Raw genomic sequence first — 114,983 nt, 5'->3', positions numbered from 1 at the left:
CGCCGACCGCCGAGGTGGCCGAGCTGCGTGCGCCGGGCGCGGGCCTGCCAACCCCGCCGCCGGTTCCTTCCAACACCGCCGGCAATCGTGCCGACGACATCGAATTCCGCATCGTCGGCCATGAAATGCAGTTCGTGGAGATCGAGCTCGACCCCGGCGAAAGTGCGGTGGCCGAGGCAGGCGCGTTGATGTTCAAGGACGCCACGGTGCAGATGGACACCGTGTTCGGCAGCGGCGCCGCCAGCAGCGGCGGCCTGATGGACAAGGTGATGGCGGCCGGCCGCCGTGTGCTGACCGGCGAGAGCCTGTTCGCCACCGTCTACACCCAGACCGGCCACGGCAAGGGCAAGGTCGCCTTCGCCGCGCCCTACCCCGGCACGGTGCTGGCGATGCGCCTGGACCAGCACGGTGGCCGCCTGATCTGCCAGAAGGACAGCTTCCTGGCCGGCGCACGTGGCGTGCAGATCGGCGTGCAGTTCCAGCGCAAGATCATGACCGGCCTGTTCGGCGGCGAGGGCTTCATCATGCAGAAACTGGAAGGCGACGGCTGGGTCTTCATCCATGCCGGCGGCTGCGTGATCGAGCGCGAGCTGGCCGCGGGTGAACGCCTGGACGTGGATACCGGCTGCGTGGTGGCCTACCACTCCAGCGTGGACATGGACGTGCGCCGGGTGGCCGGCATCAAGAGCATGCTGTTCGGCGGCGAAGGCGTGTTCCTGGCCACGCTGACCGGCCCGGGCAAGGTCTGGCTGCAGTCGCTGCCGTTCTCGCGCCTGGCCGGCCGCATGTGGATGGCCGCGCCGCAGGGCGGTGGCCAGAGCCGCGGCGAAGGCTCGGTGCTGGGCGGCCTGGGCCGGATGCTGGACGGCGACAACCGGTTCTGACCACCCCGGTAGTGCCGGCCGCTGGCCGGCAACCCCGTGGACCGTTGCCAGTTTCCCAATGGTTGCCGGCCAGCGGCCGGCACTACCTTCATGAATAGGGATCTCCCCCACCCTGCCCGCACCGCCATGGCTTCGGTATGCTGGCGCCCTTTCCTGAATCCGGCGCCGCGAGCGCACTGCCGATGAGCCTGTTCCGCCCCCGCATGCTGCTGTCCGTCGCCCTGATCGGCCTGCTGGCCGGCTGCGGTGGCGACCCGGTCCGTCCCACGCCGCCGCCGGCGCCGACCGTGGTGCCGCAGGCCAAGCCGATCAAGATCGGCATCGCTCTCGGTGGTGGCGCAGCCAAGGGCTTCGCGCACATCGGCGTGATCAAGATGCTGGAAGCCAACGGCTTCGAGCCGGCTGTGGTCTCCGGCACCAGCGCCGGCAGCGTGGTCGGTGCGCTGTATGCCAGCGGCATGGACGCCTTCCAGATGCAGAGCAAGGCGGTCGCGCTGGACGAAGCCAGCATCCGCGACGTACGCCTGTTCTCCGGTGGCCTGGTGCAGGGCCAGAAGCTGCAGGACTACGTCAACGAACAGGTCGCCAACCGTCCCGCCGAGCGCCTGAAGAAACCGTTCGCCGCCGTTGCCACCCAGCTGGAAACCGGCGAGCGCTCGATCTTCGTGCGCGGCAACGTCGGCCAGGCGGTGCGCGCTTCAAGCAGCATCCCCGGTGTGTTCGAGCCGGTGAAGATCGGCGGCCGCAACTACATCGACGGCGGCGTGGTCAGCCCGGTGCCGGTGGATGCCGCGCGCCAGCTCGGCGCCGACTTCGTGATCGCCGTGGACATCTCCAGCAAGGCCAGCGGCAAGGCACCGACGGACATGCTGGGCATCGTCAACCAGTCCATCTCGATCATGGGACAGCGCCTGGGCGAGCAGGAACTGGCGCGCGCCGACATCGTCATCCGCCCGAAGGTGCTGGACATCGGCGCTGCCGATTTCAGCCAGCGCGGCACCGCGATCCTGGAAGGCGAAAAGGCCGCGATGGCGGCCATGCCGCAGATCCGCGCGAAGATCCAGCAGCTGCAGCGCGCGCGCGCCGCCGCCGCAGCACCGGCGCCGGTGGCCGCACCGAAGTGCGAGGAAGCCTCGCGCCTGGGCAAGCTGATGGGCCGCAAGGACAAGTGCTGATCCGTTGATGCCAGGCCACCGGGCATGCCTGGTGGCCGCTCAGGGCTCCAGCTGCGACAACGGCAACGCCTGGAAGCCCTTCACCGTGCGCAGCACGAAGCTGGAATTGGCATCGGCCACGCCACCGGCGTTGAGCAGCCGGTCCAGCAGGAAGTGCGAGAAATGCTCCAGGTCGCGCACGTAGACGTGCAGCAGATAGTCCATGTCGCCGGTCAGCGCATGGCAGGCCACCACCTCATCCCAGCCCTGCACACTGTCCACGAAGTGGCCGATGGCGGCCTGGTCGTGTTTTTCCAGCTGCACGCGCACGAAGGCCTGCAGGCCAAGGCGCAGCTGGCGCGGTTCCAGCCGCGCGCCATAGCCGACGATCACGCCCTCGCTTTCCAGCCGCTGCAGGCGGCGCAGGCAGGCCGAGGGTGAGAGGTTCACCCGCGTCGCCAGCTCGGCGTTGGTGGCGCGCCCATCCCGCTGGATTTCAGCCAGCAGGCGTATATCCGTGCGATCGAACTGGACTTCTCCGGCCATTGTTGCCCCGCAACATGGTGAGTACGCAAGGATATTGCGCCAACAGGGCCAATCGACGCAACTTTTGCAACCCTGTTGCGCGCGCCCTGCCCTAGCATCGTGGGTATCCCGTCAAGGAGTGCCCCATGGACCTCGCCCAGCCCCGCCGCGTCGAACACCAGCAGACCGACAAGGGCTACGTGCCGGTGTATACCACCGCGCTCGTCGAGCAGCCGTGGGACACCTACAGCGCCGACGACCACGCCACCTGGAGCACGCTGTACCAGCGCCAGCGCGAGCTGCTGGTCGGCCGTGCCTGCCAGGAGTTCCTGGACGCGCAGGATGAGATGGGCATGAGCGCGCACATGATTCCGCGCTTCGACCAGCTCAACGAAGTGCTCGGCGCCGCTACCGGCTGGACCCTGGTCGGCGTCGAAGGCCTGCTGCCGGAACTGGATTTCTTCGACCACCTGGCCAACCGCCGTTTCCCGGTGACCTGGTGGATCCGTCGCCCGGACCAGATCGACTACATCGCCGAACCGGACCTGTTCCACGATCTGTTCGGCCACGTGCCGCTGCTGATGAACCCGGTGTTCGCCGACTACATGGAGGCGTACGGCCGTGGCGGCGTCAAAGCCCACGCGATCGGCCCGGATGCGCTGCAGAACCTGACCCGCCTGTACTGGTACACGGTGGAGTTCGGCCTGATCGATACGCCCGACGGCCTGCGCATCTACGGCGCCGGCATCGTGTCGTCGAAGGGCGAATCGCTGTACTCGCTGGAGTCGGCCGCGCCCAACCGCATCGGTTTCGACCTGCAGCGGATCATGCGCACCAAGTACCGCATCGACACCTTCCAGAAGACCTACTTCGTCATCGACAGCTTCGAACAGCTGATGCAGGCGACGTCACCGGACTTCACCCCGATCTATGCAGCACTGGCCGACCAGGCGCATCTGCCGGCCGGCGAGGTGCAGGGCGATGACCGCGTGTTCCAGAAGGGCACGGGTGAAGGCTGGGCCGACGGCGGCGACGTGTAAGCGCGTAACGCACACTGCCTCACAGTGGAAACGGCGCACCCTGGTGCGCCGTTTTCGTTGTTGCCTGCACCGTCCTGCCGCGACGACGCAGGCGAGGGCAGGGCACTCAGCCGTCCACGGCCCGGCAGGAACCGCGCACCATCAGCTGCGGATGCACGCTGGCCGCAGTCGGCGCCTCCGGTACGTCGGTCTGCACCAGCATCGCCGCCGCCATGCGGCCGATGTCGGAGACGTGGCGGCGCACCGACGTCAGCGGCGGCCACAGCCGCGATGCCAGCGGGCTGTCGTCGTAGCTGACGATCGACAACTGCTGCGGCACCGCGATGCCGGCACGCAATGCCACCTGGTACACACCAGCCGCCATCTCGTCGTTGCCGGCGAAGATCGCGCTGGGGCGCTGTCCGCCCATCAGCAGCCGTTCGGCGGCATGCACGCCCGACTCGAACGTATCGCCCGCTTCCAGCACGCGTTCACCCGGCAGGGTCAAGCCGACCTGCGCCAGTCGATCAAGGAAGCCATGGGTACGCTCGCGTGCGCTACGGCGATCCCCCGGACCCGCAATCACCGCGATATCGCGATGGCCCAGCGAGAGCAGGTAGCCCGCAGCCGCAGCGGCACCGTCGCGATCGTGGGTGACCACCGCCTGCACGTCTTCCTCCGATGCATGCGCGTTGATGCGGATGTAGCGGCAGTCGATCGCGTCCAGCATCTGCGCCAGCGCCACCGACTCGGAGGCGCGCGGGCCGAGGATCACGCCATGCAGTTTCTGCTGCTGCACGAAGCGGCGCACGCCGTCCGCACAGTCCGGATCCTGGCTGTTGCACGGGTGCACCACCAGCTCATAGCCGGTGCCGCGCAGCGCTTCCAGCGCGCCGTGCTGCAGGTCGACAATGCATTGGGCACCGGGGTCGTCGTACACCAGGCCGATCAGGAAGGAGCGGCGGAACGCGAGTCCGCGCGCCAGCGGGTCGGGCACGTAACCGACCTCGCGCATCAACGCCTCGACCTTGTCGCGGGTGTCTTTGCGCACCAGCGGCGAGTTGTTGATGATTCTTGAAACCGTTTTCTTGGAAACTCCCGACAGTCGTGCGATGTCGTTGATCGTGGCAGCCTTGCCCTTCGATGCCGGCAACGCGGCATCGCTAATATTTCGCACTGACATGTATAGAACCAGGTAAGTCGGAGAATTCTAGCCTTGCGCCCGTCGGGCGCGAAGTTGCGGAATGTCGCAGCGGATCTGAATCGTGTCGTGTTCGACACGTTTTGCTGCGCGAGGTTCCATTGTGATCGCTCTACTGCCTCTGCATCTGAACCGTTCTTCCGCGCGTGTTCACCCTGAATGCGGACGCGACGCGCGCGAACGCCAACATTCCCTTAACCATGCTCCGCTACAGTCAGGTGCATGGACCTGCAGACCTCTCCGTTTCCGCCGTTCCGTGGCCGCGACCGGTTGATCGCCGCGGTCGACGCGGCGATGACCTCCGGTGATGCCGGGCGCATCACCGCCGACCTGCAGCTGGCGCTGCAGGAAGCCATAACCGACAGCCGCATCGAATTGCCCGAATGCGTGCATCGGCCGGTCAGTGATCATTACGCGCGACGTCCGCTGTACCACAGCCGCGAACACGGCTACAGCGTGATTGCCATGAGCTGGGGCCCAGGGCAGGGCACGCCGCTGCACGACCACGATGCCATGTGGTGTGTGGAGGGAGTGTGGTTGGGCGAGCTGGAGATCACCCGTTACGAGCTGCTGGAGCGCGCCGGCGAGCGCTGGCGTTTCCACCGCCACGCCGCGCTGCGCGGGGGCTGCGGCAGTGCCGGCAGCCTGATCCCGCCGCACGAGTACCACACCCTGCGCAACGCCAGCGATGACGCGTTGGCGATCTCGGTGCACGTGTACGAGGCGCAGATGGAGCGCTCGGCGGTGTTCGACCCGCTCGGCGGCGACTGGTACCAGCGCCGCATCCAGGCACTGCAGGCCGACCCCGCCTGAGTCAGGCACGGGGCAGGGCGCTGCCAGCACCTTCGCGATCCACGTGGCATCATGCGCCGCTGCGCTGCCGGACCCGGCAGCGATCCGCGATGCCCGGTCGGGCAAGGAGCAAGACGATGTCCAGCGCTGATCCGCGCCTGCGCGCGCTGTTGAAGCTGGCACCGGTGATCCCGGTGTACACCCCCGAAGATGTGAATGAAGCGGTCGACGTCGCCCAGGCGCTGTTCCGTGGCGGCCTCCCGGTGATCGAGGTGACGCTGCGCACGCCGCAGGCGCTGGATGCGATCAAGGCGATGGTCGAGGCTGTGCCGGATGCGGTGATCGGTGCCGGCACCGTACTCAACGCCACGCAGATGCACGCAGCGAAGCAGGCCGGTGCGCGCTTCGCGGTGTCCCCGGGTGCAACACCGGCGCTGTATGCGGCCGCGCGTGATGCCGACCTGCCGTACCTGCCCGGTGCGGCCACCGCCTCGGACCTGATCCTGGGCCTGGAGCACGGCCACGACACCTTCAAGTTCTTCCCGGCGGTGCAGGCCGGCGGCGCTGCACTGCTGGCGGCCTGGCACGGCCCGTTCGCCGATGTGCGGTTCTGCCCGACCGGTGGCATCAGTGCGCAGACCGCGCCGCAGTTCCTGCACCTGCCCAACGTGCTGTGCGTGGGCGGTTCGTGGCTGACCACCCCGGCGCTGCTGCAGACCCGCGACTGGGACGCGATCGAACGCCTGGCCCGCGAGGCGTCGGTACTGGCCAGCTGAACCCGCTCCACGAATCGTCAAAGGTTTGATCGTGATCAAAGCGCCGGCCTCGTGCCGGCGTCATTCTGTGGGCAAGCGCACTACGGAGATCCGAACATGAATTCGACCATGAAGGCCGCTGTCGTGCGTGAGTTCGGCAAGCCACTGGTGATCGAGGAAGTCTCGGTACCGCGCCCGGGGGCGGGCGAGGTGCTGGTCAAGATCGAGGCCTGTGGCGTCTGCCACACCGACCTGCACGCCGCCGAGGGCGACTGGCCGGTGAAACCGAACCCGCCGTTCATCCCCGGCCACGAGGGCGTGGGGCACGTCGTGGCCGTGGGAGGCGGGGTAGGGCACGTCAAGGAAGGCGACAGGGTCGGCATCCCCTGGTTGTACTCGGCGTGTGGCCATTGCGAACACTGCCTGGGTGGCTGGGAAACGCTGTGCGAGACACAGCGCAACACCGGATACTCGGTCAACGGCGGCTTCGCCGAGTACGCACTGGCCGATGCCAACTATGTCGGCCTGCTTCCGAAGGACGTGGGCTTCGTCGAGATCGCGCCGGTGCTGTGCGCCGGCGTGACCGTCTACAAGGGCCTGAAGGTCACCGACACCAAACCCGGTGACTGGGTGGCGATTTCCGGCATCGGTGGCCTGGGCCACATGGCGGTGCAGTACGCCCGCGCGATGGGCCTGAACGTGGCTGCGGTGGATGTGGACGACAACAAGCTGGCATTGGCCCGGCAGCTTGGCGCGCAGATCACCGTGAACGCGCGTACCACCGATCCGGCCGCCTTCCTCAGGAAGGAAATCGGCGGCGCGCACGGTGCGCTGGTCACTGCGGTGTCGCCGAAGGCGTTCGAGCAGGCACTGGGCATGGTCCGCCGTGGCGGCACCGTCTCGCTCAACGGACTGCCGCCCGGTAACTTCCCGCTGGACATCTTCGGCATGGTGCTCAACGGCATCACCGTGCGTGGCTCGATCGTCGGCACCCGGCTGGACCTGCAGGAGTCGCTGCAGTTCGCGGCCGAAGGCAAGGTTGCGGCCACGGTCAGCACCGACCGCCTGGAAAACATCAACGACGTGTTCGCGCGCATGCATGCGGGCACCATCGAAGGCCGCGTGGTGCTCGACTTCGCCGCCTGACCGCCTGTGCATGGCCGCCGTCGCTCCGTCCCCCTCTCCCACGGACGCGGCGGCCATGCCGATCCATCGGTAGTGCCGGCCGCCGGCCCGCAACCCCAGGCACTTCGCGCCGCCGTACAATGCGCGCATGCCCGGCCTGCTCAAGACCCTGTTCCTGTCCATCGTCGCCCTGATCGGCGGCGTGCTGTCGCTTGCGCTGGTCAGCAGCGTCGCCAGCTGGCTGCCCCCGCTGCTGGGCCTGTCGCCGGACAACAACAGCGTGCAGCTGGGGTGGGATCTCACCTTCAGCGTGCTCGGTGGCATCGCGGGCATTTCCTTCGCCACCTATTACGCCCCCTGCTGGCCGCGTTCGCATGGCTTCTCGATCTGGTCGCTGATCGCGCTGGGCTGTGGCTACGCAATGTGGACGGCCGGTGCGGATTTCCCGTTCTGGTTCGTCATTTCGCTGCTGGCATCACTGCCGCTGCAACTGCTGGTCGGCTGGTGGTTCGGCCGTCGCGCCTCGCGCAGCGCAACACAGGCTTAATAATTCCTCCCTAGGCTCGGTGCCCGCCGACCGTCGGCAACGCGGCGCAGGGGTCTGTCCCATGGATATCGGGCAGGCGCGACGCACGTCACCACAGGGAACCGGGGAATCCATCCGATGCGTCACCAGATCCGGGAGGCTGCAGCTGCAGCCCCTCATGCGAAGCGTTTGTCCCGTGCCGTGCACGCCGTGCTGATCGGCGGCCTGGCCGTGTTGCCGGTCGATGCCATGGCCGAGGCCGAAGAGGCCGACGGCGATACCCGTGAGCAGCTGCAGCAGCTGGACACCGTCACCGTCAGTGGCAGCTACGCGAAGAGCCTGGAGCGTGCGGTCGATCTGAAGCGCGCCAACATCGGCTTCTCCGATTCGATCGTCGCCACCGACGTCGCCGATTTCCCCGAGCAGAACCTGGCCGAAGCGCTGCAGCGCATGCCCGGTGTCACCATCGAACGCAACAAGGGGCTGGGCAGCAAGGTCAGCGTGCGTGGCCTGCCCAGCGAATTCACCCTGGTCTCGATCAACAACCTGGCCACGGCCTCCGGCAGTGGCGGTCGCGACGTGCAGTTCGACATCTTCGCCGCCGACGTGGTGCAGACCGTCACGGTGCAGAAGTCGCCGACCGCTGCGGATGAAGAGGGTGGCATCGCCGGTTCGGTCTACATCGAAACCGCCAGGCCGTTCGACTACGCCGAGCCGAAGTTCAGCGCCTCGGCCGAGGCATCGCACAACTCGATCAACGGCAAGGTCGACCCGAAGATCTCGTTCCTGGCCAGCGACACCTGGGGCGACTGGGGCGGCCTGGTGTCGTTCTCCAAGGCCAAGCGCAGCAACCGCACCGATTCCAATTCCGGCATCAACTTCCGCCCGATGGGCCGCTTCCTCGAGGCGTCCGGTTCGCGTTCGTCGCAGGCCGCGGCCGTGCTGGCGCGCGATGCTGGCATCGTGGTGAAGAACCGCATGGACAAGGACGAAACCAGCCGCATCATCTTCCAGGACAAGGTCGGTGATCGCGTCTATCTCAACGACCAGGACCAGTGGGGTGCGACCGCATCGTTGCAGTTCAAGCCCAGCGAAACGTTCTCGCTGAGTTTCGACGCGATGCTCGGCGGCTACGACACCCATGAAGACGAATACGATGCGGCGGCCTACTCCGCCTCCAGCCGCAGCACGCTGGACCGCATCTACGACTACGACCGCACCACGCTGGGCGACCATGGCATCACCGTGCTCAGGGACGTGGCCTACACCGCCACCCAGCACGAGATCCTCAGCAAGGACCGCAACGCCAACACCGACTATCGCCAGTTCAGCAGCAAGCTGGACTGGAAGGTGGGCGGCTGGGACATCGATGCGCTGGTCGGCTACTCCGGTGCACGCAGGGATTCAGACTACGCCAACCTCAAGCACGTCGCCTATGCGCCATCGCGTACGCGCTGGACCAGCGACGGCGGTGAAACGGTGCCGAGCAGCACCGGCGGTTTCGACATGTACAACGCCGCGGACAAGTACCTGTTCGAAGCGTACGAAACCGAAGTGGAAAACGTGAAGGACGACAAGTACGCCGCGCAGCTCGACCTGCGCCGGCAGATGAACCTGGCGTTCTTCCCGGCATTGAGCGCGGTGCAGTTCGGTGCGCGCTACACCGACAAGACCAAGCAGCGCGAGTTCGGCAGCGGCAAGATCCAGGGCCCCTCGGCCGGCAGTGCTGCGTGGGTGAACAAGCGCACGCTGGCCGACAGCAACCCGGTGTGGATCAGCCAGCTGGCACCGGGCGGTGCCTATCGCCCAAGCGATCTGGACTGGCAGCAGATTTCCAACGCCTACGCACGCGCCACCTTCCGCTATCCCGGTTATGCGACACCGCTGGACCCCGGCCAGTATTACGAGGTGAAGGAGAGGACGCTGGCACTGTATGCGATGGCCGATTTCTACTTCGACATCGGCCACGTACCGGTGTACGCCAATCTCGGCCTGCGGTCGATCGATACCGACGTCGACTCCTCCGGTTTCCATCCGGTACAGAAGCCCGATGGCAGCAGCGGCTTCACCGCTACGCCGATCTCCAGCAGCGGCGACTACAGCAAGCTGCTGCCGAGCTTCAACATGACCGCCGAGATCGCCGACGGACTGGTGCTGCGCGGTGCGGCGTCGGAAACGCTGATGCGTCCGTCGCTGACCGACATCGCCTACCGGCGCACGGTCAGCTGGAGCAGCTTCCGCTTCATGGATGGCAACCCGGCGCTGAAGCCGACCACGGCGAAGCAGTGGGAAGTCGGCCTGGAGAAATACCTGCAGAACGGCGGCCTGCTGGCGGCGTCGTACTTCTCCAAGAAGATCGATGGCGTGGTGCGGCAGTCGCTGACCGGCATCGTGCCGAACGTCGAGAAGCTCAACGCCAACGGTTCACTGGATGGCTACTACGACTTCGAGGTGTACCAGCCGGTCAATGCCGATGGTTCGTACAAGGTCAGCGGCGTGGAACTGGTCGCGCAGCTGCCGCTGTCGATGCTGCACCCGGCGCTGGAAGGGTGGGGCATCAATGCCAACTACACGCAGCTGGACAACTCGCTGACCGGCGCATCGGATCTCTCGATCCCGACACCGCCGGAGGGGCTGGCCGAAAAAGCGTACAACTTCACCCTGTACTACGAGAACGACCGCTTCAGCGCGCGCGCCTCGTACAACTACAAGGACAAGTACGTCGAGTACATCCATCTCAACATGTACCCGGTCTACCGCGATGCCTACGGCCAGCTGGATGCATCACTCGGCTTCCGTCTGAACGACACCTGGAAGCTGAACCTGGAAGCGATCAACCTGCTGGATGAAAAAACCAGCGGTTATACGATCGACAAGGCGTTCCCGACCCAGTACGAATTCTCCGGGCGCCGCGTCACCTTCGGGATCCGCGCGGACTTCTGATCGATGTGGGGCGGCGCCTTCTGGCGCCGCCATCCGGTAGTGCCGGCCGCTGGCCGGCACCTATGGCACACCTGGCCCTTCGCGCAAGGCCACCGCGTTACTGCAGCAACGGCCTCACTGCCGCCGCCGGAATATGGTCCAGCGCGCGCCAGGCGTCTTCCACCACCGGCCGCGCCTGCGACCAGCCCAGCCGCGACTGCCCGCGCATCTGTTCCCAGTGCTCGGCCAGTTCCTCGCAGGTATCGGCGGCATCACCGCGCGGCCAATCGGCAGCGTGGGTGGTCAACGCGAAGGCATAGACCGGGCACAGGTCGCGCCAGTTGCGATGGCTTTGCCCGCGACGTTCCTCGTAGTCACTGAGCATGTATTGCAGGTAGTCCTGGGCCACCGCCTGCGGATCCTCATGGCGACGCGTGCGGCGCTGCGCGGTGCGCTGGCCGAGCGGATCGAGCAGGGCGTTGAACACGGACGGTGCGGGTCGTTCAAGACGGGGCATGGCCGGCTCCTGCAGCGGGGGCGGGTGGGCAGGAATACGCGCGGTACCGTTACCGGGGGGTGAGCGAGATGTTCATGACGCCAGGTTCGCGGTGGCTTTACCTGTGGCGCGGTGTAGTGGGAACCCCGAGCGCAGGTAGCCAGACCATGAGCCGAGAGACCTCCCGCGATCCGCTGCGCGCGAACCATCCGCCCATTCCCGGCGAGCAGCGCGGCAAGCACGATGCCGACAATGCCGACTACCGCGGCACCGGTGCGCCATTCTTCGATGCCGGGCACGCCGGAGAGCATCTGCCGGTGAAGCACGAGGCTGAACAGGCGGCCCAGGATCGCAAGGACGGTGGCGACCGCCATCGTGGCGGCCAGGAAAGCCCGCTCAAGCGGCGCGAACGCAAGCAGCGCGCCAGCGACAACCAGGACGAGGCGCTGGAGGAGACGTTCCCGGCCAGCGACCCGACCTCGCCCTTCGTGCCGGCCAAGGCACCCGATTGAAAGGTAATGCCGGCCGCTGGCCTGACGTCCTGCACGGCGCGATGCCGCCAGGGCCACCGAATTACGGGTAGTGCCGGCCGCTGGCCGGCAACTTCCTGACGTCCTGCACGGCGCGATGCCGGCCAGCGGCCGGCACTACCACTTCAGCGCCACGACCATTGCAGGCCGACGTTGGCCCGCCGTCCTGGCCCCGGCTCGTAGAAGCGCCCGTTGCCGTCATTGACGATCACCGAGCCGATATAGGCCTGGTCCAGCACGTTCTCCAGCCGGGCGAAGGCGCGCAGCTCGCCACCCGGCAGGGTCCAGCGACGCCCGGCTTCCAGATGCAGCAGGGCGAAGCCGGGCGCGCGTTCGGTCGCCACGTCGTTGACCACGGTATCGCTGCTGGCGGCGGCCTCCAGCGCCCACTGCCACTCGCCGGGTGACCATTGCAGCCGGGCGAAGGCCTGCTGGCGCGGTACCCCGGGAAGGCGGCTGCCTGCGGCAATCAGAGTGTTCGAGGTCAGGTACGGCGAACGCACCTGCGCCTGCAGCCAGGTCCACGCCAACTGCAGCTCCAGCTGCTCGGCCAGCGGCTGGCGATACTGCAGTTCAACCCCCTGGCGGCGGGTGCGGCCGATGTTGCGATAGGTGCTGCGACCTCCGATATTGCTGGCAACTGCCAGCTCGTCGTCGGTATCTGCGCGGAAAAGGCTGACATCAAGCTGGGTTCCATCCTGTGCGCGCCACTTGCTGCCGACCTCCAGGCTGCGGCTGCGCGCCGCCGCCAGATCCAGCGCCAAACCCGCCTGGCCATCGGCGCGATAGCCCAGCTCGTTGAAGGTGGGCGTCTCGAAGCCGCGGCCCACCGCGGCATGCAGGCGCCACTGCGGGCTGGCCTCGAGGCTGATCCCGGCCACCGGCGTGGTCGCCTGGTAGCGGCGCCGGCCACTGTCGTCGGGGTTGGCGCCAACGATGTAGCGGTCGTCGGACGCGAAGCGCACCGCGCTGTGGCGCACGCCCGCCAGCAACGACCAGCGCGGGCTCCACTGCCACCAGGCCTGGGCGAACTGGTCCACGTTCTGCACGGTGTCGATCTGGTCGCGGCGCAGGCGCCCGCGCACACCCAACGTACGGCCGATGAAGTTCTCGAAGCCGGTGCGGTGCTGGCGCTGCCGATCCGCGCTGAGCCCGGCCGCAACGTCCAGCGGCCGGCCGGCGAGGTCGCCGCGCCAGCCCCAGCGCGCGTCCAGCCCACCATAGCCGCCCTCCAGATCGATCACCCCGCCGGCATGCAGTGGGTTGGCCTGGGCAGCCGGCGGAATCGGCAGGTATTGGGTCACCGTGCGTTCGCCGGCATAGCCCATCAGCTGCCAGCGCTGCGCCCCGGTCTCCCGGGTCCAGCGCAGACCGGCCTGCTGCTGGCGCACCGATTTTCGGGTGTTGTACTGGTGCGCCACGGCGGTGGCCTGGCGCGGATCCGCCGCCACCTGGGCACGGCTCAGGCCCAGCGGGTCCTGCGCATCGGGGGCATCCAGCGAATTGAGCAGCAGCTCCAACCGCCCACCGCCCAGATCACCACCGATGCGCGCATTGAGCGATTCACGGCGCGCGCGGCTGTGGTCGCGCCAGCCATCGGTGCGGAAGTGGTTGGCGGCGATGTTGTAATCCAGAACACGGCCGGCACCCTTCAGTTGCGCGCCGACGCTGAGCGTGTTGTCGGCACCGGCATTGAGCCGCAGCCGCCACGGGTCGCCGGGCTGGCCCTGCGCGCTCCACACCTGCAGCACGCCGCCGGAGGAATTGCCGTACAGCGCCGAGAACGGCCCGCGCAGCACCTCGATGCGTTCGGCGCCCAACAGGCTGGCGTGCGACAGCTGGCCCTGGCCGTCGGGCATGGTCGCCGGTACCCCGTCGATCAATACCCGCACCCCGCGCACACCGAAGGTAGAGCGCGCACCAAAGCCACGGATCGACAGCTGGGTGTCCTGCGCGAAGTTCTGCCGGTCGCGGGCGACCAGGCCCGGGACCCCGGCCAACGCCTCGGACAGCTGCGCGCCGGCGCCAGCGCGGCCGGCGTCGATCCAGACCGTGTCCTGGCTGGCCGGCAGCGCGAACGGGTCGATGCCCGGCACCCGCGCGGCCTGCACCTGCACGCTGGGCAGGGCGGTCGGCGCGGGCTCGGCCATGGCCGCCCAGGGCGACAGCAGCAGGGCGGACAACGGCAGGCAACGGCGGCGTGCGGCAGGATTCATGATTCAGGTTGATGGATCGGGCGGCAACGCACGCCATGGTACGGGGCCGCGGATGACGATGGCGGCGGCCAGCCCCGGCAGGCTTTGTTACGATGGGCTGTTTCCGGCCGAAAAGCCGCAAGCCGCGTAGCGCACTTCCTCCCCCTTTCCGTCTACCGAACGAGTACCGCCGTGTCCTTCTTTGCAAACGTGGAACTGGTCCCAGGCGACCCGATCCTGGGCCTGACCGAGGCGTACAACGCCGACAGCCGCCCGACCAAGGTCAACCTGGGTGTGGGCATCTACTACGACGAGAGCGGCCGCATTCCGCTGCTGCGCGCCGTCAAGCACATCGAGCAGCAGCTTGCCGCTGAAGCCAAACCGCGCGGCTACCTGCCGATCGATGGCCTGCCGGCGTACACGCAGGCCACGCGTGAGCTGGTGTTCGGCAAGGACTCGCCGCTGCTGGCCGCCGGCCGCGTCACCACCGCACAGACCGTCGGTGGCAGCGGTGCGCTGCGTGTCGGCGCCGACGTGCTGAAGAAGCTGCTGCCGCACGCCACCGTTGCGCTGAGCAACCCGAGCTGGGAAAACCACCGCGCCGTGTTCAGCGCGGCCGGCTTCGAGGTGGTGGAGTATTCCTACTTCGACCCGACCACCCATGGCGTCAACTTCGATGCCCTGCTGGCCGACCTGGGCAAGCTGGACGCCGGCACCGTGGTGCTGCTGCATGCCTGCTGCCACAACCCCACCGGTGCCGACCTCACGGTCAGCCAGTGGAAGCAGGTCGCACAGCTGCTGAAGGACCGCCAGCTGTTCCCCTTCATCGACATGGCCTACCAGGGCTTCGACAAGGGCATCGAGCAGGACGGCGCCGCCGTGCGCATCATCGCCGAAGCCGGCATCGACAGCTTCATCGTCGCCAACTCGTACTCCAAGTCGTTCTCGCTGTATGGCGAACGTGTGGGTGCGCTGTCGATGGTGGCGCCGACCGCCGCTGACGCCAAGGCCGTGCAGTCGCAGGTCAAGCGCGTGATCCGCACCATCTACTCCAGCCCGTCCACCCACGGTGCTGCGCTGGTGGCCGGCGTGCTGACCAACCCGGAACTGCGCGCGATGTGGGAGCAGGAGCTGACCGAGATGCGCGAGCGCATCCACGCCCTGCGCCATGGCCTGGTCGAGAAGCTGGCCGCTGCAGGTGCACCGCAGTTCGGCTTCATCAACGAGCAGGCCGGCATGTTCTCCTACTCCGGCCTGAGCCGTGAGCAGGTCGAGCGCCTGCGCGACGAGTTCGGCATCTACGCCGTCGGCACCGGCCGCATCTGCGTGGCCGCGCTGAACCAGAACAACCTGGAATACGTCGCCAAGGCCGTGGCCACCGTCGCCAAGAGCTGAAGCAACGTTCCAGTAGCTTGAAGACAAAGGCGCCGAAAGGCGCCTTTGTTTTTTGCTTTTGCTCTTGCCTTTGCCATCCCCACCGCGCTCGCGGCGAACCCTGAAGCGCGTGGGAGGGGGAGGTGATGCAGGACCGTTGGCGCCATGGATGGCGCCATCGAGCTTACATGGACGTACTTGCAGCGTGTCCTGCATCGCCTCCCCCTTCCACGCGCCTCGACAAAAGGAAGGCGCCACGAGCGCAACGCATCTGGAAACGATTACGCCTTCCCGCGCTCACGCACGGCCCCGCCATACGGGCGACAATAGGCGTTTTCCCGCTGCCGAGACCTGCCCGCTCATGTCCCGTACTTCGTTGACCCGCTTCCTGATCCAGGAACAGCACGCCGGCCGCATCAATGCCGACCTGCGCCAGCTGATCGCGGTCGTCGCCCGCGCCTGCACCAGCATCTCCATCGCCGTCAGCAAGGGCGCCCTCGGTGGCGTGCTCGGCGACGCCGGTACCGGCAACGTGCAGGGTGAAGCGCAGAAGAAGCTGGACGTCATCAGCAACGAGATCCTGCTCGAGGCCAATGCCTGGGGTGGCCACCTCGCCGCCTGCGCCTCGGAGGAAATGGACCACAGCCAGCCGGTGCCGGACATCTATCCGCGCGGTGATTTCCTGCTGCTGTTCGATCCCCTCGATGGCAGCTCCAACATCGACGTCAACGTCTCCGTCGGCACCATCTTCTCGGTGCTGCGCTGCCCGACCAACGTCGAGCTGCCGGGCGATGACGCGTTCCTGCAGCCGGGCAGCAAGCAGATCGCCGCCGGCTACTGCATCTATGGGCCCAGCACCCAGCTGGTGCTGACCGTCGGCCATGGCACCCACGCCTTCACCCTCGACCGCGAGAAGGGCGAGTTCGTGCTGACCACCGAGAACATGCAGATTCCGGCGGCCACCCAGGAATTCGCCATCAACATGTCCAACCAGCGTCACTGGGAAGCGCCGATGCAGGCGTACGTCGGCGATCTGCTGGCAGGCAAGGAAGGCGCACGCGGCAAGAACTTCAACATGCGCTGGATCGCCAGCATGGTGGCCGACGTGCATCGCATCCTGACCCGCGGCGGCATCTTCATCTACCCGTGGGACAAGAAGGATCCGTCCAAGGCCGGCAAGCTGCGCCTGATGTACGAAGCCAATCCGATGGGCCTGCTGGTCGAACAGGCCGGCGGCGCTGCCTGGACCGGCCGCGAGCGCATCCTCGACATCCAGCCCGACCAGCTGCACCAGCGCGTGCCGGTGTTCCTCGGTTCGCGCGAGGAAGTGGCCGAGGCCGTGCGCTACCACCACGCGCACGACGACGCGCAGGGCTGAGGCAGTTCCTCCGACAGCGGTCGTGGCAGAACGATGACATGACCGTGGGGTGACACCGAGGGCGGCAAACGGCACCATCAAGCCGTTGCCGCCTAAGGAATGCACGCATGCACGAGCAGGGCCCGGTCGATTTCATCGAAGTCATCCACAACGCCGTCCCCAGCGAGGTCTGCGCCGCCATCGTTGAACGCCTGCGCGCCACGCGTGGCCTGCAGCCCGGTGCGGTGGGCAGTGGCGTGTTCCCGGAACTCAAGCACAGCAAGGATCTGCGCATCAGTGGCCTGGACGGCTGGCAGGATGTCGACCAGCAGCTGCAGATTGCGGTGTTCAACGGCCTGCTGACTTATCTACGCCGTTATCCACAGGCGTTGATCGCCCCGCTGATGTTGCAGATCCAGGACAGCAACGGCCAACCGCGACGCCTGTCTGCCGAGGACTTCCCCGACATGCCGCCGCAGCAGCTGGCCGACCTGGCCCGCACCTGCCTGCGTCCGGGTGCAATCAACCTGCAGTGGTATGCGGCAGGCGAGGGCGGCTACCCGTACTGGCACTGCGAGCTGTACCCGAAGGATGCCCAGGCCGAGACCCTGCACCGGCATGTGCTGTGGACGCTGTACCTCAACGACGACTTCGACGAGGGTGAAACCGAGTTCCTGTTCCAGGGGCGGAAGATCGCACCGCGTACCGGCAGTCTGTTGATTGCACCGACGGCGTTTACTCATACCCATCGTGGCAATCGGCCGCAGGGTGGGGATAAGTTCATCGCGACGAGCTGGATCCTGTTCCAGAGTGCGCAGAAGTTGTTTGGGGGGTGACGTCGAGCTGCACGTCGGGCTCGGATGTAGAGTCGAGCCATGCTCGACCGATGGACTCAGAACAACGAGCCCTGCGGCGAATCCTTCTTCGGCGGCAGCGGCTTCTGGAACCGGCTGCAATCCAGCTTCGGCCAGTGGCTGTTCTGTGCATTGAATCCCAACCGCTTGCGCGCCAGCTTGAAGCGGTTGTTCAACAGATCGGCATATACGCCCTGGCCGCGCATGCGGGTGCCGAACTGGCTGTCGTAGTCCTTGCCGCCGCGCAGCTGCTGGATGGTGCTCATCACATGCGCAGCGCGATCGGGATGGTGCGTATCCAGCCAGTCGCGGAACAGCGGTGCCACTTCCAGTGGCAGGCGCAGCAGCACGTAGCCTGCGGTGCTCGCACCTGCGTCGTGCGCAGCCTCCAGCACGGCTTCCAGCTCGCTGTCGTTGATCCACGGAATCACCGGCGCCACCATCACACCGACCGGAATGCCAGCGTCATGCAGGCGTTTCATCGCGCGCAGCCGTGCATGTGGCGCTGATGCGCGCGGCTCCAGCTTCGCGGAGAGATGCGGATCCAGCGAGGTCACCGAGAAGTGCACGCTGACCAGGTTCTCCGCGGCCAGCGGCGCGAGCAGATCGATGTCGCGCTCGACCAGTGCGTTCTTGGTGATCAGCGAGAACGGATGCTTGGTTTCCAGCATCACTTCGATCAGTTGGCGCGTCAGCTTGAACTTGCGTTCGATCGGCTGGTACGCATCGGTGTTGATGCCCAGCGCGATCGGCTGCGGCACGTAACCCGGCTTCGACAGTTCCTTGCGCAGCAGTTGCGGCGCATTGGTATTGGCGAACAGCTTGGTCTCGAAATCCAGGCCCGGCGACAGATTCAGATAGGCATGCGAGGGGCGCGCAAAGCAGTACGAGCAGCAGCACTATATGTGCGCGAGGAAAAGTGTTCAGCGCTGCGTCCATTACAGCTGGCCTCTCCACAGGCTAGCTTGGGAATGCCGCCCTCCTGTGTTCCAGCCCAAGGCAATGAAGGGTAGGTTAGCGAGGTATTGCTGCTACCTCAGCCTTGGAGTTCCACGATCAGGCCAATTTAGGATGAATTCCTCCTGCTCCGCAGTCTCCACCGCACCAGGCCGCACTGAGCGCACTTTAGCAATGGCGTCAAGACCGTCCGAAGCGCAGCCTGCTTCAATGAGAAGCATCGCTGCTACGGTGCCCGCCCGACCGAGGCCACCTTTGCAGTGCACCACGACCCTGCTTCCAGACAAGAGCTCGGCTGCGAACAGTGGCCCTAAGAATCGCCATGGCTCAAGCAGTCGCGCATCAGGAGCCGCACCATCCGTAATCGGCAGGCCATGCCACATCAAGCCGTGCGCCTTGGCGCATTCTGCCAAAGAAATGATTCTTAGCTCTTCGAACTCCCACGGCTCAATCAACGTGATCAGATGCTTTGCTCCCCACATAACTATGGACACTAGATCGGCGTCCAAGTCCCGAGCCCAAGCTCCCGTCATTGCGGCGTCCTGATGCTTTCCAGGTGCAAAGGTGACGCCGATCCCACCGCCGTTCATCCCGACAGGCAAGGTCGCGATCTGTAGTGGATGGGAGATACTTGTTCTAGTCACCTGCCCTCTCCTGAATCAATAGCCCTTAGGGGCGAGAAGCAAAAGCTGCGCCCTTTTGATCTGAATGTCCAACTGTGAGCCTAGCTGTGCGGCCAGTGCCTGATCGGACGCCAGTGGCAACGGCATAGCGCCCAACTCGAGCGAGCAAAGACCAAGCCGCGATCGGTCGTTGGAACGCTCATTCAATCTATCTTTCCAGAAGGCGGTGAGGCCGACTACGGCTCGTCTAGCGTGAGAGTTGAGAAGCGAATTGAGCTCGCAAGAACTAGGGCGTGCCACGGAGTGCATAGCAATCGCAATGAACGCTAAGATCGGAGCTACCGACGCAACGTCCGCCATGGTGATCGGATCTGGCCCAGAGCAGATCGACCGCTCAACGTTCTGCGGTACCAGGCGTGCGGGCACACAATGCGCGTAGAAGTGGCGCATGGTGCCCGCCCTTCGGGCTCCTGCCATCGCAGCGGGCGTAGCGTGGCAAGCTAGAACACCGAACTATTACCACGCCATTTCAGGCAATTTGCAACCCGCGGCGCCAAGGCCCTACGACTGCGCTTCACCCTCATCATCGCTCTGTTCATCAGTCTGCAGGCCCAGCAGGTCGATCATGAGGTCAACGAGATCACTATCTGCATCTACAAAATGCATATTCAGGATGGTTACGTAGAAGCTGCGGACGTCTGAGTCACTGATAATCCATCGGATTTGTTGATTATCTATTGCTGCATTGAACAACTCTTCCGCGTCCTGCACCGTGATCAGCGGAATCACCTTACTTAGCTTCGCAATCGCCTTGTGCGTTGCGAGGAAGCTATCGCTTTGAACAAGCTGCTGGATAGCCTGTGCCTTGGCCTCTTCAAGCTCAGGGTCCACAGCCGGAGCGTCATCCTCTTCAGAGGCTGCAGTCGGTGTCGGCGCAGCAACTTCTTCCGGAGCGGCTACCTCCTGGGCAGGCACTTCAACAGGTTGATCGACCAGCTTCTGGTAATAGCTCAGCAGTGCCTGAATGGTGGTGTAGACGTAAACGTTTCGGCCCGGGGCTTTTGCTTGCCATTCTTTCACCAAGAAGGGCATTGGACGATACGTCTTTCCAACGGCACCCAGCGGAGTCGTGAAGTCCATATCATTGGTAACGATGTGAAGATCTGCGTTGGGCACTGATGCTAGGAGCGTCTCCCAGTTGTATCTATCACCAATATTCCCTGGCTTCCCAGGTGGATTTCCTTTGTGCATTCTTGTGATAGCCCGGGACAGCGCGACTTCGCAGTCCTCGTGCCTCACTGCTGAGGAGAACAATGCCTGCACTCGATTGTCTATCTCTAGCTCCTCCAAAACCGCCAAGCCCAGAACATGGGCTGCCAACTTTTTGCGAGCGTTGGCTGCGGCCTCGAGTGCTTCCTTGTACTGCTTTGCAGTTTCCGTATCCCTCATATGATTTGGGATTCCAGGTGGGGGCTTGGCACCATTAAACTCTGTTACCGCGGTGTGGATCTTTGATTCGCGGTTCCGCCAAAATTCGTCTTCAACCTGCTTGGGAAGGTGGACGTTGATCTGCTCCGGGCTAAGGAGCTTTGTCAAAGCTTCAAGGTCCGATGACGTATCTTCCGTGAAGGAATAGAAATTCAGGAGCACATTCGTATCAATGAAAGCGTGGATCGCAGGCATCTTTATTCCTTTGCTTGAGTCCATTAAAACGCCAGCTTCTTCACTCAAGAAGGAGCAAGAGCCTAGCATCACTTGAGAAGCAGTGACCAAGCGCATGATCTAAGCACTGCTCACTACTTACAAGCCTGAGGGTCGCTAAGATGCCGATCAATTGCACAGCAGTAAGTGGCGCGTAATCAAGTACCTCATGCCCTATTCCCAGAAGCAGAGCCTCGGTTGGACAAGCTCTTCGGGACCATCTCAAAACATTTGACGCGGATAGCTACACTCCCGAGATCTATTGCCCAGGGCTACTGCGGATCCAACGTTCAGCGCCCTCAACCCTAAGTATGGGTAGCCCAGGATGGAACTGCGCTCCGAATGACAGTTCGTCAAGCACGCGACGAACGCATTTTCGAATCGACTGAGGCTACTGGAAGCCATCAACACAGAGTGGTCTGCTAGCGGTCTGTAGCAGGCAGTGACAGACGACTCTGCTGCACCGCACTGAGGAAAGTTCGGCGAATTTAACTAATTATTACTCTTATGCCTCCAGCGTATGGAATTCAGGGATGTACATCTCTAGAAGACGAAGGCGCTTCTTCGAGTTATTGTTCAAATAGGGCTGTGCTAAGACATGAGCCTTTTGGTCGACTAGGCAACTTGTCAAATAAGCCTTTAACCACTCGAACTTCTCGGTGTGTTCGTTCTTGTAGTAATTTTCCTTAAGCAGAGCAAGTGCTGCTTTGTAAGGTGTATGGCTAGTCGAAGTGGAAAGCAGTCGCCCGTAGTTCAAGTACAAGTAATCAACAACATGCCCATTGCATTGGGCCTGAGACAAGTGCGGCAATTCGTTGATGTTATTCTTGGCAAGTGCCGATGAGGTAGATCCGTAGTGCTTTGCCACTAAACTACGGTCTAGGATCACCCGCGGAAACTTTGCCAACATCTCTAATTGATAGGCGTTGATCAGCCCCCTGCCTACCACGATATTATTTCCCGGGTCGACAAACAGGTCTCCATGTGAGATCGCACCCCGAACTAAAATCCCCTTACTCAGGAGGCCAGCTTGAGTAAGGTTTATCATTTTGATCAATTCGCACAAGTCTTCGGCCGAATCGTCTGAATAGATGACGATCGAATCGCTAATCAGCAAGAATTCAAAATTCCTCTTTGCGACAGCCGCCTTGAAGTTCAATAGTAGAAAATTGTAATAAGCTTCTATAGGTGCAGACGATTTATTGTGGACGAGGTTCTTGAATCCAAGCACATCAATGAAGGCGACAAGACGTTCCCTATAAACAATATTCACCTACATTCCTTTGCGTCAAACGAGATTAACGGATAAAGGCCCCGCGCTGAAGGCCGCCCAATGATGGATTCGCGCCGCTCTGCGCCGCTCTTTGATCCTTCACACTTTATTCTAGGTCTGGCGAGTACGTCTAACAAGCGGCCGATCCTCGACCGTAGCGAGACGGTGCCGTAATGAGTCCCCTGCTGGGAAAGTTCATGCAAATATCCTCTTTGCGCTAATCCGAGGTAGCGTCGTCATCTCGACAGCGCCGACCATACAACCGATTCCGGCCATGTGCGGACCTCCGACGCCTACGATGCACAGCCCCTTTGTGCAGGGGCGGACAGGTGATTACCGGAGAAGTGAGCCTGGAACCGTTTTTTCGGTGCTACGTCGCTACAAGTGAGGGCAGTTCGCGAAACAGCTCGGTCGTGGCGCCACGTTCCACCAATGAGCCGATGACTGGCAGAAGTCTTTAAGGCTAGGATTACCTGGGGCGTAGTACAAGTTGGTGTCAGTCCGCGTCCTGCACGAACCGCTAACCAAGGCTCTTACAGGACGCCCATGCCTCGAATTCGCCATTTGGCTATCCGAAACTTTCGGTCCATCAAGGCACTCGACTGGGCGCCAGCTCCGGGCATCAACTGTTTGATCGGCCCTGGCGACAGTGGCAAGTCCACCATCCTCGATGCCATCGACCTGTGCATGGGTGCTCGACGAAGCATCTCCTTCGGCGACATGGACTTTTTTGGCCTCGATGTCTCAGAGCCAATTCGTATTGCCGTGACATTCGGGGAACTGCCAGCATCGCTGATGGACGTTGATGTCTATGGGGACTTCTTGCGAGGGTTCGATGCGGTATTTGACACCCTCGAAGACGAACCCGCCGCGGGCCTGGAGACGGTGCTTACCCTGCAGCTTCAAGTCGGGGCGGACCTTGAGCCCAGTTGGACGCTGGTTTCCGATAGGTCGCTTCAACAAGGCTTGGAACGAAGCCTGCCTTGGAAGGAACGAATCGCATTGGCCCCGGCACGTATAGGCAGCTTTGCAAGCTCCAACTTGTCTTGGAGCCGCGGATCGGTCCTCAACCGGCTAACCGACGAACGCGCAGAATTGGGAGCCCAGCTCGCTCTCGCAGCGCGTCAGGCACGCGCCAACTTTGGCGCTCAAGCGTCGCCCCACCTGAGTCAGACACTCGGAATCGTCCAGACAACGGCCCAGAGCCTTGGGGTTAACGTCGGGTCAATGCCGCAAGCCTTACTCGATTCGCACTCCGTCTCCATCGGCGAAGGCGCCATCGCGCTCCACAGCGAGGCAGGCATCCCCCTTCGGTCCCTTGGTACGGGGTCTTCTCGACTCTTGGTGACTGGACTTCAACGGGCCGCATCTGAGTCAGCGCCGATTGCCTTGGTGGATGAGGTGGAATATGGGTTGGAACCCCATCGGCTCATGCGGCTGCTGGATTCCTTGGGAGCCAAGGAGACGCCTCCGCCTCTCCAAGCGTTTATCACAACACACTCCCCTGTGGCACTTCGCGAGCTTTCAGGTGAGCAGCTACTTGTGGTTCGACCACGACCGGCTGGCCATGTCGTCATTTCCGCTGGCTCAACCGACGAGATTCAAAGCACGCTGCGCACTGACCCGGAAGCTTTCCTGGCGAAGTCTGTGATTGTGTGCGAGGGAGCAAGCGAGGTGGGATTTGTACGTGGCCTCGATCTATGGGGAGTGGCCAGCAAAGAACCATCTTTTTTGGCTTTAGGTGGTGCATACGTCAACGCAGGCGGAGGCACTCCTGATAACGCTTTTGCCCGTGCAACTGCGCTTATGAAGTTGGGTTACCGAGTCCTCGTCTTCATCGACGCTGACAAGCCCGCCGCGCCAGGTGTTGCAGAGGCATATCTCCAATCAGGTGGCAGCCTCGTGACTTGGCGGGCAGGAATGACGTTGGAGGACGAGCTGTTCCTCTGCCTTCCTGACACATCAATTGATGCCCTGCTCCTGAAGGCTAAAGAGCGTGTCGGTGAAGACCTTGTGAACCAGCAACTGGTTGCCAAATCCAACGGTCTAACAAGCTTGGCGTCCATCGAAGCATTGAGGCCGAAGTCGCCCTATCCGCTGGATATTCGCGTACTGCTTGGCGAGGTCTCGCGCACCAAAAAGAAGAGCTGGTTCAAGTCTCTTACGACTTACCAGTCAATCGTCCTGGATATTGTCTCTCGCGGCTACGCCAATGCGGACGCCAGCTTTAAGGCAGTAGTAGACCAACTCTGGGCCTTTACCCGTGCCGCCTGACATCGATCTTCTAGCCATCCAACGCGGATCTATTACCGCCCCAGCAGGGTGCGGCAAAACTCAGCTGATTGCCGACGCGCTGAAATCCCACTCTGGGGACAGGCCGGTCCTTGTTCTAACTCACACAAATGCTGGCGTCACCGCGTTGAGGACACGCTTGAAACGCGCGGGGGTTCCCAGCTCTGCCTATCGACTCTCGACGATTGATGGATTCGCCATGCGTCTCATCGCCAAGTTCCCGACGCGCAGTGGCCATCATCCCGAACTCTTGGAGCTCAACAACGCGAGTAGCGACTATCCCGCGATCCGTGAATCAGTCCGAAGACTCTTGGAGTCGGGGCATATCGCTCAACCCATCGCAGCCACCTACGCCCGGCTGTTGGTTGACGAGTATCAGGATTGCAGCACCGTCCAACACTCCATCGTGTCCGCCCTCGCTGCCCTTTTGCCCACCTGCGTCCTCGGAGACCCTCTACAGGCCATCTTCGGATTTGGCGGAAATCGGCTGGTTCACTGGGAACGGGACGTTCAATCATCCTTCCCAGCCGCGGGTAGCCTTCGAACCCCTTGGCGCTGGCAGATTGCAGGTAACGAAGAGTTGGGCCAGTGGCTGCTCGCCCAAAGGCATGCTCTTACGGCGAGCTTACCCATTGATCTGACCACGGCTCCGCCATCCGTTCGGTGGATCCAGCTGCTTGCCGGTTGTGAGGTGCAACAGAGGTTGACTGCGGCACGAACCAATGCGCCTGGCAGCCAAGGAACGGTTCTGGTCATTGGCGAGTCCATGAATGTCCAAGGGCGCCATCAGCTCACCAGCCAAACGCCTGGGGCAATGGCGGTAGAAGCCGTGGACATGCGAGACCTCGTCAACTTCGCGAGGCACTTCAATCTCCAGGCTCCTACTGCGCTGCAGGACTTGGCCACCTTTTCCGCTCTCATGATGACGGGCGTCGGCGCGCCAAATCTTGTGACGCGTGTCGGCACCATTCGTAGAGGGAGAGCCAAGACCCCTCCAACTCCTGTAGAAGCTGAGGCTGTCGCCTTTGAGTCCGAGCGGACCATGGCTCGCGCCCTGGGGCTGGTGGATGCTTTGGCCGAACAAACAGGCACTCGCGTCTATCGACCCGAAATTCTGCACTGCTTTAGGTCAGCCATGCGAAGCGTTATCAACGGAGAGCAAGATCTATTGGGAGCCGCGCTTCAAGCCCGCGAGCGAAATCGTCACCTCAGCCGCCCCATTGCGCGCAGAGCAGTCGGCAGCACTCTCCTTCTGAAAGGTCTCGAGGCAGACATTGCCGTGGTCCTTTATCCAGAGAGCATGAGCGCGAAAAACCTCTATGTAGCACTAACGCGTGGCGCGAAAGGGCTGGTGATCTGCTCCCGCACCTCTACGCTGACCCCAGCCCCATAGCCCGCTAACCCAACCCTGCTGCGCTCTATCAGGCACGATAGTTTGCGGCGCTTCGTCATTGCGATGGTGAATCGCCCAGGGTTCCGTAGACACCTCGCAGCTATGAACTGTAGCTTAGGCGGAGGTGGTTATCCGTATGCACTGCTCAGCATTGCACTGATGGCGTCGTGATCTGACGCGGAGGAGGCCCGGGGGGATCTATTTCTACGGCCCCAAGCTACGGAGAGTTGAGAGCCTCTCATTCAAATGCTCAGCGGCGACCTTCAGCCCTTTGTCGTCGTCCGAGTACGGCGATGCAAATAGCGGAATCTCAACCCAGAATTGCTCCTGCCCGGGATGAACGTAAGGGCCATAGTCGTCCAAGAGAAGTGCAGATCCAAGACGAGGACAGACGTATGACAAGTCCTTGGTCTTGCCCGACCATTGGACGTACGGGAGTTGAGAGAACCACTCTGGCGCACTGCCTTCGCGAACCAACAGCCCAGCAATACTGTGCGTAAGGGATTCCGGTACCGTCGTAAACATGACGAGCTCATCGAACTGAGAGCGTACGCTCTCTAGAAACTGAAAGAGTCCAGGCCTGGGAATCTGGCTTATGGCGTTGGAGATCAGCGTTCCTTCCAGGTCCAACGCCAAGATGGTCGGCCTCATGGGACTCTCTATAGTGATTGCGTATGCCTACATTGCCCTTTACAAGCATGCCTGTCCATTGCGTGAGCCTAGTGGTACGCCCAAGCCGTGAGCCTACTGGTACGCTATCTCCCTCGCACTTGAAACCAACTGTTCTGAGCGGTGAACACGTCTGCGGATCTGGCTCTTTGCCCCAGCCTTCAGTACAAAGCGATGCTCCGTACAGGAGGGGCCATAGTGACCAGCGAGGCGCTCTTGTTTCCAATGAAGATGCGAATTGGGATTGGAATTCAGTGCGCGAGGCAAGTTTCAGAATAGTTGAAGAATCCAGTGTTGCTTTATCCCCAGCATAAGCGCACATTCACCACTGCAAGAGCCTAGGCTACGTTCTCCTCCCGTACCTAATCGTACTAAGGCATAGGCTCCGGCATAGTCCACGGCCCTGGGGAGTTCACATGAAGAATGGTCTTTCCACCGAAGCACGAATCACGGCCGGTCTAGCGCGGCTAGTGCAGAAGAAGCCTGAACATCCAGCGAATATTGCCAAGCTATTGGCTGGGCAACGCCTTGTCTCCGTCAAGGGAGTTGAGAGGGAATCTGGGGTTAGCAGGTCCAATTTTGGCTCTTCCCACTCTCGCTACTCAGGTCAATGGAAGGCAATCAGGGAGGCATCGAAGGCCGAAGCCAATCGCGGCCTGGGCGCACAGCTTCTTGAAGAAAAGGCGGAGAGCCGTCGGCTGAGACGACTGCTCCATCTGACGCAAGTGCACAATGCGTCACTACAGCTTCGGCTTAGCAAGCTGAACGTTCGATCGGAAGAGGACGATACGGTTACGCCTTTCCGGATCAATCGTCGGAGTCGGAAGCGGTAGCCTTTCCCAGGTGCTTGAGTATCGATTGGCTCTGCGCAACCCGACGCTCCGCAATTGTCCACCCAGAGCTCGTACCGCCCAGTCGTTCCTCCTCAGCAACGATCGCCTGGTTCTCCTCTAGGCGACGTTGCCAGAACTCGCGGTGTTCGGGAAGGATCAAACAACAACGACACGAGGCGCACAGTGCCGGAGATCGAACTCCAAAGTCTGGTTGACGCCAACCTGTCAGCAAGTCCGCATGCGGATTGCAGGCAGACTCAGCCGGAAGGATGTTGATCAGGCAGCTAGCGTAGGTCCCCGTCCACATCTCAAATCCCGAAATTTTGACGAGCGCTAGTGCTTTGTCTATCGCGGTATCGCCATCCATGCTGTTGATCGAGCTTGCCAGCTCACTTGCATGCTTGGCGATTAGCTTCTTCGCAGGGCCAGCCGCCACAGAATGACCTGTCATTACCTCAAGGAAGAATTGCGCTGCCTCCAGCGTCCGTTCTCCCTGCAGGTCTTCAAGCAGTGTTGCATCGCTTCCAATGTAGCCCGTCTCGGTGATTCGCTCGCTCATATGGCGGTAGTGATCGCGAAGCGCGCCGAGCAGCGCAGGCTTTGTCCTGTAGATGTAGTGGGCAAAAGTTTTCCTCCAGCGAAGAGGCCGAATGCTCCTAGTTCTATGCCATGCATCCTGTGCGCTCAGCCCGTGCTCTGACACTAATAGCTCAGCTGCAAACTCTCTCTGCAATGCAGCGATGCGCATTGCCGTGAACCGACCCAGATGCTTCGCATGGGAAGGCAATGACTTGGCTTCGGAGAAGCTGAGCAGAAGGTCTTTGGTTCCTTCACCCTTGAGCAGTCTCCATGGCTCAAGCAAACGACACAACGCCTCAAGCGCCGCTATTGGTATGGGTTCATAGTCCGTACCGCAGGGCCTCAGACCTGCGGTCCAGGCGTGATCAGTCTTCTTCCCCTTTGCCGACACCCCATTGATCATGAAGATGTCCATCAGTCCGTCAGAAGACTGATGGATCGTAACGATGCCATCAAGCGGGTCGTTCACGTGACTGATCTTTAGGCCAATCAGCTCATGCGATCTCAGGCCAACGCACCCCTGGATGCAGATTGTGGCCGCGGCAACGGTGTTCATGACGAGCCGGCGCACGCTCTGCACTGTGCTAATTTCAACTACTGCTCCTTCCTCATCGACTCTTGTCCGTGGATGAAGCGGTGCATGCCATGGCAGGCCGGTATCGGGCACGATGGCCATTTTGTAGTCGCGAAGTTCCTCGCTGAGCTGCTGGAAGGCTTTCACCCTCGTTGGTCCTCTTTCAGGCATCTGGGACCTTCTCTGGAGGAAGTGGTTCTGGATCTTGATCACATCATCAAGACCATACCGAATCCATTCCCAAGCTCTGCTTAGCAAGGGAACGGCAACGTCATCTGGTATTGGTGCCAGCCCGCCCCCTTTCTTCAGACCCAGGTCAATCTCGACTACTCGATTGGCGGACTTCCCATCGAAGGGCGGCTCTGGCAGGCAATCGATTCCGGCTTCTTTGTACTTCGTCTTAAGCTCATAGATCTGCGCGAGCGGTCGCAGCAGCTTGTAGGCCGTGGCGTAGCTCCAGTCCCTGGGTCTCCCTTCATCGAAGCTACCTTCCAAGTACTGGTTTTCCAGGTGATCAATGAAGTCCCAGCTGTGGAGCGAGGTGAGGCTTATCAATGAGTCTATCTTTCGCCGGATCATGTAAACGGCAATCTCTCTGATGCTCATCATGGTCGCCGGAAGTGATCCAACGGAAAGCACATCATTGTCGAGAGCTGACCGCAGGTAGAAGGTCATCTGCTGATGAAGTGTTGCGTGCGCTTGATCGGTGAAGCGGCCACCTCCAGGCACCTCGAAGCTCCAGTCCAGGATGACCTTCTCGTTCTGCTGGCCCTCTATGTCTCTCGCGAAGGTCCAGTCGCCGGAGGCGACCTCATCATCAGGCTTTGTGGACTTCCGAATCGTTGCCATGATCAGACTCCAGTTTTGGCTAGCTAATCGCTGTCGCTACTCGAGAGCGGGCAGCGCACTCAGCGTCACAAGGACAGCCTGTTTTCGGTTCTCGGTTGAGTCGAGGTTGGGGATCCAGCGAGTGAGAAGGGCATCGTATGGGCATTGGAACTTGCACCTCCAGATCCCGAGCCCCAACCGTCCTCGGGCGCGTTCGTACTCTTCCTTGAGCTGAAGCGCTCTAGCAAACGCGTAAGCTTCATCGGTATCTGAGCCTGCCAGAGGACAGGATGGGCACATGCCATAGGCGGTGCATAGGCGTCCTTCGACCTGGCCACCAATAGGGCTGTGAAAGGCATCAAGGCAGGTGAATCCTGGTGTGGCTGCGGTGGAGTCTCTGTTACTTGGCTTTGAGCGCGTGTCAACCTTCCCTTGAGAGGTAATCCATCGCTGGTGCGTGGCTATTGCACCTGCCATGTTCTCTTTACTTCGCTGCAGCATGGCCACTGTTCTGTAGTGGTCCTGCCCGGTGTCTATGAGTCGGTGGCCCAGGAGGTTCTTAAGCAGGACCGCATCTCCGTTTGTAGCTTTGTCAATTAATTCTGCCATTCCCGTTCTGAGTGCTGATGCGCCGCAGTACGGACTTCCTTTGCTCTGGCAATACGCCATGATGTAGTTGGTGATCCGAGTTGGGATGTTGTCGAGCCGTCCTGCATAGGAGTCAATGCGAAGTCCTGATACTTCGTTGCGGCCACCTTCTGACACCGCGTGGAGGAACAGATCCCTACTTAGGGGCTCGGCAGCGTACTCGCGTAGAAGCATTGTCCATTCGAGCAGGAAGCTGATGATGTTGTTGACGGAGAGCGAGTTGTCACTGGTGTTTGCGGCCCACTGGATGATACTGCTAGTACCTGGCCGGCCCCTGGAACCTCCACGACGCTTCACTGACCGCAAGTGGATCCTTCTAGCTCCCAGCACCTCCACAAACTGGATACCGCCTAGTTCCAGACAGTTCAGTACCTGGCCATTCCACCCCGTATGCGAAAGGAGCAACAGATAGAGTGGCGTCAGCTCACCTCCGAGCGGGTAGGCGAGGCTCCGATAGGCTTGGTACGTCCTGTATTCTTTGCTCCAGCTGCCGGCATTTCTACCGAGATTGATTGGTGCGGGGAAGTTGCCTTTGTTGTCGAAGAGCACGCGAGCCACTTGCGCCTCAGGGCTATTGATCCGCACGTGCTTGCCAGCTTTCAGGTCTGATAGCGCTTTTCGCACAGTTGCCAGACTAGGCCAGACCTCCTTCATAAGTCGCACGCAGTCCTTAGCGGCGACTAGGAGTGTCTCGGTCATGCGATCCGCATCCAAAGTCTTTGACGGTGAGCTGCTTTTTGTTCTAGCAACCGCGTACCGCGGGACCTCAATGTGACTCCACCGGCTGTCGAGGCGAATGAGTTCCGGCACCAAGAGCACGATTGCCTTCAGGTAGTTGGTTCTGGTGCTCTGGCTTAGGATCTTGTTGGTTATGGGATCAGGCTTATCAAGATCTTGCTTAATTTGAGTGATGAAATTTGCTGGCACCTCATCGGGCGTGCTAAAGCGCGTTTCTTGCCCCCGAAAGTACTTTAGTGCCGCCTGCTTGAAGTTTCCCGCAGTAGAGTACCTGCCAGCCTGCTGCTTATCTGCTTGTGTGTTGGCAAATGCCGTTGCGAGAGAATCACACAGTGGGCCAATGGCTAGCCAACTTGAGAGATTGACCTTAGTCCTTGATCCGTCTCTGTTCTCGAAGTGAACTTCCAGCACTCCGGGTGCTCTTTTGAACCACCAGTTGTTCTTCTCACCCGGTACATCTGGTTGCTTTGCTGGTCGAATCCTCTTCTTGCGTCGGTCCATCATTGAGCCTCTCCCAAGTGGACTTAGGTGCCAGGATGTGCCTTAGGCTGACCGAGCTGCATGTGAGGCCTTTGCTCGTTGAGCATCCGGATGCGCTCGCGAATCTTGCTCTCGTATGTCACAGCACTATTCAGATAGATGTTTTCGGTGGTCTCTACCGAAGCATGTCCGAGGATGGAGGCAACGTACTTGCTCGGTTGCGTGTCGCCGCTGAGCCTTCGGCTGATGTACTTGATGATTGCGAACGTGTGCCGAAGCGCATGAACTGTGATTGCCTCTGCCACAGCCATCCTGTAGTAGGCATTGTTCTCAAGTTTTGCCAGCTTCATTAGGAGCCGTTCACGGCCTTGGGCAAAGTGACGATCGAATGTCTGCTCAGACACGCGGCTGCCGATGTAGCGTGCATTTCGGACCTGGTGCACGAACACGTAGCCATGATCAGGTTCGGACATCAACGCTTGCCTTTTGGCCATTGCAATCACTCGCGCTGTATTGACGTATAGGTTGATCGCGCCGAGCAGCCATACAGGAAACGGGACATTTCTCGCCTTGTTCCCCTTGCCCACTATCACCACCGGAAGCTCCGACACTGGGTCCAGCTGATCGAGCGGCATGGTCTCAACATCGGTGAGCTTCAGATTGCAGACTTCGGCGCGCCTGAGGCCCGTGTGTAGGCAGACCTCAGCCATGAGTCGGTCAGTGGTTGCGCCCTCGCAGAGCACGACTGTTTGATCAATGATCTCCTTCACAGGAGGCCCCAACTCCTCAAGCAAGAGGTCCAAGGTTTGAGGGTCAAGCGCAGTGATAAGCAGGTTGCTGCCTGATCCAGAGATATCTGCGTCAATGTCGAGATAGGTGACCTTTCCGCGTTTGGTGTCTCGCTCGGCGGTAGGGACCACGTTCTTCAGATATCCATGCCGTAGGCAGTAGAGGATGAACTTCGTGAGCGTCGACCAGCGTCGATTGACCGTGCTCGCGGCTAGGTTCTTGCCTGTTGCTGCAGACTTGGAGTGACAGAGGTCTGTGGCGTAGCCCCTCAAGTGTTCGGATGAAATATCGGCCACCTTGATGCCCGAGGCGTCCAGGTAGTGATGGAAGTCGGCCATGTCAGCTAGGATGGTTGGCGCGGTGTTCCTTCCCCCCTTCAGGCACGGCTTAGCCGCCCTGGTCAGGTAGGTGGCACACATGAAGTCGAACGCCGGCTCTATGACTTTCCCGTCAGTTCGGCTGGTCAAGAAGCAGAAGTAATTTGGTAAGGGAGTACCCCAGAGTCCCCCGTTTGAACCAGGACTCTTGCCCTCGTTGTTCCTGACCACCCTGATCTCGGCGTCGTACGTCTTCATGGGCGCGGAACCTACCACTCCGAATTCGGAATGCAAGCGCGTGAGCCTACTGGTACGCTATGGATGCGCATGAGTTACATTTGCGGTTATTTCGCTTCTATTTCATAGCGTTGCACCGTACCTAAGGGTACTGAGACTTCTACTAAGAGAGGCGCCTATTCATAATGAATAGCCTTAGAAGTGCGCAGCATCTGCCTCTGCGGGAAAGCTATTCGACGGGGATGAGGCGAGCTCAGATCAGCACATGGTTGTCGCTGTCTGCGTTCTGCTCACCGCCTCCAGGTCCTGCGCGGTAGGTCGATTGACACTAGGCTCTCGCAGCTCTGCGCCTAATAGGATGGATGCGCTTACAGAGGTTTGTGCCCCGGGGTCTTTAGCGGCTGAATCCCACGGCTCTCTCAATCTTGAGTAGACAGCACACGCAGCGGCGACCCAGAATTGCGTCCAGAATCGGCACCCAAGGATGAATGAGAATGGCCTTTGACGTTGGAAAGTGGCATGCGAGAGTCCTTTCCACACCGGCCGCGTACTCGAGGCTAGTTGACTTGGCAGAGCATCCGCCAGTGGCAGCCGAGTACAAACGATCTCTCTACGTACGGACGTTGGATGATAGCGGAGCGCTGGTTTCGCCTGGCGTCAGTCGTCTGGATGAACGTATTCGGGACTCTGTCTACAGTGACGCTCTATCAGCCATTGATCACTACGCGTCACTTATGGTCGTCACCGCGGCGACGTATGTCGAGAACATCGTCTTTGAGTTCCTTGTGGTGTACTTCACTGCCAGGCCGCAGTCGATTCATGCGCATCTGATGCCCAACTCATCAAAGCGAGAGGAAGCGTACGTGCCCCTGCGCGAAGTGTTGGCTGCGTCATCGTTGTCCGAGCTTCATGGCCACCTCGCCCGCCGAGCTTCACGCAATGCATCGGATGGTTCAATGGAGAGGGTTTTTGAACGCATCTACAAGCTCACAGGACATCGCGTCGCTGTCGACGTTACCGCTCCGATCGCGGAGATAGTTCGGCTCCGGAACTCCATCGTGCATGAGGGAAAGACGCTTACGAAGGTTGCCGCTGCCATCGACCGACGGTTCGAAAGCGTTTACTCGCTGCTGAGAGAGCTAGCAGGCATTTGTAAGGCGGAGGGACTACCTTACGTCGACGAAGGTGGCTTGGTTGATCCACTCCCCTTTGTTGAAGAGGAGTTGCCTGGTCCTGTGGAGTACTTGTAGAAGTTTTCCTCAGCCCGGCCTTCTGATGTTCGCATTCCTCTTGCAGGTGTCTTTTTTCTTACGGAGCTAGCGACCTGTCGCAGTCTCTACGTGTCGGATTGGAGAAGCTCAATGAACGATGCGAAGTATCCTTGGGCCGCAGCGTCGTTGTCAGACGTCAATGAGTTTGAGTTTGAGTTTGACCTAGCGGTTGCCGAGCTTGTAACTAGCGAGGCGTCTGCCCACCATCTCGGTGAGATGTTTATCGCCGCTAGCTCGAGCTCCGACGATACGAACTCATCTTCGCGTAGTCGCGTCCTGCAGATGCTTGCGTCGGCCTTGAAACTGCACCAAAGGCTGGATCTGCCGAAAGCCCCGTACACAGCGATGATGGACTTCGGCGATAGACGCACGGCTGTCGGCACCGATTGGAAGGGATGTAGCGCCGTACTAGAGGCTCTAGGGCGTCGCTCACCCAACCCAGTGATTTGTGCTCGGCTCTGCGATCTCGCCTGGTTTGTTGAGCGGGGTCGGGTTGATTCGGGTAGGGAGGCTGCGCTCGCGTACTGTCGGGTAGCGGAAGGACTGATGACTCAGCAGCTCAGGCACCGTGACCTTGATACAGGTCATATTCCTGTCAGAGTGATCGCCAATGCGTTGCGGCGGGGACTGCAGATCTGCGACATCATGCATCTTGATCGGGATGACCCAGATCTTAGGGTGCTGCGGCAGTTTTGCCTCTCAGCGGCCGACAGGTTCGAGGCTGAGGCCAGCAGCGAGGGGCTCCTGCTGATGATGACCCTAGCTCTGGACTTTGAGCTCGATGAGCCAGGCAACTGCGCGCCCCGGATGGAGGTCGCTGCCCACGGATTCTCCTCAGATGGAGGCCCACATGCCGTGTGCGATGCACTTGTTTCTGCTGGGCGCGCGTGGCGCCGCGCGCAGGACAATGCCAATTATGAGAGGTGCCTGGTTGAGGCTAGCAGCGTTATGGCGGAGCATGGCCGCTCGCTGGGCGGCACGCTAAGTGCATCTCACTTTGTGCAGCAGGCCATCGATCTTCTGCGAGGGCGGTCCTCAGCTGACGCCAAGGCTTCCAAGCGCGAACTTCGCGTGGAGTTGATTCGTCTTCAATCCGCTGCGGAGGATGACTTTAGCTCGTTTGAGTATTCATGGGACTTGAGCGAGCTGGTTGATGCAGTAAGGAATCGAGCCAAAGGGGTTTCACTCAAGAACGGACTGTTCTTGCTCGCATCCATCCATCGCCCTCGGCCTACCCAGGTCATCGAAGCAGAGGCCATCGAAGGCATACGGAAGCATCCATTGAGTTCGCTGTTTGGCGTGGAGCAGTATGACTCCGATGGCTATGTTCGCTTCAGGGCGCCTGGAGCAGGTCTGCGCGATATTGACTCTGCTGCCCTAGAGCATGCGGTAGCGAAGCAGGAGGAGATTTATCGTGGCACCGTGGTGCAAGGACGTATTGCTGTCGTCTTGTACCAGCTGGCTTTGGAGCATCCAATTTCATACGAGGACGTTTTTCTACTCTGTCGAGATAGCCCATTCGTGCCGACTGATCTTACGGAGACTTTCTCGCGGGGATTTCTAGCGTTCTTACATGGTGATTTGACGTCCGCACTTTTCATCCTGACGCCGCTTATGGAAGCCTCGCTGATCTATGTCCTCAAGGGACACGATGTCGACGTCGTACGGCACGATGAGGATTCGGGGACACAGGAAGACATGAGCATTACTCAGCTCTACAAGAATCATCGGAGTGAGTTGAATAGAATCTTCGGTGAGTCGGTGATTGATGATATTGATCGAGTTTTTCTAGCCCGATCCGGTCCAGGACTCAGGCATGCCATCGCGCATGGTACCGCAAGCGACGGCGTGCCGTTAAGTGTCGACGCTATGTATGCTTGTTGGCTGATGTGGCATCTATGCCTGATCCCTTTGTTCAAGGATCACTTTGGGGCGTTGGCTTCAGCAACGGAGTCTTGATCCGGCGATGAAGCGGACATTGCTTCCGTAGCAGTAGGGGAAGTTAGCAGGGGATTTTATAGATGCAGCGTCAGTCGGTTCTGATCAGCGGTAGTGCCGCTCGTTTGCGTGCTTCCCACACGCCATGCAAGTCCTGTGGAGGCTGTATCTGCCGCTTTTTTCGGCCCCCAGCGGCCCCCCGCAGTAGGGACAGATCGGCCCTGTGCCTAGTTCCGCTTGGCGACACCGATGGAGCGTCCACAGACCATGGATGAAGGCAAACGCCAGCCCCGCCGTTGGTAGCCACATGGCCACTTGATAGAGGCCTTTGGTCAAGCTGTTGTCGCCAAGGGGACGCACGACTAGCGCGAATACGAAGGAGAGAATCGCCACCAAGCCGGCAGGGTAGTACAGGCGTATTAGCTTCAGCCAGCTCATTACCATTCTCTCGGTGTAGTTGTTTCCAGAAAGGCTAGCTTTTGCTCATCTCACAGCTTGAGACAGCTTGCCCATCTGCATGTAGTGGGCTCCATCTTACTTCTCAGAACAATTGGCCCTGGGGCGACAGCTCCCTGGGGGGTTGAAAGAGTTGGGTGTTCAGGGGAGGGAGCTTTGCGAATCCCAGGCTTCTGTGAACCTTCTTGAACCTTTGGGCGAGTAGATCCGCAAAGGGGCCAGTACCTCGCATCCTGGTACCGAATGTGGCGTCGTACTCTTTGCCACCATGCAACTGGCGCATGAGGCTAAGAACGTGTTCGGCCCGGTCCGGATAGTGCAGTTCCAGCCACTCTTTCCAGATGTCCCTGATCTCGTTGGGTAGTCGCAACAGCACGTAGCCTGCTGCCCGCGCTCCATGGGCATGCGCTTCTTCAAGGATCGCCTCGAGTTCGTGGTCAGTGATGCGAGGAATGACAGGAGCCACCAGTACACCAACAGGCACACCGGCCTTATGTAGCGTCTCCATCGCTCTTAGCCGTGCGTGCGGAGCAGCAGCTCGTGGCTCGAGCTTTGCTGACAGCTTTCGATCAAGTGTGGTCACTGAGAAGTACACCGTGACCAGGCGGTCCTTAGCCATGGCCGCGAGTAGATCGATGTCACGAGTGATCAATGCACTCTTGGTCACGAAGCTCACGGGGTGGCGTGTTTCGGCCAGAAGCTCAAGGCATTGGCGGGTAATTTGGTAACTCCTTTCGATGGGCTGGTACCCATCCGTGTTGATGCCCAAGGCAATGGCAGCGCATTGGTAGCTGGGCCGACTAAGCTCACTGCGCAACCGCTCTGCGGCGTTGGTTTTTGCGAAGAGCTTGGTCTCAAAGTCCAGACCTGGCGATAGGCTGAGGTAGCTGTGGGAAGGTCGCGCGAAGCAGTAGACGCATCCGTGCTCGCATCCTCTGTAGGGATTGACCGACGCACTGAATCCGACGTCAGGGGAGTTGTTGCGGCTGATCACACTCCGGGCGCGCTCTTCGGTCACCTCAGTTCTCAGCTGCGGCAACTCCTGCAGGTCTTCGTAGACCGATTCCCAGCCATCGTCGATGCCGACTGTTGTCGTGGCATCGAAGCGACTTGGTACGCGTGAGGCGGAGCCTCGACCTTTGATAGGTACTTGGGCCTTTCGAGCATCCTGTTCCATGCCACCCTCAGCCCTTAGTAAGCAGTTAGTATTATTGCTAACCACAGGGACTGCAAGGTCCGGGAATTCAGCTAGCTGTAGGTCTCATGCTTGATCGCTCCGTGTTGTATTCCCAACCTTATCCACAGCACGTTTGTGGCTGGGCGACCGTCAGTCCCGCTGGCTAGCGAGCGCTTTGGCTTCAGCCAGGAAGGTGTGCATTAGGCCCCGGGATCGACGGGTAGCTGCTGGCAGCACAATTCCCAGTTGGGCGCACAGGGAGACTGCGTATGCCATCTGCGCTCCTGTCGGGGGCTTGATGTCCCAGTCGGTCAGTTCTGGGATGAGCCTGGAGAGCTCCTCCGCTAGACGGTACTCAAAGCTTCTCGACTGGCCTTCCTCTTCTTGCATTCGACGAACCTGGCTGATCACTTGTTCTCTTCCTAAAGGAGAGAAGGGCAGCTCTAGAGTGAATTCCAGTTCCGGGCATACGAGATAGAAATTCATGAGAATTCAGATCAGTACTTATAAGTAGACTACCTTTAGAGGCGTAGTCTTTAAAGTACTGGAACCACAAGCTTGGTCGTATGGTCGAACATACGCATCAGGCAGCCCTGGCCGACGTCATCCGGGCGAGTCGCGTCGCTCTTGGATTCAGTCAGGAAGGCTTTGCAGACCATATCCAGATGCACCGGGCTTACTACAGCAAGATTGAGCGTGGCGAGAAGAATGTCACTCTCGCCACACTCGAACGAGTAGCAAAGGGCCTTGGGAAGACCATGTCTGAGTTGCTGACCGAGGCAGGTCTCTAGAAGGTTTCGCCTAACTCTCCCAGTCTCGAATCGACCTTTCCTGCCGGAATGGCACTGTCTGGCCGATTTTCGAAGCTTTGACGCCGAAAGTGTTCACTATTTCCTTCGCAAGTTGCTGATTGCGAAGTAATTTCTCAGTGAACACTTATGGGAAATTCAGACCATGCTCACAACCGCGGTACGGATTCACCGACTGGCTGAAGCCGACGTCCGGCGAATTGTTGCGGGTGATGATGCTGCGCGCGGTTTCGGCACGCACCTCGGTGCGCAGGCGCGGGGCGAGGAATTCCTCGCTCTCGTCGAGCGCCCAGCCGTCGTCCACCGCCTCGCTGACGGTGCTTTCAAAGCGCCCGGCAAGGTGGGACGTGGAACCTCGGCCCTTGATCGCAGTACCCATTGCGGCAGGTTACGTCGTGGCCGTCTCAATGGCTGCGACGGCCGCCTGAAGGGTTCAGCCCCCTCGTAGAGGCGAGCCATGCTCGACTGCCTCCGGACGGATGGGAAATGGAGTCGAGCATGGCTCGACTCTACAGGGGAGGGGTCAGAGCAGCGCCAGGTACCCGCGCACGGTGGCATCCAGCCCGTCATACAGCGCCTCGCCGATCAGCGCGTGGCCGATCGACACCTCCAGCACCTCCGGCACATGGGCCAGGAAGTCGCGCAGGTTGTCCTGCGACAGGTCGTGGCCAGCATTGACGCCGAGGCCGACGGCCTGCGCGCGGCGGGCGGCAGTGGCGAACAACGCCAGCATCGCGTCGGCGTCGCCAGCCGCATGCGCCTCCGCATAGGGCCCGGTATACAGCTCGATGCGGTCCGCACCCACGTCGGCCGCCTGCTCCAGCAGCGGGTTGCCCGCGTCGACGAACAGGCTGACCCGGCAGCCCATCGCTTTCAGTTCGGCGATCAGTGGGCGCAGCCGCTCGGCATCCCGCGCGAAGTCGAAACCGTGGTCGGAGGTGATCTGCCCATCACCATCGGGTACCAGGGTGGCCTGCGCCGGGCGGGTCTGTTCGCACAGCGGCAGCAGCCCCGGGTAGCCCTCGCGCGGCGGCGCGAACGGATTGCCTTCGATGTTGAATTCAACGCCACGCGCGCGGGTCAACGTGGACAGGGCCAGCACGTCCTCGGCGGTGATGTGGCGGCGGTCCGGCCGCGGGTGCACGGTGATGCCATGTGCACCGGCATCCAGGCAGGCCTGGGCGGCGCGCACCACGTCCGGTTCGGCGCCGCCGCGCGAATTGCGCAGGACGGCGATCTTGTTGACGTTGACGCTGAGCTGGGTCATGGAACGGGACTACTTGGAAAGAGGGGATGGGTCGTGGTCGTTGTGGTCTTCGCTGCGGCGGGCCTGGGCCTGTTCGCGCAGGCGGCGCAGCTCTTCGGCATCGATCAGGGTGGCCGGGTCGCGCTGCAGGTCGCCGAAACGGGCCACGTAGCGGCCGCGTACCCAGGCCAGCAGGAAGGCCAGGGCAGCCAGCAGGCACAGGGTCATCAACCCCGCGCTCGGGGTCTTCAGCGCGAAGGCAAAGCAGCCCAGCGCCAGCAGCAGGTACAACCAGTACATAGTCGGGCTCCCCGGATGATCGCCGCAGTGTAGCGCTGCGTCAGAGCAGCGGCGAGGCCAGCCGGGCGAAGGCCTCGGGCAGGCGGTGCAGCCATAGCGAGCGGCCGGCCTGGTCATGCACCCGAGTGGCGCGGTCGAATTCGCCCTGCAGCAGTTCGGCCAGCGCGGCGACACGGTCACGGTCGCTGATCATCATCGACAGCTCGAAGTTCAGCCGGAAGCTGCGGTGGTCGAAGTTGGCACTGCCGACAATGCAGACATCGTCATCGGCGATGAACGCCTTGGTATGCAGCATCCGCGGGCCGTATTCGTAGATCTTCACGCCAGCATGCAACAGCTCATCGAAGTAGGAGCGGGCGGCCTGGGTGACGAACCAGGAATCGCTCATCTTCGGTACCAGCAAGCGCACGTCCAGGCCGCCCAGTGCAGCCGAGGTCAGTGCCATCCGCGCCGCTTCGCCCGGCACGAAATAGGGCGTGACCAGCCACACCCGCTCATGCGCTTCCTGGATCGCCGCCACATGCAGGCGATGGATGGTCTCCCAGCCCGAGTCGGGCCCGGACACCAGCACCTGTGCGCTGATCGGTCCATCCGCGCGCAGCGGCATGTCGGCCGGCCACAGCCGGGCGATGTCGAAACGGGAGTGGTCCTGGCCACTGGCATAGAGCCAGTCCTCGGCGAACACCAGCTGCAGGCTGCGCACCACATGGCCGCGGATGCGCATGTGCAGGTCGCGGTAGGCGTCTGGCCTGCGGCTCTCGTCTTCCTCGTCGGTGATGTTGATGCCGCCGGTGAAGGCGAGGCGACCGTCGACGATCACCAGCTTGCGGTGCGTGCGCAGGTTCAGCCACGGGCGCTTGAACGGCTTCAGCAGCTGCCGCGGATGGAACCAGATCGCTTCACCGCCGGCATCCAGCAGGGGCTGCAGGAAGCGGCGGGGCAGGGCAGAGGAGCCGACCGCATCCAGCAGCAGGCGCACCTGCACGCCGGCCTGCGCGCGCTCGACCAGGGCATCACGCAGGGCGGTGCCGGCGTGGTCGGGATTGAAAATGTAGTACTCCAGGTGGACGTGGTCGCGCGCCTGCGCGATCGCGTCGAGCAGCGCGGCGTAGGTGGCTGCGCCGTCGACCAGCCAGGTCACCTCGGTGGCACTGCTGGGCGCCAGTCCGGTGGTGGCCTGGGCAACCTTGGCCAGTTCGGTGCAGTCCGAATCGGGCGGGCAGACATCGCTGTAGTGCTCCATGCCCGAGCGGGCGCGGCCACGGCGCAGCCGCTGCCGCTTCACCTTCTGCGGGCCCAGCAGGTAGTAGATGAAAAGCCCGAGGTAGGGGAGCAGCGCCAACGAGAGGATCCAGCTCAGCGTGGCCACCGGCTCGCGCTTCTGCAGCATGATCCAGCCCGCCAGCGCGAACAGGTACAGCAGGTAGGCCACCGCCAGGATCGTGCCGAGGTGGGCGATGCCGTCGAGCCAATGGCGCAGGGAGTCGAAGAGGGCGAGCATCCGCCGATCATAGCGGCGCATGCTGGCTGTTGGGGTCAGATCCCTTTTCCGCAGGAAAAGGGATCTGACCCCGATGGGACCCCACGGGCACAAAAAAAGACGCCCCTGTTTCCAGGGGCGTCTGCAGTCGCGTCATGACTGTTGTGTTGCGGTGTAGCGTTTACTGCTGCACAAAACCGATCTTCTTCATCTGAGCATTCTTCGCGGCGGCCAGAACCTTGGCCATCACGTCGTACTCGGAATCCGGGCTGGCGTCGATGCGCAGTTCCGGCTGGTTGGTCGGGTCACGCTGGACCTCCTGCTCCATCCGCTGCTGCAGCTCGCCGGTATTGATCGGGCTGTTGTTCCACGAGACCTGGTTGCTGGCGTCGATCTTCAGTTCGATCGGCGGCGGCGGTTCGACCAGCTGCGGCGGTGGGTTGAGCACGCGCTGCGGCAGGTCCACGGCGATCGGGTACGTCATGATCGGCGCGGTCACGATGAAGATGATCAGCAGAACCAGCATCACGTCCACGAGGGGCGTGACGTTGATGTCTGCCATGGGGCCCTTGCCACCACCACTACTGAATGCCATGGCTTATTGCCCCTTTTCTTTGGTCGCAACGAAGCCGACGTCCAGCATGCCCTGTTCCTGCGCGACCTTGGTCAGGTCGTTGATGACGCGCATCTTGGTGGTGCGGTCACCACGCAGGTTCAGCGGCGGCTGCGGGGTCTGCTGTGCGGCGGTCGCCAAGCGCGACTCGAGAGTCTGCTTGTTGATTTCTTCGTCGTTCCAGTAGATCGAGCCGTCTTCCTTGACTGCCAGCGTGATCGGGTTCGGACGCTTTTCAGCATCTTCCGGCTTCTGGATCAGGTTGGCTTCCGGCAGATCCACCTTGACCTTGTGGGACATCAGGGGCGCCGTGATGATGAAGATGATCAGCAGCACCAGCATCACGTCCACGAGGGGCGTAACGTTGATGTCGGCCATGGGGCCGCCGCTGTTACCACTACTGAAAGCCATAACGGGCTCCGTCTAGATCTTGGTGACTACTTACTTCGTCGCTGGGTGACGCGCGCCGCAATTAGCGGACGCGCGAACCGGTGGCGAAGAAGTCGTGCAGGTCGTGCGCGAAGGTATCGAACTTGCTGATGGTCGCGCTGTTGATCTTGCTGAAGAAGTTGAAGGCGAACACGGCCGGGATTGCGACGAACAGACCGATCGCGGTCATGATCAGCGCTTCACCCACCGGGCCGGCAACGGCGTCGATCGAAGCGGAGCCGGTGGCACCGATCTTGATCAGCGCGCCGTAGATGCCCCACACGGTACCCAGCAGACCGACGAACGGAGCGGTCGCGCCGACGGTGGCCAGCAGGGTCATGCCCGACTGCAGCTTGTTGCTTTCGCGGGTGACGGCCTGACGCAGAGCGCGGTCGACGAACTCCGAACGGCTCAGGTTCTCACCGACGCCGCCGGTAGCACCGCCTTCAGCGCGCTGGTGGTGGGCAGCTGCCTGGGCAGCGTCCAGGGCGATCTTCGAGAACGGCTCCGAAGCCGGCTGCTCTTCCATCGCACGGATGGCGTCCTGCGCGTTCGGGGTGTCCCAGAACAGGCTGACGACGCGATCAGCGGCGCTCTTCAGGCGGGTGGCACGGAAGATGTTGATGACGGTCCAGTACCAGGACATGGCCGACATGGCGATCAGGGTCAGCAGCACGACCCAGGAAACCGCGAAATCACCCGGCTTGGTGGTCATTTCGTGGATCAGGTGCTCGAAGCCCATCTGCGACAGGGCGTTGGACGGATTGCCCCCGGCAGCAGCGGCGATGAAAATTTCCTGCAGCATGACGCTTACCTTTGTTGTGTGTGGTGATAAAGGGTGTAGCTAAGCTAAACAATCGAACTGGGAGCGGGGGTGGCCAGGCGGCCACCCGCGCGCATCAGTTCAGCGCAAAGTTGACCGGGACGCGAACGCGACCTGCCGCCTTCTTACCGCCAGATTCAGCGGCGTTGAAGCGCCACTTGCGAGCCGCTTCCATCGCAGCACGGTCCAGGTCGCGGTTACGGCTGGACTTTTCCACCGTGACATTGGTGACGTTGCCGCTGGCATCGACATCAATGATCAGGATCACTTCGCCCTGGATACCAGCGCGGAAGGCTGCCGGCGGGTAGCGCGGCGGATTCATGGCCTTCGACGAGATGTCCACGCTGGCCTCGATCGAGGTCGGCGGAGCCGGCGGCGACGGCGGCGACGGCGGGGTGACGATGTCGTTCGGACGCGGTTCCGGCACGTCCACGACCGGCGCCTGCGGCGGCGGCGGGACCGGCGACGGCTTCGGCGGCGACAGATTCTTCACCGGCGGCGGCGGAGTATCGGTCGGCGGCGGCGGCGGCGGCGGCGGGGGCGGCGGCGGCGGTGCGTCGACGATGGTCACCATGACGTTACGCTCCTTCTCAGCCACGGCCTTGGGGGCCACAGCGGGGATCAGGAGCATCATGAAGGCGGCCAGATGCAGGGCGATTACAAACGCGATGCCGACGATGCGAGGCCAGCTCAGCCCCTTGTCATCGGGTTGTTCGTACCGGTGAACGACTAGTTGTTCCGTCATGCGCCAAGAGCTCAATAGTGGGGCCGGAATCCCGGGGGCGGGATCCCTGATCAGCGGTGCATGACACCGCAGGAACCTCCAAGCTTATACCAATCCTGAGCGCCTGCGCATCAACTGAGCAGGCATTCAGGCGTTATTCCTACTTACTTCAGGTTGATGATTTTTTTGGCATCAGCCTGGTTCTTCACGCCCTTCGCCAGCGCCTGCTGGGCGGCCTGCTTGGCCTCGGGGACGCGACCTTCGGCATGCAGGACGCGTGCCAGGTTCAGGTAGGTCTCACCGTCCTTGGAGAGCGGGGCGGCCTTCTGCCACGCATCGATCGCCTGCGGCACCTGGTCGGAGTAGTAGTAGGACTGGGCCAGCGCCAGGTAGACCTGGTAATCCGGCTTCAGGATGCCCTTCTGCAACCCTTCGTTGATGACCGCGATGACGTCCTTTTCCTTGTTCTCGGTGTTGGCATAGATCGAGTACAGCTGCTTGTACTCGCGCTCTTCGGTGAGCTGGCCGCTGCTGCGCAGCTTGTCCATCACCGCGGCGGCCTTCGGCATCTGGTCAGCCTGCATGTACATGTTGGCCAGATTCAGCTGGGCCTTCTTGTCCGTCGGGTTCTTGGCCGCCAGCGCTTCCGCGGCCTGCACGGCCTCACCGGTCTGGCCGGCTTCGGACAGGGCCGCCATCAGCAGCTGGTTCCAGTTGTCCTTGGGCTCGGCGGCGCCGGCGATGGCCTGCTTCAGCACCGGGATCGCTTCCTGGTAGCGCTCCAGCTGGTACAGCGCCTGGCCCTTGGCGATCAGCTCTTCCGGCTTGGTCGACTTGCTCTCGGCGAAGTACTTGTCCAGGGTGGCCAGGCCTTCGGCGGTCTTGTCTTCCTGCAGCTGCAGCTGGCCCAGCATCAGCATCGACTGGAAGTGGCCGTTGTTGTCCAGGCCGTTGAACTGGATCACCTGCTTCAGATACGCGATGGCGCCCGGCACGTCGTCGGTCTGGTACGCGGCCTGCGAGGCCAGCTGCGCGGCCAGCGACTTGTCGTACTCGTTGGAAGCGCTGTCGGCCAGGATCGCGTCAGCCTGTTCGCGCGTCTCCGGGAACTTTTCCTTGTTGTAGCTGTCGATCATTTTCTGCAGCTTGCTGCCCATCTTGGCCGAGGCCTTGGCGGTCGGCTCCTGGCGGGTCGCATTCGGGTACAGCGGTTCGGCCTTGGCCTGCTTGCTGCTGCCGCCGCGGCTGCCACGGTCGGAGGAACGCGAGGACTGCGCAAAGGCATCGGTGACCACGGCGCCGGTCAGGGCGGTCGCGACGAGGACGGAAAGCACAGCTTTGTGGTTACGGAAAATCATCGTTCACCTCGATCGAACCGCCGGATAGCGGCAAAGTCGGACTGTCAGAAAAATCTGAGCCGCCAAACGTATCAGAAACAGATGGCGTGAGAAATCGTTTTATGTGCTGCAATACAGCATAGAACTGCGCACTCATCCGCACTTTGGCCGCAGCCCGGCCGCCTGCGCCTGCTGATAGACCGGCGTCAGGCCCGGTGCATCACGTCGCAGCTCCTGGATCCGGTTGGCCGGATCGGGGTGGGTGGACAGCCATTGCGGGCTGCGACCGCCGCTGGCGGCCATCATGTTCTGCCACAGGTCCACGGCCTGGGCCGGGTTGAATCCGGCCTGCGCCATCAGCCGCTGGCCAATCACGTCTGCCTCGCTTTCCTGGGTGCGCGAGCCCGGCAACAGGAAGGCCGTCTGCGCGCCCATCCCGCCCAGCTGGTTGACCGTACTGGCGGCGCCATCGCCATAGGCGGCACCAGCCAGCGCGCCCAGCACGGCCAGGCCGGTCTGCGCGCCCATCTGGCGGGTGATGCGTTCTTCGTGGTGACGCGCGATGACATGGCCGATCTCATGGCCGATCACGGCAGCCAGCTGGTCCTGGTTCTTGGCGACGGTGAAGATGCCGGTGTTCACGCCCACTTTGCCGCCAGGCAGGGCAAAGGCGTTCGGTTCCTTGTCGACGAACACGGCCGTCTCCCACCGTACGCCACGGTACTGAGGCGGCAACTGCGCGACCAGGGCATTGACCACGCACTGCACATAGCCGTTCTGGCGGCCATCGGTGCTGATCTTCTCTTTCTGCTTGGTCTCGGCGAACGCCTGCGCACCCAGCTGGTCCAGCTGTGCCTGCGACACGCCGCCGACCATCTGCCGACGCCCGGTCGGCGACGTGGTGGTCGCGCAGGCGCTGACCAGGGTGGTGATGACAAGGGCCAGCAGCAGTTGTTTCATGGGTCCACCCCCGTGTTCATATGTGCAGTGTGTAACGTACCTGCTTAATCTTTCGTCAAGCGGACACGGCGTTACGTTGCGCCAAGAAACACCATGGCGGCGAGGGCGACGGCGTTGTTCAGGGCATGGGCGGTGATGGCGGCCCACAGCGTGCCGGTACGGCGGTACAACCAGCAGAAGGCAGCGCCCATGCCGCCGTAGACCAGCCACAGCTGTGCCATGCCCAGCAGCGAATTCTTGCTGATACCGGGCACTTCATGGACCAGGGCGAACGCCAGGCTGCTGAGGATGAGGCCCAGCCAGGGGCGACCGGCCTGCCACAGGCGCCCGAACAGGACGCGGCGGAACAGCAGCTCTTCGTAGGCGGGGGCGAGGACGACCGCAAACAGCACCAGGAACAACGGGAAGCGCGCGATCGCGCTCTGCATCAGTTCCACGTTGGTCGGCACCGGCTCGATGCCGAACTGCTTGGAAAGGAAGGCGATGCCGTTGCTGCCAAGCACGATCAGCGTGGCCACCAGCAGGGTCCAGCCCCAGGTGGAAGGCCGCTGCAGCGCCTGTCGCGAGGCCAGGCGTTCGCCGGCGTTCGCCGGGCGGCGCCAGAAGTACAGCAGCAGCGCGGCGCCACCGGTGGCGATCAGGGCCATCAGGATCTGCGCCAGGGCACCGGGCTGGCCCACTGCCGCGCCGACGGCATCGGGTGTCAGTGCGCCGCCATTGGCTGCGGCGTTGGCGTGGCTGACCACGATCGCACGGTAGAAGCCCCAGAACAGGCCAGTGACCATGCTCAGGCCGACCAGGGTGACGGCGGCGATGCCCAGGTCGATGAAGAAACCTGCCAACGGTGCCACGGCGCGCGGCGGGGTAGACGCCGGCGGAACCGGAGGCGGGGCGGCGGAGACCGGGGCGGATGCGGACATCAGGTACCTGCGTTCAAGGGACGAAGGCCGGTGCAGCTCCCCGCGCACCGGCCAGGTCCCGATTGTGTCAGATATCCAGGTTGGCGACCTTCAGCGCATTGTCTTCGATGAAGTCGCGACGCGGTTCGACCACATCGCCCATCAGGGTGCTGAAAATCTGGTCGGCGGCGACCGCGTCTTCGATACGCACCTGCAGCAGGCGACGGGTTTCCGGGTTCACTGTGGTATCCCACAACTGCTCCGGATTCATTTCACCCAGACCCTTGAATCGCTGGATCTGACGGCCGCGCTTGGCCTCCTCGAGCAGCCAGTTCTGCGCCTTGGCGAAGCTGTCGACTTCGATCGACTTGGCGCCGCGGGAAATCGTCGCGCCTTCGCGCACCAGGCCGTGCAGCAGCTTGGAGGCCTGATGGATGGCGCGCAGTTCGCCGCTTTCGAACGCCGACATCGGCAGCACCTGGATGTGCTGCTCGCCCATGTGGCGACGGGTCACCAGCACGGCAGCGGGGCGTTCCTCGTTGGCCTCCTGCAGTTCCAGGCTGAAGCGCGGGCTGCCCAGGCTGCCCTGGTTGAGGCGCTTGGCCAGCGCATCCAGGCCTTCGCCTTCGCCGGCATTGCGCAGGCTGTCCATGTCCATCGGCACGAAATCGACCAGCGCTTCGAGCAGGTTGCGGTCATAGCGGTGGGCGTTGCGTTCGATGGAATCGAGCGCGGCGGCATAGGCCAGCAGCAGCTTTTCCAGCGCCAGGCCTTCGATGCCCGGTTCGCCGGTGGCCGGCACCAGCGCGGCGTTTTCCACCGCACTGCTGGCCAGGTAACTATCCAGCGCCGGGTCGTCCTTCAGGTACAGCTCCTGCTTGCCCTGCTTGATCTTGTACAGCGGCGGCAGGCCGATGTAGACGTAACCGCGCTCGATCAGCTCCGGCATCTGACGGTAGAAGAACGTCAGCAGCAGGGTGCGGATGTGGGCGCCGTCGACGTCGGCGTCGGTCATGATGATGATCTTGTGGTAGCGCAGCTTGTCCGGGTTGTACTCGTCACGGCCGATGCCGGTACCCAGGGCGGTGATCAGCGTACCGACCTGGTCGGAGGACAGCATGCGGTCGAAGCGTGCGCGTTCCACGTTGAGGATCTTGCCGCGCAGCGGCAGCACCGCCTGGTTCTTGCGGTTGCGGCCCTGCTTGGCCGAACCACCTGCCGAGTCACCCTCGACGATGAACAGTTCGGACAGCGCCGGATCCTTTTCCTGGCAGTCGGCCAGCTTGCCCGGCAGGCCGGCGATATCCAGCGCGCCCTTGCGGCGGGTCAGGTCGCGGGCCTTGCGGGCGGCTTCACGTGCACGCGCGGCGTCGACGATCTTGCCGGCGATCGCCTTGGCTTCGTTCGGGTTTTCCTGCAGGAACTCTTCCAGACGCGCGCCAAAGGCGTTTTCCACCGCCGGGCGCACGTCGGAGCTGACCAGCTTTTCCTTGGTCTGGCTGGAGAAGCTCGGGTCCGGCACCTTCACCGACAGCACCGCGATCATGCCTTCGCGCATGTCATCGCCGGTCAGGTTGATCTTGGCCTGCTTGGCGATGCCGTTCTGCTCGATGTAGTTGTTGAGCACACGGGTCAGCGCACCGCGGAAGCCGGCGAGGTGGGTACCGCCGTCCTTCTGCGGAATGTTGTTGGTGAAGCAGTACATCGTCTCCTGGTAGGAGTCGGTCCACTGCAGCGCCACATCCACGACGATGCCGTTGTGCTCGCCGGTAACCGAGATGACGTTCGGGTGCAGCGGAGTCTTCAGCTGGGCCAGATGCTCCACGAAGCTGCGGATGCCGCCTTCGTAGTGGAAGTCATCGCGACGGCCATCGCCGCGCTCGTCAGCCAGAACGATCTTGACGCCGGAGTTCAGGAACGACAGTTCGCGCAGGCGGCGGGCCAGGATGTCGTAGTGGAATTCCACGTTGTCGTGGAAGGCGACGGTCGACGGCCAGAAGCGCACGGTGGTGCCACGCTTGGTGGTGGCTTCCAGCTTGGCCAGTGCGGTCACGGCTGCGCCGTTGCTGAATTCCTGCTGGTAGTGGGAGCCGTTCTGGAACACGTCCACCAGCAGCTTCTGCGACAGCGCGTTGACCACGCTGACGCCGACGCCGTGCAGGCCGCCGGAAACCTTGTAGCTGTTGTCGTCGAACTTGCCGCCTGCGTGCAGGACGGTCATGACCACTTCGGCGGCGGACACTTCGCGACCGAGCTTGGCGCTCATCTGCTCGTGCTTGCCGGTCGGGATACCTCGGCCGTTGTCGGATACCGAGACCGAGCCGTCGGCGTGGATCGTCACTGCAACGTGGTCGGCGTGGCCGGCCAGCGCTTCGTCGATCGAGTTGTCGACGACCTCGAACACCATGTGGTGCAGACCGGTGCCGTCATGCACGTCGCCGATGTACATGCCGGGACGCTTGCGGACAGCCTCCAGGCCTTCCAGGGCGGTAATGCTGTTGGCGTCGTAATTGCCGTTGTTTGCCGGGGTGTTCTGTTCGTCGCTCATTGCGCTTGCCGTAGGCTCCGCAGGTCGGCCACCGCTTGGAGCGATGCGCCGAGAATGAAAGGATTCCAACCCGAATTATACCAGCCGGGGTCGAGCGGCCCTGGTGTGCCCACTATGGCACAGCCACGATCTGTGCATGTTCCACGTGGAACCGGGCGATGTGGGTCAGTTCTTCCAGCGCCGCCGGCGTTTCGGTAGCGGTGATGAAGATCTGTGCCGGTTCATTGAGCAGGCGCTCCAGAACCCGCGCCTGGTGGGTGCGATCCAGCTCCGAGGCCAGATCGTCCAACGCGATCACCGGCCATTCGCCGCGCTGCTCGGCATAGTCCTCAGCCTGCGCCAGCAGGCAGGCCAATGCCGTCAGCTTGGCCTGGCCGCGGGACAGTGCATCGCGACCAGGAATGCTGTGGAAATCCACGCTCCAGTCTGCCCGGTGCGGGCCGACCGAGGTGTATCCGGCCTGGCGGTCACGTTCCCGGGCCAGAAGCAGGGCATCGGCCAGAGGGAGCTCGTGCCGACGCCAGCCCGGGCTGAGTTCCAGGGCCTGGATGCCGAGTTGCGGGGCCAGGCTGGAAGCCAGCGCCACGGTGCGCTGCTGCAGACGCTCCAGGTAGTGCTGGCGGCGGCTGGTCAGGGGTTCGCCGGCCTCGGCCAGTTCGTGATCCCAGGTATCCAGCATCCGCGACGGGCCACCCTGCTTGAGCAGGGCATTGCGCTGTTTCAGTGCCCGCGAGTACCGACGCCACAGGGACAGGAAATCAGGTTCCACGTGGAACAAGCCCCAATCGAGGAAGCGGCGGCGGGGTTCACCACCTCCGCTGACCAACGCATGGCTGCCTGGCTCGAACGTGACGACCGCAAGCGCTGCGCACAGATTGCCAAGCTGGGCCACGTCTTCGCCGTCCAAACGTCCCTTCCAGTCCTGTCCGCTGTGGCGCAGGCCGGCCTTTCGGCGGTGCGGCGGGTGATTGGCACGTTGTTCGTCCCATTCCACGAAGATCTCCAGCGCTTCCTGGCCCTGGCGCACCAATCCATCGCGGACACGACCTCGGAAGCTGCGCCCATAAGCCATCAGATGCAGGGCCTCGAGCACGCTGGTCTTGCCGGCACCGTTGTCGCCGGTCAGCAGGTTCAATCCTGGCTGGGGCGACAGATCCACCGCACTGAAGCGACGCAGTTGGTGCAGGGCGAGGCGGCGGATAAGCATGGGGCGCGAAGGACCATCCGCACGGGGCGGTAGAGGGACAGGGAATCCATCAGCTTACTGCATCGGTCAAGCCGACATGGCCCGAAGCGGCTGCCGAGCCGATGGGATGAACATGGCCGGATCCGGATCGCGTGTTCCACGTGGCAGCGCCTCAACGCGGGCCGTTATCACAGCCCTGAACTGTCCTCGAAATCTTCAAATCTGCAGTGGGTGGCAGGGTGTAGACCCTCAGAATTCAACGATTTCACGGCTCATCGCGCCCCACTTGCACGCCACCACTTCGGCAGTCGCGCTGCATGACCCGCAGATTTCTTGAAATCTACGACGCCCTCTCCTGGACGGTTCCACAGATTTCAAGAAATTCATGCCGACCGTTTCACGCTGTCCACAGCGGCCATGTATGACTTATACACAAGGTATGGGCAATCTGTGGATAAAAAAGGCCTTTTACCTTGCCCTTAAAACTATCCACAGGTTCCCCCCCAGCCTGAGGTGCCTCTATACAGGGGGTTTCAGGTGCATAAATTTCTTTTAAATCAGTCAGATAAGGCATTTTTCCACGAGATCTGGCCCTACCATCACCACCATGCTTTAGATTTATACCCAGATTTAGAAGCTAGGCTTGCCCCGATCTGCCCCAAACCAGGGCTGTGGACAGTGGCGTTTCCAGAAGGGCTGCGAACTTTCAGAGTCGCGTTCCAATCGCTGGCTGATGGGGACGCGGGAGATGGAAGCTCGATCTGAGCATCCTGCGGCTGCAGCCGAAAGCGATTCGGAGTGATCAATGCACACATGGCCCGCTATCCAGCGTCTCCAGTGCAACCATCGCGGAAGGATCAGTGGAAGCCATCAAGCATCCACCGACGGGGAACTCTCGGCTGGACAGGATCCAGCTCAATGGTTCGCCTTCAATGCTCCACGTGGAACCAAAAAAAACGCCCGGGAAGATCCCGGGCGTCCTTCGGTTCCACGTGGAACAACGCTGCTGTCAGAGACGCAGCGGCATCACCACATGGCGCGACTTCTCGCTGCTCGATTCACGCACCAGCGCCGAGGAGTTGGAGTCGCGCAGCTGGATGATGACTTCCTCATCGCGCAGGGCGGAGAGCGCATCCAGCAGGTAGTTCACGTTGAAGCCGATGGCCAGATCGCTGACCGTGGTGTCGGCTTCGATCTCTTCCTGGGCCTCTTCCTGCTCCGGGTTGTGCGCGCTGATCTTCAGGTTGCCCGGCGAGACTTCCACGCGGATGCCGCGGTACTTCTCGTTGGACAGGATCGCGGCACGCTGCAGCGAGGCACGCAGCGCTTCGCGATCAACCTTCACTTCGCGGTCGGCGCCGATCGGAATCACCGCTTCGTAGTCCGGGAAACGGCCGTCGATCAGCTTCGAGGTGAAGGTGACATCGTCGCGCTTGACCCGGACGTGGCTGCGGCCGACTTCCAGCTCGATCTCGCGATCGCCGCTTTCCAGCAGGCGCTGCAGTTCGGTTACGCCCTTGCGCGGCACGATGATCTGGCGCTTGGAACCGCTGGGCTTGGCCAGATCGGTTTCACACAGCGCCAGGCGGTGGCCGTCGGTGGCGACGGTACGCAGGGCATCGCCGCGCAGATCGAACAGCAGGCCGTTGAGGTAGTAGCGCACGTCCTGCTGGGCCATCGCGAACGCGGTGCGTTCGATCAGTTCCTTCAGGGTCGCTTCGCCGATGGCCACGCGCTCGGTGGCTTCCACTTCGTCAACCGACGGGAAGTCGTTGGAGGGCAGGGTGGCCAGGGTGAAGCGGCTGCGGCCGGCCTGCACGGTGATCTTGTCACCGGTCTGCGAGACGGTGATCCGGCTGCCGTCGGGCAGGGCGCGGATGATCTCGAACAGCTTGCGGGCGGGGATGGTGGTTTCGCCGTCCTGGGCATCTTCAACCGCGATCCGCGACACCATCTCCACTTCCAGGTCGGTACCGGTCAGCGACAACTGGCCGTTCTGCACCTGGACCAGGAAATTGGCCAGAACCGGAAGGGTCTGGCGGCGTTCGACCACGTTGACGACCTGTGCCAACGGCTTGAGAAAGGCTTCGCGCTGCAGTGTGAAACGCATGTGGTTCCGTGCCCCTATGCTTTAAAAAATGTGGAATAAATCAAAAGCTTGGTGGTGCTGGTAGAGACAGAATCGCTGGAAAACAACGCTAAGTCTTTGTAAATAAAAGAATTTCTAACCTCGAAACCCTCTGTATTACCGACCCCCAGGGGGTGGGGAAAGCTGTGGATAAATCCAGCGCGATTTCAAACGCCATTTTTATCCACAACGTGTCCCGCGCTTGCTACCGGATTCTGCACCGTTTTGTGCGATGACGCCTCATCGGCATCCGTGCATCATTCGCTCAGCTTCCGGATCAGCTTGTCCCAGTCCTCGCGGAGCTTGCCGTCGGTTTCCATCAGGGTCCGGATCTGGCGGCAGGCATGCAGCACCGTGGTGTGATCGCGACCGGCAAAGGCGTCGCCGATCTCGGGCAGGCTGTGCTCGGTCAGTTCCTTGGTCAGGGCCATGGCGACCTGGCGGGGGCGGGCCAGCGAGCGGGTCCGACGCTTCGACAGCAGATCCTTGATCTGCAGGCCGTAGTAGTCGGCAACGGTTTTCTGGATGTTGGGAATGCTGATCGCCTGCTGCTGGGCGCGCAGCAGGTCGCGCAGGGTTTCCTGGGCAAATTCGGTGGTGATCGCGCGGCCGGTAAAATTGGCGCGGGCGGTCAGGGTATTGAGCGCACCTTCGAGGTCGCGCACGTTGGAGCGCATCTTCTTGGCGATCAGGAACGCAACATCATCGGGAATCTCGGCACCGCGTTCGCGTGCCTTGGCCAGCACGATCGCGGCGCGGGTCTCGAAGTCCGGCGGTTCGATCGCGACCGACAGGCCCCAGGCAAGCCGCGACTTCAGGCGCGCTTCCAGGCCTTCGACTTCGCGCGGATAGCGGTCGCAGGTCAGGATGATCTGCTGCTTGCCATCGAACAACGCGTTGAAGGTGTGGAAGAACTCTTCCTGGGTGCGGTCCTTGCCGGCGAAGAACTGGATGTCATCGATCAGCAGCGCATCCACCTGCTGGAACTGGCGCTTGAACTGATCCATGGTCTTTTCCTGCAGGGCCCGGATCATCGCGCTGAAGAACTGCTCCGAACGCAGGTACAGCACCTTCGCACCCGGGTTGGCCTGGCGCATGGCATTGCCGGCGGCGAACATCAGGTGGGTCTTGCCCAGGCCGGTGCCTCCGTACAGCAGCAGCGGGTTGTGCGCACGGTCGCCCGGCTTCTGCGCCGCCTGGAAGGCAGCGGCCAGGCCCAGCTGGTTGCTGCGGCCTTCGACGAAGTTGGCGAAGGTGTAGTGGTTGTCCAGGTTGCCGGCGAAGGGCACCTGCGGTTCGCTGGAAACATGCGCCGACGGCGTGGAAACCGGCGTGTTCTGCGCCTCCACGGGGCGCGGGCGCGAGCCGATTTCAAGAAAAACGTCGCTGAAACCGGCGAAATGAGCCAGCAGCTCGCGGATCCGGGCCAGGTACAGCTCGCGGACCTGGTCGACGATGAAGGCATTCGGTGCATACAGCACCAGGCTGTCCACGCGCAGATCGGCCTGCAGCGGCTTCAACCAGGTATGAACGTCTTCCGGCGGGAACTCCGCTTCGAGGCGCTCGAGACTACGGGACCAGGCATCCATCAGCAATAATCGTCCGGTGGCCGGGGCATGGACGCGACAAGGCGCCCAAACACAGGCCGGAAAGGGGGGAAATGGATGGCTCAGACTACCACCGAGCGCCCGCCTTCGGAATGCTTGTCCCCTACTTATTCACAAAAACATCCACAGCTATTGCACAGCCCAGTGAATTCGCGTAGCTGCCAGGGGTTGACGCGGGGTAGGGTACCTCTCTAGAATTTCCGGTTCTTTCCGTCCCATTCATACGAGAGGCCCCCAATGGCCACGAAGCGCACCTACCAGCCCAGCAACCTCAAGCGTAAGCGCGACCACGGCTTCCGTGCCCGTATGAAGACCGCTGACGGCCGCAAGATCCTGTCGCGTCGCCGCGCCAAGGGCCGCAAAGTCCTGAGCGCCTGATTGCCATGCCGCACCTCGCGGCAGACGCAATCCCTTCGACAGTGAATACTGCAGACCCGCGCAAGCGATTCCCTCGCTCTGCGCGGGTTCGCACGCGTGCCGAATATTCAACGGTCTTCAACGGCGCCCGCCGTGTGTCCGATCCGCTGATGACCCTGCACTGGCTGCCGGCTGACCGGCCGGCCAGGCTGGGTCTGGCGGTTTCCCGCAAGGTTGATCCGAACGCCGTTGGGCGTAACCGGATCAAGCGCGTCCTGCGCGACATCCTGCGTCAGACACGCACCGACATCCAGCCAGGCGACTTCGTCGTCGTGGCTCGTAGTGCTGCGCGTTCCGCCAGCAACGACGAGATCCGCCAGGCCTTCCTGCGCCTGCTGCGTCGCCTGCGTGCATTGCCCGCGCCGGGCGTGGACGGCACAATGCCGCCGCCTGATGGCATCGCAACTCCTTCTTTGACCGAGCCGGCATCGCGTCCCGGCCCCGCCGAGCCTGTCCGCTGATGAACCAGACCCGCGTATTCCTCATTTTTGCCTGGCTGATGGTGGCCGTGCTGCTGTGGATGGAGTGGAGCCGTGAAAAGGCTGCTCCGACCCCGGCACCGACGACCACGTCGGCCCCGGCTGCTGCACAGAGTGTTCCGGGCGCGACCCCGGGCAGCATCCCCAGCGCGCAGGTCCCGGGTGCCCCGGGCCAGGCCGCTGTGCAGGCCCAGGCCAGTGCCACCCCGGCCAGCCAGCGCGTGACCGTCACCACCGACGTGCTGCGCCTGGTACTGGACGGCGGCCGCGTGCTCGATGCCGAACTGCTGCAGTTCCCGCAGACCAAGGACGAAGGCAGCCCGCCGGTACGCCTGCTGACCGAAGACCCCGCGCATCCGTACAGCGCGATCAGTGGCTGGGCCAGCGAAGACAAGAACACCCCGGTTCCCGGCGCTGACGGCTTCAAGCTGGTCGGTGACACCCGCGACTTCGTGCTGGCCAAGGGCCAGAACGAACTGCAGATCCCGTTCGTGTGGACCGCCGACAACGGCGTGACCATCAAGCGCACCCTGACCGTCTCGCGCAACGAGTACGCCGTGCGCTTCAAGGACGAAGTCAGCAATGCCGGTGCCGCACCGTGGAACGGCTACGTCTACCGCACCCTGGACCGCACCCCGACCATCCTGTCGCGGAGCATGACCAACCCGGATTCGTTCAGCTTCAACGGCGCCACCTGGTACGACAACGACAAGAAGTACCAGCGTCGTGCGTTCAAGGACTACCTGGACGACGGCACGCTGAACCAGAACATCACCGGCGGCTGGCTGGCGATGCTGCAGCACCACTTCTTCACCGCCTGGATCCCGCAGAAGGACCAGACCGCGCACTACGTGCTGTCGCAGGTAGCCGGTCGTGACCTGATCGAAGCGCGTGGCCCGGCCTTCACCGTGGCCCCGGGCCAGTCCACCAGCACCGAGGCCCGCCTGTGGGTCGGCCCGAAGCTGGTGAACCTGATTGCCAAGGAAGACGTGCCGGGCCTGGACCGCGTGGTCGACTACAGCCGCTTCTCGATGATGGCGGTGATCGGCCAGGGACTGTTCTGGGTGCTGAACCAGGTGCACAAGCTGGTCGGCAACTGGGGCTGGGCGATCGTCGGCCTGGTGGTGCTGCTGAAGCTGGTGCTGTACCCGCTGTCGGCGACCCAGTACAAGAGCGGCGCCAAGATGCGTCGCTTCCAGCCGCGCATCGCGCAGCTGAAGGAACGCTATGGCGACGACCGCCAGAAGTTCCAGACCGCGATGATGGAGCTGTACAAGAAGGAAAAGATCAATCCGATGGGCGGCTGCCTGCCGATCCTCATCCAGATGCCGATCTTCTTCGCCCTGTACTGGGTGCTGGTGGAATCGGTCGAACTGCGCCAGGCGCCCTGGTTCGGCTGGATCCAGGACCTGACCGCACGCGACCCGTACTTCATCCTGCCGGTGATCAACGTGGCGGTGATGTGGTTCACCCAGAAGCTGACCCCGGCACCGGGCATGGACCCGATGCAGCAGAAGATGATGCAGTTCATGCCGCTGGTGTTCGGCGTCATGATGGCCTTCATGCCGTCCGGCCTGGTGCTGTACTGGGTGGTCAACGGCGGCCTGGGCCTGCTGCAGCAGTGGTGGATGACCAAGCGCCATGGCGGCGATCCGGTCCCGGCCACCACCGCGCCGGCCCCGGTCAAGAAGAAGTAACGGGTAGAGCCGGCCGCTGGCCGGCTGGCCTCAGCAGAAGCCCGCCGCAAGGCGGGCTTTTTGCATCCGGCGTTAGAATCGCCGGCACACTGTTCCTGCATCCATCGAGTCCGCCATGCCGCGTGCGTCGTCGTTCCGCCTGTTCCTGCCCTCGTTGTTGTTGACCCTGGTCGTTGCCGGCTGTGGCGACAAGGACGCGAAGGCACCGGTAACCGGCGTGACCCAGCCCAGCGCGCAGGCCGCGGCGGCGGCCGATCCGGCCGCTGCACCGTTGCTGGCGGCGCTGCAGAAACAGCTCGACGGCTACCGCCGGATCATCGTGCTGCTGGCCGACGAGGAACAGCAGTCGGCCGCCGACCGCGGCACCTCCACGCGTGTGGGCCAGCAGCTGTTCCACGATGGCCTGGAACAGCGCACGGCCATCGCCGCGCAGTTCGACACCCTGCTGCGCGGTTCCAGTCCGCAGCGCTTCGCCACCCTCGGCACCGTGCTGGACTACATCGAGTCTGCGCCGGAACTGTTCGATGCCGATCGCCTGGCCTTCCGCGAAGTGCTGCGTGATCTGCATGAGCGGGTCGGCACCGATTCCTCGCTGCCGGCGGTGAAGCTGCACCAGCGCATCGGCGAGGACCTGGAGGCGCTCGACGAGATCGAGCGCAACTACAACCAGGAACTGACCCGCATCTTCAGCCGCTTCGAGCGCACCCGTGCCATCGAACTGAAGCGCGAGAAGTGGGATGACTACATCGCCCACCTGCACAAGGACTACAGCCGCGAAGCGATCCTGCGCGACTATGGCGTGATCGAGCCGTACCCGATGTCGATGAAGGACAGCGACCGCGAGATCTTCGGCCGCGACCTGCCGGCCAAGACCGTGGTGCTGACCTTCGACGATGGCCCGCACAAGGCCTATACCGATGAAGTGGTGGCCATCCTCAAGCGCTACGACGTGCCGGGCGTGTTCTTCGAGGTCGGCCGCAACCTGGGCAAGGTCGAGGCGGACGGGAAGGTCAGCCTCGGCCCGATGGCGAAGATCAGCCGCAACCTGATGGAAGAGGGCTATGCGGTCGGCAACCACAGCCTCACCCACGCCCAGCTGTCGCGCACCACCGGCGACGCGCTGCGCCAGCAGGTGCTCGACACCGACATGCTGCTGAAGGATGTCGACAGCAAGCGCGCGCCCCTGTTCCGCTTCCCGTACGGCGCGCGCAATGCCGAAGGCCTGCAGCTGCTCAACGAAGCCGGGCTGAAGTCGATCATGTGGAACATCGACTCGATGGACTGGGCCGACCCGGTGCCGGAGTCGATCGTGCAACGCGTACTCGACCAGGTGAACAAGGAACAGCGCGGCATCATCCTGTTCCACGACATCCACGATCGTGCGGTGAAGGCGCTGCCGCAGATCCTCGACCGGTTGATCGCCGATGGCTATCAGTTCGCCGGCTGGAACGGCCGCGACTTCACCGTTGCCCGTGCGCGCAAGGGTGATGCCGGTGCCGCCACGGTCACCACCGGCTACGAGAAGTCCTGGGCGATCGTGGTCGGCATCGACAACTATGCCAAGTGGCCGAAGCTGGAATACGCCAGCCATGACGCACAGGCGGTGGCCGATACCCTGACCGGGCAGTTCGGCTTCCCGTCCTCGCAGGTGATCGTGCTGAAGAACGAGCAGGCGACCCGCAACAACATCCTGGCCGCCTTCCACGACCGCCTGGCCGATGACCGCACCGGCAAGAACGACCGTGTGTTCGTGTTCTTCGCCGGCCATGGCGCGACCCGCCAGCTCGCCTCCGGGCGCGACCTCGGCTACATCATTCCGGTCGATTCGGACCCGAAGGAATTCGCTACCGACGCCATCGCGATGACCGACATCCAGAACATCGCCGAGAGCATGCAGGCCAAGCATGTGATGTTCGTGATGGATGCCTGCTACAGCGGCCTGGGCCTGACCCGTGGCGGCCCCTCGTCGTCGTCGTTCCTGCGCGAGAACGCGCGTCGCAGCGCGCGGCAGATGCTGACCGCCGGTGGTGCCGACCAGCAGGTGGCCGATGTCGGCCCCAATGGCCATTCGGTGTTCACCTGGGTGCTGCTGCAGGCGTTGGCCGGCAAGGGCGACCTCAACGGCGATGGCCTGATCACCGGTACCGAACTGGCCGCCTACGTGGCACCGGCAGTTTCGGCGGTCTCGCACCAGACCCCGGCCTTCGGCAGCCTGCCCGGTTCGCAGGGCGGCGAGTTCGTGTTCCAGGTGCCGGACAGCCAGGAATTCCTCAACGCCGATACGCGCCAGCTGACCGCCGATGCGATCGCGCTGAACAACAAGGTGGATGCGGCCAGCGAGGCCAAGGGCAGCCAGGCGCCGGTGACCGTGGCCGACCTGCAGGGTGGCAAGGCCAAGCTGGTGGTGCCCACCGCCGGCCCGGCATCCGACCGCCAGCGCGCGCAGCAGGCCAACGACCGCGGCCTGCAGCTGTACCGCGAGAAGCAGTACGACGAGGCGGCCGCGCAGTTCGCCGAAGCGCTGAAGCTGCGCCCCGATTTCGCCCAGGCCGCGAACAACCTCGGCTTCGTCTACTACCGCCAGCAGCGCTATGCCGAAGCCGCGCGCTGGCTGGAGAACACACTGAAGATCGACCCGTCGCGCGCGGTGGCCCATCTGAACCTGGGCGATGCCTACTTCAACGCGGGCGACAAGGCCAAGGCCAAGCAGGCCTACACCACCTACCTGGCGCTGCAGCCGCAGGGCAGCGGTGCGGCCCAGGCGCGCGCGCAGCTGGAGAAGCTCTGAGCGATGGACGATACCTTTCGCACTGACACCATCGTAGCCATCGCCAGCGCACCCGGTGCAGGCGGCGTCGGCCTGCTGCGCCTGTCCGGCCCGCGCGCTGCGGCCATCGCCAACGCATTGGGTGCGCCTGCGCTGCGCCCGCGCCACGCGCATTACGCACGCCTGCGCGATGCCGACGGCGAGGTCATTGATGACGGCATCGTGCTGTGGTTCCCGGCGCCGAACAGCTTCACCGGCGAAGAAGTGGTGGAACTGCAGGGACATGGCAGCCCGGTGCTGCTGCAGCAACTGGTCGCGCGCTGCATCGCGCTCGGCGCACGCCAGGCGCGACCGGGTGAATTCAGTGAACGGGCGTTCCTCAACGGAAAGCTCGACCTGGCCCAGGCCGAGGCCATCGCCGACCTGATTGCCGCCGGCGACAACCGTGCCGCACGTGCCGCACGCCGTTCGCTGGATGGTGTGTTCTCGCGCCGCATCGACGCCGTGGTCGAGCAGCTGGTGCTGCTGCGCATCCATGTGGAAGCGGCCATCGACTTCGCCGACGAACCGCTGGATACCCTCGGTGGAGCGCAGGTGCGGCATGGGCTGGAGCAGGCGCGCGGCGATCTTGCCCTGCTGCGACGGGACGCCGAGCGCGGCCGCCGCCTGCGCGATGGCCTGCATGCGGTGCTGATCGGTCCGCCGAATGCCGGCAAGAGTTCATTGCTCAATGCGCTGGCCGGCAGCGAGCGCGCCATCGTCACCGACATCGCCGGCACCACCCGCGACACGCTGCGCGAGACCATCCGCCTGGATGGCCTGGAGCTGACCCTGGTCGACACAGCAGGCCTGCGCGACGGCGGCGACGCCATCGAACGCGAAGGCATGCGCCGCGCCCACGTAGAAATCGAACGCACCGACCTGGCGCTGATCGTGCTGGATGCGCGCGATCCGGCGGCCGGTGAAGTGGCGCTGGGCGATGCCGTGGCGGCCGTGCCGCACAAGGTCTACATCCACAACAAGTCGGATCTGCTCGCTGTGCTGCCGCTGCTGGACGATCCGGATCGGGTGTTCGTTTCGGCCGCCACCGGTGCCGGGCTCGAAGATCTGCACGCGCGCCTGCGCAGCATCGCTTCGGCCGGGGCGGGGGAGCAGGTGGATGGCGAGTTCTCTGCGCGCACGCGGCATGTGGACGCAATCGAGCGGGCGCAGGAACACGCGCAACGCGCCGATGCCGAACTGGCCCACGAACACCTGGAGCTGGCCGCCGAGGAACTGCGGCTGGCTCACGATGCGCTGGGTGAGATCACCGGGCAGATGAGTGCCGATGACCTGCTGGGACGGATCTTCTCCAGCTTCTGCATCGGGAAGTAAGGCCGCGTTCCTGTAGCGCCGAGCCCGCGCTCGGCTGAGAGGCGCCGGGGTCAGATCCCCGAAGGGGCTCTGCCCCCTCGCTGTTTCAACCCGGGCCGCGACGCCTCCTTGATATCATCCCGCCATGAACCCGATCACCGACAGTGACGTGCGATCAGCGCTGCTGAGGAAGGTCATCGCAGAGCATGTCGCCAATCCGAACACGCTTGTCGTGGAGGAGATGGGGCTTGCTCGCGGCGCCTGCCGGGTCGATGTCTGTGTCATCAATGGCCACCTGCACGGCTACGAGATCAAGAGTGATGTCGACACGTTGCGCAGACTGCCATTGCAGCAGCAGTTCTATTCCGACGTGCTCGACAAGGCGACGATCGTGGTGGGCCAGCGCCATCTGGATCATGCGCTGGAGACACTGCCTGCATGGTGGGGGGTCAGGCTGGCCTCACGTGGTGCGCGCAATGCCGTCAGGATGGAACTGCTGCGGCCTGCCAGGCTCAACCCCTCGGTAAGGGCCACCGCCGTGGCGGCACTGCTGTGGCGCGATGAGCTGAAAGCCCTGATCAGCAGTAGGACCGCTGAAAAATCAGCGCTGCGCGGAAACCGTGCAGCGCTGTGCGAGCGCCTGGGTGAGCTTTACAGTCTTGCGGAAATCCGTGCGCTGGTCAGGGAACAGATGAAGCGCCGGCCAGATTGGCGAGGTCGCGAACAACCTTAGTCAGGTGATGGTTGGTGGCCACGGTCGGCCAGGTGGAACTTCCGCCGGTACTGCTGACATTGTTGGCACAGTCCTCGATGTACTCATCCCCCCAGCTGTAGCCGCGTCCCATGAACACCACCGGTGGTTCAGAGACTAGGTGGTTGCACAGATCGCGGTACTGGTCGCGACCATTGCGCTTGATCTGGGTGCCGACCACGATCCGCCATTGGTCATCGATCGTGTACTTGATCTTGGCATTGGGGTCGAACAGGCGTGGATCCATCAGCTCGGTCTGTGGGGAAGCGCAGCCGTAGTCGCCAAACCACGGCATCCGATCTGGACGACTACCGGCAAGTCGGGTGTACGCGCGCCATTCCCGGCGGTTCACATCGCCATGCGGGCGATAGTTCGACGAGGGGCTCAGGCTGGCAGGGAAACTACCGCCCGCGATGGTGATTGATCGCCAGTCGGCCAGATCCGGAACGACTGCGATCCAGGCCTGCCACGTGGTTGACTGCAGCGTGGGCGAGTCGGCGACATCGGCCGAGCTGTCCAGGATCAGGTCCACCTGGCCTGGCGCAAGGCCCAGCAGTTTCAACAATGCCGGGATTCGGGCCAGACCCCTGCCTTCAAGATCATCCGGTACCAGCCGCAATCCGCAGCCGCGATCATCGCGGGCAATAATGCGGGCCACTGCCTGCTGGTAGTCGGCATGCCGGTCAATGCCGGTTACGGGAACAGCCTGGCAACCGGCTGTGCGCGTGAGGTCGAAGACCCGCTCAAGATGGTGCTGCCCGTCCGCCATGGTGTCGTCGCCGGCAAGATAGGGCGAGTCGAACAGGCAGCGTCGTGCTTTCCAGTTCTTGGCCAGGCGATTGCCGACGTTTTTCAGATGCTCGTCGAGTGACTTCGCAGGCGCATCGTTCTCGAAGTCCCACTGCTCGATGGGAATCTCGAACAGGGGATGGATCCAGTCCTTGATGCCTTCGCTGGCACGGCCCACTGCAAGATACTCGCCCTGTCGCCATTTCAGGATCGGCATGTACATCGGCTTTTCCATGATCTGCCTCCGACAACGTCACTGTTGGTCACCCGAGGCTAGTTGCGCACCACTTCGCGCATCAATCGGAATAGTTGAAGAATGACGGCGCCGGGGTCGGAGCCCCTGCGGGGATCCGACCCCAGGTCCCCCACCTGTCACATTGCCGCCTCATACTGACGCCCATCACATACCGCTTGGGGAAGTCGCAGTGAAGTCGTGGGGTTGTGCGTTGCTGTTGTCGCTGGCCGTGGCACCATCGGTGGCCATGAGTGCTGAATCCTCCACCCCGGCCGCACCCAAGGTGTCGGTCTACGGCCATCGCGGGGCAAGCGCACTGCTGCCCGAGCACACCCTGGCCTCGTATGCGCAGGCCATCGCCGATGGCGCCGACTACATCGAACCGGACCTGGTCATGACCAAGGACGGGGTGATGGTGGCCCGCCACGAGAACGAGATCGGTGGCACCACCGACGTCGCCTCGCATCCGGAGTTCGCCAGCCGCCGCACCAGCAAAGTGATCGATGGGCAGAAGGTCGACGGCTGGTTCACCGAAGACTTCACCCTGGCCGAGCTGAAGACCCTGTACGCACGTGAGCGCTTGCCGGAACTGCGCAGCACCGCCTACGACGGCCAGTTCCGCATCGCCAGCCTGGACGAGATCCTGGCCTTCCTGGTGCAACAGGCCGGGCGCGCCAACCGCGGCATCGGCCTGGTGCCGGAGATCAAGCACCCAACCTACTTCCAGTCCATCGGCCTGCCGATGGAGGACAAGCTGCTGGCCGCGCTGCGTGGCAACGCGTATACGAACGTCGGCCCGGTCACCATCCAGTCGTTCGAGACCGCCAACCTGCGCTACCTGCACGGCAAGATTGGCCGGGGCAGCAATATCCGCCTGCTGCAGCTGCTGTGGAAGGGCGATACCCAGCCGGCCGACATCGCCAAGGCCGGCGGCACGCTGACCTACGCACAGATGATGACCCCGGCCGGCCTGAAGGACATCGCCGGCTACGCCGATGGCATCGGCCCCGAGCTGCGCTCGATCATTCCGCTGGATGCCAAGGGCGCGCTGGGCACGCCGACCTCGCTGGTACGTGATGCGCACGCGGCCGGCCTGATGGTGATTCCGTACACCTTCCGCCCGGAGAATCACTTCCAGCCCAGCAACCTGCGCAAGGGTGCCGACGCCGCACGCAACGCGGAAGGCTCGATCGCCGAGATGCGCGCCTACCTTGGGACCGGCATCGATGCCTTCTTCACCGATGATCCTGCGCTCGGCCGGCAGGCGGTGGACGGGATGGGCGCGGCGGGGAACTGATTCTCCCGGTAGTGCCGGCCGCTGGCCGGCAACCCGGAGATTCCCACCGAAGGTTCACGAGGTTGCCGGCCAGCGGCCGGCACTACCATCGCTCAGCCGCGCGGCTCGTTCGGGCGGCGGAACGGGATCACCACGTAGTCCTGGCCCTCGCGCGGCTGCCACAGCACCGGCACGCGCTGCGGTGACGGCGGCTCCAGCTCGTCATCGGCCAGCGGCTCGGTCTCGTCTTCTTCGTCTTCCCAGCTGTAGCGCTGGCGCGGCGGCAGCGGATCGGCGTTGCGGAACAGCAGCGCGGCGATGATGCCGGCGAAGGCGCCGCCCATGTGCGACTGCCAGGACACGCCGTCGGCGTGCGGCAATACGGTCATCAGCATGCCGCCGTAGAACAGCATGCCGATCAGGCCGGTCGCGATCGCCGCGCGGTCTCGGCGCAGCAGGCCCAGGCTGGCCAGCAGGAACATCAGGCCATGGGTCACGCCACTGGCGCCCAGATGCACGCTGCCCGGATTGCCCAGCATCCACGCACCGAGGCCCGAACCCAGCCACAGCAGGGGCAGGGCGCGCACGGTGGCTTTCGGATACACGCTGCCGGCGAGGGTGCCAAGGATCAGGATTGCGATGCTGTTGGCGGCGATGTGCTCGACCGAGGCATGCAGCATCGGGCCGCCGATCAGGCCGAGCAGGCCCTTGGCCTCCAGCGGCGCGACCGCCCACGGTCGCCAGTCGAACGTGCCCTGCAGGGCGAACACGGCCACCAGCACCAGCACGGCGGCCAGGCTGACATTGAACGCCCGCAGGATGCGCGAGCGGTCATTGCGGGGGGCCGGCACGTCGCCGGCGGGCAGGGGCGCGTTGTTGTCCATACCTCAGCAATGGCGGTGGCTGGCGCGAAACCAAGGCCACCGCAGCGGGAGAGTGGGGTGCGGCCGGCGGGACAATCCCACCGGCCGCGCCGTTCAGCCGGTCAGGTTCAGGCCTGGCCTTCGCCTTCCTTCGGCGGGTACTTCAGGCTCAGCACCACGGTGGCGGCGATGATCACGGCGACCACGCCCAGCGAGACCGGGGTCGGGATCTTGAACAGGTCGATGATCATCATCTTGATGCCGATGAAGCCCAGTACCAGCGCCAGGCCGTACGGCAGCAGGTGGAAGCGGTCGGCCATGCCGGCCAGCAGGAAGAACATCGCACGCAGGCCCAGCACCGCGAACACGTTGGAGGTGAGCACGATGAACGGGTCGGTGGTGATCGCGAAGATCGCCGGGATGCTGTCCACGGCGAAGATCACGTCGGTGACCGCGATCAGGATCAGCACCGCGAACAGCGGGGTGAACCAGCGCACGCCATCGCGCTTCACGCTCAACGCGTTGCCGGCGTAGTCCGGCAGCAGGCGCAGGTGCTTGCGCATCCAGCGCAGGGCCGGGTTGGTCTCCAGGTCCGGCTCCTGGCCGGCGGCAAACCACATCTTCCAGCCGGTGAACAGCAGGAAGGCACCGAACACGTAGAGCAGCCAATGGAACTGGCTGATCAGCACGCTACCGGCGAAGATCATGATCGTACGCAGCACGATCGCACCCAGGATGCCGATGATCAGCACCTTCTGGCGCTGCTCCTCCGGCACCGCGAAGTAGCTCATGATCATCAGGAAGACAAAGATGTTGTCGACCGCCAGCGCCTTCTCGACCAGGTAGCCGGTCAGGAACTCGAGGCCGACCTTGTTGGCCACGACCTGGCCGGCGGTCTCATTCAGGTAGTACCAGAGGCCCGCATTGAACAGCAGGGCCAGCGCGACCCAGCCGATGGACCACCACAGGGCCTCCTTGAAGGTGACCTTGTGCGGTCCACCATGGCGCATCAACACGAGGTCGACCAGCAGGGCGATGACCACCACCGCTGCGAAGCCGCCCCACAACCACACGTTACCGATCGTCTGCATTGGGAATGTCCGTTGGAAAGATGAATGCCAGGCCGGACGGCGAGGATCTGCAACGGAGGATCGGGAGGGGATCCAGGGACAGAGCTTCGCCAGTACGGCGAAGGTCTCGCTCGCAGTTCCAGTCGGCTGGAACTGCCGTTGCACCGGAGCCTGCGGGCTCGAAATGACGGCGACAACGTCTGGGAGCTACTCCCCTTCTGGCGCCGATTCTGCGGCCTGGCCGGGCTGCCGTCAAATGCCGGGTGGCCGGGGTCCCCGCTCTGGTAGATGCCAACCTTGGTTGGCATGCAGGCCGGGGCCAGAGCCCCTGCGGGGATCTGACCCCGGCGCCCGGTTTACAATAGGTGGATGAATACCCCCCTTCCGATTGTCCGCCTCAAGAACGCGTGGCGTTCCAGCCACCCGTGGATCTTCCAGAAACTGGTCGAGAAGCCGACCGTCCGGCCCAAGCCCGGTTCCATCGTCGACGTGGTCGGCATTGATGGCGAGTTCATTGGCCGCGGGTTCTACAACGGGCATTCGCGCATTGCCGTGCGCATCCTCGAGACCGACCAGAACGTGCCGGTGGATGCCGGCTGGTTCTCGCGCAAGATCGCCCAGGCGGTGTCGCTGCGCCGTGAGGTGCTCAAACTCGATGCGGTGTCCGACGCCTGGCGCGTTGTGCACAGCGAAGGCGATGGCCTGTCCGGCCTGGTGGTCGACCGCTACGGCGACCTGGTGGTGGTCGAGTTCTTCGCCGCCGGCATGTTCCGCCACCGTGAGTGGATCTACGACGCCCTGCGCGAGCAGTTCCCGGGCTGCCGCTTCCACAGCTTCGCCGACGAGCACGTGCAGAAGCAGGAAAGCTTCGACTTCCACGGCAACACCACCACCGAAGCGTCGGTGATCACCGAGTACGGCATCAAGTTCCGCGCCGACCCGGCCGGTGCGCACAAGACCGGCTTCTTCGCCGACCAGCGCGAGAACCGCGAGTGGCTGAGCCAGCAGGTGGAAGGCAAGAGCGTGCTGGACCTGTGCTGCAACACCGGCGGTTTTGCGGTGTATGCGGCCGCGCGCGGCGCCTCGGAAGTGGTCGGCATCGACATCGATGAAGACGTCATCCAGATCGCCAAGGGCAATTCGCGCCTGAACAACGTGCGCCCGAAGTTCGTCCAGTCCGACATCTTCCCGTGGCTGCGCGATGCGGCCAATCGTGGCGAGCAGTACGACGTGGTGATCCTGGACCCGGCGAAGATGACCCGTGACCGCGACCAGGTCATCACTGCGCTGAAGAAGTACCTGGACATGAACAAGCTGGCGCTGGGCGTGGTGAAGCCGGGCGGCCTGTTCGCCACGTTCTCCTGCACCGGCCTGGTGGCCGAGGACCAGTTCCTCGACATGCTGCGCCGCGCGGCCTATTTCTCCGGCCGCACGATCCAGATCCTGAAGGTAGCCGGCGCCGGTCCGGACCATCCGTTCATGGCCCACGTGCAGGAATCGCGTTACCTGAAGGCCGTGTTCTGCCGCGTGGTGGACTGACCGCGGGACGATGTAGAGCCGAGCCGCGCCACCTGATCAATGGGGCGCCATTCTTGCGAACGCATCGCAATGCGCGGGAAGCTGGCCGCCGGGCAGTGAACATGATTCACGCCCGGCGGATCTGCGTGGAAGCCTCGCGATTCGCCGGGCGCGGCCCGGCGCTACCCAATGCGTGGCCACGGCGCTATGGTCGGGCTCTTCCCATTCGCGGTGAGAGCCCATGCCTTCGTTGCGCCACCTGTCTGTCATGCTTGCCCTGGTGCTGTGCGCGCCGCTGTCCGTCCACGCCGTTGAGTTCAGCGCGCAGGAGCTGGCCCGTGCCAAGGCGCTGCAACAGCGCCTGGTCACCCTCGACAGCCATCTGGATACGCCGGCCAACTTCGGTCGCAGCGGCTTCGACATTGAGCAGCGCCACGACCGCAACGCGCTTTCGCAGGTGGACTACCCGCGCATGGTCGAAGGTGCGCTCGATGGCGGCTTCTGGGCGATCTACACCGATCAGGGCGATCGCAGCGCAGCGGCCCACCTGGCCGAGCGTGACCATGGCCTGCAGCGACTGATGGAAATCCGCGAGATGCTGGCGGCCAATCCCGAGCGCTTCGCGCTGGCGCTGACCGCCGATGACGCGGCGCGGATCAAGGGCGCCGGCAAGCGCGTGGTCTACATCAGCATGGAAAACGCCAGCCCGCTGGTGGAAGACCCGAGCCTGCTTTCGTTCTACCACCGCGCCGGCCTGCGCCTGCTCAGCACCGTGCACTTCGCCAACAACGAGTTCGCCGATTCGGCTACCGATCCGAAGGGTGCCGAGTGGAAGGGGCTGAGCCCGGCCGGCAAGGAGCTGGTGCGGCAAGCAGTGAAGCTGGGCATCGTGATCGACCAGTCGCATGCCTCGGACGCGGTGTTCGACGACCTGCTGGCGATGATGCCGGTGCCCTTCGTGCTGTCGCACAGCTCGGCCAAGGCCGTGTACGACCACCCGCGCAATCTGGATGACGCGCGCCTGCGCAAGCTGGCCAGGGCCGGTGGCGTGATCCAGGTGAACGCGTATGGCGGCTACCTGATCGACACCGCGAAGACGCCCGAGCGCAAGCAGGCAGAAGAAGCGCTGAGCAGGCAGCTGGGCGGCTGGGAAGGGATGGGCATCGAGCAGGGCGTGGCCCTGCTGAAAGCCGAACAGGCACTGGACCATGAGCACCCGGTGCGGCATGCCGACCTGGACGACTTCTTCGCCCACTTCGAGCACATCCTCAAGGTGGTCGGCCCCGAGCACGTGGGTATCGGCCTGGACTGGGATGGTGGCGGCGGCCTGAGTGACCTGCCCGATGTCAGCCAGCTGCCGAAGATCACCGCCTGGCTGCTGCGCAAGGGCTATACCGAGAAGCAGATTGCCGGCATCTGGGGCGGCAACCTGCTGCGGGTGATGCGCCAGGCGCAGGATTACGCGGCAAAACAGGGCGGTTGACCGCCCTGCGGTAGTGCCGGCCGCTGGCCGGCATTGCCCGTATCAACAGGATCCGAGGTGCCGGCCAGCGGCCGGCATTACCGCTGATCCGGTTACTTCGCGATCAGTGCGTGGCGGCGGCTGTACAGGAAGTACAGCACCAGGCCGACCACGTTCCACAGCAGGAAGTACAGCTGCGTGCTGTGCGGCAGGCTGAGGAACAGGTAGATGCAGCCCAGCGCGGCCAGCGGGCCGACCACGAAAGCAGCCGGCGTACGGAAGCTGCGCTCGCGGTTCGGTTCGCGCAGGCGCAGTACCACCAGGCAGACGCCCACTGCAGTGAACGCGGCCAGGGTACCGGCGTTGGCCAGTGCCGCGATCTCGTCCAGGCGTGCCACGCCGGCCAGCGCCGACACCACGACCGCAGTGAACAGCGTGGTCGCCACCGGCGTGCCGGTACGCGCGTTGACCTTGGACAGGCCACGCGGCAGCAGGCCATCGCGGCTCATCACGAAGAAAATGCGGCTCTGGCCGTACAGGAAGGCCAGCAGCACGGTCGGCAGCGCGATGATCGCGATCACGCCGATCACCATTGCCGCGGTCGGATGGCCGAGCTGGCGCATGATCAGCGCCAGCGGCTCGGCGCTGTGGCCGAACACTGCATAGCTCATCGCACCAACGGCCGCGAGCGCGACCAGCACGTAGACGATGGTGCAGCCGATCATCGAGCCGATGATGCCGATCGACAGGTCGCGGCCCGGGTTCTTGGTTTCTTCGGCGGCGGTGGAGATCGCATCGAAGCCGTAGAAGGCGAAGAAGATGATCGCTGCCGCTGCCATTACGCCGTGTTCGACGCCATCAGGGCCCATCGACTTGGCAAAGCCATACGGCATGAACGGCTGCAGGTTGGCGCTGTCGAAGGCGGGCAGGGCCACAGCCACGAAGATGGCCAGCGCGATCAGCTTGAACACCACCAGGATGGCGTTGAGGGTGGCGCTTTCCTTGGTGCCGGCCATCAGCATGCCGGCCACCAGCCAGGTGATGACGATCGCCGGCAGGTTGATCATGCCGCCTTCCACGTGCGGGCCGGCTGCGAGCCAAGCTGGCAGGTGCACGTTCCAGCCGAACTGGGTGTGGACCCATTCGAGGAAGCCGACGAAGTAGCCGGACCAGCCCACCGCCACCGTACTCACCACCAGCGAGTACTCCAGGATCAGGCTCCAGCCCACCACCCAGGCGAACACCTCGCCCAGCGCGCTGTAGCTGTAGGTGTAGGCACTGCCGGCGGCCGGCATCATCGTCGACAGCTCGGCGTAGGACAGCGCCGCGCAGGCGCAGACCGCGCCGGCGATGGCGAAGGAGATCAGCACGGCCGGGCCGGCCAGGTTGGCACCGACGCCGATCAGCGTGTAGATGCCGGTGCCGACGATGGCACCGATGCCCAGTGCGATCAGGTGCGGCCAGCTGAGCGTCGGAATCAGGCGCCTGCCGGCTTCGTGGACGGTGACGGAATCTAGGGACTTGCGCCGGAACAGGGACATGCAGGCCTCGGAAGGGGTGACTAAGAACGACAAGTTCCCGAGTGTGACCGAACGCAGCGCAGCATTACCACTGACGGGGGTCATACGTGGGTCAGATGCGTCACCGGCGCGACTGTACTCCGAGCATTCTGCCGGAATCGGCACAAATTCTGGCAGGATTCGAAATGATTCGATCCCTCAAGGCGAGCCCGGAGTCGATTGAAGTGCGAGAGCAGGGGCCAGATCGATGCTGACCCGCTGCGGATCGACCACCGGCGCCGCACCTTGGGTTCTCAACTGGGCCACCAGCACTTCGAAGCCCTGCGCGCGGCCGAACGCGTGCTCGTCCAGGGTCAACGGCAGCAGCTGCAGGAAGTCGAATCGTCCCGATGGCAGTTGCTGGGGTCCCGGGAAATGCAATGACGGAACGAAGACGGCCGCCTGCAGCATGCTCCCTGCGTGATCCACCGGCCCCCCCAGCTTCAGCCGGTCCCATGGCGCCAACGGATTGCCGGGCATGCGTGAGTGGCACAGCAGCAGGTGGTACGCAGTGAACCAGCGCAAGGTGGTCAGTGCCCAGGTCGCTTCTTCCTGCGTCTCAAGCATCAGTTCGATGCCCAACCCCGAATCGCCATCTTCGTGCCGCCCTTCCCAAGGGTTGGACAGGCCGGAGCTGACATAGATCCAGTGCCTTCGATCACCGTGCGGAGGGCAGGCATTGACGCCGACATGCAGCCAGCGCGGGTCGATCTGCTCCTGCTTGAAGACGTTGCGCAGCAGATCCATGTCGATCGGATAGATGCCCGGCCCGGTATTGCCGAACAACCGCCGGTACAGCGTCTCCTCCCGATACTCCCAGCTGCGCTCCAGCAGGGTGTCGTCGTCCATGGTGCTCACTCGGCCACCTTGCCGGGCCAGCGGCAGCCGTCTTCCTGCCAGGCCTCGACGTCATCGTGGAAGGTGGTGCGACGTCCGTCGCGGGTACGCTCATAGCTCAGGTCCAGCACCAGCGCGCCCTGCGTGCTCAGCAGGTAGCGGCCGTTGAGGCGCCCGCTGATGCGCTCTTCCCAGACGCTGTCGAACTGGTACGGGCGGTCTTCGGCCAGCACGGTGGTCTCCATCGAAACCTGGCGCAGCCGCAGGCGTTCGCGGTGCCCGGCGTAACGAACGTCGGCCTGGCCATCCTCCAGCCACCGCCATTCCAGGTGGATGCTGTCGTTGCGACCGCCGCTCAGGCAACGATGGTCCTGCGCGCTGGCCGCCGACGCGGCGGTGTTGGCCAGAAGCAGCAGGGCGGCCATGGCCGCCGGCCAGGGTTTCATCCGTTCAGCCCCAACCGGATGCCGAACCCCACCAGGAACAGGCCGGCCACGCGGCGCAGCGCGTCGCTGATCCGCGGGTGCTGGATCAGCCGGCGGCGGGCCAGGTTGCCCACGCCGATCAGCATCGAGCAGTAGGCGATGCTGACCACCAGGATGATGCCGGCCAGCGCGGCGAAGGTGGCGATGCCCTGGTGTGCCTTGGGATCGATGAACAACGGCAGGAAGGCCATGTAGAACAGGATCGCCTTCGGGTTGAGCAGGCTGACCAGGATCGCCTGCTGGAAGTAGCGGCCCGGCTGCATGCGGATCGGGCCGGCGTCACCGCCCTCGTGCTTGGGCGTGCGCAGCAGGCTGATGCCGACCCACACCAGGTAGGCCGCACCGAGGTACTGCACCGCGTGGAAGACCAGCGGGTTGGCCTTGAGCAGCGCCGCCACACCCGCCAACGCCAGCCACATCAGGATCTGGTCGCCGACGAGCAGGCCGGCCAGCGCGGTGTAGCCGCCGCGCACGCCACCACGGCCGGTGGCGGTCAGCAGGGTGAAGGTGCCGGGGCCGGGCAGGGCGAGGAACACCAGCACGGCGACCAGAAACGTCCACAGGTCCTGGATGCCCATCCACGGCATGGCGGCGTTCTCTTGTTACGGGGGGCCGCCATTGTCGGCCAGTGCCGCAGTTGGCGACAGGGGGCGGGCAATGCCACCAGGCATGCCAGACAGCAGCGGTTGCAGGTGCTGGCGCAGCTGCGCGTGCAATTGCCGCACGGCCGGCGAGAACTGCTTGCGGTGCGGGCACACCAGCTGCAGCGGAATGCTGCTGCCGACACCGTCGAGCAGCAGCTGCAGGCGCCCGGCCCGCACGTCTTCGCGCAGGTCCAGCCAGGACTTGTAGGTGATGCCTTCGCCGGCCACCGCCCAGCGCCGCACCACATCGGCGTCGTCGCAGACCAGCGGGCCGCGCACGGGAATCACCGTGCGGCGTGCGTCGACCTCGAAGGACCAGCGATCGTAGGCGCGGCCATTGAGTTGATAGACCAGGCAGTCGTGCTCGCGCAGATCCTCCAGGCGCGTGGGCGTGCCACGCCGCTGCAGATAGCCGGGCGAGGCGGCCAGCACGCGCCGGTTGCCTTCCAGCAGCGGCAAAGCCACGTAGTTGGCGTCGTCGAAATGACCGATGCGGATGGCCACGTCGACCGGGTCGCGGAACACGTCGGCGACCTCGTCGGACAGGCGCAGGTGCAGGCGCAGCCGCGGGTGCGCGGCGCGGAACGCGCTCAACCACGGCAGCAGCAGGTTGCGGCCGAAGTCCGACGGCGCCGACAGCTGCAGGGTGCCATGCAGTTCGGCGTCTTCGCCCTGCACGCGGGCCTGGCCCTCGCGCAGGGTCGCCAGTACCTCCTGTGCATAGGGCAGGTACAGCGCGCCTTCGCCAGTCAGGCGCAGGCTGCGGGTGGTGCGCACGAACAGGCGCAGGTCCAGCTCGCGCTCCAGCCGTGCCACCGCTGCAGCCACCTGGCCGGGCAGCAGGTCGGCCTCGCGCGCGGCCTGGGAGAAGCTGCCCAGCGCGGCGGTGCGGACGAACAGCTGCAGGTCGTCGAAGCGGATCATCTTCATTGCCAGAGTGAAAGTGCTGCCCGATTCTGCGCCTTTCTGAGGGGGCGCGCGCGGCGCAACCTGTCGCCTCCTTCCCCACTGGACCGCTGCCATGCGCGCCATTGCCTACACCCACGCCGGCCTGCCGATCGATGATGCCCGGGCCCTGACCGACATCGACCTGGCGCTGCCGCAGCCCGGCCCGCGCGACCTGCGCGTGGCGGTACGCGCGGTGGCCGTGAATCCGGTCGACACCAAGGTCCGCCGCAACATGGCCACCGACGGCCCGCGCGTGCTGGGCTGGGATGCGGTCGGCATCGTCGACGCGGTGGGCAGCGAGGTGACCCTGTTCCAGCCCGGCGATGCGGTCTACTACGCCGGCGTCATCGATCGCCCGGGCAGCAATGCCGAGTACCAGTTGGTGGACGAGCGCAGCGTTGGCCGCAAGCCGGCCAGCCTCGACGATGCCGCCGCCGCCGCACTGCCACTGACCGCGATCACGGCGTGGGAGTTGCTGTTCGACCGCCTGCGCATCCCGGAGGGCGGTGGCGAGGGCCAGACCCTGCTGGTGATTGGTGCTGCGGGTGGCGTTGGTTCGATCCTGGTGCAGCTGGCGCGGAAGCTGACGAAACTGACGGTGATCGGCACCGCCTCGCGTCCGGATACCCAGGACTGGGTGTATGCGATGGGCGCGCATCACGTGATCGACCACAGCCTGCCGCTGGCCGAGGGCCTGGCGCGGTTGGGCATCAGCGAGGTGCAGCACGTGGCCAGCCTGACCCACTCCGACCAGCACTACGCGCAGATCGTGGAACTGCTGGCGCCGCAGGGCCAGCTGGGGCTGATCGATGATCCCGGCCAGGTCGATGTGATGGCGCTCAAGCGCAAGGCGCTGTCCCTGCACTGGGAATCGATGTTCACCCGGCCGCTGTACCGCACCGCCGACATGCAGCGCCAGCATGATCTGTTGAACCGGGTGGCCGAGCTGATCGACACGGGCGTGCTGCAGACCACGCTGGGCGAGCACTTCGGACGCATCGACGCGGCCAACCTGCGGCGCGCCCACGCGCTGCTGGAGAGCCACCGCGCCAAGGGCAAGATCGTGCTGGAAGGCTGGTAAGGCCGGTCATTCCCGCGCCCTTGGGGTCAGATCCCTTTCCCAAAGGAAAAGGGATCTGACCCCTGCCTCAGGCCACGCCGTTGTCGACGTGGGCGGAGAAACCGGGCTGCTGCCGCAGGCGTTCGAACCATGCTGCGAGGTTTGGCAGCGCCGGTTTGGTGCCAGGCGTGCTGCGCCAGCGTTGGGTCGACAGCCCGAGCACGATGTCGGCCAGAGTGAAAGTGTTGCCCGCCACGTGCGAATGGCCACCGGCCAACTGTGTGTCGAGCACGCCCATCAAGCGGTTCCACTGCGCCAGGCTGGCCTCGGCGCGGGCATCGTCCGGGTAGTCCGGATGCTGGCGCACGCGCGCCATGAACACGTGCCGCCAGGCGCTGTTGAGGTCGCTGGCCTGCCAGTCCATCCACTGCTCGACCCGGGCGCGGCCCTGCGCCGTACCGGGCAGCAGGTCGTCACGGCCAGCGCGTACGGCCAGGTAGCGGCAGATGCTGTTGGACTCCCAGAGCACGAAGTCGCCATCGCGCAGGACCGGCACCTGCCGGTTCGGGTTCAACGTGGCCAGCAGGTCCGCCGGCGGTTCTGGCTCGTGGTGAAGTGGCAGGTCGAGGTCGGCGCAGAGCCACAACACCTTGCGCACGTTGATGGAGGTGGGCTTTCCGTAAAGAGCGAGCATGCGGGCTTCCGGGGCGGACCGACCCAGCCTAGCGCAGCGGGGCTAAACTGATCGCATGAATATCGAAGTCCTCATGATCCTGGCAGTGGTCCTGCTGCTGGCGACCCTGGTCACGCTGTTGCTGCTGTGGCGTCGCAGTGCCGGCGGTGCACCGTCCAGCGAACTGCAGCGGCAACTGGACAGCGAGCGCGAACAGCATCGCCTCGCCCTGGTCGATGCCGGCCAGCTGCGCGGCCGCCTCGATGCGCTGGGTGCGGAACTGGAAAACGAACGGGGCCGCAGTCAGCAGCACGCGCAGGCGGTCACTACGCTGACCGCCCGGGTGGAGCGCGAAGCGGCGCTGTCGGCCAGTCGCGAAGCACAGCTGGCTGAACGTGAAGCGGCCCTGGCGCAGGCGCGCGCTGCCGTTGCCGATACCAGCAGCGAACTGCAGCAGGCGCTGCAGCGCTACCAGCAGCTGCACGGTGAACATGCCCGCGCGGTGGCCAATCTGCAGCACTCCGAACGCGCCAGTGCCGAACTGCGCAGCTATCTCGATACGGCCAAGGAAAAGCTGTCCGGCGCCTTTGCCGAACTGGCCGGCAAGGTGTTCGACGAACGTGGACAGCAGTTCGAGAAGAACGTACGGCAGGCGACGGTGCAGTCGCGCGCGGATATCGAGGGGCTGCTCAAGCCGTTCGCCGACAAGCTGGGCGATTTCCGCACCCGCGTCGATACCCTGTATGGCGAGGAAGCACGCCAGCGCGCCAGCCTGCTGGGTGCGGTGGGCGAACTGAAGACGCTCAACCAGGACATGGCCGCGCAGGCATCGGCGCTGACCAATGCGCTGAAGGGCAATGCCAAGGTCCGCGGCGACTGGGGCGAGCTGATGCTCGACAACGTACTGCGCGGATCGGGGCTGGAAGAGGGCGTGCACTACCAGCGGCAGAAGCATGCCGTGGATGACGAAGGTGCGCGCCTGCGCCCGGACGTGGTGGTGCAGTTCCCCGACGAACGCAGCGTGGTGATCGACAGCAAGGTGAACCTGATCGCCTGGCAGGAAGCCATGAATGCCGCCACCCCGGAGCAGTCGGAAGACGCGTTGCGCCGGCACGCGGTTGCGCTGCGCCAGCACGTGAAGGACCTGGGCGAGAAGAACTATCCGAAGGCGTTGGGCAGCGAGACGCTGGACATCACCATCGCCTTCGTTCCCATCGAAGGTGCCTTGTCGGCCGCACTGGGCGCCGACGGCAGCCTGCAGGCGTTCGCCTTCGACAACCGCGTGGTGTTCGCCTCGCCCAACACCCTGATGGCGCTGCTGCGCGTGGCCGAGCGCCTGTGGACGCGCGACAAGGTGCAGAAGCAGGCGCTGAAGATCAGCGAGGCCGGTGGCCTGGTGCTGGACGCATTGACCGGGTTCCTGCAGGACTTCACCGCCATGGGCAAGAAGCTGGACGATGCCGGCAAGGCCTACGCCGATGCGCGCAATCGCCTGATCGATTCGCCGCAGTCGGCCATCAGCCGCGCCCGTCGGCTTGCCGAACTGGGCAGCAAGGCCAAGCGCGCGCTGCCACCGGAGCTGACCCCGGACCCGATGCAGCAGCTGAGCGCGCCAGAGGACGACGAGGACGGCAATGCGGGCTGACACGTCCCGTGCACCTGCGCCTGGTTATGCTGGGCGCCCTGTGTCCGTGGCGGGTACCGACATGCGCTTGCGCTCCTGTGCCGTTCTTGTCCTGGCTGCGTTGCTGGCCGCATGCAGCAGCGCGCCTCCGGTTGCCGACACGACTACGGCCGCTCCCACGCCGGAAGCCAGCGAGGCCTACCGCGAAGCACGTGACGTCGACTGTCAGGCCGCCGGCGGCACCCTGCAGCGGCTCGGCCGCCTGCAGCGCGAGCAGTGCGTGATCCCCTATGCCGACGCCGGTAAGGCCTGCAGCCGCAAGAGCGACTGCACGGGCCAGTGCCTAGCCGGTCCCGAGGTGGCCGCCGGCAGTGCCGCCACCGGTACCTGCCAGCGCGATGTGCGCCAGAACTTCGGGTGCCGCCAACGCATCGACGACGGCAAGGCGCAGGGCACGATCTGCGTGGACTGATCGTAGTGCCGGCCGCTGGCCGGCAACCGCATGAACCCCCGGGAACGATCGCAGCATTGCCGGCCAGCGGCCGGCACTACCGGCATCGCGCGGCGCTATGCTGGTGGGCCATTCCCCGACGTAGCCGGAGCCCCCGCGTGAGCACCCCGATCCAGGACATTTCCCTCACCACCATCGACGGCCAGCCGTCCTCGCTTGCCGACTACCAGGGCAAGGTGCTGCTGCTGGTGAACGTCGCTTCCAAGTGCGGCCTGACCCCGCAGTACGAAGGCCTGCAGGCGCTGTATGCGGAAAAGCATGCGCAGGGCCTGGAAGTGCTGGGCTTCCCCGCCAACAACTTCCTTGGCCAGGAGCCGGGCAGCGAGGCCGAGATCCAGCAGTTCTGCCAGCTCACCTACGATGTCAGTTTCCCGATGTTCTCCAAGATCAGCGTGGCTGGCGAGGACACCCACCCGCTGTACCAGCAGTTGACCGCTGCGCAGCCGCAGTCGATCGGTGAAGGCCCGCTGCGCGAGCGCCTGGCCAGCAAGGAGATCCCGATCCATCCGGCCCCGGCGGTGCTGTGGAACTTCGAGAAGTTCCTGGTCGGCCGCGATGGCAAGGTCGTCGCCCGCTTTGCGCCGGACGTGGCCGCCGATGATGCGCGCCTGCGCGAGGCCATCGAGGCGGCACTGGTGGCCTGATCGGCCGGGGTCGGATCCCTTTCCACGGGAAAGGGCTCCGACCCCACCCGCAGCGCCAAAGAAAAACCCCGCCGAGGCGGGGTTTTTCATGCGCTGCAGACCGGACTCAGTGCGTCCACTGCGGCATCGGCATCGCATCGACCGGGATCGGCGAATTGGCATCGTCGTGGCCGCGGTCGCGCTTGCTGCGCAGATCGTTCTCGATCTGGTAGTTGCGGCGCTGCATCCAGGCATCGCGGACCAGGGCGTATTCGTCCACTGCGGTGTCGCGCAGATCGTCGATCGCCAGCAGCTGTGCGCGGGTGTCGACCAGCTGCAGGCCCTGCAGGCCGATGCGGATCTTGTCTTCCTCGATGCGGCGCATCGGCGACAGCGGGATGTCACCGGCCAGGCCGAACACATCGCGCACGGTACGCGGGCCGAAGAACGGCAGTTCCACGTAGCGCGAACGACGCCAGCCCCAGGCACCCAGGGTCTGGCCGAAGTCTTCATTGCGACGCGGCACCATCGCCTTGCTGGCCGGATCGAACAGGCCACCGATGCCCAGCGTGCTGTTCATCAGGAAGCGGCCGAGGCTGTCCCACGCGTCGGCACCGCGGCCCTGCAGCAGCTGGTTGGTGATGGTCACCGGCGCACGCAGGTTGCTGAAGAAGTTGCTGACGCCGGTACGCGCGAAGCGCGGCACCACATGGGTATAGGCGGTGGCCAGGGGACGGGCCACGCCGCGGTCGACCGCGTTGTTGAACTTGTGGACCTTGCGGTTGAACGGTTCCCACGGATCGTAGGCCGCCGCACTGCCGGTGTTGCCGGTGCCGCCATACAGGGCGTCGAAATCATCGTCGCCAGCGGCGGCGGTGGACGCTGCGGTCTTCGGCGCGCCGGCCTCCGCGCCCTGCGGTGCAGCCGTCGGCGACGACGCGGCGGGCGCCGCAGGATTGGCCACGGGGGCGACCGGAGCAGCGTCGACCACGCCGGTATCGGCTGTTGCGGCCGGCGCTTCGGCAGCAGGGCTGGGCGCAACCACGGTGCTGGCGACCGGTGCATCGCTGCGCGCGGGCTTGCCGGCACAGGCGGTGAGGGCGGTGGCCAGGACGATCAGGGGGAAAGTGCGTACGACGTTCATGTCAGCTCGCAGCAGAAGTAGCGTTGAAATCCAGGTCGGGCGACAGCCGGTAGGCTGCGCTCAGCTCGTTGTAGCCGGCCGGCGCGCCGGAAATGGCCAGCGCATGGCCGGCCTTGCGCGCACGGGCCGCCAGTTCGGCCAGCAGGGCCAGGCCGGCGCTGTCCACGCGCTCGACCTCGCCCAGCTCCAGCCGCGCCAGCTTGGCCGGCAGGGCCTGCAGCTGCGGCCACAGCGCGATCACCGCGGCACGGTCGAGCACCCCGCGCAGGCGCAGGGTGTCGCCTTCCAGCAGCGCCAGCGCGTTACTTGCCATTGCCCGCGGGCCCGGCCTGCATGCTGCCGCTGTGCAGCTCGCTGGCCACCTGCTTGATGCCCTTCTGGCGCAGCGGGGTGTCGAACTGGTTGCGGAAGGTCTGCACGTAGGAGATGCCTTCGATGTTGACGTCGAAGATCTTCCACTGGCCGTTCACGTTGCGCATCCAGTACTCGACCGGGGTCGGTTCGCTGCCGGCGCGCACCAGTTCGGTGCTCACGCGCACGCCGCGGTTGCCCGGCAGCGGGCTCTCACCCTTCAGGCGGAAGCTCGGCTTGCCCTGGATGTTGAGCAGGGTCGAACCGTAGCGCTGCATCAGGCTGTCGGCCATGGCATCGGCGAACAGCTTGATGTCGGCATCCGAGGCGCCGCGGGCGTGCGGGCCCAGCACCAGGCGCGCGGCGTAGTCGCGATCGAAGGTGCGGTTCAATTCGCTGTCGATGTAGCTGCGCAGGCTGGCCGGGTTGCTGCTGAACTCGCTCCGGCGCTGCTGCAGGGTGGTGAGGATGCGCGTGCTGGCATCGATCACCACCTTGCCGGCCTGGCCCTGCGTCGCGGCTGCGGCGGGGGCGGGGGCGGCGGCCTGGGCCTGGGCGAGGAACGGCGTGGCCAGCAGCAGCGTCGAGGCGAGCAGGGCCGGGATCAGTTTCATCTTCATGGTTGCGGTTCCGTTGCAGGCGCCTGCGCGCCATCGTTGGGCTTCTGGCCTGCGCCACCACCGGCGCCGCCACTGAACATGTACTTGCCGACCAGCTGGATCAGGTCAACCGCCGGCTGGGTGAAGACGATCTCGTCACCGGCCTTGAGCACGTCCGGGTCACCGCCCGGCTGCAGACCGATATAGCTCTCGCCGAGCAAACCACTGGTGAAGATGCCGGCCGAGGTGTCCGCCGGCAGGTCCTTGACCTTGCTGTCCATGCGCAGGGTCACGATGGACTCGAACTTCACCGGATCCAGGTCGATCGAGGCGACCTGGCCGACGGTGACGCCGCCGATCTTCACCGGCGCCTGCTTGCGCAGCTGGCCGACCTGGGAGAAGCGTGCCTTCAGCTCGTAGCCCTGGCTGCCCCAGCTCCAGCGCTGGTTGGTCGAGGCCACGGCCAGCACCATCAGCGAGGCCAGGGCCAGCAGCAGGAAGGCGCCGACGGAGAATTCGAGTCTGGGACCGCGGATGGCCATGTGGATTACCTGATCGAGTCGTGGTGGCCGCGCGCGCATGCGCACCGCCGGTGGAGGGGTTAGGTGAACAACATTGCCGACAGCACGAAGTTGAACATCAGCACCAGCAGCGAGGCGTTGACCACCGCACGGGTGGTCGCCACCGAGGTGCCCTCGATGGTCGGCTCGGCGTGGAAACCAACGTAGGCGGCGACCAGCGCGGCGGTGCCGCCGAAGATCGCCGACTTCAGCATCGCCACGCCGAAGTCATCCCAGAAATCGACGCTGTTGCGCAGCGCCGACCAGAACACGCCATTGTCCAGGCCCAGCACGTGCACCGCTTCGAAGTAGCTGGCACTGATCGCCAGCGAACAGAAGATGCCGGTCAGCAGCGGCACGGTCAGCACCGCCGCCCAGAAGCGCGGCGCCACGGCCTTGGCCACCGGGTCGATCGCCATCAGCTCCAGCGCCTTGATCTGGTCGGTGGCGCGCATCAGGCCCAGTTCGGCGGCGATCGAACTGCCGGCGCGGCCGATGAACAGCAGCGCGGTCAGCACCGGCGCCAGCTCGCGGTACAGCGACAGGCCGAGCAGGGTCGACAGCGCGTCGGCCGCACCGAAGGTGGTCAGCGTGCGGTAGCCCTGCAGGGTCAGTACCAGGCCGACGAAGGCACCACCGACAGCGATGATCGGCAGCGAGCGCGCGCCGATCTTGTAGATCTCGCGGGTCAGCTCGGCCAGGAAGTCACGGGTCGGCAGCGAACCACGCAGCACGGTCAGCGAGAACAGGCCGGCGCGGCCCAGCGAGCGGGTGGCTTGGACGAACGGCATCAGGCCACCCTCGCGCGCGGCGCGGCATCGAACGGAATGGGGCCATCGGGCTGGCCGTGCAGGAACTGCCGCAGCAGCGGGTCCTGGCTGGACTGCAGCGCCTCGGGCGTGCCCTGGAACACGATGCCGCCATTGGCAATGGCGATGACCTGGTCGCAGATCGGCAGGGTCTCGTGCACGTGGTGGCTGACGATGATGCTGGTCAGGCCCAGGCTGTGGTTGAGGCGCTGGATCAGGCTCATGATCACCCCCGAGGCGATCGGGTCCAGCCCGGTCAGCGGCTCGTCGTAGATCATCAGCGGCGGGTCCAGCGCCAGCGCGCGGGCCAGCGCGACGCGGCGCGCCATGCCGCCGGACAGTTCGCGCGGCCAGGCATCGGCAGCGGCCAGCAGGCCCACCGCATGCAGCTTCATCTCCACCAGCCGGCGCAGCACGGCGGTCGGCAGGCGGGTATGCGTACGCAGCGGCAGCGCGACGTTTTCGGCCACAGTGAGGTCGGTCAGCAGGCCATTGCCCTGCAGCAGCACACCCACGCTCTTGCGCATTTCCAGCAGCGCGCCGCTGTCATGCGGAATCGGCTTGCCGAACAGGGTGACTTCGCCGGCGACCGGACGCAGTTCGCCGGTCAGTGCCGCCAGCAGGGTCGACTTGCCGCTGCCGGACGGACCCAGTACCGCAGTGATGCTGCCCTTGGGCACCTGCAGCGACACGTCGCGCAGGATCGTGCGCCCGCTCCGGTCGATGCGGACGTTGGATAACTGCACCAGACTGGAGGTGGAAGCCGACATGGGCACCATTAACGTTTTTTAGACATCGAAGGATCGGGCCCGTCGGCTGAACATAAGCAGACTGGACGGTCCAGTATTGTGGCACGGCAAGACCCTTGCCAGGCCGGGACAATCGGCTGGCAGCCCGGAACAATCCGTACCGGCGATGGGCCGGCCATTGAATACTGCCTGCCGTGCTGCACACTGTGCATGATGAGTGACCCGGGCAGCGATTTCCGCCTCTACCATTCCAACTCCCTGGACGTGCTGGCCGCGCTGCTGGCGCGCAACATGCGTGCGCCGGTTCCGGGCCAGCCGTTGCTGGCGCCGGAGGTGGTGCTGATCCCGCAGGTGGCGATGCGGCGTTGGCTGCAAGCGACACTTGCTGCCGAGTATGGCGTGGCTGCCAATCTTGAGTTCCTGACCCCGGGCGAGTTCGTTGCCCGGGCACTCAACGCCAATGTGCCGGGCGAACGCGACGATCTGGACGCGGCCGGCCTGCACTGGAAGCTGTACCAGGCACTGCGCGACCCGGCGCTGCTGGCGCAGCCACCAATGCGCGCGCTGCAGTCCTATCTTGCCGGTGGCGACGCGCTGAAGCCGTGGGCGCTGGCCGGTGAACTGGCCTCGGTGTTCGAGAAGTACCAGGCCTGGCGCCGCGACTGGCTGCTGCGCTGGGAGGCCGGCGCCGACCCGGCCGACCCGCAGGCGATCCTCTGGCGCACCATCGCCGGTGGCCACGACTACCGCGCGCGCCGCATCCAGGCCTACCTGGACCGCTTCGAGGGCGCCGGCCAGCCTTTGCCACAGGGCTTGCCACCGCGCATGTCCGCGTTCGCGACGCTCAACATCTCGCCCGACGTGCTGCGGGTGATGGCTACCCAGGCGCGGGTGGGCGAGCTGCACTTCTATATGCCCACTCCGGTGCAGTCGTACTGGGGTGACCTGCAGACGCTGGCCGAGCGCCTGCGCAGCGGCGCGCCCGATCCCTTCGGTGAAGCGGCCGGTGAGAACCGCCTGCTGGAAGCCTGGGGCGCGGCCGGCCGCGACTTCATGGCGGTGCTGGGCAGCTACGAGGTGGTGCACCCGGCCGGCGAGATTGCGGCCTACTCCGATCCGGAGGAGGACACCCGGCCGACCCTGGACGAAGGTGGCCTGTCCGACAGCCTGCTGCATCGCCTGCAGCGCGATCTGTTCCACCGCCGCGCACTGCCCTCGGGCGAGCTGCGTGACGGCCTGCGCCGCGACGACCCCAGCCTGCAGGTGCATGCCTGCCATACCCGCCTGCGCGAGCTGCAGGTGCTGCACGACCAGCTGCGCAGCCTGCTGCAGGACCCGCGCTTCGATCCGCCGCTGCAGGCGCGCGAGATCGCGGTGCTGGCGCCGGACATCGATCCCTATGTGCCGTACCTGGAAGCGGTGTTCGGTGGCCGTGGCGGCGAGGAGGAGCACATTCCGTATGCGCTGGCCGACAGCAGTCCACTGGCGGGCGAGCCGTTGGCCGATGTGTTCGTACACCTGCTGGGCCTGCCGGTCTCGCGTTTCGGCCTGAACGAAGTGCTGGACCTGCTGGCCAGCGCGCCACTGGCCGAGGCGGCCGGTCTGGAAGCGGTGGACTTCGACCGCCTGCATGGCTGGCTGCAGCAGGCCGGTGCACGCTGGGGCCTGGATGCGAAGCACCGCAACCAGCACCAGGCACCGGCCGACGACGCCTACACCTGGCAGTTCGCGCTGGATCGCCTGGTGCTCGGTCACGCGACCGGCAGCGAGGCCGACCTGGCCGGTGTTGCACCGTGGATCGAGCTGGAGGGCGGCGCATTGGAAGCGCTCGACCGGCTGCTGCGCCTGTTGCGCGTGTTGGCGATCTACCAGCGTCGCCTCGGCGAGCTGCTGACGCCGGCGCAGTGGCGGCAGCGCCTGCTGTCGCTGCTGGACGCACTGCTGCCGACCGCGCCCAGCTCGCCCAACAGCCAGCGCGCGCTGGAGCGCCTGCGCAAGCTGCTCAACCAGTTCGCCGACGATGCCGCCAAGGCCGGTTTCGAAGACGGTGTGCCACCGGAGGTGGTGCGTTCGCACTTCGCCGGCGCGCTGGGCGAGGCCGATACGCGCGCACCGTTGCTGACCGGTGGCATCAGTTTCGGCCGCATGGTGCCGATGCGCCTGCTGCCGTTCCGGGTGATCTGCGTGCTCGGTCTCAATGATGGCGACTTCCCGCGCCGTGACCCGGCGGCCGGTCTCAACCAGCTCACCGCCGAGCTGGACACGCCGCGTCGCCGACCCGGCGACCGCTCCACCCGCGAAGACGACCGTTTCCTGTTCCTGCAGCTGTTCGCTGCCGCGCAGGAGGTGTTCTACCTGAGTTACCTCGGTGCCGATCCGCGCGATGGCAGCGTGCGCGAGCCGTCGGTGCTGGTCAGTGAACTGATCGATGCCGCGGCCGCGTATCACCTCGATCCGCCTGCGGCGGTCCGCGACTTCACCGTGCGCCACGCACTGCAGCCGTTCTCGCCGGCGGCGTTCGGTGATGGCGATCCACGTCGCTTCAGCTATCGCCGCCAGTGGCATCCGGCCGCTGGTCGCCTCACCGGCAAGCGTGGGGGCCTGCAGCCGTGGTTCGATGCACCGTTGCCGCCGCCGCTCGACGATGCGGTGGAAGACGACGTCGCACTCGATACCCTGCGCCGCTTCCTGTGCGACCCGGCCGGGCAGTTCCTGGCGCAGTCGCTGGGCCTGCGCCTGGCCGACGACGTCGAGGAGGTCGACGACCTGGAACCGCTGGTGCTGTCCTCGCGCGGCCCGGAGAAGCGCAGCGTGCAGGCGGCGGTGGTGCGCGCCACGCTCAGCGGTGACACCGAGCCGTTGTACCCGCGCCTGCGCGCACGCGGCCTGCTGCCCTCCGGCCCCTTGGGCGAGCGCCAGTTCGAGGTGGAGCAGTTGAAGACCCGCCCCTATGCCAGCGCATTGCTGGGCTGGATGCAGGGCGAACCGCTGGAAAGCCGCCGCTATGAGGTGGAGATCGATGGCGTGCGCCTGCATGGCCGGGTGGCCGATCGACACCCCGACGGGCTGGTGCGCCTGCGCGCCGGTACCCTCAATGGCAATGCGGTGATCCGCCAGGGCCTGGACTGGCTGCTGGCCAACGCTGCCGGCGATGCGTTGCCCCTTGTGCAGTTCCACGATGGCGGCGACGCCGGTCCTGGCCCGCATGTGCTGCCGGCGTTGAGCGTTCCGGCTGCACGCGCCGCGCTGCGCGCACTGCTGCAGCTGCGCCAACGCGGACTGCGTGAACCGCTGCGCTTTGCCCCGTACACCGGCTGGGTGCTGTACAACGCGCCGGCCGAAAAACAGCGCAGCGAAGGCTGGAAGCAGTGGCACGGCAGTGACCGCAGCTGGGGTGAATCCAGCAGCGATGCCTGGCAGCTGCTGCTGCGTGGCGCGGATCCGTTCGCCACCGACGCCAGCTATGCCGACCTGCTGCGCAACAGCCAGGTGGTCTTCAGCGCGATGCGCGAAGGCCGCACCCTTGGCGCCGACGCACGCCAGGAGGGCAACGCATGAGCACCGCCATCGTTGATGAGGGCTCCCGGCGCATGGCGGGCGATCCCTATCTGGCGCTGCCGCTGGATGGCATCCGCCTGATCGAGGCCAGCGCCGGTACCGGCAAGACCTTCACCCTGGCCACGCTGTTCACCCGCCTGGTGGTGGAGCAGGGCCTGCGCATCGGCCAGATCCTGGCGGTGACCTTCACCGATGCCGCCACCCAGGAACTGCGCAAGCGTATCCGCGAGCGCCTGGCGCTGGCCGCGCGCCTGGTCGATCTGGAACCGGCCGAGGGCGAAGCACCGGACGCGAGATTGACCCGCGACGTGCTGCAGCGCCATCTGCAGGCTGGCACCGAGAGCGCTGCCGCGCTGAAGCGCCGCCTGCAGGTGGCCGCCGATGAGATTGACCTGGCGTCGATCTTCACCATCCACGGTTTCTGTACCCGCGTGCTGCGCGAGCATGCGCTGGAAAGCGGCCATACCTTCGACCCGCCGGATCTACTGGCCAGCGACCGTGAGCTGTTGGAGGAGCTGGCCGCCGATCTGTGGCGGGTGCACGCCAACGACGCGGCCACGCTGGAGCCGCTGACCTGGCTGTGGTCCAACCCGGACGCGCTGGCCGCCGATCTGCGCGCGCTGCTGGCTGCGCCGCCTCTGCACCCGTTGTCACGGCCGGTGGGGCTGGCCGATCCACAGCCGGCATTGCAGGCCACCGCCGCCGAGCTGCAGCTGGCGCTGCGCGAGCATGGCGAGCAGTTCTTCATCGACCTCTGCGATGCCGTCGACAACAAGTGGATCAACGGGGTGTCCTACAAGTTGGGCTGGTTGCACACGCTGGGCCGGCAGCTGCTGGCCTGGGCCGGGCGCGCCGACCCGCGCGAGCTGCTGGCCAGCGAACGCCTGCCGGCACTGCTGCCGGACGTGTTGGCCGACAAGACCAACAAGAAATTCCCCGACCGCACGCCGTCGTCGCCAGTGCAGGCGCCGTTGGCGCGCTATGTCGCGCTGCTGGCCGAACGTGATGCCTGGTTGCGTGCCACCGCGCTGAATTTCCTGCACGCGCTTCGCGCCGAAGCCATGCAGCGCCTGCAGGCGCTGAAGCGCACGCGCCGGGTGCAGACCTACGACGATCTGATCGATGGCGTGGCACTGGCCCTGGAAGGCCCACAGCGTCTGGCGCTGGTCAGGCAGCTGCGCGCGCAGTACCGCATCGCGCTGGTCGATGAGTTCCAGGACACCGATGATCGTCAGTGGGGCATCTTCCACACCGTGTTCGGCGATTCGCCGGAGGTGCGCGAACTCGGCCTGGCGCCGGCGCTGTTCCTGATCGGCGACCCCAAGCAGGCGATCTACGGATTCCGCGGCGGCGACATCCACACCTACCTGAAGGCCAAGCAGGTGGCGCAGCAGGCGCCGGTGCTGGACCAGAACTTCCGCTCGCGGCCGGCTGTGCTGCGTGCGCTGCAGGCGCTGTACGACAACGGTGGCGAAGACGCCTTCCTCGAACGCGACATCCAGTTCGAGCCGGTGCGTCCCGGTGGCGTGCGCACCGATGAGGACTACCTGCGCGAGGGCCACGCCGCCACGGCACTTACCCTGCGCGTGCTGCGTAGTGGCGGTGACAAGGCGATGAGCGCCGATGCCTCGCGTGAGGCGGCGACCCAGGCCTGCGTGGCCGCGATCCACCGGATCCTGGTCGAGGCGCGTGCGGGCAATGCCGTGCTGCGTGGGCAGCCGGTGCGGCCGGGTGACATCGCGGTGCTGGTGCGCTCGCATCGCGAGGCCACGCTGGTGCAACGGGCGCTGGCGGCGGTCGGTATTCCTGCGGTGGCGGCCGGCAAGCAGAGCCTGTTTTCCACCCCTGAAGCGCGCGATCTACGTGCGCTGCTTCTGGCGCTGCTGCAACCGGCGGACGAAGGCCGCCTGCGTGCGGCGCTGGCCACGGTATTGCTGGGCCAGCGGGCCAGCGCGATCGCGGCGATGGAACGCGAGGGTGACCTGCAACGCGATTTCCAGGCACAGCTGCTGCACTGGCGCGAGCGCTGGCAGCGCGGTGGGCCTTTCGCGGTGATCGCCGATGTCTGTGCCGCGCAGGGTGAACGCCTGCTGGCGCTGATCGACGGCGAGCGCCGCCTGACCAACTACCTGCAGCTGGGCGAACTGCTGCAGGAAGCCTCGGCGCAGGCGCTGGGCATGCATGGCCTGCTGGACTGGCTGCAGGGGCAGATGGCCAGCGCCGACCAGGATGACGAGCAGCAGCTGCTGCGCCTGGAATCGGATGCGCGCCGCGTGCAGATCATCACCCTGCACAAGAGCAAGGGCCTGGAGTATCCGCTGGTGTTCCTGCCCTTCGTCGGCATCGACGGCGGCGCACCGAACACGTCGTCGCACTGCACGGTGCATGTGGATGGCCAGCGCCAGCTGCACTGGAAGCTGGACAAGGACGAAGCCTGGGAAGCGGCCAGTGCCCAGCGCGAGCGCGAGCAGCGCGCCGAGGATGCACGCCTGCTGTATGTCGGCCTGACCCGCGCCGAACACGCGCTGTGGATCGCCGTGGGTGATCTGGCCGGGCTTGGCAGGACGCGTCTGGCACCGCTGCTGGGTGACCTGCAGGCGCTGCGCGCCCAAGCCGACGTGCACATCGATGACAGCGAGACACCGGCTGCGCTGCCGCAGCTGGCGGCCGAAGTGGAGGGTGACCTTCCGGCGGTGCGTGCCCTGACCCGGCGCGTACCACACGACTGGTGGGTGTACAGCTTCACCCAGCTGGCGCATGCCGACGCGGGTGCTGGCAGTGATATCGAAGCCGCCGCCACCGAGCTGCCGGCGCCCGCCGCCGACGAACCGGCCGGCCCGGAACTGCCGCTGGAACCGGCGCTGCCGGAACCCGCTGCGGCGGCCGAGGACAGCGTGGCGGTCGACCCGCGCTTCATGGGCAGTCGCTTCGGCAACGTGCTGCACGAAGCGATGGAGAACGTCGACTTCGCTGCCTGGGCTGACTGGCAGCCGGGTCTGGAAGCCCCAGAGGGCCAGGCCGGGGTGCTGCGCAAGGCGCTGCACGACGAAGGCTATGCCGATGTCGACCTGGACGATGGCGTGGCGGTGCTGGTGCCGCTGGTAGGCCACACGCTCACCGTGCCGCTGCCCGAGGGCGGTGCGCTGCACAGCCTGGGCGAAGGCGAGCGCCGCGCGGAAATCGACTTCCATTTCGCCATCGAACCGACCACGGTACAGGCGCTGTTGCAGGTGCTGCATGCACATGGGGTTTCCAGTACGCGTCGCGGCTTCGGCCAGCGCCGCCGCCTGGAAGGGCTGATGACCGGCATGATCGACCTGACCTACGTGCGCGACGGGCGCTGGTACGTGCTCGACTACAAATCCAACCGCCTGCCCGGCTACAGCCCGGACCTGCTGGCCATTGCCATGCGCCACAGTGAGTACGACCTGCAGGCGCTGATCTATACGGTGGCCCTGCATCGCTGGCTGCGTTTCCGCCTGGGCGCGGCCTACGACTACGAGCGCGATATGGGCGGCATCCGCTACCTGTTCTGTCGCGGCCTGGATGCCGCCGGCAACGGTGTGCATGTGGACCGCTTCCCGTTGGCGCTGGTGGATGCGCTCGATGCATTGTTCGCCGGTGGCGAGCAGGCCCGGGCCGAACTGGCCGCGCGTGCGCGTGGAGCCAGCGCATGAGCCTGCTGAAGGAACTGCACCAGAAGGGCCAGCTGCGCACCCTCGACCATGCACTGGCGACCAGCCTGCAGCGGCTGCGTGATGACACCCCGGAAAGCGTGGCGCTGGCGGCCGCGTTGGCCTCGCTGGCGGTGTCGCAGGGCCACGCTGCGTTCGATCCGGCACAACCGCAGCGGTTGCTGGAAGGCGTGCCCGAGTGGCCTGCCGCGCAGGACTGGCTGGCGCAGCTGCGCGCATCGCCGTGGGTGGCGACGCCGGAGCAGGCCGATGCCATCGCCGAGGATGCACCGCTGGTGCTGGAAAACGGGCTGCTCTACCTGCGCCGCTATCGCGAGTACGAGCGCCAGCTGGCGGCCGGCCTGCAGCGCATTGGTCGGCATCCGCTGCCGGCACCGGACATGGCCGCGCTGGCACCGCTGTTCGCGCAGCTGTTCCCGCAGGCATCGGGCAGCGAGGATCACCAGGCACGCGCCGCCGGCGTGACCCTGCGCCATCCGTTGGCACTGGTCACCGGCGGCCCCGGCACCGGCAAGACCACCACCATCGCGCGCCTGTTGCTGCTGCTGGCTGCACAGGCCCGGCATGCCGGCCAGGCGCTGCCCGAGGTGGCGTTGGCCGCGCCCACCGGGCGCGCCGCCGAGCGCATGGCCGAGAGCCTGCGCGTCGCCGTGCAACGCCTGCAGGAACAAGGACTGGACCCGGCGCTATGCGCGACTTTGCCCAGTACCGGCACCACCCTGCATCGCCTGCTCGGGGTGATTCCCGATTCACCGCGCTTCCGTCACCACGCTGACAATCCGCTGCCGGTGGACGTGGTGGTGGTCGACGAAGCCTCGATGATCGATCTGCCGATGATGGCCAAGCTGGTCGACGCGATCGCCAGCGGTACCCGGCTGATCCTGCTCGGCGATCCCGATCAGTTGCCCTCGGTCGAGGCCGGCGACGTGCTCAGTGCGATCCTGCGTGCCAGCGGCGACGGCATCGGCACCCGCGCCGATGACGCGCAGGCACTGCATGGCCTGCTGGCGCCGGTTACCTTGCAGCCACAGGCCACACCACGCGCCTTCGCCGGGCGCCGCGTGCAGCTGCAGCGCGGCTACCGGCAGAGCGATGCGCTGGACCTGGCACCGCTGGCACATGCCGTGCGCGAGGGCGACAGCAGCACCGCGCTGCAGCTGCTGCGCAGTGGTGAACTGGCCGGCGTGCATTTCCACGAAGGCGAAGCCGACCCGCTGCGTGGCCAGCGCGAGCACCTGCTGGGCCACTGGCGTGCACTGGCCGACGCGGCCGATCCAGTGCTTGCCCTGCAGCAGGCCGGGCGCCTGCGCGTGCTGACCGCGTTGCGCGAAGGCCCGCAGGGCGCGCGCGGGCTCAACAGCCGCATCGAACAGCTGCTGGCCGGCAACACCCCCGGCTACTTCCAGGGCCGCCTGCTGCTGGTCATCGAGAACAGCTACCGGCACCGCCTGTTCAACGGCGACATCGGCATCTGCCTGCGCGATGGCAGCGGCGCGATGGTGGCCTGGTTCCCCGGCGACAGCGTCGATCAGCCGCGCGCCTTCCACCCGGCGGCACTGCCCGCGCACGAAAGCGCCTTTGCGATGACCGTGCATAAGGCGCAGGGTTCGGAGTTCGATGAAGTGTGGTTGCAGCTGCCACGCCAGGACAGCCGCGTGCTGTCGCGCGAACTGGTCTATACCGGCCTGACCCGCGCCCGCCAGGTGCTGCATGTGGCGGGCAGCGCGGACGTGCTGCAGGCCGCGCTGAAGCGCCATGCCAGCCGATTGGGTGGTCTGGCGTGGCGACTGGGTGCGGAAGCGGAGGCCGAAGCACCGACGCGCATTGAACAGCCCACGGTGCAGGGCACATTGTTCTGAATCGGGGTCGGATCCCGTTCCCAACGGGAACGGGCTCTGACCCCCATAGCCCCGATGTCGCATCTGCCCCTTGATGACGCCGCTGGCGCTGCCTAGCCTGCGTGGCTATCCCACGCCACAGGAACCGGCAGATGGCGCTTATCGCCTTGGATGATCCACGCTGGGCCGAGCTACAGCATGCCTACGGGGCTGCGGATGACATTCCGGAGCTGCTGGCCAATATCAGTATCCCGAAGAACGAAAGATCCGAAGACGATCCGATCGAGGACACCTGGCACGAGCTGTGGAGCAGCTTGTGCCATCAAGGGGATGTCTACAGCGCTTCGTTTGCGGCGGTGCCATACATCGTCAACGCATTGCCAGCGGACGCTGACTCGGACGATTTACAGTTTATTTCCCTCGCGCAAACTATCGAAACGCTGCGATGCCACAAAGGCATCGAGCTTCCTGCTGAATTGGAGCCGGAGTATTCGCAGGCCATTCAGCGCATGGGGAAACATGCGGCAATGCTTGTCGCGACGCCGCAGGAGGCTTGGACAACCTCAGCACTCTTCGCGGCCATTGCTATTGCGCAGGGCCATACCCCAATGGCCAGGCTGCATACCGAGATCATGTCGGATGAGATGGACCAAGCAGTCAACATCTTCTTCGCAGAGGTGACACGAGACGACTAGCGATTCCGCTGGTGAGCGGGAACGTTGCCTCCACGATCCTTTCGCGTCAGTCGAGCATGGCTCGACTCTACAAAAGCGAATTCCGATCATTCCGACGTTCATCCACGCATGGCGTGGATCTACTGCAGATCGCGGGAAACTGTCGAAGGTGGGGTGGGTCCGGTTGCGGGGGCGTGAGCCGCATGGATGCGGCGACCGAGCTTACATGGACGTACTTGCAGCGTCCCCCGCAACCGGAACCACCCCGCCAACCCACGGAGTGCAGGCTTTTGCCGTTGACGTTGATTCGGCAGGTGCAGGGCGCAGCCCTGCCGCCACGTTCATTCCGCGATCAGTACCAGCCCATCGGGGAACACGATCGCTGCTTCATCGGCACTCACATCGAAGAAGCCCACGCCGTGCTTCTCGGCCAGGTCCTGCACCCGCCCGTGCGCGCGCTCGGCCACCGAGTAGGCGAACGCGCCGTAGATCACCTGACTACCGATGCTGTACTCGGTCACCTCGGCACGTTCGTCATCGTCGTTGCTCAATGGGCCGTTCAACGGCGGGAACTCCTGTGTCATCTCAGCGAACCACGCCTGCAGCGCCGGGCTGCTGACCGCCGGGTCGTCGTACTCGTGGCGCTCGTTCCACTGCGTCTGCTTCTCGAACCAGGCGATGAAGGCCGCCGCCTCGCGCGGGGCCGCACTGGCCTCGAACACCATCATGTCGTAACTCATTGGAGCTTCCTGTGCTGAGCGGGGGTCAGAGCCTTCGCCGGGGGCGAAGGATCTGACCCCTGCGCGGTGTCTGTGGACGCACAGGGTATCGCGCTACGGCTGCGTCGCCGTACTCATCGCCAGCCCCGGCGCCAATGCCTTGGCCTCCGGGAACAGCGCGAAGCGCAGGCCGATCAGGCCCATCAGCGCTTCGTCGCGCGCCTTGCACGCGGCCACGCTGCCGACTCGGCCCAGCGAGGTATCCAGCCGCTCGCGCAGCGCTTCGGCGGCCACAATCGGTTTGCGCGCGGCAATCTGCCGCCGGTAGTGCGCGGCGATCTCCTCCAGGATGTGCTCGACCGCTTCGCGGCTGCGCTCGGGCAGTTCCAGCCGGGCGCGGCGCAGCTGCAGGATGTTCAGGCCGATGCGCGCTTCGTTGAGCATGTCCACCGAGGCGATGTCGCTGCCCTCCGGCGTCGCCGCCAAGCGCGGGGCAAGCAGGCCCAGCAGGTCGAGCATGCGCGCGGCGAAGCGCTGGCGGTCCTGCTGGCCACGGCCTTCGGCGGCTTCGGCCAGCGTGGTCCAGCCCTGCCGCACCAGCCGGCGCGCGGTCCACTCGGCACCCACCGAACGGAACAGGCGGGTCATCACCACCGCAAAGCCAATGCCGATGAACATCGCGATCGACGAGTTGAGAAAGGTCTGGATGTTGGCGCTGTAGGTGTTCTGCAGGCTCAGCAGCGCGGCCAGGTTCACCGTCAGCGGCAGCGCGAACAGCGCGCTCTTGGGGTGGTGCAGCATCAAGCCAAGCGGCAGGAAAACCACTGCCAGCACCAGTGCCAGCAGGCCGAAGTCGTGCACCGCGGGGAACACACCGAACAGGTACACACCGGCCACCACCGAGGCGACCATCGCCCACACCAGGAACGACACCATGCTCGGTGCCGGGTCGTCCTGCGCGGCGAAGAACGCGGCGGTTACCGCGGCCATCATCGCGCCGTTGCCACCACCTTCCCAACCCAGCGCGATCCACAGCACGCAATAGCTCATCAGCGCCACGCCGGCACTGAGCGCGGAAAACAGCGCCATGCCGTAGTCGACGTGCTTGTCAGCGGCCACGCGCTCGGTGCGGATGCGATAGTGCGCGCGGTCCAGCGGCGCGGTGCCGTGGTCGATCGCGTGCTGCAGGGTGCGGCAGTCCTGCCACAGGTCCACCAGTTCCTCCAGGCGCAGCAGCAGGCTGGCCAGCTGCAGGTGCTGCAGGTCGCGGTCCACCTGTGGCTTCAGTGCGCTGATGCGCGCGCGCAGGCGGGCGTACTCGCTGGCGTTGGTCGGGCCATCCAGCCAATCGTGGATGTCATCGACCAGTGCCGGCAGGCCCTCCGGCAGGGGCTGGCCATCGCTGCGCAGCGCGCTCAGGCGGTCGGCAATCGACGACAGCACCGGCAACAGCAGCAGCATGCGCTCGCGCAGGCGCTCCATCGACACCGCCGAACCGGCGTGGCGTGGATCGTCGCGGCGCAGGAATTCGATCAGCGCCTCGAACTGCACCAGGTCGGCGGCCAGCCGGTTGCGCGGCGCATGCGCGCGGCCACGTTCAAGAATCTGCCGGCACCACTGTGCGGCGTCCTCCATCCAGTTGCCGATGCGCGCGCGCAGCATCGGGCGTACCGAGGCCGGGAACAGCAGCGACGCGAACAGCACCGCCACCACCGTGCCGAGGATGATCTCCTCGCTGCGTGCCACCACCGTGTCGAAGATGGTTTCCGGCGAGGTCACCGCCGGGAAGCCGATGAAGGCGGTGGTGTAGCCGGCCAGCAGGAACGCGTAGCCGCGCGGCCCGCGGTTGAGCAGGGCCATGAACAGGCAGCCGGCCAGCCAGATCGACATTGCCGCGCTCAGCACCAGCGGCGTTTCCACCAGCGCCGGCAGCACCAGCAGGGTGGCCAGGCTGGCCACCAGGGTGCCGACGATGCGGTACACGCCCTTGGCCCGGGTTGGGCCCAGCAGCGGCTGGCTGACGATGTACACCGTGCCCATCGCCCAGTACGGGCGCGACAGGTTGCCGGCCATGGCGATGTACAGCGCGGCCACCGCGGCCAGGTAGGTCTTGATCGAGAACAGCCAGGCCTGGCGGTCGGTCAGCGCGTTCATGGCTTACTTCGCTGCGGTCGAGGCGTTGGGCGCGGCGACGCTGGCCTGCCAGCCACCACCCAGCACCAGGAACAGGTGGATCTGGTCGCGCGAGACCTGCGCTTCGGCGGCGGCCAGGGTGGCGTCGCTGGTAGCCAGGCTGCGGTCGGCATCCAGGCTGGACAGGTACGGCGTGCGGCCTCCCTGGTACAGCCGGCGGTTCTGCTCGGCGGCCAGTGCGGCCTGCTCCTGCGCAGTGCGCAGCGACTGCAGCCGGCGCAGGTCCTGCGCGTAGCGATCCAGTGCGGTCTGGGTCTCGCGCAGCGCCTGCAGCACGGTGTGGTCGAACTCGGCCAGCGCCGCATCGGCACCCGCCTCGGCGGCGTGGATGCGTGCGTGGGTGCCGGACGACGGCAACGTCCACGAGATCAGTGGGCCGATCGACCACTGCTGGGTCATCGGCGTGCCGAAGTCCTCCAGCAGGCCGGCGGCACCGAGCGAGGCCCCCAGGCGGATGTCCGGGTACAGCTCGGCGGTGGCCACGCCAATCCGTGCCGTGGCGGAGGCCAGCTTGCGCTCGGCCTGGCGCACGTCCGGGCGGCGCTGCAGCAGTGCGCGGCCATCACCGACCGGCAGCGGCTGCGCCAGGCTGGGCGCATGTGCACAGTCGATCACGCCGGCCGGCAGCTGGCCCGGGGTCTGCCCGAGCAGCGCGGCCAGCGAATAGGCGGCCGCCGAACGCTGCGCGCGCAGCGGCGGCAATGCAGCTTCCAGCAGCGCCACCTGGGCATTGGCGCGGGCCAGCTCCGGCGGCGTGCCGCGACCGGCATCGATCAGGCGCTGGGTGACCGAACGGCTGCGCTGCTGCAGCTGCAGCGAATGCTCGGCCACGTGCAGCTCGTGGTTGGCGTGGCAGATCTCCAGGTAGCTGTCGGCCACCTGCGCGACCACGCTGACCTGGGCCAGGTCACGTGCTGCGGCAACCGACTGTTCGTCGGCTCGCGCCGCTTCGGCGCCGCGCTTGAGCTTGCCGAACAGGTCGAACTGGTAGCTGACCGCGAACTTGCCATCGGCCAGGTTGATCACCGGCAGCTCGTGTTCCTGCAGGAACGATTCGGCCGACAGCTGCGCGCGGCTGGCCCCGGCCTCGGCCTCGTACTCGAAGCCACCGGCGTCCAGCGCCTGCTCGTACACCGCCGCGGCACGGCGCAGGTGCGCATCAGCGGCCTTCAGTTCCACGTTGTCACGCAGCGCTTGGGTGATCAGCCCGTCCAGCACCGGGTCGTTGTACAGCGACCACCAGCGGTCGGGCAGCGCCTGGTTGGCGGCCACCTGCGGGTTCTGGGTATCGATGAAGGCTGCATTGGCCTCCGGGCGCTTGAACGCCGAGCCTTCCGGCAGCGCGTAATCCGGGCCAACGGTCCTGCAGGCGGCCAGGCTGGCCAGCGCGACAATCAGGCCGAGACGGGGCAGGGCGGCGTTCACAGGCCCGCCTGTGTCGGCGCGGCGCCGGCCTTGTCGTTGTGCGGGTGGCGGCCGGTGTCCACGGTCACCGTGGCGGTGCGGCCGGCGATCAGTTCCACGCCCTTGGGTACTTCGTCGATGGCGATGCGCACCGGGATGCGCTGCGCCAGCCGCACCCAGTCGAAGGCAGGGGTCACGTTCGGCAGCAGGGTGCTGCCATTGCTGCGGTAGCGGTCCTCGATGCCGGCGGCGATGCTCTCGACATGGCCGCGCAGCGGCGCCGATTCACCCATCAGGCGGATGTCCACGCGCTGCCCCGGCGCCACGCCGCGCAGGCGGGTTTCCTCGAAATAGCCATCGATGCGGAACGAGCCGGTATCCAGCAGCGCCAGCACCGGCTTGCCGGCCACCACGTAGTCGCCCACGCGCATGGTGCGGTCGTTGACCCGGCCATCGGCCGGTGCGCGCACCTCGGTGCGGCCCAGGTTGAGCTCGGCCAGGTCGACCGCGGCCTGTGCGGTGGCCAGCGCAGCCTGTGCGGCCTGCAGCTTGGCGCGGCGCACTTCGGCGTCCTCGGCGGCGACCAGGTCCTGCAGGCTGTGGTCACGGCCGATCTCGCGGCGCAGCTGTGCCACCGAGGCCTGGCGCTCGGCCAGGCTGGCCTTGGCCTGCTCCAGTGCGATGCGGTAACGGGCGCGGTCGACCACGAACAGCAGGTCGCCCTTCTTCACCGCCTGGTTGTCGGCCACGCTCACCGTTTCCACCAGCCCGGACACGTCCGGCGCCACCTGCACCACGTCGGCGCCGACATGGGCATCGCGGGTCCACGGCTCGTCCATGTAATAGACCCACAGCTGGCGCAGCACCAGCAGGGCGACGATCACGGCTGCGCTGGTGAGCAGCACCGGCAGGGTCTTCTTCACGATCTTGTTCACGATTGCATCCAACGCAGGAGGTGGAACAGCAGGCCAAGCACGATCCCGTACAGGGCCAGGTTGAACAGCGCCGGGTGCCATACATGGCGATAGGCGCCGGCACGCTGCAGCAGCGCGTGCAGGCCGCTGTTGACCAGATAGGCCAACAACATCAACCCGAGCAGGGTCGGGACGAACACTCCGTGGAGACTGAATTCACCGGGCATCGGTAGGGGCGGGGGCGAGGTGGGGGAGGGGGAGGAACAACGAAACAACAGCAACGGGCAAAAGCCGCTGGCGTGTGCACGGCAGCGGCGGTATTCGGGGGCAGCGCTCTTACGTGATGCGGTCGGCGGCCTCGGCCAGCAGGCGCCATGCCTTCAGCACGGCGTGCAGTTCATCCATGGAAAGCTCGCCGAACACGTCCTGGCGCAGGCCGATCAACTGGTCTTCCAGCTCGCTGACCAGCGCGTGTCCCGCATCGGTCAGCCATAGCAGGTTGGCGCGGCGGTCGCTGGCGTCGCTCTCGCGGCGGACCAGGTCGCTGGCGCACAGCTTGTCCAGCAGGCGCACCAGGGAAGGACCTTCCATGCCCAGCTGCTGGGCCAGCGCCACCTGGCGGATGCCACCGCCGGAGCGGCCGATCATCAGCAGGGGCATGGTGCAGGCGGTGGAGATGCCGTAGCTGCCGAGCCGGCTGTCGGCCAGGCGCTGCCACTGCCGCCCTGCGTACAGCAGGCCGGAGCTGAGCTGCATCTGCAGCACGGTGCGCTCGTCGAGGGGTCGGTCCATAAGAGATAGATAGGATACTACTAATTTCATTCCTATCAATGGTTTTTGCTGAATGGGCGGGGTGTAGTGAGGAAAGCGTTGCGCCTGCTGGCTATCGGCTGGGGTGGCGGAGGGCCGGACGGGGCAGGGCACGCTGCAAGTACGTCCATGTAAGCTCGATCGGCGCATCCATGCGCCTCACGGCGCTGCCCCGTCCGGCCCTCCGCCACCCCGCCACATCCCGCGAGCGCGGTGGGTTGGCTCTTAGAAGCAAGAGCAGAAGCAGTGCGGACCAACGGTCCGCACCCACCACAGCAGTCGCGCAGTCGCGCGCGGTGCTTCCGAAGCCATGAACCCCCGCTTTTGACCCCGCTTTCGGGCGGTCCGACCGCGCCCGCAGGAAACCGTCAGGGAGGGGGACAGGGGACTGCGCAGGACCGTTGGCGCCATGGATGGCGCCATCGAGCCCCCAGGGACGGGTTTACGGCGTGTCCTGCGCAGTCCCCTGTCCCCCTCCAAGCCGATGGCAACGACGCGCCAACAACGACCCCCGATGAACCGTCCCAACAGGACGACCCACCCCCCGGTCGGGTACGATGCTCGCCCCCCGTTCGGGACGCTGTACGCAATGAGCAAGAACAATGAAAAGGCCGCCCCGCAGGGCGACGTGACCCAGGACCAGGCCGAGGATGCCGTGCGCACCCTGCTGCGCTGGGCCGGTGAGGACCCGTCCCGTGAAGGCCTGCTGGATACCCCCCGCCGTGTCGCCGAAGCCTATGGCGACTGGTTCAGCGGCTACCGCGACGACCCGCGCGCCTACATGGAGCGGACCTTCGAGGAAGTGGCCGGCTATGACGAACTGATCGTCCTGCGTGACATCGAGTACGAAAGCCACTGCGAACACCACATGGCGCCGATCATCGGCCGCGTGCACGTCGGCTACCTGCCGGCCGGCAAGGTGGTGGGCATCAGCAAGCTGGCCCGTGTCGTCGAAGCCTACGCCCGCCGTTTCCAGGTGCAGGAGAAGATGACCGCGCAGATCGCCCAGTGCATCCAGGATGTGCTGCAGCCGATCGGTGTCGGCGTGGTCGTCGAAGGCGCCCACGAATGCATGACCACCCGCGGCATCCACAAGCGCGGCGTCAGCATGGTCACCTCGAAGATGCTGGGCAGCTTCCGCGACGACGCGCGTACCCGCGCCGAGTTCCTGCGCTTCATCGAAGTGGGCGGCAAGCGCTGAGCCGCTTGCCTGCACCCCGCCGGCCGCGTGTGGCCGGCATGCCCACGGCTGCCCGCGCGGCAGCCGTGCGTGGCGGCTCGTCCCTGTCAGCCCAACAGACCCCTTTCGCTGCATGAAGCATCGCGAACGCATCTCCCGTTACCGCCATCTGCGCGAACAGCCCCAGTGGAAGCTGCTCGCCGCCGACCACGCTCCGGAAATCATCGGCCTGCTGCAGGGGCTGCTGATGGACGGCGAGCGCACGCTGTCCTCGTCGGTGCTCAACGAGCGCCTGCAACGTGCGCTGGACCAGCTCAACGGCGATGAACTGTCGCGCGACCTGCCGCGTACCGCGCAGGCCTACATCGCGCACTGGCTGGCCCAGGGCTGGCTGGAACGCCGCCTGCCCGAAGGTGCCGACCAGGAGCAGTACGAACTGTCGACCGCGGCGCTGCAGGCGATCCGCTTCGCCGATGGCCTCGAGCAGGCCCGCGTGGCCGCCACTGAAAGCCGCCTGGCGCTGGTCATCGAACAGCTCTCGCAGCTGGCCGCGCAGACCGAATCCGATCCGGACGCGCGCCTGTCGGCGCTGCGCGACGAGCGCGACCGCATCGACGCCGAGATCGCCCGCGTTGGTGCCGGCCGTGTGATCGCACTGGACGGCAAGCGCGCGCTGGAACGTGCGCGCCAGATCATCGGCCTGGCCGACGAGCTGACCGAGGACTTCCGCCGCGTGCGCGACGACTTCGAGCAGCTCAACCGCGATTTCCGCGAGCGCATCATCGACGACGAGGGCGAGCGCGGCGATGTGCTGTCGCAGCTGTTCGAAGGCGTGGACGTGATCGGCGAGAGCGATGCCGGCCGCAGCTTCCAGGCGTTCTGGCGACTGCTCAACGACGCCGAACAGAGCGCCCAGCTCGATGCTGCGCTGGAAGCGGTGCTGGCGCGTGGCTTCGCCCGCCGCCTGGACCGCAACGAACGCAACTTCCTGCGCGGCTTCACCAGCACCATGCTCGAGCGCGGTGGCCAGGTGCACGACGTGCTGCAGAACTTCGCGCGCAGCCTGCGCGGCTTCGTGCAGAGCCGTGGCTACCTGGAACAGCGCCGCCTCAACCAGCTGCTGAAGCAGGCGCAGTCCGAAGCGCTGGCGCTGCGCGACGAGTTCCCTGCGCAGCGTGGCATCGGCCGCGACCTGCAGCTGACCACCAGCCGCCTGCGTTCGTGGTCGCAGTGGAAGCTGCATGATCCACGCAGTGCCCAGGTCGATGGCAACGTCGAGTACAACGACGCGGCCGCGATCAGCCTGGAGAGCGTGGGCGACCTGGTTGCTTCGTCCGAAATCGACTTCCGCACCCTGCGTCGCGACCTGCACGACCTGCTCGATGCACAGCCGCGGCTCAGCATCGCCCAGGCCCTGTCGCAGCGCGAGGCGCCGCAGGGTCTTGGCAGCGTCATCGGCTACCTGTCGCTGGGCACGCGCTTCGGCAACGTGGTTGCCGGCGAGCAGGAGCTTGCCGAATGGCGTGGTGGCGACGGCCAGGTCCGTCGCGCCCGCATCCCGCTGGTTTGGTTCACCCAGGAGAGACGCCATGAGCTGGCATGAAGACCCCATCGAAGCACCGCTGGCCGACGTGGCGGAAGACGCCTACGAGGCCGAGCCGGTGGCGACCGTGGCGCAGCCCCGCCGTGGCAACGACGTGTACTACCTCGGCGATACCGGGCGCCTGCCGCTGGATGCGCGCCGCGCGCTATGCCAGCTGCTGATCGGCCCCAGCATCGACCAGCTGCGCCACGCCAAGCTGTGGCCGGCGCTGATCCGCAGCGAGGCGGCCATCCGTTCGTCACTGGCGGACCTGTTCCTGGAACTGGTGCTCGACCGCGACAGCGGCGTGGCCTTCACCCGCCAGGCCGACACGGAAGACGTTGATGCGCCGGTGCTGCTGCGTACCTCGCCGCTGACCTTCATCGATTCGGTGCTGCTGCTGTACCTGCGCCAGCAGCTGGCCGAGGCCGATGCGCGCGGCAACCGTGCGGTGGTCGCCGACGCCGAGATGGCCGAAGCGCTGGCCATCTACGAGAAGAACCTGTCCACCGACCGCGCCGGCTTCAACCGCCGCGTCGCTTCGGCGGTGCAGAAGATGAAGGACAACCACATCCTGACCCGCCTCAGCGGCCAGGAAGACCGCCACGAAGTCTCGCCGGCGCTGAAGCTGCTGTTCTCCGCCGAAGACGTGTCCCAGCTTTCGGCGGTCTACCGCCAGCTGCGCGAAACCCCGGCCGCCGAGGCCTGAGAGACCCGACCATCGCATGGCTATCTCCAAGCACACTCCCGCCCTGTTCAACGAAGGCCTGCCGGACCCGCGCCTGCAGCAGTTCCGCATGCGCCGCCTGCAGGTGCACAACTGGGGCACCTTCAACGGCCTGACCGAAGTACCGATCGCCGAGCGCGGCTTCCTGTTCGTCGGCCGTTCCGGCTCGGGCAAGTCGACCCTGCTCGATGCCATGTCCGCGCTGCTGACGCCGCCGGCCATCGTCGACTTCAATGCCGCCGCGCGTGAAGCCGAGCGCAGTGGCCGCGACCGCAACCTGGTGTCCTATGTGCGTGGCGCGTGGGCCGACCAGCAGGACAGCGGCACCGGCGAAATCGCCACCCAGTACCTGCGCAAGGGCGCGACCTGGACCGCACTGGTGCTGGAGTACCGCGCCGGCGATGGCCGCGTGGTCAGCCTGGTGCGCCTGTTGTGGATCTCCGGCAACGGCACCTCGGCCGGCGACGTGCGCAAGCACTACATGATCGCCGAGCGCCCGTTCGACATCGCCAAGGACCTCGGCGGCTTCGATCTGGACCTGCGCAAGCTCAAGCAGAAGCTGTCCGACCTGCACCACTTCGACACCTTCTCCGGCTACGCCGAGCGCTTCCGCGACCTGCTCGGCATCGACAACGAAATGGCACTGCGCCTGCTGCACAAGACGCAGTCGGCGAAGAACCTGGGCGACCTCAACGTCTTCCTGCGCGACTTCATGCTCGACACGCCGAAGACCTTCGACGCCGCCGAGCGCCTGGTCAGCGACTTCGCCGAACTCGATGGCGCGCACCAGGCCGTGGTCACCGCCCGTCGCCAGGTGGAAACCCTGCTGCCGGCACGTGCCTACTACAACGACCTGAAGGAAATGCACCGCCAGCGTGGCGACGACGAAGCACTTAAGCTCGGCGTCGACAGCTTCCGCGAAAGCCGCCGCCAGGCGCTGATCGAAGCGCGCCTGCGCGAGATGGACGTGCGTGACCGTGGCCTGCTCGGCGAAGAAGCCCAGCGCCGTGCCGCACTCGACAACCACACCGAGCGCCTGGCCGAACTGGAACTGCAGCGCCGCCAGCAGGGCGGTGAACGCATCGAGGAACTGGAACGCGAGCAGGGCCGCGCCGAAGCCGAGCGCGACCGGCGCAAGGCCAAGCGTGACCAGGCCCAGGAAGCGGCACAGCAGCTGCAGGCCGAACTGCCCGACGATGCCCATGGTTTCGCCGAGCTGGTCGAGCGTGCGCAGAACGAACTGCAGGACCGCCAGCGTGCCTCGGCGGCACTGGACGACGCGATCAGCGATCGCCTCGGCGGCAAGCGCGATGACGAGCGCCGCTTCGGTGAAGTGCGCAGCGAACTTGAAGCGATGCAGCGCACCCCCTCCAACATCCCGGCGCCGATGCAGAAGCTGCGCGCACGCCTGGCCGAGGAAACCGGCATCGCCGAAGCGGCGCTGCCGTTCGTCGGCGAGCTGATCCAGGTCCGCTCGGAAGAGCAGGGCTGGCAGGGCGCCATCGAGCGTGTACTGGGCGGCTTCGCGCTGTCGCTGCTGGTCGATGACAAGCACTACAACGACGTCGCCGAGTGGGTGAATCGCACTCACCTGGGCATGCGCTTCACCTACTACCGTGTGCGCCGCAACGATGATGCATTCGCGCGCGAGCCGTCGGCGAAGTCGCTGCTGCACAAGCTGGAACTGCGCGAGCATGTGTTCGAAAGCTGGCTGCGGCGCGAGCTCGGCAAGCGCTTCGACTACGAGTGCGTGGATGCCAAGCAGCTGCGCAACGTCGACCGCGGCATCACCCGCGAAGGCCAGGTCAAACATCCGGGCGACCGCTTCGAGAAGGACGATCGCAGTGCGGTGGGCGACCGCCGTCGCTGGATCCTCGGCTTCAACAACCACGACAAGGTGGGCGCCTTCGAGCGCGAAGCACAGGAACTGGCCAAGCGCATCGCCAGCTGCGAGACCGACATCGCGCGCCTGCGCGGGCAGCGTGACCGTGACAACGAGCGCCGCCTGGCCTGCCACGAGCTGGTCAGCATCAGCTGGAACGAGATCGACATCGCTGCCCCGCAGCAGCGCCTGAGCGACATCGAGGCCACCCTGCGCGACCTGCGCGAAGGCAATGCCGACCTCGCCAAGCTGGCCAAGCAGATCGACGCCGTGCGCGCGGATATCGAACAATCCCGCCGCACCTATGAAGACGTCCGCGTCGAGCGTGGCCAGCTGGTCAAGGAACGTGATCGCCTCGACCGCGCCCGCCAGCAGAGCCGTGCACTGGTGCTGCCGAGCCTGGCCCAGGAGCAGGAAGCCGGGCTGGCCGAGCGCCTGCAGGAGCAGGGCCCGCTCAGCCTGGAAACGCTCGAAGCGCACATGCGCCAGGTCAGCAACGCGCTGAACGAGCAGCTGTCGTCCTCGCAGCAGGACCTCAACCGCATCGAGAACCAGCTGATCGGCTGCTTCCGTCGCTTCATCCAGCAGTGGCCGGAGGAATCGGGCGACTTCACCGTATCGGTGGCCTCGGCCGAAGACTTCCTCGCCCGCCTCGAACGCCTGGAGCGCGACGGCCTGCCGCAGCACGAAGAGCGCTTCTTCGACCTGCTGCAGAACCAGAGCAAGAACAACCTGCTGGCCCTGCAGCGCCACAGTGCAGAGGCCCGCAAGTCGATCGGCCAGCGCCTGGACGAAGTGAACGCCAGCCTGGAGCAGGTGCCGTTCAACCGTGGCACGCTGCTGACCATCGAACTGAGCGACCGCCGCCTGCCGGAAGTCGGCGAGTTCCACCTGCAGCTGCGCGAGGTGCTGTCGCAGCAGCAGACCGAGCAGCGCGAGCTGGCCGAATCGCAGTTCACCGTGCTGCGCCAGCTGGTCAACCGCCTGGGTTCGCAGGAAGGCGAGGACAAGCGTTGGCGCGAGCTGGTGCTGGACGTGCGCATGCACGTGGAGTTCATCGGCGTCGAGCTGGATGCGGAAACGCGCCAGCAGGTCGAGATCTACCGCAGCGGTGCCGGCAAGTCCGGTGGCCAGCGCCAGAAACTGGCCACCACCTGCCTGGCTGCGGCACTGCGCTACCAGCTCGGCGGCGCCGACAGCCAGCTGCCCAGCTACGCCGCGGTCGTGCTCGACGAAGCCTTCGACAAGGCCGACAACGAGTTCACCGCACTGGCGATGAACATCTTCGACAACTTCGGCTTCCAGATGGTGGTCGCCACCCCACTGAAGTCGGTGATGACGCTGGAACCGTTCATCGGTGGCGCCTGCTTCGTCGAAATCAGCGGCCGCCACGACTCCGGCGTGCTGCTGATCGAGTACGACGAAGAAGGCAAGCGCCTGAAGCTGCCCGAGCGCAGCCGCCAGCAGGCCAGCGAACCGGAAGAAGCGGAGGCCTGAGCCGGCCGGTTGAATGGGAATGCCGGCCAGCGGCCGGCACTACCCATGGGCGGGGTTCATGACCCGGTAGTGCCGGCCGCTGGCCGGCAACCGCGTTCACGCTCCGCGGAACGTGTCCCACGCCATCCGCGCGATCAGCACCACCACCAGCCCCACGAACAGCTTGCGGATGAACGGCGTACCGCCCTTCAGTGCCAACCGCGTGCCCACCACCGAACCGATGATGTTGGCCGCCGCCATCGGCAGCGCGAACAGCCACAGGATGTTGCCGGTCGGTACGAAGAACGAGATCGCTGCAACATTCGTCGCCAGGTTCACCACCTTCGACGCGGCCGACGCACGCAGGAAATCCAGGCCGAAGAAGCGCACGAACAGGAAGATCAGGAAGCTGCCGGTGCCCGGCCCGAAGAAGCCGTCGTAGAAGCCGATTGCCGCACCGATCGCCAGCGCGATCGCCAGTTCGCGGCGGCCGATCTCCTGCGGCCGGTGCAGCGCGCCGAAGTCCTTTTTCCACAGCGTGTAGGCCAGCATCGCGATCAGCAGCACCAGTACCAGCGGGCGCACTGCATCCTTGGGCAGCAGGCTCACCGCGGTGGCCCCGGCGAAGGAGAAGATGAAGGCCGTGCCAGCCGCGAACAGCACCGGCTTCCACGGGAAGCGCACATTGCGTGCATAGCGCCAGGCCGCTGCACCCGTGCCGAACATCGAGCTGAACTTGTTGGTACCGAACAGCATCGCCGGCGTCTGCTGCGGCAGCACCGTGAACAGGCCGGGCAGCTGCACCAGGCCACCGCCACCGACGGCGGCATCCACAAGGCCGGCGATGAAGGCGATCACCACCAGCCACCACAACTCAGGGGGAACCAGTTCCAGCACGGCGATCAATCAAGGTGGGGGCGCGACAGCATACGCCTGTCCTGCTTCAGCTGGCCCGTGCCGCGCGTGGATCAATACGTGCAACCCGGCGACAATGCCGGCATGAGCCGAAAACCTGCCGATCCCTGTCCCTGTCCCTGTGGCCTGCCTGCCGACTATGCCGCCTGCTGCGGCCGTTTCCACGCAGGTGAAGCCGCACCCGATGCCGAGCATCTGATGCGTTCGCGCTACAGCGCGTATGTGCGTGGCCTGGCCGACTACCTGCGCCAGACCTGGCACCCGGACACGCGCCCGGCCGAGCTGTCACTGGATGAAGCACCCGGCCAGCGCACGCATTGGCTGGGCCTGACCGTGCACGAGCATACCGTCACCGGTGCCGACAGCGCCGACGTCCGCTTCACCGCGCGCTACCGCATCGGCGGCGGCAGCGCAGTGAAGATGACCGAGCACAGCCGCTTCCAACGCATCGACGGTCGCTGGTACTACCTCGACGCGGTCTGAGCCCTACGCGCTGCGCGCAGCCAGCACGCGCTGGCCGCCGTGCGCGCGCACCTGGTTGCGGCCCCCGTCCTTGGCCACATACAGGGCCTGGTCGGCGGCCTTGACCACCGCCATCGGCCGCGGATCCACGCGGCTGTCGGCCAGCCCGATGCTCACCGTCACCTGCACCACCTGGCCGCTGCCACCGCGTCCGCGCTGCTGGCGGCCGGCTTCGTCGTCACGGTTGCGGGTACTGCGGTCGCGCAGCTGCATGCGGGTGTCCTCGATGCTCTGCCGCAATGCTTCCACGGCATCGACACAGGCCGCCGCCGGGCGGTCCAGGAACACCACCGCGAACTCCTCGCCGCCATAGCGGAACGCACGGCCACCGTCGCCCACCCGCGCCAGCCGCGACGCCACCAGGCGCAGCACATCGTCGCCGGTGTCGTGGCCATGGGTGTCGTTGAATGACTTGAAGTGGTCCACGTCCACCATCGCGATGCTGTAGGTGCCGCGCGCCCGCTGCAGGGTCTCGTTGAATGCACGTCGCCCCGGCAGGCCGGTCAACTCATCGCGGAAGGCCATGTGGAAGGACTCCTGCAGCATCGCGCCCAGCATCAGCAGCAGGGCGGCACTGCTCAGCGCTGGCAGCAGCACCGGCTGCAGGAAGATCCGCGGCAGCATCCACCACAGGCACAGCAGGGCCAGCAGCATCGCCGTGTGCAGTGGCCGCGGATGCTGCCACGCCTGCCAGCCCAATGCTGCGGTCGCCAGCAGGAACAGCAGCGCCGGCAGCTGCGCCAACGCGTTCCAGTCGGCGGGAATCCAGGCCCAGTGACGGTTCGACAGCAGATCGTGCATGCCCTGCGGCTGCTGTGCCGCCAGCAGCAGGAAGATCACCAGCGCTGCGCCGCACACCACGCTGCGCAGCAGCAGGTCCTGGCGTCGGTGTCCGCGTTCCGGCCACAGCGCCAGTCCCGCGAACAGCAGCGGCACCCACGCCGAGATCGCGTGGAAGCGCAGCGGGGTCAGGGCCTCGACATGGCCGCTGCGCAGGTAGCCTCCGACGTCCCGGTGCAGCAGCGCGAACGCCACTGCCACCACCAGCAGCAGGCACAGCGTGCGCATCTGGTGGTAAAGCAGCGCCAGGCCCGCGCCGAGGCAGGCCAGCAGCCAGGGCAGGATGCGCTGGCCCGGGCTGGCCACATCCTCGGTGCCCAGCGCCATCCACAGCACCAGGACGACCAGCACGGCGGGCAGCACGAACAGGTAATGCGCAGGCTGGCGGAGCGGATGCAGGGGCACGCAGTAAGTCCAGTGCGGTGACGATGCGGCCGCAACATTGCCGTTAGCGGCGTCCCCACGCGCTTCTTGAATGCGCGCGCCCGCTGTCATGTGAACGTGGTGGTGCGGTGCCATGACGTCGCACTCACCGTCCTGCGCCGATGCTGCCCGCATGGACAGCGCACCCGCCGCCGTCGCTGCCCCGCAGCGCGATCTCGCCCGCCGCTTTGCACAGGTGCGGGCGCGCAGCCTGCAGCTGGCTGCGCCGCTCAGTGCCGAGGACGCCATGCTGCAGAGCATGGCCGACGCCAGTCCCAGCAAATGGCACCTGGCGCATACCACCTGGTTCTTCGAACGCTTCGTGCTGGCCGGCTTCGCCACCACGCAGGCGCGTGACCCGGCCTGGGACTACCTGTTCAACAGTTACTACAAGAGCATCGGCCCGGCGCATGCGCGGCCGCAGCGCGGGCTGCTGTCGCGGCCCTCGTTGCAGCAGGTGCGCGATTACCGGCAACAGGTCGACCTGCAGGTGCAGTCACGGCTGGCGGCGGGTGACCTTGATGAGCAGGCGATGCATCACCTGCAGCTGGGATTGCAGCATGAGCAACAGCACCAGGAACTGTTGCTGACCGACATCAAGCATGCGTTCTGGTGCAATCCTCTGCAGCCACCGTATCGCGAAGACCTGCGACCCGTCGCCAGCACCGCGACGCCGCAGGGCTGGATCGAATCGCCCGAACGCATCGTCACCGTCGGTGCCGCGGCATGGCCCCGGCACGCCGCCTTCGCCTATGACAACGAATCGCCGCCGCACCGTGTGCTGCTGCCCGCGCATGCGCTGGCCGAACGCCCCGTCAGCAATGCCGAGTACCGCACCTTCATCGAGGCGGGGGGGTACCGCGAACCGCGCTGGTGGCTCAGCGAAGGCTGGGCGCTGCGTGAAGCCGAAGGCTGGCAGCACCCCCTGTACTGGGATGATGCCCTGCAACGCGAGTACACCCTGGGGGGTTGGCGCGAGCTGGATCCGCATGCGCCGGTCTGCCACCTCAGCTACTACGAGGCCGATGCCTGCGCCCGCTGGGCCGGTGCGCGCCTGCCCAGCGAGTTCGAGTGGGAAGCGGCCGCCGCATCGCAGCCCCTGCGCGGCCACTTTGCCGATGATGATCACCTGCACCCGCAGGCCGGGCAGGGCAGTGGACTGCGGCAGCTGTTCGGTGATGTCTGGGAATGGACCGCCAGCGCCTATGGCGCCTACCCGGGCTTCCGCCCCTTTGACGGCAACCTCGGCGAATACAACGGCAAGTTCATGTGTGGCCAGTGGGTGCTGCGCGGCGGCAGCTGTGCCACGCCCCGCGACCACGTGCGCGCCAGCTACCGCAATTTCTTCATGCCGCCGGCGCGCTGGCAGTTCTCCGGGCTGCGCCTGGCCAGGGACCTCACATGAGCACGGTGCATGACGCGCTGCAGGCGCTGACCGACCTGACCCCCAGCCGGCAGCAGATCCTGGCCGATGCGGTGGCCGGCCTGTCACGCGCATCGCGGCAGCTGCCCTCCAAGTACTTCTACGATGCCCGCGGCTCGCGTCTGTTCGAACAGATCACCCAGACCCGCGAGTACTACCCCACCCGCACCGAGCTGGCGCTGCTGGCCCGGGTGCTGCCCGATATCGCGCGCGTGGTCGGCCCGCGCCTGCACGTGGTGGAGCTGGGCAGCGGCAGTGGCCGCAAGACCGCGCTGCTGCTGGCCGCACTGCAGGATCCGGTGGCCTATACCCCGATCGAGATCTCGCGGGCGGCACTGCTGTCCAGCATCGACCATCTGGCACCCGCGCTGCCCGAGGTCGAGATGCTGCCGGTCTGCGCCGACTTCACCCGCGCCGTCGCCGTGCCGACGCCCGAGCGCGCGCCTGCCCGTCGCCTGCTGTTCTTCCCGGGTTCCACATTGGGCAATTTCGCCGACGAGGATGCCGTCGCACTGCTGCGGGCGATGCGCCAGACCATGGGCCGCGACGGCCTGGCCCTGGTCGGCATCGACCTGCACAAGGACCCGTCGCTGATCGAGGCGGCCTACAACGATGCGCAGGGTGTCACCGCAGCATTCACCCTCAACCTGCTGGCCCGCCTCAATCGCGAGATCGGCAGCGATTTCGATCTCGACGGATTCCGCCACCGCGCCCGTTACAGCACCGCGCGGCTGCGCATCGAAACCGACCTGGTCAGCCAGTGGGCGCAGGACGTCCACCTGGATGGCCGCACCTTCCACTTTGCTGCCGGTGAACCCATCCGTGTCGAGTACAGCCACAAGTACACCGATGACAGCTTCGACGCGCTGTTGCAGCAGGCGGGCCTGCAGGTCGCGCAGCGCTGGGATGCCGAAAGCCCCGCCTATGGCCTGCGCCTGCTGCGCGCTGCCTAGGGTGGGCGGCCAGCCGGTGCCCCTTCAGGTTCGGCCGCACCGCTGCCCCTAAGATGGCCGTGCAACGGCAACACGGAGGACGCCATGCCCATTCTGACCACGCTCGGCCTGGCGGCCGCCCTCGCGTCGACGCCGACGCTGCCTGCGGCCCCCGCCGCCACTATCGATCCGGCATTCAGCCGCTGCCTGGCGGGCCTGCAGGCTACCGCCGCGACCCAGGGCATCAGCGCTGATCGATTCAACGGGATCACCGCCGGACTCACGCCGGACCCGAGCGTGCTCGGGCTGCTGGACGCACAACCGGAATTCACCACGCCGATCTGGGATTACCTGGCCGCGCTGGTCGACCGCCAGCGCGTCGATGATGGCCGCACCCTGCTGCAGCAACATCGCGATCTGCTCGATCGCGTCTCCGCGCAGTACGGCGTCGATCCGGCCACCATCGTCGCGGTCTGGGGGGTGGAGAGCGACTATGGCCGCGTCTTCGGCAAGCGCCCGCTGCTGCAGTCGCTGGCCACGCTGTCCTGTGCCGGCCGCCGCCAGGCCTTCTTCCGCGGCGAACTGCTGGCGCTCCTCAAGCTGATCGACCGCGGCGACCTGCAGGCCCAGGGTCTCACCGGTTCCTGGGCCGGCGCCTTCGGGCATACGCAGTTCATGCCCAGCACCTACGCACGTATCGCGGTCGATGGAGATGGCGATGGTCGTCGTGATCTGGTCGGCAGCATTCCCGACGCGCTGGCGTCCACCGCCAATTACCTCAAGCGGGCCGGTTGGCGCAGTGGCGAACCGTGGGGCATGGAAGTACGGGTTCCCGCCGGCTTCAACGCCAGCCAGGCGGGCCGCACCCAGCGTCGGGCCCTCGCCGATTGGCGCGCGCAGGGCGTGACTGCGCTGGATGGCAGCGTGCTGGCGCCGCCCAATCTGCCCGCCGACGCGCGTGCCGCTGTGCTGCTGCCGGCGGGCATCAAGGGCCCGGCATTGCTGGTGTTCCGCAACTACGACGCGATCTACAGCTACAACGCCGCCGAAAGCTATGCGCTGGCGATTGCCACGCTGGCCGACCAGCTGCGTGGCGGCACCGGCCTGGCCACCGCCTGGCCGACCGATGATCCCGGCATCGGCCGCGATGAACGCCGCCAGCTGCAGACCCTGCTGCTGGCCCGGGGCCACGACATCGGTAGCGCCGACGGCATGATCGGCACCGCCACCCGCCGCGCGATCCAGGCCGAGCAGCAGCGCCTGGGCTGGGCCAATGCAGATGGGCGCGCCGGCCAGCGCATCCTGCGCGCGTTGCAGCAGGAGGCAGCAGCAGGGGCGCCTGCCTCCCGCTAGACCTTGCCGATCGCAGGCTGGCCGCGACATCATCGCCGCGGTCTTCAAGGAGCGTCATCGCATGCAGTCGAACCCGGACGTCAGCACCGGCCTGTACCACGGGCTCGAGGCCTGGCAGGTACGCACCCCCAGCGCCACCGCGGTCATCAGCGTGTTCGGTGGACAGCTGCTGTCGTTCATTCCAGAGGGGCAGCCGGACCTGCTGTGGCTGTCGCCGAAACGTGCCGGGCTGCCCACGCCGATCCGGGGTGGCGTTCCAGTGTGCTGGCCGTGGTTCGGTCGCCAGGGCCAGCGTGATGACGTGCCGGCACACGGCCTGGTACGCACCGCGCGCTGGGAACTGCTGCAGGCCCGCCAGCGCGATGACGGTGAGCTGGAGCTGCAGCTGGCGCCCTTGTCGATTGCCGAATGTGGCCTGCGCCTGCAGATGCAGCTGCGCATCGGTCGCCAGTTGCACCAGCAGCTGACCACCGAGAACACCGGCACGTCCCCGGCGACCTTCACCCAGGCCCTGCACAGCTACTTCCGGGTAGGCGATGCCCATCGTGTCGAGGTCGATGGCCTCGATGGCCTGCACTATCTGGACAAGTACGAGGACGACGCGCAGCTGCACCAGCAGCAGGGGCCCTGGTCGCTGCGTGACCCGCGCGATCCGGGGCGAAGCGACCGCATCTATACCGGTGCCGGCGGCCACTACGTGCTGCGCGATCCCGTCCTGCAGCGGCGGATCGAGATCCGGAGCGAAGGCAGCCAGACACTGGTGGCGTGGAATCCGGGCGCGGCGGCGGCGGCGAAGATGGCCGATGTCGGCGACGGTTGGCACGACTACGTGTGCCTGGAAGTGGCCAATGCTGGGCCAGAGCAGATTACCCTTGCACCCGGCGCGCGCCACCAGCTGGTGCAGCTGCTGGTTAGTGAACCGCTGCAGGCCGTAGCGGGATGTTCAGAGTAACGATGGGATCGACAGGAATGGATGGCATGCAGGACGCACAGTGGTGGTACGCCAACAGCAAGCAGAGCGAAGGGCCGGTGGACCTGGCCGGGCTGCGCCGCCTGCAGCAGGACGGCACCGTAACCGCCCGTACGCTGATGTGGCGGGAAGGAATGGCATCGTGGCGGCCGTTGGCCGAGCTGGATCCTTCGGTGACGCCGATGGATCCGACCCCGCCGCCGGTTGAACCGGTGCAGGCCGTCGGCGGCGGTGACGCACCGACCGCTGATCCGTCCGACCCCTATCGTGCGCCGGCTGCTTCGCCGGTGGCAGCGGCCGCGCCGCAGCTGGAAGGCGACATCGCCTTGTACGCCGCCGTGGTCGGCGGCAACTTCCCGATCTATCGACAGCGCTGGCGGCTCGACCAGGGTGTTGCCGACGGCAACGGCACCTGGCACTGGCCGGCGTTCCTGATCGGCGTGATCTGGATGGTGTACCGCAGGATGTACCGGCTGGCGGCGATCTGGGCCGGCATGCTGGTGTTCTTCAGCATCGCCGAGGCGTTGCTGGGCGTTCCGGAAGGCGTGTCGATGGTCATCACATTTGTCATCAACATCACCGCCGCGGTGTATGCCAATCGCTGGTACCTGGCGCATTGCCAGCGTGAGATCGCCCGTGCCCGTGCGCTGGCCGGAGACGACGAGACACGCCTGCGCAGCGAGCTGGCCGAACGGGGGGATACCAATGCCGTTGCAGCGGCCATGGTCACCATCGTCATCATTGCGGTGATTTACGTGGGACAGGTGGCGGGAGGCTGAGGCCGGGGGCCGCTCCAGATTCGCCCGCAGCTGCCGCTATCGCAGGTTCATCACAGGCAAGGAGTCGCCGACATGGCTCATCTGGATACCCCGCCGGCGTCCCCGGCGGATGACAATCCCTATCTCGCGCCCGCCACAGAGGTGGACGACGCGCGCGCTTCGTCCGACGCGGACTACCTGAACCTCCTCGTGGGCCCCAACGCGGCGCTCTACCGCCAGCGCTGGCACCTGGACAGCCCGGTGCCAAAGCCGCCGCGGCCGTGGCACTGGCCCGCCTTCCTGGTGCCGACCTACTGGCTGCTGCACCGGAAGATGTACCTGGCGGCCATCCTGTTCGAACTGGCCCTGTTCGGCATCGCGCTGCTGACCGCCCGCGCCAGTCCGCTGCTCACGGTGGCGTTACTGGCGGTGCCACGGTTCGGCATCGCCGTGACCGCCAACAGCCTGTACCTGCGCTATTGCACGCGGCTGCTGGCCAAGGTGAAGGCTGCCCATGCAGGGCAGCACAACCGCATCCGCACAGAACTGCAGCGTCGTGGCGGCACCAGCGTGTGGGCGGTGGTGATCGGCATGGCAGCCGGCGCGGTGATCAACACTGTCGCCCGCATGGCGGCCTGATCATGCCGGCCTGATATGGTTGCTCAGGCCGTTGCCCGTGCCCGCAGCACCAGCAGGCACAGTGCACCGGCCACCAGCCCCCAGAACGCCGAGCCGATCCCGGCCAGGGATACGCCCGATGCGGTAACCAGGAAGGTGACCAGCGCCGCCTCGCGGTCGCGCTCCACCGCCAATGCACTGGCCAGGCTGTTGCCGATGGTGCCGAACAGCGCGATGCCGGCCACGCAGGCCACCAGTTCCCTGGGGAAGGCCGCGAACAGTGCCGCCACCGTGGCGCCGAACAGCCCCACGACAATGTAGAAGGCACCGGCCGCCATCGCTGCTGTATAGCGGCGCGCCGGATCCTCGTGCGCGTCGCGGCCCATGCAGATGGCGGCGGTGATCGCCGCCAGGTTCAGTGCGTACGCACCGAACGGCGCCAGCAGCGTATTGACCACGCCGATCCAGCCGATCAGCGGCGACACCGGGGCGTCGTAGCCGGACGCGCGCATCACCGCCACACCGGGAATGTTCTGCGAGGCCATGGTGACCACGAACAGGGGCAGGGCAATGCCGGCCACGGCTGTCCACGACAGCGAAGGTGTCACCCACTGTGGCACTGCCAGTTGCAGCTGTACCTGCTGGGCATGCAGCAGGCCGCGGCTGGCGGCGAGGGCGATGCCGACCAGCAGGGTGGCAATCACTGCATAGCGCGGGAACAGCCGCCGTCCGGCCAGCCAGGTGGCGAACATTGCCAGCGCGAGCACCAGCTGGGTGTTCATGGCCACGAACACATCCAGCCCGAAGCGCAGCAGCACACCGGCCAGCATGCCCGCGGCCAGCGCCATCGGCACTCGTTGCATCAGTCGGGCGAAGATGCCCGAGAAGCCCGCCAGCAGGCCCAGCACGGCAGCGAGCAGGAAGGCGCCGGTCGCTTCAGGGAGCGAGGCGCCACCAGCACCCACCACCAGCATCGCCGCGCCCGGGGTCGACCATGCCGTCACCACCGGCACGCGATAGCGCAGCGACAGGCCAATGCAGGTCACGCCCATGCCCAGTCCCAGTGCCCACATCCACGAGGCGATCTGCGCCTGGTCGGCACCGACGGCTTGTGCCGCCTGGAACACGATCACGGCCGAGCTGGCGAAGCCGA

The 114,983-nt window shown here is 65.1% G+C and carries 96 protein-coding genes and 2 pseudogenes (2 of these 98 running past the window's edge); 45 read left to right on the top strand and 53 right to left on the bottom strand.

Going from position 1 to position 114,983, the window contains the following annotated elements; translation table 11 throughout:
* Together AB1281_RS20365 and AB1281_RS20360 are read left to right on the top strand one after the other, a co-directional pair.
* Positions 1-884 carry the 3' portion of a TIGR00266 family protein gene (locus AB1281_RS20365; protein ID WP_075675765.1) on the top strand. Its footprint begins 130 nt before the window's first position, so the window shows 884 of its 1,014 coding nt (coding positions 131-1,014); its start codon lies beyond the left edge, outside the window; it ends in the stop codon at positions 882-884.
* A gap of 182 nt (positions 885-1,066) precedes the next feature.
* Entirely contained in the window at positions 1,067-2,059 is a 993-nt protein-coding gene (locus AB1281_RS20360) for a patatin-like phospholipase family protein (RefSeq protein WP_014035442.1), read from the top strand.
* Positions 2,060-2,098: 39 nt separating this feature from the next.
* Here the strand turns inward: AB1281_RS20360 and AB1281_RS20355 are convergent, their stop codons facing one another.
* Positions 2,099-2,584 (bottom strand): Lrp/AsnC family transcriptional regulator, encoded by a 486-nt coding sequence (locus tag AB1281_RS20355; RefSeq protein WP_049446786.1) that lies wholly within the window; start codon positions 2,582-2,584, stop codon positions 2,099-2,101.
* A gap of 125 nt (positions 2,585-2,709) precedes the next feature.
* Between AB1281_RS20355 and phhA the strand changes: the two genes are divergently transcribed.
* Positions 2,710-3,603 (top strand): phenylalanine 4-monooxygenase, encoded by an 894-nt coding sequence (gene phhA, locus AB1281_RS20350; protein WP_075675766.1) that lies wholly within the window; start codon positions 2,710-2,712, stop codon positions 3,601-3,603.
* Positions 3,604-3,709: 106 nt separating this feature from the next.
* Here the strand turns inward: phhA and AB1281_RS20345 are convergent, their stop codons facing one another.
* Positions 3,710-4,765 carry a LacI family DNA-binding transcriptional regulator gene (locus AB1281_RS20345; RefSeq protein ID WP_430346819.1) on the bottom strand — a complete coding sequence of 352 codons (1,056 nt, stop codon included), beginning with the start codon at positions 4,763-4,765 and terminating at the stop codon, positions 3,710-3,712.
* 240 nt (positions 4,766-5,005) lie between these two features.
* On the opposite strand from AB1281_RS20345, the gene AB1281_RS20340 reads away from it, so the two are divergent.
* From AB1281_RS20340 to AB1281_RS20320, 5 genes are all read left to right on the top strand, one after another.
* Positions 5,006-5,596, top strand: a complete 591-nt coding sequence (locus AB1281_RS20340) for a cysteine dioxygenase family protein (RefSeq protein ID WP_049446792.1) — start codon at positions 5,006-5,008, stop codon at positions 5,594-5,596.
* Between the two features lie 116 nt (positions 5,597-5,712).
* Entirely contained in the window at positions 5,713-6,351 is a 639-nt protein-coding gene (gene eda, locus AB1281_RS20335) for a bifunctional 4-hydroxy-2-oxoglutarate aldolase/2-dehydro-3-deoxy-phosphogluconate aldolase (RefSeq protein WP_119007389.1), read from the top strand.
* A 96-nt stretch (positions 6,352-6,447) separates the two neighbouring features.
* Positions 6,448-7,476, top strand: coding sequence for an alcohol dehydrogenase AdhP (gene adhP / locus AB1281_RS20330; RefSeq protein WP_014035436.1), 1,029 nt, complete (start codon positions 6,448-6,450; stop codon positions 7,474-7,476).
* A gap of 127 nt (positions 7,477-7,603) precedes the next feature.
* A complete protein-coding gene (locus tag AB1281_RS20325) occupies positions 7,604-8,002 on the top strand; it encodes a hypothetical protein (RefSeq protein ID WP_164115739.1) in 399 nt (132 codons plus the stop codon).
* A gap of 168 nt (positions 8,003-8,170) precedes the next feature.
* On the top strand, positions 8,171-10,924 hold the full coding sequence (locus tag AB1281_RS20320) for a TonB-dependent receptor (RefSeq protein WP_430346818.1): 2,754 nt from the start codon (positions 8,171-8,173) through the stop codon (positions 10,922-10,924).
* Positions 10,925-11,021: 97 nt separating this feature from the next.
* On the opposite strand, the gene AB1281_RS20315 is transcribed toward AB1281_RS20320, so the two are convergent.
* Positions 11,022-11,420: a hypothetical protein gene (locus tag AB1281_RS20315; protein WP_014035432.1), complete on the bottom strand. Its 399-nt coding sequence runs from the start codon at positions 11,418-11,420 to the stop codon at positions 11,022-11,024.
* A 146-nt stretch (positions 11,421-11,566) separates the two neighbouring features.
* On the opposite strand from AB1281_RS20315, the gene AB1281_RS20310 reads away from it, so the two are divergent.
* On the top strand, positions 11,567-11,911 hold the full coding sequence (locus AB1281_RS20310; RefSeq protein WP_071228660.1) for a hypothetical protein: 345 nt from the start codon (positions 11,567-11,569) through the stop codon (positions 11,909-11,911).
* 143 nt (positions 11,912-12,054) lie between these two features.
* On the opposite strand, the gene AB1281_RS20305 is transcribed toward AB1281_RS20310, so the two are convergent.
* A complete protein-coding gene (locus AB1281_RS20305) occupies positions 12,055-14,145 on the bottom strand; it encodes a TonB-dependent receptor family protein (protein WP_430346817.1) in 2,091 nt (696 codons plus the stop codon).
* Between the two features lie 171 nt (positions 14,146-14,316).
* On the opposite strand from AB1281_RS20305, the gene AB1281_RS20300 reads away from it, so the two are divergent.
* From AB1281_RS20300 to AB1281_RS20290, 3 genes are all read left to right on the top strand, one after another.
* Positions 14,317-15,519, top strand: coding sequence for an aromatic amino acid transaminase (locus AB1281_RS20300; RefSeq protein ID WP_430346816.1), 1,203 nt, complete (start codon positions 14,317-14,319; stop codon positions 15,517-15,519).
* A 340-nt stretch (positions 15,520-15,859) separates the two neighbouring features.
* On the top strand, positions 15,860-16,876 hold the full coding sequence (locus AB1281_RS20295; protein ID WP_014035428.1) for a class 1 fructose-bisphosphatase: 1,017 nt from the start codon (positions 15,860-15,862) through the stop codon (positions 16,874-16,876).
* Between the two features lie 107 nt (positions 16,877-16,983).
* Positions 16,984-17,691, top strand: coding sequence for a 2OG-Fe(II) oxygenase (locus AB1281_RS20290; RefSeq protein WP_019337497.1), 708 nt, complete (start codon positions 16,984-16,986; stop codon positions 17,689-17,691).
* Positions 17,692-17,747: 56 nt separating this feature from the next.
* Here the strand turns inward: AB1281_RS20290 and AB1281_RS20285 are convergent.
* From AB1281_RS20285 to AB1281_RS20270, 4 genes and pseudogenes are all read right to left on the bottom strand, one after another.
* A pseudogene (locus tag AB1281_RS20285) lies at positions 17,748-18,602 on the bottom strand (PA0069 family radical SAM protein); the annotation flags it as partial.
* A 138-nt stretch (positions 18,603-18,740) separates the two neighbouring features.
* The gene (locus tag AB1281_RS20280; protein WP_430347019.1) at positions 18,741-19,199 is read right to left on the bottom strand and encodes a protein-tyrosine phosphatase family protein; all 459 of its coding nucleotides are present in this window, start codon (positions 19,197-19,199) and stop codon (positions 18,741-18,743) included.
* Between the two features lie 651 nt (positions 19,200-19,850).
* The gene (locus AB1281_RS20275; protein WP_197587413.1) at positions 19,851-20,972 is read right to left on the bottom strand and encodes a PIN domain-containing protein; all 1,122 of its coding nucleotides are present in this window, start codon (positions 20,970-20,972) and stop codon (positions 19,851-19,853) included.
* Between the two features lie 523 nt (positions 20,973-21,495).
* Positions 21,496-22,263 (bottom strand): hypothetical protein, encoded by a 768-nt coding sequence (locus AB1281_RS20270; RefSeq protein WP_197587414.1) that lies wholly within the window; start codon positions 22,261-22,263, stop codon positions 21,496-21,498.
* A 546-nt stretch (positions 22,264-22,809) separates the two neighbouring features.
* On the opposite strand from AB1281_RS20270, the gene AB1281_RS20265 reads away from it, so the two are divergent.
* Both AB1281_RS20265 and AB1281_RS20260 read left to right on the top strand, forming a co-directional pair.
* Entirely contained in the window at positions 22,810-24,537 is a 1,728-nt protein-coding gene (locus tag AB1281_RS20265) for an ATP-binding protein (RefSeq protein WP_197587415.1), read from the top strand.
* Positions 24,527-25,948: a UvrD-helicase domain-containing protein gene (locus tag AB1281_RS20260; protein WP_430346815.1), complete on the top strand. Its 1,422-nt coding sequence runs from the start codon at positions 24,527-24,529 to the stop codon at positions 25,946-25,948. The genes AB1281_RS20265 and AB1281_RS20260 overlap by 11 nt, the downstream gene beginning before the upstream one ends.
* Positions 25,949-26,152: 204 nt before the next feature.
* Here the strand turns inward: AB1281_RS20260 and AB1281_RS20255 are convergent, their stop codons facing one another.
* The 4 genes from AB1281_RS20255 to AB1281_RS20240 form a co-directional block, all read right to left on the bottom strand.
* Positions 26,153-26,599: an NIF family HAD-type phosphatase gene (locus tag AB1281_RS20255; RefSeq protein ID WP_197587417.1), complete on the bottom strand. Its 447-nt coding sequence runs from the start codon at positions 26,597-26,599 to the stop codon at positions 26,153-26,155.
* A gap of 825 nt (positions 26,600-27,424) precedes the next feature.
* On the bottom strand, positions 27,425-29,452 hold the full coding sequence (locus tag AB1281_RS20250) for an integrase (protein ID WP_430346814.1): 2,028 nt from the start codon (positions 29,450-29,452) through the stop codon (positions 27,425-27,427).
* Between the two features lie 36 nt (positions 29,453-29,488).
* Positions 29,489-31,318 carry a hypothetical protein gene (locus AB1281_RS20245; protein ID WP_430346813.1) on the bottom strand — a complete coding sequence of 610 codons (1,830 nt, stop codon included), beginning with the start codon at positions 31,316-31,318 and terminating at the stop codon, positions 29,489-29,491.
* A gap of 23 nt (positions 31,319-31,341) precedes the next feature.
* The gene (locus AB1281_RS20240; RefSeq protein WP_430346812.1) at positions 31,342-32,661 is read right to left on the bottom strand and encodes a tyrosine-type recombinase/integrase; all 1,320 of its coding nucleotides are present in this window, start codon (positions 32,659-32,661) and stop codon (positions 31,342-31,344) included.
* Positions 32,662-33,134: 473 nt separating this feature from the next.
* Between AB1281_RS20240 and AB1281_RS20235 the strand changes: the two genes are divergently transcribed.
* Both AB1281_RS20235 and AB1281_RS20230 read left to right on the top strand, forming a co-directional pair.
* Positions 33,135-33,890: a hypothetical protein gene (locus AB1281_RS20235; RefSeq protein WP_197587421.1), complete on the top strand. Its 756-nt coding sequence runs from the start codon at positions 33,135-33,137 to the stop codon at positions 33,888-33,890.
* A 111-nt stretch (positions 33,891-34,001) separates the two neighbouring features.
* The gene (locus tag AB1281_RS20230) at positions 34,002-35,870 is read left to right on the top strand and encodes a DUF7380 domain-containing protein (protein WP_430346811.1); all 1,869 of its coding nucleotides are present in this window, start codon (positions 34,002-34,004) and stop codon (positions 35,868-35,870) included.
* Between the two features lie 520 nt (positions 35,871-36,390).
* Here the strand turns inward: AB1281_RS20230 and AB1281_RS20225 are convergent.
* Both AB1281_RS20225 and AB1281_RS20220 read right to left on the bottom strand, forming a co-directional pair.
* Complete coding sequence (locus AB1281_RS20225) at positions 36,391-37,482, bottom strand: PA0069 family radical SAM protein (protein ID WP_074725857.1); 1,092 nt, start codon at positions 37,480-37,482, stop codon at positions 36,391-36,393.
* 150 nt (positions 37,483-37,632) lie between these two features.
* Positions 37,633-37,968 (bottom strand): hypothetical protein, encoded by a 336-nt coding sequence (locus AB1281_RS20220; protein WP_152906696.1) that lies wholly within the window; start codon positions 37,966-37,968, stop codon positions 37,633-37,635.
* Between the two features lie 80 nt (positions 37,969-38,048).
* Here AB1281_RS20220 and AB1281_RS20215 point away from each other — a divergent pair, with 80 nt between their 5' ends.
* Positions 38,049-38,273 (top strand): helix-turn-helix domain-containing protein, encoded by a 225-nt coding sequence (locus AB1281_RS20215; RefSeq protein WP_049447428.1) that lies wholly within the window; start codon positions 38,049-38,051, stop codon positions 38,271-38,273.
* A gap of 151 nt (positions 38,274-38,424) precedes the next feature.
* Here AB1281_RS20215 and AB1281_RS20210 read toward each other — a convergent pair.
* The 15 genes and pseudogenes from AB1281_RS20210 to dnaA form a co-directional block, all read right to left on the bottom strand.
* A pseudogene (locus AB1281_RS20210) lies at positions 38,425-38,670 on the bottom strand (radical SAM protein); the annotation flags it as partial.
* A 144-nt stretch (positions 38,671-38,814) separates the two neighbouring features.
* Positions 38,815-39,558, bottom strand: coding sequence for a pyridoxine 5'-phosphate synthase (locus AB1281_RS20205; protein WP_014035423.1), 744 nt, complete (start codon positions 39,556-39,558; stop codon positions 38,815-38,817).
* A gap of 9 nt (positions 39,559-39,567) precedes the next feature.
* Positions 39,568-39,837 (bottom strand): hypothetical protein, encoded by a 270-nt coding sequence (locus AB1281_RS20200; RefSeq protein ID WP_430346810.1) that lies wholly within the window; start codon positions 39,835-39,837, stop codon positions 39,568-39,570.
* 40 nt (positions 39,838-39,877) lie between these two features.
* Positions 39,878-41,338 carry a cardiolipin synthase gene (cls, locus tag AB1281_RS20195; RefSeq protein ID WP_042358375.1) on the bottom strand — a complete coding sequence of 487 codons (1,461 nt, stop codon included), beginning with the start codon at positions 41,336-41,338 and terminating at the stop codon, positions 39,878-39,880.
* 160 nt (positions 41,339-41,498) lie between these two features.
* On the bottom strand, positions 41,499-41,912 hold the full coding sequence (locus tag AB1281_RS20190) for an ExbD/TolR family protein (protein ID WP_004153330.1): 414 nt from the start codon (positions 41,910-41,912) through the stop codon (positions 41,499-41,501).
* A 3-nt stretch (positions 41,913-41,915) separates the two neighbouring features.
* A complete protein-coding gene (locus AB1281_RS20185; RefSeq protein ID WP_005421196.1) occupies positions 41,916-42,341 on the bottom strand; it encodes an ExbD/TolR family protein in 426 nt (141 codons plus the stop codon).
* A gap of 61 nt (positions 42,342-42,402) precedes the next feature.
* Entirely contained in the window at positions 42,403-43,164 is a 762-nt protein-coding gene (exbB, locus tag AB1281_RS20180; protein WP_005411738.1) for a TonB-system energizer ExbB, read from the bottom strand.
* A 94-nt stretch (positions 43,165-43,258) separates the two neighbouring features.
* Positions 43,259-43,927, bottom strand: a complete 669-nt coding sequence (locus AB1281_RS20175) for an energy transducer TonB (RefSeq protein WP_008265902.1) — start codon at positions 43,925-43,927, stop codon at positions 43,259-43,261.
* A gap of 143 nt (positions 43,928-44,070) precedes the next feature.
* Entirely contained in the window at positions 44,071-45,264 is a 1,194-nt protein-coding gene (locus tag AB1281_RS20170) for a tetratricopeptide repeat protein (protein ID WP_014035419.1), read from the bottom strand.
* A 132-nt stretch (positions 45,265-45,396) separates the two neighbouring features.
* A complete protein-coding gene (locus AB1281_RS20165; protein ID WP_075675778.1) occupies positions 45,397-46,203 on the bottom strand; it encodes a M48 family metallopeptidase in 807 nt (268 codons plus the stop codon).
* 71 nt (positions 46,204-46,274) lie between these two features.
* A complete protein-coding gene (locus tag AB1281_RS20160) occupies positions 46,275-47,123 on the bottom strand; it encodes a CPBP family intramembrane glutamic endopeptidase (RefSeq protein WP_430346809.1) in 849 nt (282 codons plus the stop codon).
* A 67-nt stretch (positions 47,124-47,190) separates the two neighbouring features.
* Positions 47,191-49,650: a DNA topoisomerase (ATP-hydrolyzing) subunit B gene (gene gyrB, locus AB1281_RS20155; RefSeq protein ID WP_430346808.1), complete on the bottom strand. Its 2,460-nt coding sequence runs from the start codon at positions 49,648-49,650 to the stop codon at positions 47,191-47,193.
* A gap of 112 nt (positions 49,651-49,762) precedes the next feature.
* Positions 49,763-50,857, bottom strand: a complete 1,095-nt coding sequence (gene recF, locus AB1281_RS20150) for a DNA replication/repair protein RecF (RefSeq protein ID WP_430346807.1) — start codon at positions 50,855-50,857, stop codon at positions 49,763-49,765.
* Positions 50,858-51,845: 988 nt separating this feature from the next.
* Entirely contained in the window at positions 51,846-52,946 is a 1,101-nt protein-coding gene (gene dnaN / locus AB1281_RS20145) for a DNA polymerase III subunit beta (RefSeq protein WP_005411731.1), read from the bottom strand.
* Between the two features lie 275 nt (positions 52,947-53,221).
* Positions 53,222-54,553 carry a chromosomal replication initiator protein DnaA gene (gene dnaA / locus AB1281_RS20140; RefSeq protein ID WP_014035414.1) on the bottom strand — a complete coding sequence of 444 codons (1,332 nt, stop codon included), beginning with the start codon at positions 54,551-54,553 and terminating at the stop codon, positions 53,222-53,224.
* A 255-nt stretch (positions 54,554-54,808) separates the two neighbouring features.
* Between dnaA and rpmH the strand changes: the two genes are divergently transcribed.
* The 6 genes from rpmH (at position 54,809) to AB1281_RS20110 (ending at position 62,017) form a co-directional block, all read left to right on the top strand.
* Entirely contained in the window at positions 54,809-54,949 is a 141-nt protein-coding gene (rpmH, locus tag AB1281_RS20135; protein WP_005411729.1) for a 50S ribosomal protein L34, read from the top strand.
* 5 nt (positions 54,950-54,954) lie between these two features.
* A complete protein-coding gene (gene rnpA / locus AB1281_RS20130) occupies positions 54,955-55,449 on the top strand; it encodes a ribonuclease P protein component (protein ID WP_014039039.1) in 495 nt (164 codons plus the stop codon).
* Entirely contained in the window at positions 55,449-57,164 is a 1,716-nt protein-coding gene (gene yidC, locus AB1281_RS20125; protein ID WP_014039038.1) for a membrane protein insertase YidC, read from the top strand. Before rnpA ends, yidC begins: the two co-directional genes overlap by 1 nt.
* A gap of 115 nt (positions 57,165-57,279) precedes the next feature.
* Positions 57,280-59,952 carry a polysaccharide deacetylase family protein gene (locus AB1281_RS20120; RefSeq protein ID WP_430346806.1) on the top strand — a complete coding sequence of 891 codons (2,673 nt, stop codon included), beginning with the start codon at positions 57,280-57,282 and terminating at the stop codon, positions 59,950-59,952.
* Positions 59,953-59,955: 3 nt separating this feature from the next.
* Positions 59,956-61,305, top strand: coding sequence for a tRNA uridine-5-carboxymethylaminomethyl(34) synthesis GTPase MnmE (mnmE, locus tag AB1281_RS20115; RefSeq protein ID WP_430346805.1), 1,350 nt, complete (start codon positions 59,956-59,958; stop codon positions 61,303-61,305).
* 124 nt (positions 61,306-61,429) lie between these two features.
* Entirely contained in the window at positions 61,430-62,017 is a 588-nt protein-coding gene (locus AB1281_RS20110; protein WP_430346804.1) for a sce7726 family protein, read from the top strand.
* On the opposite strand, the gene AB1281_RS20105 is transcribed toward AB1281_RS20110, so the two are convergent.
* The gene (locus tag AB1281_RS20105; RefSeq protein ID WP_430346803.1) at positions 61,965-63,059 is read right to left on the bottom strand and encodes a beta family protein; all 1,095 of its coding nucleotides are present in this window, start codon (positions 63,057-63,059) and stop codon (positions 61,965-61,967) included. The genes AB1281_RS20110 and AB1281_RS20105 overlap by 53 nt on opposite strands.
* A gap of 190 nt (positions 63,060-63,249) precedes the next feature.
* Between AB1281_RS20105 and AB1281_RS20100 the strand changes: the two genes are divergently transcribed.
* Positions 63,250-64,356 carry a glycerophosphodiester phosphodiesterase gene (locus AB1281_RS20100; RefSeq protein WP_430346802.1) on the top strand — a complete coding sequence of 369 codons (1,107 nt, stop codon included), beginning with the start codon at positions 63,250-63,252 and terminating at the stop codon, positions 64,354-64,356.
* Positions 64,357-64,448: 92 nt separating this feature from the next.
* Here the strand turns inward: AB1281_RS20100 and AB1281_RS20095 are convergent, their stop codons facing one another.
* On the bottom strand, positions 64,449-65,219 hold the full coding sequence (locus tag AB1281_RS20095; protein WP_430346801.1) for a rhomboid family intramembrane serine protease: 771 nt from the start codon (positions 65,217-65,219) through the stop codon (positions 64,449-64,451).
* 107 nt (positions 65,220-65,326) lie between these two features.
* Positions 65,327-66,289, bottom strand: coding sequence for a TerC family protein (locus AB1281_RS20090; protein WP_010487446.1), 963 nt, complete (start codon positions 66,287-66,289; stop codon positions 65,327-65,329).
* Between the two features lie 348 nt (positions 66,290-66,637).
* On the opposite strand from AB1281_RS20090, the gene AB1281_RS20085 reads away from it, so the two are divergent.
* Together AB1281_RS20085 and AB1281_RS20080 are read left to right on the top strand one after the other, a co-directional pair.
* On the top strand, positions 66,638-67,807 hold the full coding sequence (locus tag AB1281_RS20085) for a class I SAM-dependent rRNA methyltransferase (protein WP_010487449.1): 1,170 nt from the start codon (positions 66,638-66,640) through the stop codon (positions 67,805-67,807).
* A gap of 220 nt (positions 67,808-68,027) precedes the next feature.
* On the top strand, positions 68,028-69,269 hold the full coding sequence (locus AB1281_RS20080) for a dipeptidase (RefSeq protein ID WP_430346800.1): 1,242 nt from the start codon (positions 68,028-68,030) through the stop codon (positions 69,267-69,269).
* A 92-nt stretch (positions 69,270-69,361) separates the two neighbouring features.
* On the opposite strand, the gene AB1281_RS20075 is transcribed toward AB1281_RS20080, so the two are convergent.
* The 5 genes from AB1281_RS20075 to AB1281_RS20055 form a co-directional block, all read right to left on the bottom strand.
* Entirely contained in the window at positions 69,362-70,789 is a 1,428-nt protein-coding gene (locus AB1281_RS20075; RefSeq protein ID WP_049446828.1) for an amino acid permease, read from the bottom strand.
* Positions 70,790-70,966: 177 nt separating this feature from the next.
* Positions 70,967-71,656: a suppressor of fused domain protein gene (locus tag AB1281_RS20070; protein ID WP_430346799.1), complete on the bottom strand. Its 690-nt coding sequence runs from the start codon at positions 71,654-71,656 to the stop codon at positions 70,967-70,969.
* 5 nt (positions 71,657-71,661) lie between these two features.
* Positions 71,662-72,090: a hypothetical protein gene (locus tag AB1281_RS20065; RefSeq protein ID WP_014039030.1), complete on the bottom strand. Its 429-nt coding sequence runs from the start codon at positions 72,088-72,090 to the stop codon at positions 71,662-71,664.
* Positions 72,087-72,716 carry a leucine efflux protein LeuE gene (gene leuE / locus AB1281_RS20060; protein ID WP_005411716.1) on the bottom strand — a complete coding sequence of 210 codons (630 nt, stop codon included), beginning with the start codon at positions 72,714-72,716 and terminating at the stop codon, positions 72,087-72,089. The genes AB1281_RS20065 and leuE overlap by 4 nt, the downstream gene beginning before the upstream one ends.
* A 15-nt stretch (positions 72,717-72,731) precedes the next feature.
* Positions 72,732-73,703 (bottom strand): LysR substrate-binding domain-containing protein, encoded by a 972-nt coding sequence (locus tag AB1281_RS20055; protein WP_430346798.1) that lies wholly within the window; start codon positions 73,701-73,703, stop codon positions 72,732-72,734.
* A gap of 91 nt (positions 73,704-73,794) precedes the next feature.
* Between AB1281_RS20055 and AB1281_RS20050 the strand changes: the two genes are divergently transcribed.
* A complete protein-coding gene (locus tag AB1281_RS20050; protein ID WP_430346797.1) occupies positions 73,795-74,802 on the top strand; it encodes a zinc-binding alcohol dehydrogenase family protein in 1,008 nt (335 codons plus the stop codon).
* A 67-nt stretch (positions 74,803-74,869) separates the two neighbouring features.
* Here the strand turns inward: AB1281_RS20050 and AB1281_RS20045 are convergent, their stop codons facing one another.
* Complete coding sequence (locus AB1281_RS20045; RefSeq protein ID WP_430346796.1) at positions 74,870-75,475, bottom strand: glutathione S-transferase family protein; 606 nt, start codon at positions 75,473-75,475, stop codon at positions 74,870-74,872.
* A 55-nt stretch (positions 75,476-75,530) separates the two neighbouring features.
* Here AB1281_RS20045 and rmuC point away from each other — a divergent pair, with 55 nt between their 5' ends.
* The 3 genes from rmuC (at position 75,531) to AB1281_RS20030 (ending at position 78,233) form a co-directional block, all read left to right on the top strand.
* Positions 75,531-77,099, top strand: a complete 1,569-nt coding sequence (gene rmuC, locus AB1281_RS20040) for a DNA recombination protein RmuC (RefSeq protein ID WP_430346795.1) — start codon at positions 75,531-75,533, stop codon at positions 77,097-77,099.
* A gap of 61 nt (positions 77,100-77,160) precedes the next feature.
* Complete coding sequence (locus AB1281_RS20035; RefSeq protein WP_430346794.1) at positions 77,161-77,550, top strand: hypothetical protein; 390 nt, start codon at positions 77,161-77,163, stop codon at positions 77,548-77,550.
* A gap of 137 nt (positions 77,551-77,687) precedes the next feature.
* Positions 77,688-78,233, top strand: coding sequence for a glutathione peroxidase (locus AB1281_RS20030; RefSeq protein WP_430346793.1), 546 nt, complete (start codon positions 77,688-77,690; stop codon positions 78,231-78,233).
* A 106-nt stretch (positions 78,234-78,339) separates the two neighbouring features.
* On the opposite strand, the gene AB1281_RS20025 is transcribed toward AB1281_RS20030, so the two are convergent.
* The 6 genes from AB1281_RS20025 to AB1281_RS20000 are packed head-to-tail and all read right to left on the bottom strand — an operon-like array spanning position 78,340 to position 82,445.
* Positions 78,340-79,356, bottom strand: coding sequence for an MlaA family lipoprotein (locus AB1281_RS20025; RefSeq protein ID WP_430346792.1), 1,017 nt, complete (start codon positions 79,354-79,356; stop codon positions 78,340-78,342).
* Position 79,357: 1 nt separating this feature from the next.
* The gene (locus AB1281_RS20020) at positions 79,358-79,669 is read right to left on the bottom strand and encodes an STAS domain-containing protein (RefSeq protein ID WP_014039022.1); all 312 of its coding nucleotides are present in this window, start codon (positions 79,667-79,669) and stop codon (positions 79,358-79,360) included.
* On the bottom strand, positions 79,659-80,327 hold the full coding sequence (locus AB1281_RS20015) for an MlaC/ttg2D family ABC transporter substrate-binding protein (protein ID WP_430346791.1): 669 nt from the start codon (positions 80,325-80,327) through the stop codon (positions 79,659-79,661). Before AB1281_RS20015 ends, AB1281_RS20020 begins: the two co-directional genes overlap by 11 nt.
* A complete protein-coding gene (gene mlaD / locus AB1281_RS20010) occupies positions 80,324-80,848 on the bottom strand; it encodes an outer membrane lipid asymmetry maintenance protein MlaD (protein WP_014039020.1) in 525 nt (174 codons plus the stop codon). Before mlaD ends, AB1281_RS20015 begins: the two co-directional genes overlap by 4 nt.
* Before the next feature lie 59 nt (positions 80,849-80,907).
* Entirely contained in the window at positions 80,908-81,657 is a 750-nt protein-coding gene (locus tag AB1281_RS20005; RefSeq protein ID WP_005414955.1) for an MlaE family lipid ABC transporter permease subunit, read from the bottom strand.
* The gene (locus AB1281_RS20000; protein ID WP_014039019.1) at positions 81,657-82,445 is read right to left on the bottom strand and encodes an ABC transporter ATP-binding protein; all 789 of its coding nucleotides are present in this window, start codon (positions 82,443-82,445) and stop codon (positions 81,657-81,659) included. The genes AB1281_RS20005 and AB1281_RS20000 overlap by 1 nt, the downstream gene beginning before the upstream one ends.
* 189 nt (positions 82,446-82,634) lie before the next feature.
* Between AB1281_RS20000 and recC the strand changes: the two genes are divergently transcribed.
* The 4 genes from recC to AB1281_RS19980 all read left to right on the top strand — a co-directional run bounded on the left by recC (position 82,635) and on the right by AB1281_RS19980 (position 92,210).
* Entirely contained in the window at positions 82,635-85,982 is a 3,348-nt protein-coding gene (recC, locus tag AB1281_RS19995; protein WP_430346790.1) for an exodeoxyribonuclease V subunit gamma, read from the top strand.
* The gene (gene recB, locus AB1281_RS19990) at positions 85,979-89,659 is read left to right on the top strand and encodes an exodeoxyribonuclease V subunit beta (protein ID WP_430346789.1); all 3,681 of its coding nucleotides are present in this window, start codon (positions 85,979-85,981) and stop codon (positions 89,657-89,659) included. Before recC ends, recB begins: the two co-directional genes overlap by 4 nt.
* The gene (gene recD, locus AB1281_RS19985; protein ID WP_430346788.1) at positions 89,656-91,536 is read left to right on the top strand and encodes an exodeoxyribonuclease V subunit alpha; all 1,881 of its coding nucleotides are present in this window, start codon (positions 89,656-89,658) and stop codon (positions 91,534-91,536) included. Before recB ends, recD begins: the two co-directional genes overlap by 4 nt.
* Before the next feature lie 131 nt (positions 91,537-91,667).
* Entirely contained in the window at positions 91,668-92,210 is a 543-nt protein-coding gene (locus AB1281_RS19980; protein WP_132811073.1) for a hypothetical protein, read from the top strand.
* A gap of 320 nt (positions 92,211-92,530) precedes the next feature.
* Here the strand turns inward: AB1281_RS19980 and AB1281_RS19975 are convergent, their stop codons facing one another.
* The 6 genes from AB1281_RS19975 to AB1281_RS19950 all read right to left on the bottom strand — a co-directional run bounded on the left by AB1281_RS19975 (position 92,531) and on the right by AB1281_RS19950 (position 98,211).
* Positions 92,531-92,929 (bottom strand): hypothetical protein, encoded by a 399-nt coding sequence (locus tag AB1281_RS19975; protein WP_430346787.1) that lies wholly within the window; start codon positions 92,927-92,929, stop codon positions 92,531-92,533.
* A gap of 93 nt (positions 92,930-93,022) precedes the next feature.
* Positions 93,023-95,062, bottom strand: a complete 2,040-nt coding sequence (locus tag AB1281_RS19970; RefSeq protein ID WP_430346786.1) for an FUSC family protein — start codon at positions 95,060-95,062, stop codon at positions 93,023-93,025.
* A 3-nt stretch (positions 95,063-95,065) separates the two neighbouring features.
* Positions 95,066-96,526 (bottom strand): efflux transporter outer membrane subunit, encoded by a 1,461-nt coding sequence (locus AB1281_RS19965; RefSeq protein WP_430346785.1) that lies wholly within the window; start codon positions 96,524-96,526, stop codon positions 95,066-95,068.
* Positions 96,523-97,440, bottom strand: a complete 918-nt coding sequence (locus tag AB1281_RS19960) for an efflux RND transporter periplasmic adaptor subunit (protein WP_430346784.1) — start codon at positions 97,438-97,440, stop codon at positions 96,523-96,525. The genes AB1281_RS19965 and AB1281_RS19960 overlap by 4 nt, the downstream gene beginning before the upstream one ends.
* Entirely contained in the window at positions 97,437-97,646 is a 210-nt protein-coding gene (locus tag AB1281_RS19955) for a DUF1656 domain-containing protein (protein ID WP_010487502.1), read from the bottom strand. The genes AB1281_RS19960 and AB1281_RS19955 overlap by 4 nt, the downstream gene beginning before the upstream one ends.
* Positions 97,647-97,755: 109 nt before the next feature.
* On the bottom strand, positions 97,756-98,211 hold the full coding sequence (locus AB1281_RS19950) for a MarR family winged helix-turn-helix transcriptional regulator (RefSeq protein WP_012481667.1): 456 nt from the start codon (positions 98,209-98,211) through the stop codon (positions 97,756-97,758).
* A 607-nt stretch (positions 98,212-98,818) separates the two neighbouring features.
* On the opposite strand from AB1281_RS19950, the gene folE reads away from it, so the two are divergent.
* The 4 genes from folE to AB1281_RS19930 all read left to right on the top strand — a co-directional run bounded on the left by folE (position 98,819) and on the right by AB1281_RS19930 (position 105,097).
* Entirely contained in the window at positions 98,819-99,430 is a 612-nt protein-coding gene (gene folE / locus AB1281_RS19945) for a GTP cyclohydrolase I FolE (protein ID WP_004141296.1), read from the top strand.
* A gap of 112 nt (positions 99,431-99,542) precedes the next feature.
* Positions 99,543-101,012: a DUF3375 domain-containing protein gene (locus AB1281_RS19940; RefSeq protein ID WP_075675801.1), complete on the top strand. Its 1,470-nt coding sequence runs from the start codon at positions 99,543-99,545 to the stop codon at positions 101,010-101,012.
* Positions 100,999-101,700: a DUF4194 domain-containing protein gene (locus AB1281_RS19935; RefSeq protein ID WP_014039009.1), complete on the top strand. Its 702-nt coding sequence runs from the start codon at positions 100,999-101,001 to the stop codon at positions 101,698-101,700. Before AB1281_RS19940 ends, AB1281_RS19935 begins: the two co-directional genes overlap by 14 nt.
* A 16-nt stretch (positions 101,701-101,716) precedes the next feature.
* On the top strand, positions 101,717-105,097 hold the full coding sequence (locus tag AB1281_RS19930; protein WP_430346783.1) for an ATP-binding protein: 3,381 nt from the start codon (positions 101,717-101,719) through the stop codon (positions 105,095-105,097).
* A gap of 96 nt (positions 105,098-105,193) precedes the next feature.
* Here AB1281_RS19930 and AB1281_RS19925 read toward each other — a convergent pair whose 3' ends face one another.
* Positions 105,194-105,973, bottom strand: coding sequence for a sulfite exporter TauE/SafE family protein (locus AB1281_RS19925; RefSeq protein ID WP_032960169.1), 780 nt, complete (start codon positions 105,971-105,973; stop codon positions 105,194-105,196).
* A 102-nt stretch (positions 105,974-106,075) separates the two neighbouring features.
* On the opposite strand from AB1281_RS19925, the gene AB1281_RS19920 reads away from it, so the two are divergent.
* Positions 106,076-106,474 carry a YchJ family protein gene (locus tag AB1281_RS19920; RefSeq protein WP_430346782.1) on the top strand — a complete coding sequence of 133 codons (399 nt, stop codon included), beginning with the start codon at positions 106,076-106,078 and terminating at the stop codon, positions 106,472-106,474.
* A 3-nt stretch (positions 106,475-106,477) separates the two neighbouring features.
* Here the strand turns inward: AB1281_RS19920 and AB1281_RS19915 are convergent, their stop codons facing one another.
* Positions 106,478-107,758 carry a diguanylate cyclase gene (locus AB1281_RS19915; protein WP_430346781.1) on the bottom strand — a complete coding sequence of 427 codons (1,281 nt, stop codon included), beginning with the start codon at positions 107,756-107,758 and terminating at the stop codon, positions 106,478-106,480.
* A 151-nt stretch (positions 107,759-107,909) separates the two neighbouring features.
* Between AB1281_RS19915 and egtB the strand changes: the two genes are divergently transcribed.
* The 6 genes from egtB (at position 107,910) to AB1281_RS19885 (ending at position 113,851) form a co-directional block, all read left to right on the top strand.
* Positions 107,910-109,181, top strand: a complete 1,272-nt coding sequence (gene egtB, locus AB1281_RS19910) for an ergothioneine biosynthesis protein EgtB (protein ID WP_075675805.1) — start codon at positions 107,910-107,912, stop codon at positions 109,179-109,181.
* Positions 109,178-110,152: an L-histidine N(alpha)-methyltransferase gene (gene egtD / locus AB1281_RS19905; protein WP_430346780.1), complete on the top strand. Its 975-nt coding sequence runs from the start codon at positions 109,178-109,180 to the stop codon at positions 110,150-110,152. Before egtB ends, egtD begins: the two co-directional genes overlap by 4 nt.
* 84 nt (positions 110,153-110,236) lie before the next feature.
* A complete protein-coding gene (locus AB1281_RS19900) occupies positions 110,237-111,484 on the top strand; it encodes a lytic murein transglycosylase (protein ID WP_430346779.1) in 1,248 nt (415 codons plus the stop codon).
* A gap of 61 nt (positions 111,485-111,545) precedes the next feature.
* Positions 111,546-112,436 carry a D-hexose-6-phosphate mutarotase gene (locus AB1281_RS19895; protein ID WP_430346778.1) on the top strand — a complete coding sequence of 297 codons (891 nt, stop codon included), beginning with the start codon at positions 111,546-111,548 and terminating at the stop codon, positions 112,434-112,436.
* 26 nt (positions 112,437-112,462) lie between these two features.
* Positions 112,463-113,233, top strand: a complete 771-nt coding sequence (locus AB1281_RS19890; protein ID WP_430346777.1) for a GYF domain-containing protein — start codon at positions 112,463-112,465, stop codon at positions 113,231-113,233.
* Between the two features lie 72 nt (positions 113,234-113,305).
* A complete protein-coding gene (locus AB1281_RS19885) occupies positions 113,306-113,851 on the top strand; it encodes a DUF2628 domain-containing protein (protein ID WP_430346776.1) in 546 nt (181 codons plus the stop codon).
* A 23-nt stretch (positions 113,852-113,874) separates the two neighbouring features.
* On the opposite strand, the gene AB1281_RS19880 is transcribed toward AB1281_RS19885, so the two are convergent.
* Positions 113,875-114,983 carry the 3' portion of a benzoate/H(+) symporter BenE family transporter gene (locus tag AB1281_RS19880; protein ID WP_430346775.1) on the bottom strand. It continues 79 nt past the right edge of the window, so the window shows 1,109 of its 1,188 coding nt (coding positions 80-1,188); its start codon lies off the right edge, out of view; it ends in the stop codon at positions 113,875-113,877.

The organism is Stenotrophomonas sp. NRRL B-14846 (assembly GCF_050473585.1).
Taxonomy (GTDB): domain Bacteria; phylum Pseudomonadota; class Gammaproteobacteria; order Xanthomonadales; family Xanthomonadaceae; genus Stenotrophomonas.
The sequence above is the reverse complement of the archived record's forward strand: the minus strand, read 5'-3'. Positions and strand labels throughout refer to the sequence as shown.

Excerpts from the sequence above, each read along its gene's own strand:
- AB1281_RS20360 (WP_014035442.1), top strand. The coding sequence starts at position 1,067 with ATGAGCCTGTTCCGCCCCCGCATGCTGCTGTCCGTCGCCCTGATCGGC.
- AB1281_RS20355 (WP_049446786.1), bottom strand. The coding sequence starts at position 2,584 with ATGGCCGGAGAAGTCCAGTTCGATCGCACGGATATACGCCTGCTGGCT.
- phhA (WP_075675766.1), top strand. The coding sequence starts at position 2,710 with ATGGACCTCGCCCAGCCCCGCCGCGTCGAACACCAGCAGACCGACAAG.
- AB1281_RS20345 (WP_430346819.1), bottom strand. The coding sequence starts at position 4,765 with ATGTCAGTGCGAAATATTAGCGATGCCGCGTTGCCGGCATCGAAGGGC.
- AB1281_RS20340 (WP_049446792.1), top strand. The coding sequence starts at position 5,006 with ATGGACCTGCAGACCTCTCCGTTTCCGCCGTTCCGTGGCCGCGACCGG.
- eda (WP_119007389.1), top strand. The coding sequence starts at position 5,713 with ATGTCCAGCGCTGATCCGCGCCTGCGCGCGCTGTTGAAGCTGGCACCG.
- adhP (WP_014035436.1), top strand. The coding sequence starts at position 6,448 with ATGAATTCGACCATGAAGGCCGCTGTCGTGCGTGAGTTCGGCAAGCCA.
- AB1281_RS20325 (WP_164115739.1), top strand. The coding sequence starts at position 7,604 with ATGCCCGGCCTGCTCAAGACCCTGTTCCTGTCCATCGTCGCCCTGATC.
- AB1281_RS20315 (WP_014035432.1), bottom strand. The coding sequence starts at position 11,420 with ATGCCCCGTCTTGAACGACCCGCACCGTCCGTGTTCAACGCCCTGCTC.
- AB1281_RS20310 (WP_071228660.1), top strand. The coding sequence starts at position 11,567 with ATGAGCCGAGAGACCTCCCGCGATCCGCTGCGCGCGAACCATCCGCCC.
- AB1281_RS20305 (WP_430346817.1), bottom strand. The coding sequence starts at position 14,145 with ATGAATCCTGCCGCACGCCGCCGTTGCCTGCCGTTGTCCGCCCTGCTG.
- AB1281_RS20295 (WP_014035428.1), top strand. The coding sequence starts at position 15,860 with ATGTCCCGTACTTCGTTGACCCGCTTCCTGATCCAGGAACAGCACGCC.
- AB1281_RS20290 (WP_019337497.1), top strand. The coding sequence starts at position 16,984 with ATGCACGAGCAGGGCCCGGTCGATTTCATCGAAGTCATCCACAACGCC.
- AB1281_RS20280 (WP_430347019.1), bottom strand. The coding sequence starts at position 19,199 with ATGACGGGAGCTTGGGCTCGGGACTTGGACGCCGATCTAGTGTCCATA.
- AB1281_RS20275 (WP_197587413.1), bottom strand. The coding sequence starts at position 20,972 with ATGCCTGCGATCCACGCTTTCATTGATACGAATGTGCTCCTGAATTTC.
- AB1281_RS20265 (WP_197587415.1), top strand. The coding sequence starts at position 22,810 with ATGCCTCGAATTCGCCATTTGGCTATCCGAAACTTTCGGTCCATCAAG.
- AB1281_RS20255 (WP_197587417.1), bottom strand. The coding sequence starts at position 26,599 with ATGAGGCCGACCATCTTGGCGTTGGACCTGGAAGGAACGCTGATCTCC.
- AB1281_RS20250 (WP_430346814.1), bottom strand. The coding sequence starts at position 29,452 with ATGGCAACGATTCGGAAGTCCACAAAGCCTGATGATGAGGTCGCCTCC.
- AB1281_RS20245 (WP_430346813.1), bottom strand. The coding sequence starts at position 31,318 with ATGGACCGACGCAAGAAGAGGATTCGACCAGCAAAGCAACCAGATGTA.
- AB1281_RS20240 (WP_430346812.1), bottom strand. The coding sequence starts at position 32,661 with ATGAAGACGTACGACGCCGAGATCAGGGTGGTCAGGAACAACGAGGGC.
- AB1281_RS20235 (WP_197587421.1), top strand. The coding sequence starts at position 33,135 with ATGGCCTTTGACGTTGGAAAGTGGCATGCGAGAGTCCTTTCCACACCG.
- AB1281_RS20230 (WP_430346811.1), top strand. The coding sequence starts at position 34,002 with ATGAACGATGCGAAGTATCCTTGGGCCGCAGCGTCGTTGTCAGACGTC.
- AB1281_RS20225 (WP_074725857.1), bottom strand. The coding sequence starts at position 37,482 with ATGGAACAGGATGCTCGAAAGGCCCAAGTACCTATCAAAGGTCGAGGC.
- AB1281_RS20220 (WP_152906696.1), bottom strand. The coding sequence starts at position 37,968 with ATGAATTTCTATCTCGTATGCCCGGAACTGGAATTCACTCTAGAGCTG.
- AB1281_RS20215 (WP_049447428.1), top strand. The coding sequence starts at position 38,049 with ATGGTCGAACATACGCATCAGGCAGCCCTGGCCGACGTCATCCGGGCG.
- AB1281_RS20205 (WP_014035423.1), bottom strand. The coding sequence starts at position 39,558 with ATGACCCAGCTCAGCGTCAACGTCAACAAGATCGCCGTCCTGCGCAAT.
- AB1281_RS20200 (WP_430346810.1), bottom strand. The coding sequence starts at position 39,837 with ATGTACTGGTTGTACCTGCTGCTGGCGCTGGGCTGCTTTGCCTTCGCG.
- cls (WP_042358375.1), bottom strand. The coding sequence starts at position 41,338 with ATGCTCGCCCTCTTCGACTCCCTGCGCCATTGGCTCGACGGCATCGCC.
- AB1281_RS20190 (WP_004153330.1), bottom strand. The coding sequence starts at position 41,912 with ATGGCATTCAGTAGTGGTGGTGGCAAGGGCCCCATGGCAGACATCAAC.
- AB1281_RS20185 (WP_005421196.1), bottom strand. The coding sequence starts at position 42,341 with ATGGCTTTCAGTAGTGGTAACAGCGGCGGCCCCATGGCCGACATCAAC.
- exbB (WP_005411738.1), bottom strand. The coding sequence starts at position 43,164 with ATGCTGCAGGAAATTTTCATCGCCGCTGCTGCCGGGGGCAATCCGTCC.
- AB1281_RS20175 (WP_008265902.1), bottom strand. The coding sequence starts at position 43,927 with ATGACGGAACAACTAGTCGTTCACCGGTACGAACAACCCGATGACAAG.
- AB1281_RS20170 (WP_014035419.1), bottom strand. The coding sequence starts at position 45,264 with ATGATTTTCCGTAACCACAAAGCTGTGCTTTCCGTCCTCGTCGCGACC.
- AB1281_RS20165 (WP_075675778.1), bottom strand. The coding sequence starts at position 46,203 with ATGAAACAACTGCTGCTGGCCCTTGTCATCACCACCCTGGTCAGCGCC.
- AB1281_RS20160 (WP_430346809.1), bottom strand. The coding sequence starts at position 47,123 with ATGTCCGCATCCGCCCCGGTCTCCGCCGCCCCGCCTCCGGTTCCGCCG.
- gyrB (WP_430346808.1), bottom strand. The coding sequence starts at position 49,650 with ATGAGCGACGAACAGAACACCCCGGCAAACAACGGCAATTACGACGCC.
- recF (WP_430346807.1), bottom strand. The coding sequence starts at position 50,857 with ATGCTTATCCGCCGCCTCGCCCTGCACCAACTGCGTCGCTTCAGTGCG.
- dnaN (WP_005411731.1), bottom strand. The coding sequence starts at position 52,946 with ATGCGTTTCACACTGCAGCGCGAAGCCTTTCTCAAGCCGTTGGCACAG.
- dnaA (WP_014035414.1), bottom strand. The coding sequence starts at position 54,553 with ATGGATGCCTGGTCCCGTAGTCTCGAGCGCCTCGAAGCGGAGTTCCCG.
- rpmH (WP_005411729.1), top strand. The coding sequence starts at position 54,809 with ATGGCCACGAAGCGCACCTACCAGCCCAGCAACCTCAAGCGTAAGCGC.
- rnpA (WP_014039039.1), top strand. The coding sequence starts at position 54,955 with ATGCCGCACCTCGCGGCAGACGCAATCCCTTCGACAGTGAATACTGCA.
- yidC (WP_014039038.1), top strand. The coding sequence starts at position 55,449 with ATGAACCAGACCCGCGTATTCCTCATTTTTGCCTGGCTGATGGTGGCC.
- AB1281_RS20120 (WP_430346806.1), top strand. The coding sequence starts at position 57,280 with ATGCCGCGTGCGTCGTCGTTCCGCCTGTTCCTGCCCTCGTTGTTGTTG.
- mnmE (WP_430346805.1), top strand. The coding sequence starts at position 59,956 with ATGGACGATACCTTTCGCACTGACACCATCGTAGCCATCGCCAGCGCA.
- AB1281_RS20110 (WP_430346804.1), top strand. The coding sequence starts at position 61,430 with ATGAACCCGATCACCGACAGTGACGTGCGATCAGCGCTGCTGAGGAAG.
- AB1281_RS20105 (WP_430346803.1), bottom strand. The coding sequence starts at position 63,059 with ATGGAAAAGCCGATGTACATGCCGATCCTGAAATGGCGACAGGGCGAG.
- AB1281_RS20095 (WP_430346801.1), bottom strand. The coding sequence starts at position 65,219 with ATGGACAACAACGCGCCCCTGCCCGCCGGCGACGTGCCGGCCCCCCGC.
- AB1281_RS20090 (WP_010487446.1), bottom strand. The coding sequence starts at position 66,289 with ATGCAGACGATCGGTAACGTGTGGTTGTGGGGCGGCTTCGCAGCGGTG.
- AB1281_RS20085 (WP_010487449.1), top strand. The coding sequence starts at position 66,638 with ATGAATACCCCCCTTCCGATTGTCCGCCTCAAGAACGCGTGGCGTTCC.
- AB1281_RS20080 (WP_430346800.1), top strand. The coding sequence starts at position 68,028 with ATGCCTTCGTTGCGCCACCTGTCTGTCATGCTTGCCCTGGTGCTGTGC.
- AB1281_RS20075 (WP_049446828.1), bottom strand. The coding sequence starts at position 70,789 with ATGTCCCTGTTCCGGCGCAAGTCCCTAGATTCCGTCACCGTCCACGAA.
- AB1281_RS20070 (WP_430346799.1), bottom strand. The coding sequence starts at position 71,656 with ATGGACGACGACACCCTGCTGGAGCGCAGCTGGGAGTATCGGGAGGAG.
- AB1281_RS20065 (WP_014039030.1), bottom strand. The coding sequence starts at position 72,090 with ATGAAACCCTGGCCGGCGGCCATGGCCGCCCTGCTGCTTCTGGCCAAC.
- leuE (WP_005411716.1), bottom strand. The coding sequence starts at position 72,716 with ATGCCGTGGATGGGCATCCAGGACCTGTGGACGTTTCTGGTCGCCGTG.
- AB1281_RS20055 (WP_430346798.1), bottom strand. The coding sequence starts at position 73,703 with ATGAAGATGATCCGCTTCGACGACCTGCAGCTGTTCGTCCGCACCGCC.
- AB1281_RS20050 (WP_430346797.1), top strand. The coding sequence starts at position 73,795 with ATGCGCGCCATTGCCTACACCCACGCCGGCCTGCCGATCGATGATGCC.
- AB1281_RS20045 (WP_430346796.1), bottom strand. The coding sequence starts at position 75,475 with ATGCTCGCTCTTTACGGAAAGCCCACCTCCATCAACGTGCGCAAGGTG.
- rmuC (WP_430346795.1), top strand. The coding sequence starts at position 75,531 with ATGAATATCGAAGTCCTCATGATCCTGGCAGTGGTCCTGCTGCTGGCG.
- AB1281_RS20035 (WP_430346794.1), top strand. The coding sequence starts at position 77,161 with ATGCGCTTGCGCTCCTGTGCCGTTCTTGTCCTGGCTGCGTTGCTGGCC.
- AB1281_RS20025 (WP_430346792.1), bottom strand. The coding sequence starts at position 79,356 with ATGAACGTCGTACGCACTTTCCCCCTGATCGTCCTGGCCACCGCCCTC.
- AB1281_RS20020 (WP_014039022.1), bottom strand. The coding sequence starts at position 79,669 with ATGGCAAGTAACGCGCTGGCGCTGCTGGAAGGCGACACCCTGCGCCTG.
- AB1281_RS20015 (WP_430346791.1), bottom strand. The coding sequence starts at position 80,327 with ATGAAGATGAAACTGATCCCGGCCCTGCTCGCCTCGACGCTGCTGCTG.
- mlaD (WP_014039020.1), bottom strand. The coding sequence starts at position 80,848 with ATGGCCATCCGCGGTCCCAGACTCGAATTCTCCGTCGGCGCCTTCCTG.
- AB1281_RS20005 (WP_005414955.1), bottom strand. The coding sequence starts at position 81,657 with ATGCCGTTCGTCCAAGCCACCCGCTCGCTGGGCCGCGCCGGCCTGTTC.
- AB1281_RS20000 (WP_014039019.1), bottom strand. The coding sequence starts at position 82,445 with ATGTCGGCTTCCACCTCCAGTCTGGTGCAGTTATCCAACGTCCGCATC.
- recC (WP_430346790.1), top strand. The coding sequence starts at position 82,635 with ATGATGAGTGACCCGGGCAGCGATTTCCGCCTCTACCATTCCAACTCC.
- recB (WP_430346789.1), top strand. The coding sequence starts at position 85,979 with ATGAGCACCGCCATCGTTGATGAGGGCTCCCGGCGCATGGCGGGCGAT.
- recD (WP_430346788.1), top strand. The coding sequence starts at position 89,656 with ATGAGCCTGCTGAAGGAACTGCACCAGAAGGGCCAGCTGCGCACCCTC.
- AB1281_RS19980 (WP_132811073.1), top strand. The coding sequence starts at position 91,668 with ATGGCGCTTATCGCCTTGGATGATCCACGCTGGGCCGAGCTACAGCAT.
- AB1281_RS19975 (WP_430346787.1), bottom strand. The coding sequence starts at position 92,929 with ATGAGTTACGACATGATGGTGTTCGAGGCCAGTGCGGCCCCGCGCGAG.
- AB1281_RS19970 (WP_430346786.1), bottom strand. The coding sequence starts at position 95,062 with ATGAACGCGCTGACCGACCGCCAGGCCTGGCTGTTCTCGATCAAGACC.
- AB1281_RS19955 (WP_010487502.1), bottom strand. The coding sequence starts at position 97,646 with ATGCCCGGTGAATTCAGTCTCCACGGAGTGTTCGTCCCGACCCTGCTC.
- AB1281_RS19950 (WP_012481667.1), bottom strand. The coding sequence starts at position 98,211 with ATGGACCGACCCCTCGACGAGCGCACCGTGCTGCAGATGCAGCTCAGC.
- folE (WP_004141296.1), top strand. The coding sequence starts at position 98,819 with ATGAGCAAGAACAATGAAAAGGCCGCCCCGCAGGGCGACGTGACCCAG.
- AB1281_RS19940 (WP_075675801.1), top strand. The coding sequence starts at position 99,543 with ATGAAGCATCGCGAACGCATCTCCCGTTACCGCCATCTGCGCGAACAG.
- AB1281_RS19935 (WP_014039009.1), top strand. The coding sequence starts at position 100,999 with ATGAGCTGGCATGAAGACCCCATCGAAGCACCGCTGGCCGACGTGGCG.
- AB1281_RS19930 (WP_430346783.1), top strand. The coding sequence starts at position 101,717 with ATGGCTATCTCCAAGCACACTCCCGCCCTGTTCAACGAAGGCCTGCCG.
- AB1281_RS19920 (WP_430346782.1), top strand. The coding sequence starts at position 106,076 with ATGAGCCGAAAACCTGCCGATCCCTGTCCCTGTCCCTGTGGCCTGCCT.
- egtB (WP_075675805.1), top strand. The coding sequence starts at position 107,910 with ATGGACAGCGCACCCGCCGCCGTCGCTGCCCCGCAGCGCGATCTCGCC.
- egtD (WP_430346780.1), top strand. The coding sequence starts at position 109,178 with ATGAGCACGGTGCATGACGCGCTGCAGGCGCTGACCGACCTGACCCCC.
- AB1281_RS19900 (WP_430346779.1), top strand. The coding sequence starts at position 110,237 with ATGCCCATTCTGACCACGCTCGGCCTGGCGGCCGCCCTCGCGTCGACG.
- AB1281_RS19895 (WP_430346778.1), top strand. The coding sequence starts at position 111,546 with ATGCAGTCGAACCCGGACGTCAGCACCGGCCTGTACCACGGGCTCGAG.
- AB1281_RS19890 (WP_430346777.1), top strand. The coding sequence starts at position 112,463 with ATGCAGGACGCACAGTGGTGGTACGCCAACAGCAAGCAGAGCGAAGGG.
- AB1281_RS19885 (WP_430346776.1), top strand. The coding sequence starts at position 113,306 with ATGGCTCATCTGGATACCCCGCCGGCGTCCCCGGCGGATGACAATCCC.